The following is a 115094-nucleotide window of genomic DNA, read 5'->3' on the forward strand; positions in this document are numbered from 1 at the left end:
CCGCCGTGGCAGGCCGGATCGGTGCCGGCGCCGGCGGTGGTGCGGCCGACGGGCGGTGCTCGTGGACTTGCGCTGGTGGCGGCGCATCCGGCCACGTGCGACGCGGTGGCGCGACTCCTGGGCTGCGAGGGGACCTGGGCGGCGGCGGAGCCCGTACCGGCGGGTGCGGCACTGGTCGAGCAGTTCCCGGACACGGCGATCGCGGCGGCGGGCCTGTTGGCCGGCTGCTGATCCCCGGGTTTCCCGGGACGCTCCGGCCGGGCGGCGACGCAAACACGTCGCCGCCCGGCGCGGGGTGCGGGTAGGCGGGCGGGCGTCAGTCGAACAGGGATTCCTGGACGTCGCGCGCGGGCACGAACTCGGGTTCGAGCTCGGGCGGGTAGGTGCCCGCGACCCGGGCCAGGTCCTCCAGCGTGGACCAGCGCCGCATGGTGACGCCGTCGGTGACGACCCGGCGGAACAGGCTCGTCATGGCGTACGCGTCCCAGGTGACCGCACGCTCGGCGGGCGGGTCGAGTCCGATGCCGCGCAGCCGGGCGTCCAGGGACTGGGGTGTGGCGGTGGGGTGGACGATCGCGGCCAGCGCCAGGACGTCCAGCACGACGCAGGAGGCGAGCAGCGGGCAGTAGGCGCGCTGCTCCCACAGGATCGTCTTCTCGGCGAACGGCGGTACGGCGAGCAGGGCATGCGGGCCGTCGGATGCCAGGTGCCGATCGATGCCCGCCAGCGCCTCGGCCAGGGATCCCGGCGCGGCCGGCGGCACGGGCGCGGTGATCGGCGCGGGCGGCGGAGTGCCGGGCTCCGGGGCCTCGATCTCGGCGTGGGTACGCCACGCGACGTGGTCGCCGAGGCCGTGCTGCGTGATCGCGGCGGCGCCGACGGGAACGGGCCGTTGCAGGCCGCGAGTTGCCAGGCGGAGGCGAAGCCCGACGAAGCGTACGTCGGAAAGCGGTGTCGTTTTTGCATGTCCGGCCACCCCTGGATTGTAGGCGGGGGAGGTCGGCGACCGGCGGAACCGGGGTGCGGGCGTGGCGGGCGGCCCGGTCGTCACGGACCGTCGGGGCGCGGGAACACAACGTTTAGTAAAGCTTCCTAACATGACTTGACCCCGTGTTCGACGCCTTGGGATCGTCGGCCGACGTACTTCCTTCCCCGAAACTCTGTGAACCTCGGCGAAAGGACACCTCGTGGTGGCCAGGAAAGTACAGATGGCGCTGGTGGCCGGAGCGGCGGTCGCGGCACTGCTGTCCGGGCCCGTCGGCACCGGATCGGCGGGGCCGGCCGCATCGGTCGGGTCGGGCGGCTCGCCCGGCTCGCTTGCCGCGGCGCGGGTGACGACCCCGTACGCACCTCGCGCGAACGCCCCCTTCCAGCACCCCGGCGTCCTGGTCGGCGATCGCCAACTGGCCTTCGTCAAGGGCAAATTGGCCGCCGGTGCCGAACCCTGGAAGTCGGCCTTCGCCGACCTGCAGGCCAACAAGTACGCCTCCCTCGGCTGGCAGCCCAAGCCGCGTGCCGAGGTCGAATGCGGCTCCAGGTCCAACCCCAACAACGGCTGCTCGGACGAACGCGACGACTCGATGGCGGCCTATACGGACGCCCTGCAATGGGCGTTCACCGGCGACCAGCGCTACGCGGACAAGGCGATCGAGATCATGGACGCCTGGTCGGACGTCCTGCAGGAGCACACCAACAGCAACGCACCCCTGCAGACCGGCTGGTCCGGCGCCAACTTCTCGCGCGCCGGCGAACTGATCCGACACACCGGCGCGGGCTGGTCGGCCGGGTCGGTGGACCGCTTCGCGACGATGTTGCGCACCGTGTACGAGCCGATGTTGGTCAAGGGCAGCCCCACCAAGAACGGCAACTGGGAACTGATCGAGACCGACGCGCTGATGGGCATCGCGGTCTTCCTCGACGACCACGCCGCGTTCGACCGGGCCCTGACGATGTGGCGCAACCGACTGCCCGCGTACGTCTACCTCGAATCGGACGGGCCCCTTCCGGTACCACCCGCCGACTCCGGGATGAGCGGGCGGGATCGCCTGGTGAAGTACTGGCAGGGCCAATCCACCTTCCAGGACGGTCTGGCCCAGGAGACCTGTCGCGACTTCGGCCACACCGGCTGGGGCCTGGAAGCCGCCGCGCACGGCGCCGAGACGGCCCGCCTCCAGGGCGTCGACCTGTGGAGCGAGGGCCGGGAACGCCTGATCAAGGCCCTGGAGTTGCACACCTCGATCGACAACGGCGCAACCGTGCCGGACTGGTTGTGCGACGGCTCGGTGCAGACGGGCCTCGGCCCGGCCGTACAGCTCGCCTACAACGAATACCACGGCCGTGAGGGCCTTACGATGCCCAACACCGAGCAATACGTGGCCGCGCACAGCCCGTTCGGGGCCAACTACTTCATCGGGTGGGAGACGCTGACCCACACGAACGCACCGTAGGGGAGCCGCAGTTCGCGGTGCCGCGCGGCGCCGGGGTCGATGTGGTCACCAGGTGGAGGTCACCCAGGGGGCCACATCGATCGGGTCCATCCCGGCGCCGCCCGGGCCGGTGCGTCTCGGTCCAGGCGGGCCAGGACCGCGTCCACCAGGCTGGTCGTCGAGTCGACCAGGGGCAGTACGCGCGCGGCCTCCCGGCTGATCAGGGGGATCTCCGTACACGCGGCGATGGCGACCTGGGCACCGCCGGCGCGCAGGATCTCGGCGGCCCCGGCGATCAGCCGGGACGGCTCATCGAGGGGCAGGCCCTGTTTGACCGCCCGGATCGCCGGGTCGACGAGGCGTTCCTGGGCGGCGAGCGGGATGCGGATCACGGTGATGCCCAGTGCCTCGCCCGCACGTTCGTAGAGGCGGGCCACGCGGGTGCCCCGGGTGCACAGGACACCCACGCGCGTCACCTGCGCGGCCATCGTGCCGGCCGAGACCAGGGCCGCCGAGACCATGTCCAACACCTCGACGTCGGTGACGAGGGCGATCTCCGCGACGTAGGCATGCGCGGTGTTGCACGGGATGGCGATGCACTCGGCGCCGGCCGAGCGCAACCAACGGGCACCCTCGACCAACGCCGGTACCGGCGACGGGCCTTCACCGAGCAGCGCGGCGGTGCGATCCGGCACGCGCGGGTCGGCCCACATGGCGACCGGGACGTGCTCCTGGTCGGAGCCGGCGGGCGTCCGCTCCACCAGCCGTCGATAGAAGTCGGCGGTGGCGAGCGGGCCCATTCCGCCCAGGATGCCCAGCCGGCGGGGCGGTCGGTCGAGCGGATTCACGACCGAACCAGCCGGTGCGGCAGGGCGAACGCCTGCCGGCCCGACGGCGTGGTCACCGTCCGCGCAGCCAACAGCGCGTCGATCACCGCCTCTTCGACACATTCCATCGCCGCCGCGAACACCGCGTCCAGATGCGCCGGTTCGAGCCTGGCCGGCGCGTCGTCGGGCCGGGTCGAGAAGGCCAGCCCGTAGTCCCCACTGCCGTGACTGAACGCTGCGCCCACCCGACCGAGGGCGAACACACCGCGGGCCGCGATTCGGGACAACTGCCGTGCGGTACACGGGAGATCGATCGCCAACACGACCACACACGAGCCGTGCGCGGTGCTGAACCCGGCACTGGGCAGACCCAGGCTCGCGGGCGTCACGCTGCGCCCGAGCAGCCGCAGTTCGCCGTCCATGTTGGCCTGGACGAGCGCGCCCACGCTCGTCTCCCGCTCGCCGAGCGACACCGTGCGCGACGCGGTGCCGATGCCGGCCTTGAAGCCGAGCGCGCATGCTCCGGTGCCGCCGCCGACACTGCCCTGCGCCACCGGGCCGTCGTGCGCCCGGTCGAGTGCGGCGAGCACGTGCGCCGCGGTGAGCGGGCGGCGCACCACGGACGACAACCACGAGTCGTTGACCTCGCCGACCACCGGGTTCACCGAGATCACCGGGGCGTCGGCGCGGTCCAGGATCCAGGTCACCAGCGCGTCGGCGGCGCGAAAGGTGGACAGTGTGGAGGTGAGCAGGATCGGCGTCTCCAACTCGCCGAGCTCCACGAGCTGCGTGGCGCCGACGAACTTCCCGTAGCCGTTGCCGACGTACAACCCCGCCGGCAACGACGCCGCCGTACGCAGCGCGGTCGGCACGATCGCGGTCACCCCGGAGTGGATGCCCCGGGCGTCGTCCACCAGCGTGGTATGCCCGACCAATACCCCCGGCACGTCGGTGATGGCGTTGTGCGCCCCCGGCGCCAACCGCCCGACCCGATGCCCGGCGTCCCGAAGACGCAGCGGGGGGACGGATTCCTGATCCGGGTACTGCTGATCTGCGTCGCGCACGGTCCGATCGCCTTCTCTCGCGGGTACCGGTCCAGGCGATTCTGATCGCCCACACGCCACTGATCTCCGTCGCCCCGACCGAACTTTCCGCCTCGGCTTGGGCACCCCGAACAGGTACGGGTGGAAAGGCCCGATGGATGGGTCCCCTCGCGGGTGGTGTAGGTGGTACTGATGGGTGGCCCGGGCCGGTGCGGATGGTGTCTTCCCGGGGGTCGGCCCGTTGGGTCGGGTGGTTTCGGTGGTCCGCTCGTGGTGGGTTTCGGGCCGCGGGTCGGCGTGGTGAGGAGAGCTGATCGATGCCTGGGAAGTCCGCGAAACTGCTGTTGGGGAGTGCGGCGCTGGTGTGTGTGGTGGGCGTCGGGGTGGTCGCCGTCGGTGGTGAGGCGTCCGGGAAGGGGTCGGGCGGGAGTCCGGCCGCGACCGGGGCGGGCGGCCCAGCCGCGGCGGCGCCCAGTGCTCGGCCCGTGCTGCATCTGGACAGCCTGGACGGGCCCGTCACGGCGAACGAGATCAACTCGTTCAAGTCGTACATCCAGACGCTGGCCCCCGCCGCCGACAACATCGGCAACCAGTGGGCGCAGGGGCACAGCGGTGAGGACACCAAGGCGATGGGCATGGTGTACGAGATCTCGCAGGACCGGGCGATCCTGGACCGGATGATCGGGTTCTGCGACGCGGTCCTGTCCGAGCGCAACGACCTGGCGCCGGACCCGGTCGGCCAACACGTGTTGTGGACCGGCAACGTCGATCCGGCCTGGCCCAACGACATCACCGCCGACCCGATCGGTACGGGCGGCGAACAGGGCGACCCGGTGGGCCACTTGGCCAACTGCGCCCGGCTGATCCTGCAGACGCCCGCGATCTGGCAGACGCCGGTGACCCCGGGCGACCCGCACGGATACGGGGTCACCTACCTCGACCGGGCCAAGCGGTTCGTCAAGGAGGCGGACACCGCCGTCGACGGCCACATCCTGGCCCGCCTGTTGGACCTCTCCCAGGGCAACCGCCAGTATTTCGCCGCCGATTCGCCGTACAAGGGTGGCCAGGCGGTGCCCTGGAACCAGCAGATGATGTTCGACTACGCCTTCCAGAACCTGGCGATCGCCCACGAGCTGCTGGCCGACGACCCGCAACGGGTCGCCCGCTACGACCAGTTGGTGCAGACCAGCGTGGACTGGTTCTTCGCGGCGGCGCGCAAGTACACCGACTCGGCCGGGAACACGGCCTACGACTGGGGATACGCCGCGTCCCCCAAGGGTCTGGAGGACAACAACCACGGCAGCCTGGACTGCGCCGGTCTGTACCGCGCCTACCTCAGCGGCCGCTACCACATCACCCCGGACATGCTGGCGCCGCTCGTCAACACCTTCGTGGACGTGATGAGCACCGGTCCGCGCCACTACGCGGGCCGCATCGACGGCACCGACGGCTCCGGAAACAGCGGGCCCACCACGTATGTGCGCAGCGGTTGGCTCCTGATGGCCGAGTTCCGTCCGGACGCCTACCAGACCCTGATGAACGTCGACTTCCCGAACGGCAACACCACGGCGAGCGACCAGTTCTCCCGCGGCCTGATGCTCAAGAGCCGCCGGAGTCAGCGGTAGCCGACACCCGACCCGGGGACATCGCCCACGGCCCGCCTGCGGGCGGCCGTGGGCGGGCCGATCCGGCGCCGCTACGGTTTGCGGGCCACGAAGCCCCATTGGGTGACCGGGGGAGTGGTCACCGGCTCGTCGGGGCGCCACAGGGTGATCGAACCGAAGCCCGGCTCGAGAAGGTCGAGGTGGTCGGCGAAGGAGCCGAGCACCTCGGCCGGGCGGGAGACGTACGGGAGCGCGCCGCCGTCGGCGTACTCGTCGGACGCGGCCCGTGTTTCCGGGGTTTCGATGGTGTCGCACAGGACCAGGTGGCTGCCCGAGGGGAACGCGTCCAGGTAGGTGCGCAGCAGGGTCGTGGCCCGCGCGTCGTCGGTGACGTGGCCCAGCGTGGAGAGCAACATCAGTGCGACCGGTTGGGAGAGGTCCAGCGTCTCGGCGGCCTCGCGCAGCACCGTCTCGGCGTCCGTCAGGTCGGCCGGGACGAACGCGGTGGCCCCCTCCGGCCGACCGGTCAGGAGCGCGCGGGCGTGGGCGAGCACGATCGGGTCGTTGTCGACGTATACGATCCGCGCCTGCGGGGCGGCGCGTTGGGCCACCTCGTGGGTGGCCTCCGCGGTGGGCAGCCCGGTGCCCAGGTCGAGGAACTGCCGGATCCCGGCGGCCTCGGCGAGATGACGTACCGCACGCGCCTGGAACCGCCGCGAGGCGCGGGCGATGTCGACGATCTGCGGGAAGGACTCCTGTAACCGCGCCCCCAGGGCCCGGTCCACCGGGTAGTTGTCCTTGCCGCCCAGCCAGAAGTTCCACATGCGCGCCGAGTGCGGTGTCGTCGTGTCGATCGCCTGCACCGTTGCGGCAGACGGCTGTTCGGCGTGCATGGCGCTGTTCATCATGTTGTTCATGATGCTGCCCTCCATTGTTCGGCACGGCTGATCGGCCGGCCGGGCCGATCCTTTCAGGACCTGTGACAATCACCGTTCGCGGGTCCGGCGTCGTCGCCCACCGTGCCCGCTGCACCCGGGCCGAAGACTTTCCCTCCTGCCGACCAGGGGCGTTTCTCCCGACTTTCACCGGGGCAGGCTGCCCGGTGCAGCGAGGATCGGAGCCACGGACCGGATGGCGCTGCCGAGGAGGCGTGCGGTGACGGATCCGACCATCGCCGGGTTGGTCGTGCGACCGATGGCCACCCGCATCGGAGCCGAGATCTCCGGTGTAGATCTGTCCGACCCGCTGGACGACGAGGTCGCCGACGCGATCTGGTCCGCGGTACTCCGCTGGAAGGTGGTGTTCTTTCGTGAGCAGCACCTCGATCACGCCGGGCATGTCGCGCTCGCCCGCCGGTTCGGTGCGCCCATCCTCTCGCCGTCGCGCGGCGACGCCTCCCCGGCCGCCTTCCCGCAGGTGCAGTCGATGGTCGACCGGCTCGAGTTGGCCGAACGCTACGGACAGGACCGCGCGCAATGGTTGGACCGGCGGCGGCACACCCTGCTGCGCGACTGGCACAGTGACCTGACTCCCTGGATCGATCCCCCGGCCGCCACCATGCTGCGCGCAGAGGCCGCTCCGCCGTACGGTGGCGACACCACGTGGGCCAACCTGGCGGCGGCCTACGCCGGCCTGTCCGAACCCCTGCGGCGCCTGGCCGAGAGTCTGCGCGCCGAACACCGCCGAGGGGTCGGATATCTACCGCTACCCGGCCACGACGCCTACGCGCAGGAGTTGCAGGAGCGACCGGTGGTCTCGATCCACCCGCTCGTGCGGGTACATCCCGAGACCGGGGAGCGGGTGCTCCTCGTCAACCCCTACTACGTCGAGCGATTCGTCGAGTTGTCGCGGGCCGAGAGCCGCGCCCTGCTCGAGCTGTTCGTCGACCAGGCCACCCGGCCCGAATACACCGTGCGATTCCCGTGGGAGCCGGGGAGCATCGCGTTCTGGGACAACCGAGCCACCATTCACCTGGCCGCCCAGGACCGTGACCATCTCGACTCCCCACGCATCCTGCACCGCGTCATGCTCGCCGGCGATGTCCCGGTCGGCGTGGATGGAACGCCATCCACAGCGGTCGCCGGGGCACCGCTCACCGAACCGAAGGACGAACTCGCCGCACCGCGCTGACGCATCCGCCTCGCGGCAATCCGTTGCACCATCGCTGGGAAACGAACCGTGGGGGACAACGGATGGATGAGGTCCCATGCTCGGCGCCACAACAGGCAACATCCGCCGTTCCCGACGAGTTCGGGCAGGAAGCCCGGAGGAGAACTCTCGACCGACTGGTTTCGGCCCTGGTCCGGGAGGAACTGCTGGACCTCGAGGACGCCGAGCGGCATGGTTTGGCCATCCCGGTGCGGCAGGTCACCGCCGCCGGCCGGCTGGTCGTCGATGGTGTCGTCGCCCTGCGCACCGGCGCCGGCACCCGGCAACCGATCACCGAACCGGTCTGCCTCGTCGACGTGTTGGTCCGCCTCGGCCTGGTGCCGGTGCGCGGCCTGGACTGGGCACAGGTCCGCAGCGAGATCGCGGCCGGCGTCGAGGGCCATACGCTCGCCCTGGACGGGGCGGCTCGGCAGGCGGGGAAGATGCGCGCCGGCGGTGAGTGGGATCCGAAGCGCCCCTTCACCGCTCTGCTGGATCGACTGCCCGCCGGTTCTCCGCTGGTGGGGTTCGAGCAGCTGGTCGTGGACGGTCACCCGCTGCACCCGGCGGCCATGAGCAGGCTGGGCATGTCCGCCGCGGATGTGCTGCGGTACGCCCCCGAGTTCGGTGCCGCCTTCGCGCTTCCCCTGGTGGCGGTGGCGCGCGAGGCGGCCTCGGGCGCGGACGGCCGGGGCGGGACGGCACCCGGTGACCGAAGTGCCGGTCCGGCGGCGGCCGAGGCGGTGCTGAGCCGGGCGATTCCCGGCGCGGTGGCGGCCGCTCGGGCGGAGTTGGCGGATGCCGGGTACGACCCCGATCGGTACATCCTGCTGCCGGTCCATCCGCACCAGCGGGATCACGCACTCCCGAGGTTGCACGGTGATGCGCTGACGGCCGGCCTCGTGGTGCCCCTGGCCGTCACGGTCCCGGCCCGTCCGCTGTTGTCCACCCGCACCCTGGCCGTCCGCGAGCCGGGCTCGCCGGCCGGGCTGCATATCAAGACGGCCCTGGAGGTACAGATCACCAGCGCGGTACGGGGCGTCTCCGTCCAGGCCGTGCGCAACGGCCCGCGGCTCTCGGTCCTCCTGGAGCACATCGCCGCCGAGGAACACGACATGCGCAGCCTCACGGTCTGCCGGGAGCAGGCCGGGGTCTGCTTCGTGCCGGTCGAGCAGGCCGGAGCCGACGCAAGCGCCCGCCGACGGTCGCTCGGCGCGGTGCTGCGCGAGGACCCGGAAACCCTGCTCGCGCCGGGGGAGGTGGTGTTGCCGATCGCGGCGCTGCTCGCCCGCTCGCCGCTCACCGGCCGGACGATCCTGCATGACGTGGTCACCGAGCCGGCGGGCGGGGACCCGGACATGTCCGGCGCCGACGCGGTCGAGCGATGGCTCCGCCACTACCTGGAGCTGATCGTGCCACCCACGCTGACGCTGCTGACCCGGTACGGGATCGCGCTGGAGGCCCACTCGCAGAACACCCTGCTCGCCCTGCGCGGCGGACTGCCCAGCCGCGTCCTGATCCGGGATCTGGGCAGCGTCCGCATCCTGGCCGCGCGGCTGGCCCGCTCGGGGCATACCGTCATGCTCGCCCCCGGCTCCGCCCTGTACGCCTCGGACGCCGACACGCTGCGGTCCAAGCTGTACTTCGCCCTCTTCGGACACCAACTCGGCGAACTGGTACCCGCCTTGGCCGAGGTGGGCGGCTGCCCGGAGCAGGTGTTGTGGCCCGTTGTCCGGGACATCTGCCGGCAGACATTCATCCGCCTGACGGCCCGGGCACTCGGCGCCGATGCGGCGGCGGACGCCTGCGCCGACGCCCTGGCCCTGCTCGAGGACCCCTGGCCGGTCAAGGGCCTGCTCCGGATGCGCCTGACCGGGCAGGTGACCGAGCAGCCCCACTTCGCCGGCCCCAACCCGCTGCGCCGAGTACAGGGCGAGGTCGAGGCCGGGGTCTTGGCAGAACTGCGCGCGCACGACCCGGACTTGGCGATCCGCTGGCTGACCGAACTCGACGCCGCGCGCCGGGACACGGCACAGGACCTCCTGGCGGCACTGCGCCGCGAAGGGCTGGTCACCGGCCCGCACGGTGCGGCGGACCGCCCCGAGCAGGTGGTCGACAACCTGCGCACCACGAGTGGCAACTGGACCGGACTGCGCGCGGAACTGGCCGACTCCGCCGCCAACCTGGCGCTGAGCCGAGCGGCGGCCCGACGCCGGAGAGAGGTCCTCCGGGCCACGGGTGCTCCCGACCCGCTCAGCACGGTTCCCGCAGGATCTTCCCCCTCCGACGTCACCCTTGCCCTGGATGCCCTGGAAACCGAGGGCCACGCCCTGCACCCGTGCCGCCGCACCCGGCTGGGGTTCTCCACCGCCGATGTACTCGCCTACACCCCCGAATCCGGTGCGACGGTGAGGGTGGAGATGGTCGCCGTCCACCGGGGGTCCGCTCTGGAGACCGCCCATGAGGACGGGCGCACGGTGGGCGACCTGCTTGCGGCGGCCTATCCCGCCCTCACGTCCCGGGCCGTACGCGGCCTGCGGGAGCGTGGGTACGACCCGGACGCCTACGTGTTGGTTCCGGTCCACCCCTGGCAGGCACGGAACGTGCTGCCGTCCGCCTACGACACCGAGATCGCCGCCGGCCTGGTGGTGCGGCTGCCCGAGGCCGCCCTGGCCTGCCGCCCGACCTCCAGCATCCGCACCCTGGTCACCATCGACCCGGGCCGGGACGGCGAGCGACTCACCCTCAAACTCGCGCTGGACGTGCAACTCACCGGGGGACGCCGAACCATCTCCCCCGCAACGACCCGCAACAGCCCACGCCTTGGCCCACTCCTGCGGCGCCTGCTCGCCGCGGAGCCGCGCACCACCGGACGAGTGGACTTCGTCCCGGAGTTGGCCGGCGTCGCCTTCGACCCACCGGAAGGGCCCTCGGGTCCGCCCATCCGTCACCGGGGGTTGTCCGCACTGCTTCGCCCGGACCCGGCGGGAGGACTTCGTCCGGGCGAGACCATGGTCAGCGGCGTCACACTGCTCGCCCGCTCACCGGTGACCGGGCACCCCCTGCTGACCGACGTGGTCAATGCTCGGGCCACCGCGGACGGCATCGCACCCTCCGCCGCGGCACTGGCCTTCCTCCGCGAGTACGGCGACCTGCTCTGCTCGGCCGCGTTGCCGCTGCTGTGGCGCCACGGGATCGCGATCGAGGCGCACTTGCAGAACACCCTGCTTGTGCTCCGCCGGCCGGATCCGATCCGGCTCGTGTTGCGGGACAGCGGCGGGCTGCGCCTGCACCCGGGCCGTTTCGGCGAGACCGGATCCGACTTCACCCCGCACCCAGGGTCGTTGACGGTCACCGAGCACATCGAGGAGGTCCGCGCCAAGCTCTGCCACGCGGTGATCCACGCCAACCTGGGCATCCTGATCGACCGGTTGCGGCAGGAATTCCGGCTGCCCGCACCCACCCCATGGGACGTGGTCCGGGCAGTCGTCGAGGAGATCCGGGCAGACGTGTCGAGCAGCGCCACGCCCGGACTGGCCGGGCGGGTGGCACAGGACACCGCCGCGCTGCTCGGCCCGCACCTCCCGCAGAAGGCTCTGGTCACCATGCGGCTCTTCCCCGGCCGCGGCGACATCTATCTCCCCCAGCCCAACCCCCTGCACTGTCACGAGAGTTCCCCCGGCGACCTTCGCTGAGGCGGACTGTTCGACGGCCGGTTCGATCGCCCTGCGGGGCGCAGGTGCCGGTCAGGGTCGGCAGTGGGGCCGGGTGCGGGCGGCGTAGGAGCGCGCGGCAGTGAGCAGGCCGAGGCCGAGGCCGCCGAACGCCATGCCGCCGAAGGCGACCAGCCACAACGTCCCGGACCGGGTGGCGCCCATGGCCGCGTCGGGTTCGGGCGCCGCGACCACGTCGAGCGCGGCGAGTGGGGCATAGCGCGGCAACCGCCGCGCCCGGCGCCCACCCGGGCCATCCCCGAACCCACCCCCACCCGTTCCCGCGCGACTTCGCGGCAACGGACCGTGCCCCGTCGTGCCTTCGTTCCGATACGGGCGCAAGCATGGCGACCTCCGACTCCCTCGACCAGGACGCCCATGCTCGCCCGCCACACCCGCCGGCCACATCCACAACGCGCCGGACCGCCCCGGTCCCCCGCCCGGGGGACCGGAACACCCCACCGGGCGGACGCGCGCGGAAGGACCCCGGGCGACGGTGGAGGTGTCTCCCGCCATCGCCCGGGGTCCGGGCCGGTCCGACGAGCCGTCGGTCAGCGGCCCGTGCCCGCGTGGACCAGGGCCTTTTCGGTGGTGTCCAGGTCGAACGCGGTATGCAGCGCGCGGACCGCGGCGGCCACCTGCGTGGTGCGGCACAGGACCGAGATGCGGATCTCCGACGTGGAGATGATCTCGATATTGATCCCGGTCGCCGCCAGGGTCTCGCAGAACGTCGCGGTCACCCCGGGACTGGTCCGCATCCCGGTGCCGATCAGCGAGATCTTGCCGATGTCCTCGTCGTGGGTGACCTCCTCGAAGCCGATTTCCGGGCGCAGTTCGCGTAGTGCGGTCAGGGCGGCGGGGGCGCCTTCCTTGGGGAGCACGAAGGTGATGTCGGTGCTTCCGCCGGTGGGCTGCGCCGCGTTCTGGACGACCATGTCGATCTCGCCGCCCGCGTCGGCGACGGTGCGGACCAGCCGGCCGACCGCGTCGGCGTGGTCGGGCACGCCGAGTACGGTGACCTTGGCACCGGAGGTGTCGTGGGCGACTCCGGTGATCGTCGAGCGTTCGGAGCCGCCGTCGGCCGAACCGGACACCGTGGTGCCGGGTTTGTCACCGTACGCGGAGCGCACATGGATGGGTACGCCGCAGCGGCGGGCGTATTCGACGGAGCGCAGGGCCAGTACCTTGCTGCCCGAGGCGGCCATCTCCTGCATCGCCTCGTAGCTGATGTGGTCGAGCAGCCCGGCGTTCGGGACTATTCGGGGATCCGCGCTGTAGACGCCGTCGACGTCCGTGTAGATCTCGCAGACGTCCGCCTTGAGCGCGGCGGCGAGTGCGATCGCGGTGGTGTCCGAGCCGCCGCGGCCCAAAGTGGTGATGTCGTCGGTGTCCCGGCTCAGTCCCTGGAATCCGGCCACCAGGACGATGGCGCCGCGGTCGAGTTCGCGGCGGATGCGCTGTGGTGCCACCTCGATGATCTGGGCGTTGCCGTGGTCGGCGGTGGTGAACACCCCGGCCTGGGGGCCGGAGAGCGAGCACGCCCGTTCGCCGAGTGCGCGAATGGCCATCGCGGCCAGGGCGTTGGAGATCCGCTCGCCCGACGTGAACAACATGTCGAGTTCGCGCGGGTGCGGTAATGGGGTGATCTGCCGGGCCAGGTCCAGCAGTTCGTCGGTGGTGTCGCCCATCGCGGACAGGACCACGACGACGTCGTGACCCTCCCGGTGGGTGGCGACCACACGTTCGGCGACTCGTTTGATGCGGTCGGTGCTGTGCACCGAGGAGCCGCCGTATTTCTGGACGATGAGAACCATGGGGAGGTCTCCTCCAGCGGCTGCCGGGGGTAGGGGCAGCCGGTCGGCGCCGAGTCGGCCGGGGTCGGCCGACGCATCGGCGTGGGGCTACGGTTGGCCGGTTTCGATGGCGTCGACAAGAATGGAGCACGCGGTGTCCACGACGTCGGCGCTGACATTGAGCGGCGGCAGGATCCGGACCACGCCGTCTTCGCGACCACCGATTTCGATGATCAGACCGCGGCGCAGCGCACGGGCCTGGACGGCGCCGGCGAACTCGGTCGCGGGTCGACCGGTGTCCGGGTCCGCCAGTTCGACGCCCCACATCAGTCCGCGCCCGCGCACCTCGCGTACCCACGGGTCGGCGAGCAGCGGGGTGAGTCGGTCGGCGATCTGCGCGCCGCGGCGGCGCACGTTGCCCAGGATGTCGTCGCGGCGCATGATCCGGATCGCCTCGACCCCGGCGGCGAAGGCGAGTTGGTTGCCGCGGAAGGTGCCGATGTGCGCGCCCGCCGCCCAGGTGTCCAGCTTGTCGTTGTACATGATCAGCGCGATCGGGGTGCCGATGCCGCTGAGTGCCTTGGAGGCGACGATCACGTCCGGTTCGATGTCGTACTGCTCGAAGGCGAACCAGGTCCCGGTGCGTCCGCAGCCGGTCTGGACCTCGTCGACGATCAGTGGGATGTCGAGCTCGCGGGTGAGCGCCCGCACCCGACGGACGAAGTCCGCGGTGGCCGGGATGACGCCGCCCTCGCCCTGGACCAGTTCGAGGATCACCGCGGCCGGCCGCGCGATGCCGCCGTTGCTGTCGGTGAGCGAACGCTCCAGGTATTCCACGCAGTTGGTGGTGCAGGTGTCCGGGCTCAGCCCGATGGGGCACCGGCTGCAGTAGGAGAACGGGAAGAAGTGGGCGCCGGGAACCCCGTTGGGCAGGGCGCTCTTGGGCGCCACGAGTCCGGTCACCGCCATGGCGGCGTGGGTGCTGCCGTGGAAGCCGCCCTGGAAGGTGACGACGTCGCCGCGGCCGGTGGCCAGCTTGCACAGCTTGATCGCGGCCTCGACGGCGTTGGCCCCGGTCGGGCCGCAGAAGTGCACCTTGGTGCGGTCCCGCATGGCGGCCGGGAGCATGGACAGTTGGGCCTCGAGGAACTCGTCCTTGATCGGGGTGGGGAAGTCCAGGCCGTGGGTGAGCACGCCGAGCTGCGCGGTGACCGAGCGGACCAGTTCGGGGTGGTTGTGGCCGAGCGACAGGACGCCGGCGCCGGCCAGGAAGTCGATGAACACGTTGCCGTCGACATCACGGACGAAGCTGCCGGAAGCCTCGGCAAGGGCGATCGGCAGGTGTCGCGGATAGGTTCGGGCGTTGGACTCGCGCCGGTCCTGGCGCGCGAGTAGTTCGGCGGAGTTCGGGCCGGGCAGATCGCAGTCGACCCGCGGTTCGGTCATGGTGCGTTGGACGAGCGGTGCCATGAGGGTCTCCGATGGGCGTGGCGGAAATTCGGACAGAGACTGGGGAATTCGGTTGATGTGATCGTCGGTTCAGCTGGGCCGGGCCGGGATGCCACGCCACCGGGTGCCGTCGGGCAGGTGTTCGCCCTTCATCACCAGGGACAGTGCGTCCAGCGTGGTGCCGGCGCCGACCTGCGCGTCGTAGAGCACCACGGATCGGGTACCGACCGAACTGCCCGCGCCTATTCGCACGTGGGACATCTTCATCACCCGGTCCTCGAACAGGTGGGTCTGCAGCGAGGTCACCTCGGCCACGGCCGCATCGTCGCCGACCTCGACCAGGTCGAACTCGGTCAGGTAGGTCGTCGCGAGCCAGACCCGCTTGCCGATCCGGGCGCCGAACAGTCGCATGACCGGGCCCATCAGGGGGGTGCCGGTGAGGAAGTTCAGCAGGCTCGGCACGACGAGGTTCTCGAACAGCCCGGTGATCAGCTCGGTGCGGCGCACCCAGACGCCCCACAGCGGCTCGACGCGGGGCCGGTAGCGGCCGATCACCAGCCACTTGAGCAGCACCACGGCCAGCGTGGAGCCGACGCCGATGCCGAGCAGGAGTGCGGGGCCGAACAGGAACAGCGCCCACGGCGGGAAGGCCTCGGCGATCTGGATCGAGGCGTACAGACTGGCGAGCGTGGCCAGGGCGACGAGCGTCGCGGGCAGGGTGACCCGGAAGTACTCGATGGCCAGGCGGGCCGCGATCAGGCCCCGGGTCGGGCTGAAGGTGTACTTCGCCGGGAAGTCCTGACTGGCCTCGCGGCGCGGCAGGAAGATCGCGGGGGAGCCCAGCCAGGTCGTCTCCGGGTCGATCGGCCGGGTCGGGGCGAGCGAGTGCACGCCGAGCAGGCTGTTCTCGCCGAGCCGGCACGAGCCGGGCACCAGTGCGCCGTTGCCGACGAAGCTGCGCGCGCCGACCTCGGCCGGGGCGACCGAGACCTGGCCGCGGTGGAAGACCGCGGGGCCGACGACACTGACGTCCGCGACGAAGCTGCGCTCGCCGATGATCAGCATGTCCGGGTCGACGAAGCTGACCGTGGCCACCTCGGACCAGCGTCCGGTGCGGGCGCCGAGCAGGCGCAGGAACGGTACGAGGTAGAGCGTCGAGTAGAGCGAGTGGGTCAGCGTCAGGCTGGTGGTCATCATGCCGTCGCCGATCCACTTGCGAACGCCGAACCCGCTGCGTTCGGGGTGGATGCCGGCCCGTACCCGGGGCAACAGCACCCGCTTGACGACCAGGACCAGGGTGCAGGTGAGGATCACGAACAGCGGTCCGGCCAGGACGGTGGCGGCGACCGCCCAGCCGAAGCCGAACTTCCAGGCCACGCAGCCGATCAGGGCGCCGGTGCCGCCGGCGACCAGGAGCGGGATCAGCGCGAGCAACAGGGCCGCGGTCGTGAAGCCGGCCAACACCGCTACGGTCCACGGGCGTTGGTCGTCCGCGGCGGCCAGTTCCTCGAGCAGCGCGGGCGCGGTGTCCTGGCGGGCGACCGGCGAGCCGGCCCAGTGCTCGCCGGCGGGGATCACCCGGTCGGCGGGGACCAGGGACTGTTCGCCGACCGAGGCCCGGTCGCCGATCACGGCACCGGCCATGACCACGCTGTTCGTGCCCACGAAGCTGCCCGAGCCGATCTTGATCGGCGCGAGCCGCAACCAGCCGTCCGCGACCACGTACGGCTGGAGCCGGGCACCGTAGCCGATGCTCGTGCCTTCACCGATCTCCACGAACGCGGGCAGGCCGATCACCGCCGACAGGTGGCAGCCGCGACCGATTCGGGCCCCGAGCAGTCGCAACCAGGGTGCGAGCAGCGGCGATCCGGTCAGGAACGGCAGCGGGCTGAACGCGAGCATTCGGCCGTAGAGCCAGAACCGCAGATAGGTCACGCCCCACAGCGGATGGAACCCCGGTCGGACGCCGATCATCAACAATCGGCCGGCCAGGAAGGGGATCAGCAGGCTGACCACTATCCAGCCGATCTCCAGGAGGATGAACCCGGGCAGGTTCATGTGGGTCAGGTGGTCGAGGATGCCGCCGTTGGCCGGCTCGAACACCGGCAGGTTCCAGGCCAGGAACATCCGGTAGAGCAGCACCACGGTGGGCAGGTTGAAGATGAGCAGCCAGCCGTACAGGCAGGTCATCTGGGCCAGGCCGCAGCCGAACACCCGGGCGCTGGAGTGGCGTCGGGGGGCCGGGGGCGCGGCGGGCGAGGTGCCGGCGGGCCGGGCCTCGGTCTCGGCCCGGGCGGCAGCCGCCGCCTTCGCCTCCGCCTCGACGAAGCCCGCCAGTCCCCGGATGGTGGGATGCGCGTACAGGTCGCCCATCGCCACCCCCTGCAACCGGGTCTCGCGGCGCATCCGGGAGATCAGTCGCGCGGCGGCCATCGAGTGGCCGCCCAGGTCGCAGAAGAAGTCGTCCTCGACGGAGACCGCCTCGCCGCCGAGCACCTCCTTCCACATCACGGCCAGCTGCTCCTCCAGACCTGTCGCGGGTGCGACATGCGTGGTGGTGCGCCGGTTCAGCGGCGGCGAGGTGGGCGCCGGCAGCGCGGCCCGGTCGACCTTGTCGGCGGCCAGGAGCGGGAATTCGGGCAGCACCTCGACGAAGGACGGGATCATGTAGTCCGGCAGTCGGCTCTGCAACGACACCCGCAACCGATCGCGCAGGCGGTCGTGGTCGTGGGCGTCGCCGTTGGCCCGGTCGGAGAGCGTGACGTAGCCGATCAGGTCCTGGACCACGCCGTCCTGTGCCAGCGGGGTCACCACGGCGTTCTCGATCGCGGTGTCCTCGCGCAACACCTCCTCGATCTCGGCCAGTTCGATCCGGTAGCCGCGGATCTTGACCTGGGTGTCGACCCGGCCCAGGTATTCGATCTCGCCGTTGGGGGTGAATCGGCCCAGGTCGCCGGTGCGGTAGACGCGCGGTACCTCGGCGCGGTCCGCCTCGACGGGGTTGGACACGAAACGTTCGGCGGTGAGTTCGGGCCGGTTGACGTAGCCGATGGCCACCCCCGGGCCGCCGACGCAGATCTCGCCGCCGGTGCCCTCGGCGACCGGGCGCAGTTGCTCGTCCAGGATGTAGACGCGGTAGGTGGGCAGCGGGATGCCGATCGTCACGGCCCGGTTGGGGGCCAGTTCGCCGCAGGTGGCGGTGACGGTGGTCTCGGTGGGCCCGTACGCGTTGAGGATCCGTCGGCCCGGTTGCGTCCAGCGTCGGACCAGGTCCGGCGGGCAGGCCTCGCCGCTGACCAACAGGGTGCGCAGCCGGGGGAGTTCGGCCTCGATGGTGGTCAACAGCGTGGGTACGCAGCACAACACGGTGATCGTGTTGGCCAGCAGGAACTCGCTCAGACCATGGCCCACCCGGCGGCCGTCGGTGGGGCCGGCGACCAGGGTGGCGCCGGCGATCCAGGCGGGCCAGATCTCCTCCACCGAGAAGTCGAAGGCGATCGACAACCCCTGGTAGACCCGGTCCTCGGCGCCCACCTGGTAGATCGGGGTGACCACGCGCAGGAAGTTGACGATGCTCTCGTGCGATACGGCCACCCCCTTGGGTCGGCCGGTGGTACCGGAGGTGTAGATCACATACGAGCACGCGGACGGCTCGATGTCGACGTCGAGCCGAGCGGCGGACTGCTCGGCCAGTTCGTGGGCGATCGTGTCGAGTTCGAGGTGGGGGCAGGGCAGATCGGTGGTGCGGTGGCGCATCCCGGACGTGGTGACCAGGTCGCACAGTTCGGCGTCCTCGGCGATGAAGGCGATACGTTCGGCCGGGAACGAGGGGTCGAGTGGGACGTAGGCCGCGCCGGTCTTGATCACCGCGAGCAGCGCGATGTAGGAGTCGACCGAGCGCTCCAGCAGGATGCCGACGGTGCGGCCCGAAGTCGCCCCACGAGACCTCAGCAGATTCGCCAGCCGGTTGGCCAGCGAATCTACTTCCGCGTAACTTAGCTCGGCGTTCTCGCAGACGATCGCGATTGCGTCGGGATTGCGGTCGCAGGAGTGCTCGAAGAAATGTGGAAGGGCGCTGATCGGCGACTCGTCGAGAGCGGTCGCGGGCCGCGTCGGAGCGCGGACCAGCGCCGACTTCGCTGGTCCCGGGGCGGATCTCACATGGGTCATGACGCATCCTCGTGTGGGATTTATGTAAACCCGGTTGAATTATTTGATTCGTGTTTACCTGATTGTTGATCCACATACGTGGTGGGTACCGCTATCTGTCGACGCCCGACCGGTGAGCAGTACCGGTATCCGGGCAGGCGTCGTCCGTGCAGGTGAGCAGCCGTGTGGCGGCCCCCAAACCCGCGGCCTCCGGCTCCTGGTTGAGCAGCCCCGTCGGATCGTGCGGCGGATTCCGGCGAACCGCCGAGGCGCAACGAACGCGCACACGAAATGACGTTGCCCAGGAGGACGAAACCGCGACGAGCGAGCCGGTAAGGATCGCTCGCGCCACTCTTCCACCGACAGCCGATGCTATGACGACAACAGTGGTGCGACTTCCCCGGCAATTCGAAGCCAAGATCGTTCCGGATGGGAACGATCACGATCCCGCTGCCTTTTGCGACCAAGTTTCGAGCCTGCACTTTCTTTGCGGTCGCGGTCGAAGTCGAAATGAAAACTAGGTTCGGGGGTGTCGGCGCGAACAGGTGATTACGAGCCAACGTGCGGTGGCCCGTTGGCAGGGGTGTGGGAACACGGACGGTGACCGGGTGGTGACCCTTCGCCCGATCGGGTCGAACGGCGGGCGCAATCCGCCCGCCGGGGCCGAATCCGGGACGAGGGGAGCGCCCCTCGGGGGTTCTCTAGGGGGTCCCTCGGCGACCGTGCGGCGGAGCCGAAACCAACCCCGTCACCTGGGGGTCGTCGGGAGGCGCGGTCGCCGCGCCCGGCCTCTTCGGCGGGTCGAACCCCTACCGGGTGGGGAGTTCGAGCGTGGTCGTCCCGGCGGCGCGAATCGACACGTGTCGCCTGACCTGATGGAGTCGCTCACCCACACAGCGTAGCCGACGCGTGGTCTCGGGAGTGAGATCCAGCCATCCGGGGGGCATGAAATCTCGCCTGGGGCCGTCGAGGGGCCGTACTGGCGTGTAAAGACTCCCTCACGGTTGCCTCTCGGTTGTTTCTCGGCATGTCGAGGGCCGCAGTTTCGTCCAGCGCGGCGCGGCCGTCCCGGGCCGCCCGCCGCGGACTCGACCCGACACATCGGCAGGTCGGCGAAGTGCCAACCGGCCCAGACGAGTTCACCCACTCTTCAACGTCGGGTCGAACGATGGCCACGCAACCTGCGGGAGCACCCTCGAATCCATGGTTCTTGACGCCCAACGAGCGCAACCCGGTCATGGGAACGGCGGACGCGCCACAGACTGGGGGCATGACGCACAACGCCTCGCCGGTCGAGCCGGCGGCCCAGTGCCCTCTACCGGAACCTTTGCCACCGCACCGCAGCTCGTCCTCGAAACGACTCGTCGGCGTGGACCTCGCCCGCGGGCTGGCCGTCTTCGGGATGTACGCCGCACACGTGGGACCCGACCCCGCCGAAGGCGGGCTCACCGGCTTCGTGATGGAGCTGACACACGGCAGAGCCTCGGCCCTGTTCGCCTTCCTGGCCGGCTTCTCCCTCGTCCTGATCACCGGCCGCGAGCGGCCACTGACCGGCCGCGCCGGCCGGCAGGCGATCGGCCGCGTGCTGATCCGCGCCTTCGTCCTGATCGTCGTGGGCACGGCGCTGACCAAGACCGGCACCCCCGTCGACGTGATCCTCGCCTTCTACGGCCTGTACTTCGTGCTGGCGCTGCCGCTGTATCGGCTGCGCGCCGGCACGCTCGCGGCAATCGCCGCCGGCACCGCACTCGTGCTGCCACAGGTGCTGCACGTGGTCCAGGCGTCCATCCACGACGGGAACTGGGCGCAGAGTGTGATCCGCTACGATCCGTTCGCCCGGATCAGCGGCACCCAGGGCTTCCTAGATCTGCTGTTCACCGGCAACTACCCGGCCCTGAGCTGGATCTCCTTCGTCATCGCGGGCATGGCCACCGCCCGACTCGACCTCCGCTCGACCGCCGTGCGGCTGCGCCTGGCCGCCGTCGGCGGCGCGCTGGTCGTCCTCGGCCACGGCGGCTCCTGGCTGGCCCTGCGGCTGTTCCCGGACGCCGTGGACACCATCGGCGAGACCGGCGGCGCCGGGTACAACGCGCCCACCTCGGCCTGGTGGTCGGACACGGCCGGCTTCCCACCGAAGAGCCCGCCCGCCGGCTGGCTGGCTGCCGGCTCACCGCACAGCGAGACCACCTTCTCCATCCTGGGCGCCACCGGCGTCGCCCTGATCGTGCTGGTCGGCTGTCTGTTCGCGATCGACCGACTCCCGCGCGTACGCCGAGCGGCCCGCCCGATCATCGCGGTGGGCACCATGTCTCTGACCGCGTACGTGCTCAACATCGTCGGCATCCGACTGCTCGACATCCGGGACGTCCCCGGCTCCTCGCTGTCCACCCTGCTCGGCTTCTGCGTGGTGGCCGCGCTGTTCGCCGTGGCCTGGCTGCGCTACTTCCGCAGAGGCCCCCTGGAATACCTCCTCAACAGCGCCACGAAGCTCGCCCGCTACGTCAAGTAGGCCCGCGCGGATCGGGGAGGGTCATGCGGGGGGTCGACGGCCGGCGTGTACCGGAACACGTCGCGGGGGTCCCGGCGCGCCTGCACGCGTTGCAGGCGGGGGTAACCGTCCCGGTAGTACAGGGTGTGCCAGGCGGTGCCGGAGGTGTTCCAGACGGGCTCGGCCGGGTCGACGACGGGGACGCGCACGGAGGGGTCGGTGGTGAGGTTCTCGAAACAATGGCCGCCGTTTGCGGACCGCGACGCGCCGCCCGCCGCGGATCGCGTCCCGGGTGGCGCGCACGACCTGATCGGTCGAGCCGAGTACGCGGATCTCGTCGGGGCGGGCCGACGAAGCGGAAGTTGCGGCCGCGTGGCAGGCCGCCGCAGCGGATCTCGTCCGGGCGGACGGTGACGGGTCCGAAGGCGGTCGGGCGCACGGTGGCGCGGCACCAGCGACCGCGCCACCGTGCGTCCGACTCCACGAGCCGGATCCTCGTGTACCGCCCATTTCGCCACCGGCCGTGCGTCGGCGGCACGCCCACGGCGTACCGTCCGGCGCCTGCCTCGGACCCGACGAGCCGTCCATGCGCCGGGTCTTGGGTGCATAGCGCGCCCCCTACCGGGGAAACACCGGAACGTTTTCGGTGGGTGTCCCGGTCGCGCCCTCCCCGTCGGGTACGCCGCATGCCCTCCCCTTGGCGATCCGGCGAGCGACCGGGCGACGACCACCGCCCGACCACTGCCCGACCACCGCCCGACGACCGCCCGACGACCGCTCGCGAGGAGCCGTATGTCCGTGTCCGGAGACAGCGCCGCCGTACCCATACCGAATTCCCGTCCCCGGGACCGCCCGTTCGACCCACCGGACGTCTTCCGGCACCTGCGCGCCGCCGACCCGGTGACCAAGGTGCCGCTCCCCGACGGGAGTTCGTTGTGGCTGATCACCCGCGACGAGGACGCCAGACAGGTCCTCGTGGACCGCCGATTCACCACCGCGAGCACCCCCGACCTGCTGCGCCCGCGCGACGCCGATCTCGAGGCCCGCCGGGTCGGCAACCTGCTCAGGCTCGATCCCCCCGAACACACGCGGGTACGGCGGTTGTTGGTCGGCGCGTTCACCCCGAGCCGATTACGGCAGATGCGTACGGACATCCGACTCCTGGTGTCCGACGTGCTCGAGACGATGGCCCGGCTGACCCCGCCGGTCGACCTGATCGCGCACTTCGCGCTGCCGATACCCTCGTTGGTGATCTGCGAACTGCTCGGCGTGCCCTACGCCGACCGCGAGGGCTTCCAACGCCGGACCGGCACGCTGCTCGACTTCGCCCAACCCACCGAGAAGGTGACGGCCACGGCGGCCGAGGCCCGCGAGTACATGGCCGGCCTCGTCGCCCGCGAACGCGACAAGCCCGGCGACGGCATCATCGGCACCCTCGTCCGGGACCACGCCGACGCGCTCACCGACGCCGAACTGATCGGCCTGGCCAACCACTTGCTCGAAGCCGGACACGAAACCGTGGCCGCGATGCTGGGCCTGGGCACCCTCGTCCTGCTCGGCGACCCCAGCGCGGCGGCCCGACTGCGCGACGACGAGACGGCGGTCCCCAACGCGGTCGAGGAACTGCTCCGCTACCTGACCATCATCCCGTACGCCCTGCCCCGAACGGCCCTGGCGGACGTACCGATCGCCGACACCACGATCGCCGCCGGCGACCACGTGGTCATCTCCCTGGCCTCCGCCAACCGCGACGAAACCACCCACGATCACCCGGACCGGTTCGACCTCGACCGCCCATCGACCCCCCACCTGGCCTTCGGCCACGGCATCCACCACTGTCTCGGTGCCCAACTGGCCAGAACCCAACTGACCATCGCCATCCCGGCGCTGCTCCGCAAATTCCCCACCCTGCACCCGGCTTCCTCCCGAACCGACCTCCGCTTCCGTACCTCGTCGGCCGTATATGGCGTACGGGAGTTGCCGGTTGCCTGGTGACTCCGCCGGCCCGGCCGCCGTTGCCGCGGTGCCTCGGGTCAGGTGCCGGCGATCAGGAACTCCTCGCCGTTGGACGTGCGGAGGCCGTCCGTGCGGTCGGCGAAGTAGCGGGCGTTGAGCATGGCCGCCGAGACGTGGCGGGTGCGGGCGAAGCCCGCCCGGTCGGCCAGGGCGAGGATGGTGTCCGGGGCGTAGAAGCTGAGGAACGGTGTGCCGGACGCGCGGGCGCCCTTCTCCACGGCCAGGCGGCCGGGGCGTTCCTCCTCGTCGAGGAGTTCCAGGGGTGGTTGGAACGTCATGGCCAGCGTGGAACCGGGGGCGAGCGAGGCGATCTGCCGCAGCGTGGCCTCGTTCGCCTCGTGGGTGAGGTACATGCTGACGCCGGCGGACGCGACGACGGCGGGTCGGCCCGGGTCGAATCCGGTGGCCGTCAGCTGCGCCCACCACGACTCGTTCGCCTCGAAGTCGACCGGCACCAGGTGCAGCCCGTCGGGAACGCCCAGGCCCAGGTCGACCAGGCGGCGGCGTTTCCAGGCCTGCGGGCCGGGCCGGTCGACCTCGAACACCCGCAGCCGGGCCGCGACTTCGGGCCGGCGCTGGGCGAACGTGTCCAGGCCGGCGCCGAGGATGACGTACTGGTCGACGCCGTGCCCGAGTTGCTCCAGCACCAGGTCCTCGATGTACCGGGCCCGGGCCAGCACGCCGCCCCGGTAGTGGCGGGTGCCGTCGGGATCCATGTCCGGGAGTCGGAGCCGGTCGTCGTCGGGGGCGGCCAGGCGCAGGCCGAGCTCGTCGTCGAGGACGTGCGGCGGGGCGTCGACCCGCACATGCAGGGCCCGCCACAGGGCGACCCGGACCGCCGTACCGTCCGGCTCCGGGGTATGCGCGTCAGTCATGCGGGTTCGCCGCCGGTGCCTGGAGGTGCCAGATGCGCCCGTCGGGGTCGCGCACGGTCATCTCGCGGGTCCCGAAATGGGTGTCCTCGAAGGCGGTGACGACGTCCACGATGGGATCCGCGTGGAACGTGTCCGCGTCGGCCACCTTGAGGGCGATCCCGATCCGGGTTTCCCGGTCCTCGGGGACCTCGGCGATGAACAGGTAGGGGCCGTCGCCGTTGCGGAGTTGGCCCGAGTTGTGGTCCGTCGCGAAGTCCAGTTCGTAGCCCAGGGCCTGGAAGAACTTGGCGGACTTGCCCCAGTTGTGGGTCTCCAGGAATACCGCTTCGATGCCTTCGGTGCTCATCTCAGATCTCCTTCTCCGTCGCCGGCGGCGGCTGCTCGGGGGACTCGTCGAGGTAGGCGCGCAACGCGGCGGCGACCAGCGCCGACAGCGACAGCTCCGACTCGATGGCCCGATGCTTCACCTGCTTGATCAGTGAGATCGGCAGGTAGACGTTGAACTGCTTGACTTCTTCGTCGCCCACGCCGTCGATGCTAGCAAGCTATTGCTTTGCCTTGCGGATACTGTGTGTGACTCAGGTCACATTACTCGTGTCATACGGGAAGTCGTCACCGAGCGTGTACGGGATGTCCGCGTTTCGTACAGCGATGGGAAATCATCATGCGTCTTCGCAACCTCGCGCTCGGGCTCGTCACCGGCGGCGTCGTGCTCGTCGGCACCGTGTTGAGCACCCTCCCCGCCCAGGCGGCTCCGGCGACGGTGACCTGCAACCATCCCTGCCACCCGCCGGCCAGTCCCGGCTACACCTACATCACCGACTACTACTGGGCCAGTGCCTGCAACGACACCGGCAACCAGGGGATCAACGCGCACCGCTGGTCGACGTACCAGTGCACCGGCGGCGGTCAGTTCGAGAACTACGAGCTGTGGGTGAAGTGAAGTAGCCACTCCGACCGGCGACGGCCCACGGCGCCCGGCCGCCGGGCCGTCGCCCGGCGTCGCCTCCACCGACGAGTCCTCGGCGGAGGCGACGCCCCCTTCGGATGAACGGCCCTCGGGTGAACGACCCTGGGGTCACCGGCGTTCGGGGGATCAGTCCTCGCCGGGGATCCTGGCCTCGCCCGCCGGTCGGCGGACCGCGGCCTCGACGAGCTTGGCGATTCGCGCGGCAGACACGGGGATGCCGGGGGTTCGGCCGGTCCAGGCGAAGAACTCGTCGAGGCTCACGGCGGGAATCTCGCCGAGGTACGGGCGCACGTACACCGGCGTGTCCGGCTCGCTGCGCCAACTGGCCGCGAGCGTACCGGTGTCCACCGTGTCCCAGCCGAGGATGTCCAGGAGGCGTGCGGCCTCGATCCTGGCCTCCGGGTCGTCGCCGGCGATCGGCAGGGCGCTGCGGTCGGCGGCGCCGGCGGGGCGGGCCAGGGAGAACAGCTGGTGCGGGGTGATCGTGTTGAACGCCTTGACGACCCGGGAACCCGCGAGGTGACGCTGGATCAGCGCGCTGGAGGTCAGCTCGCCCGCATCCAACTCGGGCAGCCGGCCGTCCCGTTCGGGGTAGTAGTTCGCCGTGTCCAACACGGTCTTGCCGGCCGGCGCGTCGGCGGGGAGGTGTCGGAAGGCGCCGAGCGGGATCGCCGCCACCACCAGGTCGCCGGCGCGCGCCGCGTCGGCGGCGGTGCCCGCTCGGGCGTGCTCGCCGAGGTCGGCGACCAGATCGGCGAGGGATTCCGGGCCTCGCGAGTTGCCGAGGACGACATCGAGGCCGGCCGCGACGGCCAGGCGGGCCACGGAGGTTCCGACCATTCCGCTGCCGATGACGCCGAGCGTTGGGGGCATGGCTTGGTTCCGTTCGTTCGTTTTGTGCTTTCGGACGGGTGTCACGACCCAGCGTGCGGCGTGGCAAACGTGCCGACCAGGACCGTGCGCTGCGTACTCACCGCGTGATCACCCATCGCGCGCCCGGGCGTAGGGTCGTCGCGTGGACGACCGGACCGAACTGAGCGACTTCCTCAAGTCCCGCCGGGCGCGCCTGCGGCCGGCCGATGTCGGACTGCGCGACTACGGCGGGGCGCGCCGGGTCGCGGGGCTGCGGCGGGAGGAGTTGGCCCGGCTGGAGGGGGTGAGCATCGCCCACTACACACGACTCGAACAGGGCCGGGGTGACGCCGTCTCGGCGGAGGTCCTGGACGCGATCGGCACGGCGCTGCGCCTGGACGCGGACGAGTCGGCATATCTGCACCGGCCGGCCCGCCGTCCCCGGCCGTGTCCGGGGGCCGCGACCTCGCCGGAGGTACGTCCGGGCCTGCGCTACCTGCTGGAGTCGTTCGTGTTGACGCCGGCGCTGCTGGTCGGGCGGCACACCCAGATCCTCGGCTGGAACCGGCTCGCGGTGGCGGTGTTCGGCGACTTCCCCGCCCTGCCGCCGGAACGCCGCACGACGTCGCACCTGCTGTTCACCGAGCCGTACCTACGACTGCGCCGCGCCGGCTGGGAACGTGCGGCCCGCGGGCATGTGGCGCACCTGCGCGTACTGCTCGGCCGGTATCGCGGGGACGCCGAACTCGCGGCGCACCTCGACCACATGCGCGCCCTCAGCCCGGACTTCGCCCGCATGTGGGCCGAACACCCGGTCGCCCAGGTCCGCGACCGCGTCTACGTCCTGGACCACCCCGAAGTGGGCGAACTGACCCTCCACGGCGAGCTGATCGCCCTCCCCGACGACCGGTCCTGCTGGGGCCTGGACGCCTTCGCTGCCGAACCGGGCTCGGCATCGGAGCGGGCGCTACGGGAGTTGGCGAACGGGTAGGCCGACCCGACCCGACCCGACCCGACCGGTGCCGGGGCTGGGGACGTGGGTGGTCGTCGTGCTACATGTGGTGCATGGTGTCCATGGATCGGCTGTTGGCGTTCGCGGCCGTGTCGTTTCTGTTGATCGTGATACCCGGCCCCAGCGTGCTGTTCGTGATCGGCCGAGCGTTGGCGCAGGGGCGCCGGGCCGCGTTGACCACGGTCCTGGGCAGCACGCTCGGGGCGTACACGCTCGTGGTGGCGGTGGCCCTCGGCGTCGGGTCCGTCGTGGAGCGCTCGATCGTGATCTTCACCGCGCTGAAGCTGATCGGCGCCGCCTATCTGGTGTATCTCGGCGTCAAGGCGTTCCGGGCGCGCGGGTCGTTGCAGGCGGCGGTCGACGATGCCGTTCCCGCGCGCGGCGGCCTGCGCACGTTGTGGGAGGGGTTCGCGGTCGGTGTGACCAACCCCAAGACCATCGTGTTCTTCGCCGCCGTACTGCCCCAGTTCGTCGACCCCGACCAGGGCCACGTGCTGGGTCAAATGTTGTTGCTCGGCCTGGTCTTCAACGTCATCGGGGTGGCCTCCGACACCGTGTGGGGCCTGGTCGCGGCCACCACCCGGACCTGGTTCGCGAGCTCTCCCCGACGGCTGGCCAGGGTCGGCGGCATCGGTGGGGTGACGATGATCGGGCTCGGGGTGAGCATCGCCGTGACGGGCGGTAGGGAGTAGGCAGCGCTGCACCACTGCATCACCGCAGCACTGCTCGACCGCACCGCCGACGGTCGACGCGGTTACCCCAGGCTGATCACCATGTAGCTTTCGCCCGGACCCGGTGGGCGGGTCCAGGAGCGGGTGTGCAGGGTGTGCAGGCGACCCTGGGTAAGTGCGAAGCGGGGCAGGGTGACGCCGAATTCGGCGGTGATCGCCTCCAGGGCGCGCAGTCGGCCCGATGGCCCGACGAGTTCTTCGGCCTCCTCGCCGCTGCCGCCGGAGGGCCCTCGCGTGAACAGCCGTTCCGGATCCAACGTCGCCGGGATCTCGCCGCTGCGGGTGATTTCGGTGCCGTGTACCGTGCAGGCGTAGCGCTCCCCGCCGCCCTCCGCCACCGACAGGTGGAACACCTCGGGTGACCAGGCCGGTTGCGCAGGAGCACACCACACCACCACGGCCCGGCCGGCCCGGGACGCGGCGCCGGCCGGGGAGACGAACCGTGCGGCGTGGAACGGACTCGGGTCGGCGTCGAACGCGAAGCTCCAGCCGGGTGCGGCCCGCCCGATCGCGACCAGCGCGAGATCGCGGTACGACGAATTCTCCCTCGTGCGCGTCGCGTTCTCGGCTTCCCAGCGTGTCATCGGGACATGTGGCGCCGCGTTCTCGTCGGCGCCGAGGTACGCCGGGAGTTCGGCCGGTGTCGCGCCCTCGACCAGGACGAAGCGGTATCCGCGCGCCCGCCCGTTGTGGTCGGGCTCGGCCAGCCAGGCCAGGTCCTCGGGGTCGAGGTCCGGCGCTGCGGGCGGGGTGTCGCCGGTTCCGCCGCCCCGGGGTGTGGCCAGCAGTTCCAGGCCGCGTTCCGGGGTGATCAGCGGTCCGAGCAGCGGGTCTTCGAGCAGCGCCACGGGGGCGATGTGGTCGGGCCCGAGCGGCTCCCACTCGGGCAGCGCCGCGCGCAGGGTCCGCCAGGCCCGGTCGGTCTCGGCCCCAGCGCGCCTGCTCCCGTGCGGCGTCCACGGCCCGGCCGAACGCGCCCGGCGCGGTGTAACGGTAGGTCAGGTCACGCATCCGGCCCAGCAGTTCATCCGCCGCCGCGCGGGCCGTCCCGGACAGGGGCCGCAGGTGCAGGTCCCAGAGCGTGTCGTGCCGGTGGTTTCGCACCTGTATGCCCGCCAGCGCGGGCAGGAACTCCGGGGCGTAGAGCGGGTCGACGGCGGGCGCCGCGAAGTCGACGCGGTAGGTGTCGCCGCGCAGTCGAAGGATCTGTGCGTGCAATACCTCGGCCCCTGGCCGTCCATAGTCGTGCGCCCGGGCGAATTCCGTTTCCGCCCGCTCGTATTCCCCATCCAGCGCCGCCCGTCGGGCCTCCGCCAGTGCCGCGTCCAATTCCCGTGTCGTGGCATTGACGAACGGCCGCTCCGGATCCCGGCCCGCCCGCAGACTGTGGAACTGACGATGCATCGCCGACATGAACTCCCGGAAGGACGCGAACCGTTCCGGCGGGCTACCCGACCAGCTCGAATAGCGGTACACCGCCCACTCGCCCGCCGCGTCGACATCGCCCGGGTCCAGCAGGACCTCCGTGATGTCGGATTCCACGGCCACCTGCAACGCCCGCGACCACATCCCCGCCGACAGCCGCAGCTCCGCCGGGGAATCCTCGTCCACGCCCTCTCCGAACAGCTCACCGAGCCCGAACTCGTCCTCGTACCACCGCGCCCCGTCCGTCCCGCCGAGCAGGTAGACGAACCCGCCCGCGTGCCGCCAGCCGTCGGTGACGGCCAGGAACTCCCGGTACGAAGGCGGGAATCGGCACCCCAACCGGGCCTCGGCGGCGGCGATCCGGGCCTCGGGGGCACCGTCGAATCCCAGCCAACGGGTGTGCAGCGCCTGCTCGTCCTCCTCGCCGAGGACATCGTCGGGGCCGGCCGCGTCGGCCCACTCCGCACTCCACCGCACCAGGAACGCCCGCCAGTCGAACTCCGCAACATCGGCCATGCCACCCATCCTCGCGGCGAGGACCGACACGACCGACCCCTTTGCGTGGCGGTGTGGCGGCGGCCCGACCGACCGCCGCCACACGCTCGTTCGTGGGCGGGACCCAACCGGCCTCAGCCGGCGACCGTGGCCAGGTCGCGCGGGTGGGTGCGACAGTCGCGGCGCAGCCGGTGGAGGGTGAAGCGGTCGAAGAGCACCGGGGTCGGGACCGGGTTCGCCGGCGTCGCCGACGGTGTGTGGTAGTAGCTGACGGTGATCGTGGTCCGGCCGCCGATCAGGGTGCCCGGGTCGACGTCGAACACCGCGACGCCGTACGGGAATGCGGTATCCGGGTCGCGCACCGCCGACCAGGTGGCCTTCTCCTTCGCGTCCGGATCGGCCTTGTAGGTCAGCCGTTCGGTGCGCACGAACGCCTCCGGGACCCCGCTGCCGTCCGGGTCCGGCAGGTAGGTGTCGTCGTGCGAGGCGGTACCGCCGCCGCCGAGGATCAGATGCACGGTGCCCTTGGAGGTGTCGATGTCGCGGACCTCGTCGCTGACCACACTGGGCCGCAGCAGGTTGCCGGGGTCGGTGCCGCGTACGGCGTAGGTGCGTTCGTAGTCGTGGTCGTGCCCGCACAACACCAGGTCGACCTGGTGGCGGTCGAAGAGCGGCAGCAGTTGCTCCCGCAGACCCATGTCGCCGCCGTGACTGCCGGCCGAGGACGACATCGCAAACTGGTGCATCGACGCGACGATCCAGTCCACCTCGTGCCCGGCCCGGGCGCGCGCCAACGTGCGCTCCAGCCAGCGCAGTTGGGCGCCCTCGCTGTAGCCGGAGATGTAGATCGACTGTCCCGTGGCCGGATCGAGGCTGGCGTCGTCCTCCACCGCGAGATCGTTGGCGTCGACGGAGACGAACAACACCGAACCGACCTGGAAGCTGTACCAGTTGCCGCAGTAGTCGCGGGTGTGGTTGTCCGGCAGGTCGAACCGGGTGTGGTAGGAGGCGTAACCCAGTTCGCCGCCGCCCGCCTCGACCTCGTGGTTGCCCGGCGCGGGCATCCAGGGCCGATTTGCGGCCGAGACGGACATGTTGTTCATGAACGCGTTCCAGGCCTGCGGCTGGCTGTCGGCGTTGTTGTTGGCGTACGCGAGGTCGCCGTTGAGCAGGTGGAACAGCGGCGCGAACTGCTCGACGTGCCGGACGGCGGCGGCGCCGTGGATGTGCGACTTCTTGAACGCGCCGGAGCCGGTGCCCAGATCGCCGAAACTGGTGAACCGGAAGGCCCGGCGGCCCGGTTCGGGCGCGGTCCGGAAGGTGCCGCGCTGCGCCGTCGCGCCGTCGTGGGATACCTCGTAGACGTACGCGGTGTCGGGCCGCAGGCCGTGCAGGCGGACCCGGTGGGTGTACGTCTCGACCTTGTTCAGGCCGTCGACGTAGGTGCGGGTCTCGGCCCGATGCACCCGCCCGAATCCGTCCTTCGCGGTGCCCAGGCGCAGTTTCGGGCGCTGGACGGAGGTTGCGGTGGCCCAGGAGACGGTCATCTCCCGCGACGGTTCGTTGCCGTAGCTCAGGTGCACCTGTTCGGGTCCGCGCGTGTCCGCGACGGCGGGCCGGCTCCACAGCAGGGTCGAGGCCGGGACCGCGGCCAGGGCCCCGGTGGCGGCCGTGGTGCGGAGAACGGTTCTGCGCGAGGGATGTGCCACTGTTGCCTCCTGGGCCGTGGGAATCGCCCGAAGGGTCACAGCTGCGGGTGACGGCAGCACCGGCGGGGGAGGAACGCATCACGTCCGGAAGGGGAACGTCGGCCCCGGATGGGGTGTTTCGGGCAATTTCGGCGAACGGCCGTTCGAGTAAAGGGCGTTCGCGGTCGATGGAAGTCGATGGAAGTCGATGGAAAAGGGCTCGGCAGGCGTGGGACGGCGGGGGGAGAATGCACGGATGACCATCGACCCGCGTGCCCTGTCGTTCGATACCGCCGCCGCCCAGTACGCGGCGAACCGTCCCTCCTACCCGCCCGCGCTCCTGGACGCCGTCGAGGAACTCGCGGGCCGCCCGCTTGCCGGCGCCCGGGTGGCCGACATCGGCGCGGGCACCGGCATCGCCACCACGCTGCTGCGGGAGCGCGGCGCGGACGTGATCGCCGTCGAGCCGGGGCCCGGGATGGCGGCGGAGTTCCGGCGGGCGTTGCCGGACGTACCGCTCGTCCGGGGCGACGGCAACGCGTTGCCGCTGGCCGATGCGTCCCGGGACCTGATCACCTACGCCCAGTCCTGGCACTGGACGGACCCGGCCCGGTCCGTTCCGGAGGCGCTGCGGGTGTTGCGGCCGGACGGCGCGCTGGCCGTGTGGTGGAACACCGATGCCCAGGACGTGGCGTGGATCGTGGCCCAGAACGAGCGGGTCGCGGAGCACTGCGGCGTCGATCCGCCCACCTCGTCCCGCCCGGACGACGCCCGCGCCGCCGAACTCGCCGGCTTCGCGGGCCTGCGGGTCGGCCGCCGCCAGGTGCGCTGGAGCCGCACCGTCCCGCTGGACATCCACCTGGCCAACGTGAGCAGCCACTCGGCCTTCCTGGTCCTGGACCCGGCAAGCACCGAGGCGTTCGTGACCGAGGAACGCACCCGGCTGCGCGAACTCTTCCCGGACGAGAAGGTCGAGGAGACGTACGTCGTCGACTTGCTGGTGGCGCGGAAGGCAACGGCGCCCTCCTGACCGCGCCGCGCGTACTCGACGCCCACCGCGGTTCCGGACACCTCGCCACCGGCGACGCCCCGCACCTCGCCCCCGGGCCACGACGGGAAACCGCGGCGCCGGGCGCGCTGCCCGCCGCGAAACGCGCCCTACCGTGCGCCGCCCGGAGCGGTGCACACTGGCGGGGGTAGGCAGGCGACCCGACCTCAAGGAGCGATGTGGATACGCGGCCCGAGCACGTACTGCGCACCAGGATCGGAGGCAGGTTCGTCGACCTCCCCGGCACCCTCGACGGCATCCGCGCTTCGTTGCCCGAGGACCGGCGCGAGGAGTTCGACCGTGCCGTGGGATCGGTCCCCCTGACCGAGGTGCCTCTGGTCGCGGCCAGGTGGAGCCTGCCGCCCGAGGCCATTGCCGAGGACGACGCACTGGTTGCCCAACTCCGCGCAGGCGACCACTCGAGCTTCGTTGGCCTCCACGATCCCGGCGACGGGCGCCCCGGATGACGTACAGGGTGCAGTACTCGGGGGAGGCACAGGCCAACGTCGATGCCTTGCCGGCTGACATACGCCGCCGGTTCGACGCCGACCTCGCACGACTCGCCGGCGACCCGTACGGCATGGGGTCGAAGGCGATCCGGGAACGCGACTACCGTCAGACGGTTCTGGGCGGCTGTATCACTGTGTACTACGTTGGCGCGACCGTCCGCGTGGTCTCCGTCGTACGCGTCCAGGGCCCGCCCTGACCCGACCCGTCCACCCGGGCCGGGGTCGGCACGTCCCGGCCGACGACGGAGACCAACGCTCAGTCGAGGCAGAACTCGTTGCCCTCGATGTCCTGCATCACGAGGCACGACTCGTTGACGCCGTCGGCACGCAGTAGTTGCACGCGTACCGCGCCGAGTGCGACCAGTCGGGCGCCTTCGGCCTCGAGGGTGGCCAGGCGCTCTTCGCCCACGAGTCCGATGCCGGCCCGCACGTCGAGATGCACCCGATTCTTGACGACCTTGCCTTCGGGAACACGCTGGAAGAACAGTCGCGGGCCCACACCCGAGGGATCCACGCAGGCAAACGCCGCACCCTGATTCTCGGGCGGCAGCGTGCGGTCGAAATCGGCCCAGGTGGCAAACCCCTCCGGGGGCGGCGGTACGACGTAGCCCAAGACCTCGCACCAGAAGCGAGCGACGCGCTCGGGTTCCGCGCAGTCGAAGGTGACTTGGACCTGCCTGATCGATGCCATCGGATCACCCTAGCCGCGGGGTCCTCGTCGTCTCCACCGGCCCGCCCCTGCCGGGTCGTCCGCACCCTGATCCGCGCCCGGGCCGCGTCGCACGTCAAGAATCGGTCGGCTGTTTCGACCTGGGGGTGACAACCGGCTCGACCGGTGCGTGCAGCGCCCGGTGAACGTGGAAGGACCGACGATGAACGACGCGACCCCGGTGAGGGCCGGGCGGCGGGAGTGGATCGCGCTCGGGGTGCTCTCGCTCCCGACGCTGCTGGTCTCCATCGATGTGTACGTCCTGCTCCTGGCCCTTCCCCACCTGACGGCGGACCTGGGCGCGAGCAACATCGAGCAACTGTGGATCACCGACATCTACGGGTTCACCCTCGCCGGATTCCTGATCACGATGGGCAGGCTCGGCGATCGGATCGGCCGGCGGAAGTTGTTGCTGATCGGGGCCGCGGTGTTCGGCGCCACCTCCGTGGTCGCCGCGTACTCGACCAGCCCGGCGATGCTGATCGCCGCCCGCGCCGTGCTCGGTGTGGCCGGCGCGATTCTGGCGCCGTCGACCGTGTCGCTGATCCGTACCCTGTTCCCGGACCCCAAGCAGATGGGGCAGGCGATCGGGATCTGGGCGCTGTGCTTCTCGGCCGGCGCCGTGATCGGCCCGCTGGTCGGCGGCGCGATGTTGTCGCGGTTCTGGTGGGGTTCGGTCTTCCTGCTCGGGGTGCCGGCGATGTTGCTGCTGCTCGTGGTCGGCCCGCGCCTGCTGCCCGAGTACCGTGATCCGCAGGCCGGGAAGCTGGACCCGATCAGCGTGGTGTTGTCCCTCGCCGCCGTACTGCCGGCCATCTATGGGCTCAAGGAACTGACCAGGAACGGTTGGCAGCCGCTGCCGGTCGCCGGGGTGGTGATCGGGCTCGCCTTCGCCGTGCTCTTCGGGCGCCGGCAGCGGCGCCTGGAACACCCGCTCCTGGATCTGCGGTTGTTCGCCAACCGGTCCTTCGGCACGGCTCTCGGCGGCATGGTGTCCGGCACGCTGCTGATCGGCGCGATCATGCTGTTCATCACCCAGGACCTGGAACTGGTCGAGGATCTCTCGCCGTTCCGGGCCGGCCTGTGGATGTTGCCCGCCGTCTTGGCGAACGCGTTGTCGTTCGCGGTGTCGCCGATCCTGGCCCGCCGCTTTCGGCCGGCGTATGTGATCGGCGTCGGGTTGGCGATCTCGGTGTGTGGCCTGCTCGTGCTCACGCAGGTCGACACGACGTCCGGGCCGACCACCCTCGCGACCGGGTTCGCGCTGATCTTCCTCGGCTCCGGACCGCTCGTGACGCTGAGCATGGGACTGATCATGCTGACCGGTTCGGCCGCTGCCCGGTCGGCTCGCCCACCCGGTGGGCCGACCGTTGCCGGTGCGACGGCGAAGCGCGGCGGCCCGGTCATCAAGTGTTCACTGCGCGGGTGTTCCGGACTCGGGGTGAGTGGTGGTGTTATGCGAGAAGCCGTCCGGATATCCGGATGCCTACTCGTGGGAGATTCTCATGCGTACAGTTCGCCGCGTCACCGCCACCACCTCCGCCCTGGCCCTCGTCTCCGCCGGATTCGTCTTGACCACCGGGACCTCCGCGCAGGCCACGAAGACCGTGAAGAGCACGAATATCGCGCTGACTTGCTCGCAGGCGTACCTGCCGCTGCCCGACCCCGGCTGCCAGCCCGGCGCGCTGAACAGCGACGTCACCCAGGACACCATCCAGGACACGATCTGCGTGCCCGGATACAGCTCGTCGATCCGGCCGCCCACCAGCTACACCAACGCCCTGAAGGTGAAGCAGATCGCCGAGTACGGCTACGACGACACCGACACTGCGGACTACGAGGAAGACCACCTGATCAACCTCAGCCTGGGTGGCAACCCCAGGAGCCCGCTGAACCTGTGGCCCGAACCGCGCTACGCGGTCGGCGGGAAGACGGCCGCCGACAAGGACACCGTCGAGTTCAAGCTCTACCGAGCGGTATGCGACGGCACCATCCAACTGGCCCCCGCCCAAAAGGCCATCGCCACCGACTGGACCACCGCCCTGGCCGCCGTCGGCATCGGCTGACCACGACGCTCGACACCGAAGGTCCTCGCTCAGGACCGAGGACGACAAGCGCGCCCGCTTCGCGGACCGGGTACGGACGCCGGCGCCGGCGCTGGCGATCCGGGAGATGCGGGGCGGGCCCGCGCGGCCGATGTCCGTTGCTCCTCCGACGTGTATCGGGCCCGGGGGCCGAAATGCGTCGTGGTGCGCGTGCGAGCGTTCCGGGTCGATAAGCCTTGCGTCAAGGTTCCGAGCAGGCCGGAAGAAGCGGTTCTCCTCGTTGTTAGCCTCCGGACCGTCACCCCGATCCGATCCGGGTCACGGTTTTCCGAAAGGCGCTTACATGTCCCTCTCCGCAGCCGAGTCGTGGTTCCGCCGGTACTCCGGCGGAAACCATCCCGCCCTGCGGCTGGTCTGCTTCCCCTACGCGGGCGGCGCGGCGTCGTTGTTTCGCGGGTGGGGCTCCCGGTTGCCCGACGGCGTCGAACTCCTGGCGGTCCAGTATCCGGGCCGCGAGGACCGCAGGCGTGAGCAGCCGATCGGCGAGATGGCCGAGTTGCTCGACCGGCTCGCCGACGCCTGGGCCGAACTTCCCGACGTGCCCTACGCGTTCTTCGGCCACAGCATGGGCGCCACGGTGGCGTACGAACTGGCCACCCGGCTCGAGCGAACCACCGGGCAGGGCCCGGTCCACCTCTTCGTCGGCGCCGCGCACGCGCCCGGCACCGGCACCGTACCGACCGACGCGCCGCCGGAGCGGCTGGCGGAGCACATCGACCGCTACTTCGGCGGCCTGCCCGCGCAGATCCGCGAAGACCAGGCGTGGGTGCGCCGGTTGACGCTCCTGTTGGCCGCGGACTTCGCGCTGTACCGCTCCCACCGTCCCCGGCCCGGAGCCCCGTGGCGGCTGGGCGCGGCGATCACCGGCTTCGCCGGGGACCGGGACCGGGCGGTGCCGGCGGAGCACATGGCGTCCTGGGCGGACCGCACTGCCGCAGGGTTCGACCTGCGCGTCGAGGCGGGAGCCCACCTCTTCATTCGTGACGGGTGGGCTCCCGTCGTGGACACCGTCAGCGCCGTGCTGCGCCCCCGGCTGCTGGGCTGAGCAGGACTGACTCCGCCGCCTCCACCTTGTCCTGCAGGGCGTCCGCCTCGCCCTGCAGGACGTCGAGGTCGTCGGAGACGACACTGCCGGTGGGAATGTCGGGCAGTCGGTCCTCGATGCGCCGCAGCGGGCGGTGGCGCAGGCCCAGGATGCCCCAGCCGGACAGCAGCAGCCCGCCCACGATCAGCAGCAGGCCCATGCCGCGGTTCGGCCCCTCGCCCAACACGGTCCGGAGGAAGTCGCTTCCGCCGACCAGTGGGCCGAACACGTGGTCGTTGAGCATCGGCGTCAGCAGAAAGCCGAGCGGCATCATGGCAGTTGCCAGCATCTGGTTGGTCGCCACCACCCGGCCCTGGAGTTCCAGGCCGACCTTCGCCTGGATGATCGCCAGCCAGTGCGCGTTCAGCACGGCGTTCAGCGCCCACCACAGGAACAGGCCGACGCCCATCAGCACCGGTGCCGGCCGCAGGCCGATCAGCACGGTGGCCAGGCCCATGGCGATGGTGGTGGCGATCATGCCGTCGGCGCGGCGGCGGGTGCCGCCCCAGAAGGCCATGGCGAGTCCGCCGACCACCGCGCCCAGGCCGCCGGCGGCGGTCACCAGGCCGAGGACGGCCGGGGTGCTGATCGACAGCACCAATGGGGCGGTGAGCACCGTGGTGGTCGCGGTGAGGTAGTTGACCACCACGAAGAAGACCACCATCGCCACCATGGGCCTGCGACGCACGATGAAGCGCCAGCCGCCGGTGACGGCGGAGGCGAAGGTCTCCCGTCGCCTGCGGAAGAGACGGTCCGGGAAGCGCACGGCCAGCAGCACCGCCGCGCCGCCCACGAGTCCGGCGAGGTCCAGGGCGATCACGCCGGTGAGCCCGGCCAGGGTGACCAGGGCTCCGCCGAGGACGGGGGAGATCAGCGTGCTCAGCGCGGTGCCGAGTTGGGCCACGCCGTTGGCCTGGGCCAGGTAGGGCTTCGGCACGAGTTGGGCGACGGCCGCGAGGTAGGCGGGACGCTGGAATGCCGTGGTGAGCGAGGTCAGCGCGGCGAACACGGCGATCTGCCACACCCGGAGCGCACCGCCGGCCGCGACCGCGGTGAGCGCGGCCAGGGCCGTGCCGTAGCAGGCGGTGCAGCCCAGCAGCACCTTGCGCCGCTCGTACCGGTCGGCCACCGCGCCGCCCAGGGGCGCGGCGAACACGGCGGGCAGCAGGGCCAGCATGGTGATCATCGAGTAGTAGCCGACGTTGTGGGTGCGCTGGTAGACCCAGACGCCGAGGGCGAAGGCGGTCAGGCTCGCACCGGTCAGCAGGATCGTCTGGCTCAGCGCAAGCAGCGCGAACCTCCTGAGATCGCGCAGGTCCTGACCGGCGGGCCGGGCGGGCCGGGCCGGGGCGGCGGGCGGTTTGCCACCGGGCGCCGGGTGCTCGGCCGCGTGGGCGGTGATCCGGCCGGAGACCAGCTCCGCCAGTTCGCCCGCCTGGTGCTTGACGAAGTAGTGGCCGGCGCCCGGGATTTGGACCAGGTCGACCCGATCGGCGAAGGTGTACCACTCGGCGTACCGCTCCTCGGACAGTTCCGTGGTGCGGTCGCGGTCACCGATGACGCACAACACGGGGGTGCGCAACCGCGCCGCCCCGGGGGCGCCCAGCCGGGTGCTGAACCAGTCGACGGCCTGGCGCACGTCGTGCCGCACGCCGCGGATCACCGCCTCCTCGGTTTCCTCCGCCAACTGGCCGCCGAGGGCCGAGAGCACCTCGCGGTAGGCCCGGTCGGAGGTCCACCGATCGCTGGGGAGCAGGCGGTCCACCAGGGCGGAGAGGCGTCCGGGGAGCCGGGCTGTGGGGAAGGACGCGCCCAGGACGACGCCCGCCAGTTCCGTGCCGCGCGCCTCGAGGGCCAGCGCCAGGCCGACCGCGGTGGCCGTGCCCACACAGTGCCCGTACACCAGCACCGGGCCGTCGTGTTCGGCGAGTTCGGCCAGGCAGCCGTCGATCAGTTCGGCGAGGCTCGGCATCGCCTCGTCCGGACGCGCCGGGTCGTGCCCCGGCGGTTCCAGGGCGAGCACCTCCGCGTCGGGGTGACGCGCCGTCAGCTCGGCGGCGAGCGGCCCGTAGGAGGCGGCGGAGCCGCCCGCGTACGGGACACACACCACGGTGAGACCGATCGTGGTCCCCCGCGCCGGCCCGGCCAGTCGTTGCAGCAGACGGGTGTCGCGCGCGGCGGGCCCGTCCAGGAAGAGCGCCAGTTCGCGCACCGTGGGGTGGGTGAACAGGTCGATGATCCGCAGGTCCGGGTCGATGGCCCGGGCGGCACGCAGGGCGCGGAAGGAGTCCCCGCCGAGGGCGAAGAAGTCCGCGTCGACGTCCGACTCGGCGTCGGGGAGCTCCAGTACCTCCTGCCAGACGGCGGCGATGCGGCGTTCGGTGTCCGTACGCGGGGTGACCCGCTCGGCCGGTGCCTGGGCCGACGGCCGGGGCAGCGCGGCGCGGTCCACTTTCCCGTTCGGGGTCAGCGGGATGCGGGGGATGCCGATCAGCGCGCTGGGCACCATGTGGCCCGGCAGGTCGGCGCGCAGCGCGGTGCGGACGGCGTCGACGTCCAGCGGTCCGTCTCCGGCGGGGACGAGCCAGGCCGCGAGCCGGCGCCGGCTGCCCGTGCCGACGGCGAGGACCACGGCCTCACGTACCCCCGGCAACGCGCGGCAGGCGGCGGCCACCTCGCCGGGCTCGACCCGGTAGCCACGCACCTTGACCTGGTCGTCCAGTCGGCCGAGGAACTCGATCAGGCCGTCGGCGCGCACCCGGACCCGGTCGCCGGTGCGGTAGCAGCGGCGGGTGCCGTCCACCGGGTCGGGCCCGAAGGCCCGTTCCGTGGCCTGCGGGTTGCCGAGGTAGCCGCGCGAGACGCCGGGGCCGGCGACGAGCAGTTCGCCGGGGACGGTGGGCGGGACCGGCCGCCCCGCCGGGTCCACGACGTAGCACACGGCATTGGGGAAGGGGGTGCCGAGCGGGGCGATCGGGCCGCCGCCGGGCCCGCGCGGGTCCACCTGTCCGAGGTCGCAGCCGAGCACCGAGACGGTGGTCTCGGTCGGGCCGTAGTGGTTGTGCAGGACCAGGTCGGGGCGGGCGGCGCGGATTCGGTCGGCCAGCTCCCACGGGCAGGGCTCGCCCGCAAGCACCAGGGTGCGGCGCGGCAGTACGGCCGCCAAGTCACCGTGCGCGGCGAGGAGTTCCAGGTGGCTGGGCACCATCTTGACCACGTCCACCGGGTGCGCGGTGAAGTACGCGGCCAGCCGCCCCGGGTCGGTCGCGGTCTCGCGGTCGACCAGATGCACGGTGCCGCCGCTGATCAGGGCACCGAAGACGGACAGGTAGCCGAGGTCGGCGGCTGCGGTGGACAACAGGGCGAAGGCGCGGCCGTGGCCGTCGACGCGTTCCAGGCCGCCGTACGCGTAGTGCACCAGGCTGCGGTGCTCGACGGCCACCCCCTTGGGCGTGCCGGTGGAGCCCGACGTGAAGATCACGTACGCGAGATCGCCCGGAACCGCCCCTGCACGCGGACTCGTCGCGGGCAGCGCCGCATCGGCCGCGGTCTCGCCGATCACGGTGACCCGTTGGGCGGCCACACGTTCGGCGAGGCCGGCCTGGACGAGCAGGTCCTCGCTGCCGGACGCGGCCAGGGTGGCCGCCAGCCGCTGATCCGGGTAGGACGGCTCCAGTGGTACGAAGGCCGTCCCCGCCTTGAGCACGCCGAGGATGGCGACCGCCAGGTCCAGGCCGGGCTCGGCGAGGACGGCGACCGGCGCGTGGGACCGCGCTCCGCTGGCAAGCAGCCGGTGCGCCACCCGGTTTGCCCGGCGGTCCAGCTCCGCGTAGGTCAGCGAGCCGTCGGGGGCGACCACCGCCACGGCGTCCGGCGTGCGGGCCGCCCAGTCCTCGACCAGGGCGTGCACCGGACGGTCCAGCGCATACACGCGGACCGGGCCGTGCACGACGCCGGCGCCGGGCTCGGTGAGTGCGAGGGCGCCCACGGCGGCGTCCGGGTCGGCCAACAGCCCGTCCAGCAGGCGCAGATACCACCCGGCGACGCGCTCGGCGCCGGCGCGGTCGAAACGCTCGGACCGGTACTCCAGGATGCCGCCGAGCGTGCCGTCGCACTCCTGCTCGAAGAACTGGAGGGCGAGGTCGGCCTTGACCGAGCCGGTCGAGACCTCGCGGAACTCCGCGTCCAGGCCCGGGAAGAGCGCACGCACGTCGGGGCGGCGGTAGAGGTTGGCCATGGTGTCGAATAGCGGCTCGGTGCCCGCCCCGCGCTGCGGGCGCACCCGGTCCACCACCCGCTCGAACGGCACGTCGCCGTTGCCGATGGCGTCCAGGACGGTGCCGCGTACCCGGTCCAGGAGCGTGCGCCCGGTGGGGTCGCCGGAGAGGTCGGTGCGCATCACCACGGTGTTGACGAACAGCCCCACCGCCCGGTCGCTGCCGGGGGTGCGGCGCCCGCCGTCGGGCACGCCGACGGGGATGTCCGTACTCCCCGAGACCCGGGCCAGCAGTGCCTGCCAGGCCGCGAGCAACACCATGAAGGGCGTGCAGCCGGACGCCGAGGCCAGGGCGCGCAGCCGCGCGTGGGCCTCGGCGCTGAAGGCCAGCGGTACCGCGCCGCCCGGGTCGGCGGGGACCGGGCGGCGCGGGCGGTCGGCGGGCAGGTCCAGCCCCGCGCCGCAGCCGGACAGCCGCTCCTGCCACCAGTCCAGCCGGGCGTCCGCGAGTTCCGCGGGCGGCCGCTCGGCCACGGCCGCGTACTGCGGGGCCGCCTCCGGTACCGGACCGAGGCCCCGCCGGGCGGCGTACAACGCGGCCAGGTCGGCGATCAGCAGGCCGTTGGACCACGCGTCGGTGGCGATGTGATGGACCACGAGGAGCAGCGCGTGGTCCCGCTCGCCCACGGTGAAACAGGCGGCCCGCAGCGGGCACTCCCGGTCCGGCGCGATGGGCCGGCGGACACGTTCGTGCACCTGCCGGTCGAGTTCCGCCTCGGGATCGGCGCGGTCGGTGAGGTCGACGGCCGCCACGGGGACCTCGGCGGCCGGGCGGGTGCGCAACACCGGCCGCGGCCCGGAGGCGTCCACCACGCCGCGCAGTACATGGTGGCGCTCGGCGAGGTCGCGCACCGCGCCGAGCAGCGCCTCGCGGTCCAGCGCCCCGCGCAGCCGCAGCAGCACGGGCACCAGGTAGGCCGGGCTGTCGGGCCGCAACTGCGTCTGGAACCACACACGTTCCTGGGCGGGGCCGAGCGGCGCGCCGGCGGCGTCGTCCCGGGGGACGCCGCGCCGGGCGGTCGCGGCGCGCGCGGCCAGGAGGGCGCGCAGGCGGTCCTGGTCGGCGGGCGCGGGATGCACGGCGGATGTCGTCATCGGGCACCACCTTTTGCGTCCAGGAGGGCGAGTGCGCGGCGCTCGACGTCGGCCGCCAGGTCGGTCAGCACGGGCAGTTCGAAGACACTGTGCACGGGCAGTTGCACCCCGAGCGCGTCCTGGATCTCCCGGGTCAGCCGGATCGCGGTGAGCGAGGAGCCGCCGAGGTCGAAGAACGAGTCGGCCGCGGTGACCTGCTCGGCGCCCAGCAACCCCGCCCAGACGTCCGCGAGGAACTCCTCCACGACACCGGTGGGTTCCGTGCGCCGCTGCCCGGGTTCGGCGGCCGGCGGCACGGGATGTTCGGCGGGCGGTGGCTCGGGCAGCGTGATCGCCGAGCACGGCAGGTCGGGTTCGGCGGTGCCCCGGGTCAGGACCCGCAGGAAGCCGTCGAGCAGCGCCGCGGCGGCGTCGGCGTCGAACCGCTCGACGTCGTGGACCAGGTGGATCTCGGTGCCGGCGGCGGTCTCGTTGACCAGGAAGGTGGCCTCGTTGGGTGCCGCTCCGGTGTCGAGTTCGCCGAGCGCGGTCAGTTCCGCCGCGCCGGCCCGGGCCCGTACCGGGACCCCGGTGGGGCGCACGGACAGGGTCACCGGGGTCAGCGGCACGCCGGGCAGCCGGGCCACGCCGGCGTCCTCGGCGGCGGCGAACAGGGCCTCGGCGGCCAGGTCGGGGTGCCGGAGCGTACGGTTGCGGGCCAGCGCCGCGAGGGCGGCCACCGACCGGAAGCTCTGCTCGGGTTCCCAGCGCACCCGGACCGGCAGGACGGCGATCAGCGGGCCGACCACCCCCTCCAGCTCGACCAGGTCGCGGCGGGCCACCGGGACGCCGACGAGCACATCGCGGCTGCCGGTCCAGTGGGCCAGCAGCACATCGAGGGCCGCCATGTGCACGGCGAACTCGCTGAGCCCCGAGGCGGCGCCCAGCCGGCGAACCGCCGCCACCGTCGTGGGGGCGAGCGGGCGGACCAGCCGGGTGCCGCGCCCGCCGGACGGCTTGTTGCGGGCACGTCGGGCGGCGGCGTACGGGGGTCGGGCGCCGGTCAGTTCGCCGGCCCAGAAGGCGCGGGCGGCCCGGTCCGCGGTCGTGTGCACCTCGTGCTCCCAGCGGGCCACATCGCCCAACTGCAGGACGGGCTGGGCCGGTTCGATGCCCGCCAGATGCGCGGCGAGCTCCGCGGACAGTAGGCCGGCCGACCACCCGTCGAAGGCGAGGTGGTCGACGGCGACGACGAGCCGCGCCGCGTCGTCCGCGGTGCGCACGAGGGTGGCGCGGATCAGTGGTACGTCCTCGTCGGCGGCGAAAGAGTGCCGGGCGGCCTGTTCGATCAGGGCCCGGGTCCGCGCCTCGGTCAGGGTGCGCGCGTCGAGCTCGGTGAAGGGCACGGCGGTCGGCGGGCGAACCTCCCCGTACGGGGCGTGTGTTCCGTCCGCCGCCGCGCGGACGACGGTGCGCAGCGCCTCGTGCCGGGCGACGAAGGCGTCCAGCGCCGCGCTCAGCGCGGCGGTCTCGACGCGACCGGTGACGCCGATGGCGAACGCCTCGGCGGTGACCCCGGGAAACCCGCTGACCCGACGGGCCGTCCACAACTGTCGTTGCATGTCGGTGAGCGGCACCCGCTGCCGGTCGCCATCCGGGGCGGGCGTCGGCCCGGGCGTGCCGGTCGCCCCCGCGACGCGGCGGGCCAGCCCCGCGACGGTGGGTTCGGCGAGGAAGTCACCGAGGCGCACGGCAACGCCGAGTCGACTGCGGACGCGGGCGACGACCTTCGCCGCGGCGAGGGAGTGTCCGCCGAGCGCGTCGAACCGGTCGGTCCGGCCGACGTGCGGCAGTTCCAGGACCGCCGCGATCACCGCGGCCACCCGCTCCTCGACGCCGGCGCGCGGCGCCTGGTCCGGGTCGGCCGACGATGTGCCCGCGGGCGTGGCCGGCATCGGGGGCAAGGCCGCCCGGTCCACCTTGCGGCCGGCCGTCTGGGGCAGTTCGTCCAGCACCATGATCCGGGACGGCACCAGGTAGTGCGGCAGCAGTTCGCGCAGGTGCCGCAACAGGCCGTCCTCGTCGGCGAGTCGACGGCCGTCGGCCGCGGCGGGGGCCTGTACATAGGCGTGCAGTACGCGGGTGCCGTCGGCGTCCTCGCGGGCGAGCACGACCGCGTGCCGTACCCCCGGGTGGCGCAGCAGCGCGGCCTCGACCTCGCCCGGCTCCACCCGGAATCCGCGGATCTTGACCTGGTCGTCGATGCGGCCCAGGTAGTGCAGCACGCCGTCCACCCGGCGGACCAGGTCACCGGTGCGGTAGCGGCGGCCGCCCGGTGCGGCGGGGTCGTCGACGAACCGTTGCGCGGTCGGTTCCGGCGCGCCGAGGTAGCCGCGGCCGACCAGCGGCCCGGCCACCCACAGTTCGCCCGACGCACCGTCGGCGACCGGCAGTTGGTCCACGTCGCGGACAGTCAGCTCGCAGCCCGCGATGGGTGTGCCGATGGGCGGGCTGCCGGTGCCGTCGCGGTCGAGGACGTGGACGCTGCACGCCACCGTGCACTCGGTGGGCCCGTAGAGGTTGACGACGGTCTCCACGCCCGGTTGCGCGTAGACCTTGTCGACCAGGGGCCGGGTCACCGCCTCGGCCCCGATGTTGACCCGGCGGATGCCGCCGGGCAGCGGCTGCTCCAGCAGGGTGGCAAGGGCCGAGGGCGTCGCGCCGATCATGGTGATCTCGTCGCGGGCCGGGAGTGTGGGCAGGGCCAGGATGTCGTCCGCCAGGACCACCGTGCCGCCGGTGCCGAGCGGTCCGAAGATCTGCAGGACCGACTGGTCGAAGGAGATGGACGCGCTCGCCAGTCCGGCCTTCAGATGCGCGGGATCGTAGGTGCGGGCCACCCAGTCCAGCAGCGCGAGGACCGAGGCGTGCTCGATCACCACACCCTTGGGCGTGCCCGTGGAGCCGGAGGTGAACAGGACGTAGGCGGTGCCGGCTCCGGTGGTGACGGGCCGCTGTCCGCTCTCGTCGGCCGGGTCAGCCGCGTCGGCCGCGTCGTCCACGGCAACTGACACCGGTGTGGCGCCGGTCGCGGCGACCACCGAGGCCGTCGCGCCGGCCGTCAGCACCTCGCGCACCCCCGCCTGCCGGACCATCTCGGTCAGCCGGGACAGGGGCAGGGCGGGGTCGAGCGGAACGTAGCCGCAGCCGGCCCGCCACACCGCGAGCAGTGCGGCCGGCAGGCGCTCGTCCCGCTCGATGCAGACGCCCACCAGACCGCCGGCCGGCTCGGTCAGCCGAGCGGCGAACCGGTCGGCCAGCGCGGCCAGTTCGCGATAACTGGTCCGGCGTTCGCCGGCGATCACCGCAGTGGCGTCGGGTACCCGCTCGACCTGTGCTCGGAACAGGTCGTACGCACTGGTGGTCATGAGGCCTCTTTCGAAGGGTTGGAATGCTCGTTGCCGCTCATGCGACCGACAGCCCTCCGTCCACCGGGAGCAGCGCGCCGGTGATCCAGGACGCCGCGGGGCTGGACAGGAACAGCACGCAGGACGCGACGTCCTGCGGGGTGCCCAGGCGGCCGAGCGGGAGGGACTCCGCCCATTCGGGGAATGCCTGTTCGGGATTGCCGTCGGGAACGGCCAGCATGTGCGCGGCCACCCCCTCGGTGGGCACCGGGCCTGGGCCCACCGCGTTGACGCGGATGCCGTACGGCCCCCACTCCCGGGCCCAGGAACGGGTCAGCGAGACGATGGCAGCCTTGGCGGCGCCCGCGTGCGCGAACCCGGGGAAGCCGCGGTCGGGTTCCGGGACGACGATCGAGGTCACCGCGGCGTTCCCGGCGGCCCTGAGGTCCGGCAGGAAGGCCATCGTGGTGTTGAAGGTGCCCATCAGGTCGATGTCGACGACGGTGCCGAAGCCGCGCAGCGTCATGTGCTCGGCCGGGACGCGGAAGTTGCCGGCCGCGTTGTTGACCAGCACGCCGGCGGGACCCAGCCGCTCGGTGACGGTTTCCCGCAGCGCCTGCACCTGTTCGGGGCGGCGCACGTCGCACACCACATCCAGGCAGGGTCGCCCGGTGCGCTCGGTCAGCCCTTCGGCGGCGGCGCGCAACCGCTCGGCGTTACGGGAGGCGATGGCCACGCGGGCCCCGTGGCGCAGCAGCGCCTCGGAGATCGCGAGCCCCAGGCCGGAGCCGCCGCCCGTGACGACGGCGACCCGACCTGCCATCAGGGACGGATCGAAGAACCGCTGCTCGCTCACGCGCCCTTCACCTCCCGCGTGATCAGGACTTCCTGTGTCGCCACGACCTCCTGTGCCATCAGGCGCACGGTGGGGCGCTGGAAGAGGGTGCCGATGGAGACGTCCACACCGAGCCGGTCCTTGATCCGGGTCATCAGCTGGACGGCGGTCAGCGAATCGCCGCCGAGGTCGAAGAAATCCTGGTCGAGGCCGAGGTCCGGGATGCCCAGAGCCTCCGCCCACAGTGCGCGCAGCGCCTCCTCGACGTCGTCCCCGGCGGGGGCCGGGACCGGGGTCGAGGGGATGGGCGCGGGGGTTGCGAGGGTGGGGGACGGCGCGGTTGCCGGGGACGGTGCCGGCCGGACCGGCACCGGGGACGCTACGGGCGTGGCCGGCCCGGCGGGGGCCGCAGCGCCGGGCAGCGAACTGCCCGGCGGCGTGACGGCGACCTGGCCGAGGAGGTGCCCGGAGAGCAGGCGCAGCAGTTGTCGGGTGCCCTGGTCGGGCGTCAGCGCGTCCGCCGGTGCGGCGGCGGGCCGCGGTGCGGGGACGGCGGGTTCCGCGCGGCGCATCCGGAAGCCGCGGACCAGCAGTACCGCCCGGCCCTCCGTGTCGTGCACGTCGACGTCGCCGACGAGCATGCGCGGCTCCGCGCGCAGGCCGTGGGCGCGGACCAGGATCTCGCCCGGCAGGTCGGACAGGACGACCACACGCTCGTAGTGGAAGGGGAGATGGCCGACGCCGTCGCTGCCCTGGACCAGGCCGGTGGCCCGGTCGAGCAGTGCCGGGTGGACCGGATGCTCGGCCAGGTCCCCGGCGTACCGGGTGCCGAGGGCGAACCTGGCCAGCCGGTCGCCTCGGTGCGAGCCGACCACGTCCACCGCGTCGCCCCAGCGCGGACCCATGTCCACCAGGGAGGCCGCGCCACGGGAGGGTGCGTCCACGCCGACCGGATCGAGGTCGTCCAGCAGTTCCGGGGCGAGGTCGGGGGCCGGCTCGGCGGTGGTCGCGCGGATTCGGCAGCGGGAGTACTCGGCCCAGCCGGTCTCCCGACCGACGGCCCGAGCCAGCAGCCGTACCGTGCCCGCGGTGAACTCCACGCGGATCTCGACCGGTTGCTCGGCGGCGAGGGGCGCGGTGAAGACCAGGTCGGACAGCTCGAGCGGGCTGCCCGGGTCGGCCTGGCCGGATTCGCGCGCGGCCCGGACGATGAGGTCGATCTGTCCCGTGCCCGGCACCACCGGGCGTCCCGCGACGCGGTGTTCCGCCGCGAGCCAGTCGACCGCGGGGTCCAGGACCCGGCTCCACTCGGCGTCGGCGGCAGCGGAGGGTTCGGCGGCGGGGGCTTCGGGCAGGCCGCTGCGGCCCGTGCCCGTGCCCGTGCCGGCACCGGTCTCGGCACCGGTTTCGGCGCCGTGCCCGCCTGCGGCGCGTACCTCGGCCAGCCCGGTGGAGGCCGCGGCCATGCCCACACCGCTCCAGGCGGGCCAGTTGACCGGGATCACCGGCGCGCCGGCGATGGTCCGGCCGGCCCAGGCGTCGAGGTAGGCGTTGGCGGCCGCGTAGTCGCCGCTGCCGATCAGGCCGGTGACGGCGGCACGGCTGGAACAGAGCAGGACGAAGTCGAGTTCGGGTTCGCCGGCCAGCAGCCGGGCGAGGTTCTCGGTGCCGGTCACCTTGGGCGCCAGGACCGCCTCGGCCCGCTCGGCGTCGCGCCTGGCCAGCAGCCCGCCGCCCGCGATCCCTGCGGCGTGCAGCACACCGTTGATCGGTCCGAAGCGGCGCCGCACCTCGTCGAGGGCGGCGCCCAGCGAGGCCGCGTCGGTGACGTCGGCGATCAGCGGAAGGGCGGTTGCCCCCAGCTCGGCCAGTTCGGACAGCGCCTCGCGGGCGGCGTCGCCGGCCGGGCCCTCGGGTACGCCGCGCCGGCCCATCAGGACCAGGCGGGGCCTGCTGCCGGTCTCGGCGAGGGCCAGCGCGCTCTGCAGGCCGATTCCGCCGAGTCCGCCGGTGATCACGTAGACGCCGCCGCTGCGCAGGAGTTCGGGCCGGGCGCCGGTCAGGTCGGCCGTGGTCCAGCCGGGCAACCAGCGGTGCTGGCCGCGCAGCGCGGCCACCGGGTGGGCGGCGCCGAGCAGTTCGGCCGCGAGGACCCGTGTTGCCACGGTGCCGCCGAGGTCGATCAGCCGGGGCGTCAGCCGCGGCATTTCGTCGCCGATGGTGCGGACCAGGCCGGTGAGCATGGCGGCGGCTGCGTCGACCGGTTCGCCGCCGGTGACGTTCACGGCACTCGTGGTGAGTACGGTCAACTCGGTCGCGGCCGAGGCCAGCGCCCGGCACAGCGCCATGGTGGTGCCGAATCCGTGCGCCACGTCCGTGCCTGCGGGTACCAGCTGCACCACCCGGGCGGGTATGTCCTCGAGAGCCGCGAGGAGTTGCCCGAGGTCGGCGGAGTTCCCGGGACGTACGGACCGGTCGCGGCCGTCGATCCGCAGCCGGTCGCCGAGCACCACGCCGATCGGCCGGTAGCCGGCGGCGCGCAGGGCGTCCGCGGCGAGGCGGGCCCCGGCGGCCCCGGCGGCCTCGGCGGCGTCGGCGGTGTGCAGGAGCAGTGCGGATCCGCGCTCGCCGGGTTCGCGGTAGTCGACGGGATGGACCACGGCGTCGTGCGTCCAGTGCGGGGTCCACAACCCCACGCCGGTTGCTGCGGTCGCGGCCGGCGGGGTGGCCGGCTCGGCCGGCACGGCCGGTGCCGGGACCACGGCCGCAGGCTCCGGCCGTGCGGCGTCCGAGACCTGCCCGGCCGGCGCGTCGGCGCGGCGGGCGGGCGGGTCGATCCAGAAGCGCTTGCGCCGGTAGGGGTAGGCGGGCAGGTCGACGCGCCGGGCGTCGCCCTCGTGCAGGGCGGCCCAGTCGATGTCGCCGCCGGCCACCCACAGCGCGCCCACCGCGTCGAGGAGGCCCTCGCGCTCGGACTCCGCGCGGTCGGACAGCGCCGCGGCGAAGACATGATCGCCGCCGACGCCGCGCAGCAGCGTCGTCATGGTGGTGCCCGGCCCGACCTCCACCACGGTCGCCGGACGCGCAAGGGCGACGGCGGCCGCGTCGGCGAACCGCACCGGCGAGGTCAACTGCCCGGCCCAGAACTCCGGGTCGCACGCCTGGCTGTCGGTGAGCACCGCTCCGGTGGCCGCCGAGACCACGGGGATCTGCGGGCTCTTCAGACGGCAGCCGCGCAATACCTCCGCGAAGCGCTCGGCGGCCTCGGCCATCATCGGGGTGTGGAAGGCGTGCGAGGTGGCCAGGATCCGCACCCGCAGCCCGGCGTCCGCCAGTTGCCGCGCCTGCTCGGCGATCCGCTCCGGCGCGCCGCCGAGCACGGTCTGCCGGGCGGCGTTGACCGCCGTCACCGACACCCCGTCCAGCAGTTGCCCGGCCAGTTCGGCCGGTCCCGCCTGCACCGCGAGCATCGCGCCGGCCGGCGCGTCGCGCACGGCGAGGGCGCGGGCGGCGACCACCCGGACCACGTCCTCCTCCGCGACGACACCCGCCGCGGCCGCGGCCACCAGTTCGCCGAGGCTGTGCCCTATTACCAGTTCGGGCACGGCCCCGTAGGCGCGCAGCGTGCGGGCCAGCGCGAGTTCGGTCGCGCACAGCAGCGGCTGGGCCAGCTCGGTACGGGCGATCCGGGCCGCGTCGCCGGAGCGGGCGGCCTCGGCGAGGTCCTCGCCGAGTTCGTCGGAGAACGCCGCCAGCAGCGGGTCCAGGTGGGCACGGAAGACCGGATCCGTCTCCCGAAGCGCCATGCCCATCGCGGGCCGCTGGGCTCCCTGTCCGGGGAAGGCGAACACCGGCGTGCGCAGGATGCCGTCGGATCGGCGCAGCCCCGCCGGGGCGTCCCGGGCCAGCCGCCGGCCGGCGTCGGCGAGGTCGGCCCCGACCAGCGCCGCCCGCGCGGCCCGGTGCCCGGTGCGGCCGGCCTGCAGGGTGAACGCCACGTCCGCGGCCCGCAGTTCGGGGTCGGTGGAGAAGCGCTCGGCGAGCCGGACGCGCAGCGCACGCTCGTCCTCCTCGTCCCGCGCCGACCAGACGAGCAGCTGCGCCCGGTCGTCGGGACGCGGCGCGTCGGCGACGGGAGCCTCCTCGACCACCACGTGGGCGTTGGTGCCGCCGATGCCGAACGAGCTGACGCCCGCCCGGCGCGGGGCTGCCGCGCGGGGCCACGGGGTCACCTCGGTGACGATGTGGAACGGGGTTTCCGCCAGTCGCAGGTGCGGGTTGGGGGTGGTGAAGTTGATGGACGGCGGGATCTGCTCGCGGTGCAGGGCCAGTACGGTCTTGATCAGGCCCGCGACGCCGGCCGCCGGGCCCAGATGCCCGATGTTGGACTTGACCGAGCCCAGCCCGCACCTACCGGGGGTCGGTCCGGCTTCGCTGACCAGCTCGAACGCCTGGGTCAGCGCGGCGACTTCCACCGGGTCGCCGAGCGCGGTGGCGGTGCCGTGCGCCTCGACGTAGCCGACGGTCGCCGGGTCGACGTCGGCGACCGCGTAGGCCTCGGCCACGCAGCGGGCCTGCCCGTTGACGCTGGGGGCGGAGAACCCGACCTTCTCGGCACCGTCGTTGTTGATCGCCGAGCCGCGGATCACCGCCAGGATGCGGTCGTGGTCGGCCTGCGCATCGGACAGGCGCTTCAGCAGCACGGCGCCGCCGCCGTTGCCGAACACCGTGCCGCCGGCCTGCGCGTCGAACGGGCGGCAGCGGCCGTCCGGGGAGTAGATGCCGCCCTCGGCGTGCCGGTAGCCGCGTCCGTAGGGCATCTCCACCTCGACACCGCCGGTGATCGCCATGTCGCACTCGCCCGCGCGCAGCGCCTGGCAGGCCAGGTGGACGCCGACGAGCGAGGTCGAGCAGGCGGTGGCCACGGACAGGCTGGGGCCGCGCAGCCCGAGCTTGTAGGAGACGAAGGTGGCCAGGTAGTCGGAGTTGTTGCCGATGTCGACGGCGAGTTCACCGAAGCGCCGCAGCGTGTCGGGGTGGCTGCGCAGGTTCTGCTCGGCGTAGCGGTTGGTGGTGGCGCCGGCGAAGACGCCGATCGCACCGGGGTAGCGCGGCGCGTCGTAACCGGCGTGGCCGAGCACGGTGTGGCACAGCTCGAGGAACAACCGGTGCTGCGGGTCGCGCAGTTCGGCCTCGCGCGGGGTCATGCCGAAGAACCGGGCGTCGAACCGGTCGACATCGGGCAGCAGCGGACAGGCCCGTACGTACGCCGGGTCGGCCGCCGCCTGCGGGTCCTCGCCGGCGGCCGACAGTTGCTCGTCGGTCAGCTCGGCGATGCAGTCGCGGCCGGCCAGCAGGTTGGTCCAGTACTGCTCGATGTCACCGGCTTCGGGCAGCCTTGCGGCCAGCCCGATGACGGCGATGGGTTCGACAACGGACATCGCGTTCGGTCTTCCTTACTGTTCTTGATGTGCGGGGGCACTACGGGGCGTCCCGTGGCGTGCGGGGGGGCACGGCGGGATGTCGCCGCGCGGGGAGGGCGGCGGTCGGACGGGGAGGGCGGCGGTCAGCGCGCGGAGAAGGCGCGGCGGATGGCGCGCCGGGTGGACAGCTCGCCCTGTGCCCTGGGGGGACGCGGGGTGCCGACCGGGTCGCCGGACCGACCGGCCAGATGGGCGGCCAGGGAGGCGATGGTCGGGAACCGGAACAGGGTGACCACGGGGAGATCGGGTCCGGCCGCCTGGAGCAGGCGTCGGTGCAGGCGCAGCAGGTCGAGCGAGGTGAGTCCCGCGTCGAAGAAGTGTTGTTCCGGCGCGGGGGTGCGGCCGCAGGTCTCCCGGACCGCGGCGGCGATCGTCTCCTGGAGCGCGCTCGTCGACGCGCGGCCTGCGGGAGCGGGAGGTGCGGATGCGTGCTCGGGTCGGGTCGGGTCCGGCGCGGGCAGCCGGCCGAGGTCCGGCTTGCCGTTGCGGTCGAGCGGGATCGCGGCGACCTCCACCACCTCGGGGACGGCCCAGGACGGCAGGTGGGTGCGCAGCCGCCGCTCGGCCGCCGGCCGGGCGGGCAGGTGGGTGGCGGGTACGACCACGGCCAGCAGTACGTCGGGGCGTTCGGGGTGGAGCGCGACCGCGGACTGTGCGACGGACGGCACCGCGTTCAGGACGGCCTCCACGGCGGCGGGCTCCACCCGGTGTCCGCGTACCGATACCTGTCGGTCGGTGCGTCCGCAGATCTCCACGTCGCCGTCGGGTGTGCGGCGGCCGAGGTCGCCGGTGCGGTACTCCGTTCCCGAGCCGAGCCCGTGACCGCGGACCACGACCTCGCCCAACTGGCCCACGCCCGCCGGGATGCCTGCGGAGGTGACGACCTCCAGGGTGCGGTGTCCGGCGCCGGTGCCGACCGGCACGGTGGCGCGGTTGGCCGCCCGGCCCGTCGGCTCGCGCCACCGGTGGACGGCGGCGGCCTGGGAGGTCTCCGTGCTGCCGTAGACGTTGTAGAGCCGCGCGCCGGGTGCCAGTCGCCGCAGCGACCTGGCGACGGTGTCCGTCAGCGGGGCGCCGTAACTGCTGATCCTGCGCACGCGCGGCAGGGTGCCGCCGCCGGCCGTGAGCAGTTGCGCGTGACCGGGTGTCACGTTGAGCACGGTGCAGCGGCCTTCCGCCAGTACACCCAACAGCCGTTCCGGGTCGAAGCGTTCGGCTGCGGAAGGCACGAGCACCGAGGCGCCGATGGTGAGCGGCAGCAACATTTCGCGCAGGACGGGATCGTGGCCGGCGCCTGCGAGCGCGCAGCAGACGTCCCCCGGGCCGAGGTCGAACTCCTCGGCGTACCAGGCGAACGCGGTCGCCAGGGCGTCGGCGGGGACCCGGACGACGGCGGGCTCCCCGGTGGTGCCGGAGGTGAGCAGGGCGTGGCTGAACGCGCAGGGGAAGACGGCCGGGGCCGGGTCCGCGGGCGCGGCGTCGAGCAGTTCGGCGGCATCCAGCACCGGCACCGCGGCCGTGCGCTCCTCGGGCGGGCCGCCGGGGCCGACCCGCACGACGGCCGCCGCGCCGATCCGGTCGATGGCCTCGCGACGCCATCGCTCGGGAGTCTCGGCGTCCAGGAGAAGTACGGGACGGCCCGAGTGCCAGACGCCGAGGAGCACGATCGGGAGTGTCACGTCGCGATGCGCGACGACGGCGATCGGGGCGCCGGGCGCGATCCGGCCCGACAGCGCGCCCGAGCAGCGCAATACCGCGTCGCGCAGCCGGCCGTACGAGTGCACGGTGCCCTCTGGGCCGACCAGGGCGGGCGTCTCGGGGGTGCGGGCGGCCCGGGCGAGGATGCCCTCGACCATCTCGCGGACCGTGATGCCCGCCGCGGCCCGCGCCGGGGGCGGCGCGGCCGGGGCGGCGGCGCCGAAGTCGGTCACCGGTCGGGTGAGGTCCCGCGTCATGGCCCGCAGCGCGGAGCGCCACTGGTCGAGCGCGGCCCGGGCGACGTCCCGCTCGAAGTGGTCTCGGGCGTGCACCACTTGGAGCCGGTACCGGCCCTGATCGCGGTGGAGGTAGAAGCCGAGGTCGAACAACGACCAGCCGACCGGCACTTCGACCGGTTCGGCGGGCGCGCCGGCGAAGCTCTCGGGCGCGGACGCCTCGCTGAGGTCGTTGAACCAGGTCTGGAAGAACGCATTGCCGAGCGCACCGCGAGCCGGGCGCAGCGCGGCGACCACCTCGTCGAACGGGACCGCGCTGTGTTCGACGCCGCGCGCGAGGCCCTCGCGTACCCGCTCCAGGGCGTCGCCGAGGCTCGGCCGGTCGCCGACGTCCAGTCGCACCGGCACGGTGTCGACGAAGAAGCCCACGGTCCGCTGGAACTCGGCGCGGTCGCGGGCGGAGGCCGCGACGCCGATCACCACATCCCCGCCGGCGGTCCAGCGGGCCAGGACCAGGGCGGCGGCGGTGAGGAAGACCATCGCCGGGGTGCAGCCGGCGCGGACGGCCAGTTCGCGGACGGCGCGGTCGTCCTCCTCGTCCAGCGTGGCCGCCGTGGCGTCGCCGGCGAAGGTGGGCACCGCGACCGGCGCAAGCGCGAACGGAAGGCCGCCCGCGGCGGGGGCATCGGCGAGGGCGGCGCGCCAGTGCGCCATGGCCGGCTTCACCGCGGCCTCGCGCCGCCGGTGTTGCAGGGCGGCGTATTGGCGGTAGTCGGCGGCCGGGGGATATTCGGGACGGCCGAGTTCCTCGCCGCCGCTTGGCCGACCGTACTCGGCGGCCAGTTCCGCCAGAAGCACGTCCAGGGTGCGCTGGTCGGCGATCGTATGGTGCAGCGTCAGCGCCAGGACGGTGGTGCCGTCGCCGGTGTCGAGCGCGGCGACCCGGTACAGGGGCGCCCGCTGCGGATCCAGCACCGTGTCGCGGCAACGGCACAGGAAGGAGTCGATGTCGCCGGGGGCGCCGTGTTCCACCGTGACGGGGGCCGGGGTCGAGGGGTCGACGGTGAGTCGCAGGTCCGGTCCGTCGTCGTGCAGCGAGGCCCCGAACATGGGGTGCCGCAGCGCCACCGCCGCCACCGCGGCGGACAACGTTTCCGCCGCCAACTCGCGGTGGATCCGCAGCGCGCCCACCACGTTGTAGGCGGGGCTCTGCGGGAACATCCGGGACAGCAGCCACATGCGGCGCTGCCCGGGCGCGGCGATCGACGGGCCGGCGGGGATCTCGGGGAGGCCGTCGGGACGTTCGGCCGTGGCCACGGCGGCGCGCAGCTCGGCCAGGGTGGGGTCGTTGCGTAGGAAGTACCCGGGCGGCAGGGCGACTCCGAGTCGGTGGTGGATCTCGGCGGCCACTCGCGCGCCGAGCAGACTGTGCCCGCCGAGCGCCACGAAGCGGGCCGCCTCCGGGTCGTCGACGTCCGCGGCCTGCGGCAGCACCTCGTACCAGATCGATGCCAGGGCGTCCGGGTCGTCCTCCTCGGCCGACCGGGCCGACGGGGCCGACGGGGCCGATCCGCCCGTGCGTTCGCGCAGCAGGCGCTGCAACAGAGGCCGCCCGCCGTCTGTCCGGCCGGCCGGTGTCGCATACCGCCGGACGTTCAACCGCTCCTCCGCGCGCTGCCGCAACAGCTTGCGGTCCCGCTTGCCGCTGCTGCCGAGGGGCAGCTCCGCGACGATCAGGAACCGGGTCGGCACATACGCGGCCGGCACCCGGCCGGCCAGGTGCTCGCGAAGCCGGCGGTCCAGGCCGTCCCCGGCCGGTGACTCGGCCTCGGCCCCGGTCGGCTGGATCCACGCGACCAGTTCCACGTCCTCGCCGACCCCGGCCGCCACCACGGTGGCCGCGGCCACCTCGGGGTGGCCGGTCAAGTGGTGCTCGACCTCCTGCGGTTCGATCCGCCGGCCGCGGATCTTCACCTGGTCGTTGATGCGGCCCAGGTACTCCAGACCACCGTCCACCACGCGTACCCGGTCTCCGGTGCGGTACCAGACGGGCACCGACGCGTCGGCGTCCGCGGGTACGAAGGCCTGCCGGGTCAGCTCCGGCCGGTTGACGTAGCCCAGGGCCAACGGCAGTCCGCCGATCCGCAGTTCGCCCTCGTCCCCGGCGGCGACCGGCCGGCCGTCGGGGCCGAAGACACCGAGGACACAGTTGTCGACGGGCGACCCGATGAGGATCCGGTCGATGTCGGCGGCCTCCTGCGGGCAGGTCCAGTGGGTGACGTCGATGGCGGCCTCGGTGGGGCCGTACAGGTTGTGCAGCCGGGCGCGCAGGGTCGCGGCGAAGTCGCGCGCCACCGCGACGGGCAGTGCCTCACCGCTGCTGAACACATGGCGCAGCGACGCGCAGTCCCGCGCGCCGGGACCGCGCAGGAACTCGCGGAGCATGGACGGGACGAAGTGGCACACGGTGATCCGGTGTTCCCGGACGGCCCGCGCCACCAGAGCGGGATCGCGGTGCTCCTCCGGCGGGAGGAAGACGCAGGTGGCGCCGGAGATCAGCGGGAGCCACAACTCCCAGCCGGAGACGTCGAAGGTGACCGGGGTCTTCTGCAGGATCCGGTCCTTCGGCCCGATGCCGTAGGTGTCGCGCATCCACAACAACCGGTTGCACAGCGCCATGCTCGGCAGCACCACGCCCTTGGGCGCGCCCGTGGAGCCGGAGGTGAACAGGACGTATACGGGCTGCTCCGCGGCCACTTGCGGCAGCGGATCCGTCGCGGACCCGGTGGCGTGCGCCGCGTCGCGCGACGCCTCGACCTCGACGGTCCGCAGCCCGTGTCCGGCCAGGATGGGCTCGGCCTGCGCGCCGACGAGCGCCAGTCGGCTGCCGGCGGTCTCCAGGACACCGGCCAGCCGGGCGGACGGCTCGTCCGGATCGACGGGCAGATAGGGCAACCCCGCCTTCAGGACGCCCAGCAGCGCCGCGAGCAGCCCATTGCCGCGCGGTACCGCCACCACCACCGGCACACCCTCCGGAGCCCGCTCGCGCACGGTCCGGGCCACCACATCCGACCACACGTCCAACTGCCGATAGCTGAGGACGTCCGCCCCGGAACGCACGGCCGGGCGATCCGGGTGCCGTTTCGCGACGTCCCTGATCAGCCCCGGCAAGCCGGTCGGACAGTCCCGTATGGCCTTGGGCCCGGCCAGTTCCCCGGCTCCGGCACCCGACTCGTCTCGCACGTCCCATGCTCCTCTCGCGACCCGGACCGGGCCGCCAGTCACCCTAGGAACACCCGACCGAAAGCCACAGGGGCGCTGATGAGTCCTTAACGATCTTGCTTTTCCCACACTTTGCCCGGGCGAGGGCCCGCCTTTTCGGACGGACCGGGACGGACTGCCGTCTCAGGCGGCGAGCCACAATTCCTCGAACCCGGCGCGTATTTCGCGCAACGGACGACAACGCACGCCCGAGCGAAGGCTTTCGCGAGTGCCGCGGAATTCGAGGTACGTGCCTTCGCGGAATTCGCGGCGCGCCGGCGCCGTCAAGACTTTCTGACGGGCACAGCCACGATCGGGAGCACCGGGGTCGATTCCCTGGCGACCGGATTCGTGGCGAGCCACGTCCCGTACGAGGTCGCCCAACTCCGCGCCGCCGCCCGCGCCGCCGATGCCGACGCAACCTTCGACCGGTTGCTCGGGCACCTCATCGACGGGGTCGCCGCAGTCGGCGCAACGCGGCCCGGGTAGCGCGTGGTCGGCATACGAAACGCGGCGCCTCGGTCGAGTACCGAGGCGCCGCGTGCGCACACGATTCGGGTCACGGCCGGCGGGCGGCCTCGCTCGGCTCGGTGATGCTCTTCCAGTACGCGATGACTTGCTTGGACGGCTCGAACACGCCGTCCCGGATGGCGTTGTCCTGCATGCCCGCCAGGTAGATGTGCTCGGCGTTGCGGCGGTCGACTCGGACCCGGCGGACATGGATGGTCAGGCCCACGCTCGTGGGCGCGATGTCGGTGACGTCGGACCAGGGAATGAAGGTGTGGCGGATCAGGGCCCTGCCCTCGATGCCCTTGGGGGTGAGCCGGGTGTAGGACAGTCGGGTGCGCAGCACGGCGGTCGGCACCAGCACGGCCATGAACAGACCTACCCAGGCGAACCCGTACCCGCGGCTGATGTGGCCGTTGGAGACCGAGTGCTCCAGGAAGTGCGACCAGCCCGGGCCCGCGGTCACTCCCACCAGCGCGGCGACGGCGCCGAGCGCGGGTATGCAGCAGAGGAGCCATTCCCCCCGAGTCGGGGTCGGCCGGAATTCGAGCGTCTTCATAAGGCCAGGTTAGAGGCCTGATCGGGCCCTGTCGGCAGGTATTGACGCGTGCCTGAAAAGTCTTCCGACCTCCGGCAAACAGGACGGGTCCGACACTGCCGAGATCGGCGAGCGTTGCCGGGGTCCCCAGCGCCGGCGCGAGCTCAGGCCGTGCGCCGGCCGTGGAAGATGCCCCAGCTCAGTCGGCCCTGCCGGCATGCCTCCACCCACAGTGGCAGGTTGCTCAGCAGGGCGGCGAGGTAGGCCGGGCTGATCACGTCGCGGAGTTCGTCGGCCCGCCGCCGGGTCTCCTCGGTCAGCCGCACGTAGTGGGTGCGGGCCTGCTCGCTGCGGTCGTCGAAGTGCACGTGGGTCAGCCCGAGTTCGGCCAGCTCGCGCAGATAGAAGGACGGCGTGGCGAAGTCCTCGACCGCCAGGCGGGCCAACATCGTGCCCAGCGCGTCCGGCGGGGTCGCGTCGGCGGCCATCAGGTCGGTGAAGACGAGATCGCCCTTGGGGGCCAGGACCCGCACCGCCTCGCTCAGCAATTCCCGGCGGTCGCCGCTGTGACAGAACGCCTCCTGCGACCACACGACGTCGAAGTGCCCGGCGGGGTAGGGGATGTCCTGGAAGGACCCGGTGACCACCTCGATCAGTCCGTCCAGGCCGGCCTCGACGTTGGTCGCGCGGTGCCGCTCGTTCTGGGCCTCGCTGATGTTGAGCGCGACGACCCGGCAGCCGAACCGGCCGGCCAGATACCGGGTGGGTCCGCCGTACCCGGAGCCCAGGTCGAGCACGGTACGTCCGGGCCCGAGGCGCTCGGCGACCCGCTCTGCCGCCAGCTCGACCGTACGCCGCGAGGCGACCGCCACCGGCTCGTCCGGGGTGGTGTAGACGCCGGTATGAATGTCCTCGCCGCCCCACACCGCGGCGTAGAACCCGTCGACGTCGCTCGTACCGTAGTACCGACACGCCGCCTCGGCGGCCTTGGCCGCGCTCTCGTGACTCATCGCCGCCGCCTTCGCTCGTTCGTCCCGGCCGCCGGGAGTCGTCTCCCCGGACGTACCGGACACGACGTTAGCCGGATCGGCCCCGATCGACCGGCATTTGCGAAGTTTGCCCACTCATCCACTCGGCGGCGTCCACACGTTCGGCCCACGCGCGCCGCAGCTTCGCGAGGGCGACCAGGTCACCCGTCCCGGCGGGATCTTCCCGGCGAAGTGCGCGGCCCGGCCCACGAGTTCCGCGCCCACCCGCCGCGCGGCGGATCACTCGTGCTCGACCACCGGCCACTCGTCGCCGCCCTCCCACGCCACCTGGTCCCGATCGGCGACGTCCAGGCCGAGTCGGGCCGCGAGTTCGTCCAGTTCGCGGCGGCTGTGCAACTGCCGGTAGGTGCCGTCGCCGAGCATCACCAGCCGGTACGCCTCACCCGGGCGATACGCCTCGACCACCAGGTCGAAGCGGCCGTGCGCCTTGTCACTCATGCCTCCCACGGTCGCGCACCCGACCCGGATCGGCGACCCGCCCCACCGGACGCGTGATCAAGGCCCCGATGCCATCCTGGGAAGCGTGCACCTCGGGCGACACCACAGCACGACCACCGGTGGAGGTGTCCGGGATGGGCGGAGCGGGGAGAGCCGCGCGGCTGGTCTGTGGCCGGCGCGCCAAGTGGGTCATTCTCGTGCTCTGGATCCTGGTCCTGGTCGGAGCCGGGCCGGGGGCGAGCAAGTTGATGGGCGCGGAGAAGAACGACGCCTCCGCGTGGTTGCCCGGCAACGCCGAGTCGACCAGGGTCGTCGACCAGTCCAAGGCGTTCCTGCCGCAAAACGTCACCGCCGTCGTGGTGTTCGCGCGCTCCTCGGGGCTCACCCCCGCCGACGATCGCACGATCGCCGCCGACGCCGCCCAACTGCGCACCCTGGCCACGCACGGCATCGCCGGCGCCCAGGTGCAGGGCCCGATCCCGGACCGGGTCACCGCGCCGCGCGCCGCGCTGATCCTGGTGCCGATCACCTTCGGCGACAGCGGCTGGAACCGGGTGAGCAACGCGGTGGACGACATCCGCGCCGTGCTGCACAACCACCCCGGCGCGGGCCTGGAGACACACATCACCGGCCCCGGCGGAGTCGCTGCGGACAGCAGCAACGCGTTCAAGGGCATCGACGGCACCCTGCTGTTCGCCGCGCTCGGCGTGGTCGTGGTGATCCTGCTGTTCACCTACCGCAGCCCGACGTTGCTCCTGGTCCCGGTGGTGTGCGTGGTCGGCGCCTTGTTCACGGCCCAGGCGATGATCTACCTGCTGGCCAGACACGCGTCGCTCGTGGTCAACGCGGAGAGCGCGGGCATTCTGACCGTCCTGGTGTTCGGCGCCGGCACCGACTACGCGTTGTTGCTTGTCGCCCGTTACCGGGAGGAGTTGCGCCGACACGAGGACCGACACGAGGCGATGGCCCTCGCCCTGCATCGGGCCGGCCCCGCGGTGATCGCCAGTGCATCGACGGTGATCATCGGCATGTTGTGTCTGCTGGCCGCCGAGATGAACTCCACCAACGGTCTCGGACCGGTCGCCGCGATCGGCGTCGCGGTGGCGCTGCTCGCCATGTTGACGCTGTTCCCGGCGGTGTTGCTGATCGTCGGGCGGTGGATCTTCTGGCCCGTCGTCCCGCATCTGGGCTCGCCCGAGCCGACCGAGACCGGCCTGTGGGCCCGGATCGGCGCGCGGATCGCCCGTCGGCCGCGCGTGGTGTGGATCGGTACCGTGGCGGCGCTCGCCGCGATGTCCCTCGGCCTGCTCGCGCTCAACGCCAAGGGCCTGACCTCCGCGCAGAGCTTCACCGGCAAGCCGGACTCGGTGGTCGGCCAGACCGTCCAGGCCCGCTACTTCCCGGCCGGTACCGGCCAGCCGCTCCAGGTGGTCGCCGACACGAGTGCCCTGCCCGCGGTGCGCGCCTCGCTCGCGGCCGTACCCGGAGTGGTGGGCAGCAGTGTCGGCACACCGCCGGGGGTGCCGGGCGAGGTCGCCGGGCGGTCGTACCTGGAGGCGACCCTGAGCAACGCCGCGGACAGCGGCGCGGCCCGCAACACCGTGGACGCCGCGCGCACCGCGGTCCGCGCGGTGCCGCACGCCGACGCGCTCGTGGGCGGCGGTACGGCGGCCCAACTCGACAGCAACCGGGCCTCGGCGCGCGACGAGAAGTTGCTGATCCCGGTCATCCTGGCGGTCGTACTGGTCATCCTGGCACTGCTTCTGCGGGCCCTGGTCGCGCCGCTCGTACTGATCGCCACGGTGGTGCTGTCCTTCACCGCGGCGCTCGGGCTCAGCGCGCTGGCGTTCCGCCATCTGTTCCATTTCGCCGCCGAGGACACGTCGTTCCCGCTGCTGGTCTTCGTGTTCCTGGTCGCGCTCGGGATCGACTACAACATCTTCCTCAGTACCCGGGTGCGGGAGGAGACCGTCCGGGCCGACACCAGAACCGGTGCGCTCACCGGCCTGGCCGCGACCGGCGGGGTGATCACCTCCGCCGGGCTGGTCCTGGCGGGCACCTTCGCGGCGCTGGCCACACTGCCGCTCGTCGGCTTCGCGGAGATCGGCTTCGCGGTGGCGCTGGGTGTGCTCCTGGACACGATGGTGGTGCGTTCCGTGGTCGTCACGGCGCTCGCCCTGGACCTGCGCCATCGCATGTGGTGGCCGAGCGCGCTGTGGCGAAGGGAGGCGCGGGCCACGGCCGTTCGCGGCACGCCCACCGGCGGGCACTAGACGTTCGCCGCACCCCCACCGGCCGGAGTTAAACTGGGACAGGGCCATGGGCGCTCGGGGACGCCCGCCTGCTCGGGGCAACAGCTTCGGCACCGGAGTGGGCCATGATCATTGCACTGTTGATCATCATCGTTCTCGGCGGCATCGCCGCCGTCGTCGGCTTGGCCGCCGCCACCGGCCTGCGTGTGGTCCGGCAGTACGAACGCGGCGTGGTGTTCCGTCTCGGCCGTGTCCAGGAACCGACCAGGGAGGCCGGGCTGACCCGGATCGTGCCGATCGTGGACCGGATGCGGAAGGTCAACACGCAGATCGTGACGATGCCGGTGCCCGCCCAGGACGGGATCACCCGGGACAACGTGACCGTACGGGTCGACGCCGTCGTCTACTTCCGGGTGATCGATCCGGTCAAGGCGACGGTCGAGGTGCAGGACTACGAATTCGCCGTCTCGCAGGTCGCGCAGACCTCGCTGCGGTCCATCATCGGCAAGAGCGACCTGGACGATCTGCTCTCCAACCGCGAGGCGCTCAACCAGGGCCTGGCCCTGATGATCGACTCGCCCGCGATGGGGTGGGGCGTGGAGATCGACCGGGTGGAGATCAAGGACGTCGCGCTGCCGGAGTCGATGAAGCGCTCGATGTCGCGCCAGGCCGAGGCCGAGCGGGAGCGGCGGTCGCGGATCATCACGGCCGACGGCGAGTTCCAGGCCTCGCGCAAGCTCGCCTCGGCGGCGGATGTGATGGCGACCAGCCCGGCGGCCCTGCAACTGCGCCTGCTGCAGACCATCGTCGAGGTGGCGGCGGAGAAGAACTCGACGGTCGTGCTGCCGTTCCCGGTCGAGCTGTTGCGGTTCCTGGAGAACGCGACCAAGCCGATCGGCGACGGCCGCACCGCGACCACTCCCGAGGCGGAGGCGCCGACGTCGACGCACCCGCGGCGGTCGGTGCCGACCCATCCGCATCACGTGAAGAATCGCGGCATCCGCCGTGCGGCGGCGGGACCGATGACACCCGTCGACTCGGCGAGCGACGCCCACGAGCGGGTGCCGGATTCGCTGCGGACACTGGGCGGCAGGTCGTAGAGTCGTTCGGGTGAACCCGGGACGCGTGAGCAGCGCGGTACTGATGGTCTCCGGCATCGCCTTTGTCGCGATGCCCGAACAGGCGGGCGCCGCACTGGACTTGGCGCCGTCGAGCAGCCGAGGGGTGACCGAGATCCGGGCCGCGCTCGGTGGCACGTTCGCCGCCCTCGGCGCCTGGGCGCTGGTCACCCCGGATCCCGCCGTGCGACGCGCGGTCGGCGCGGTGTGGCTCGGCGCGGCGGCGACCCGACTGGTCGCACTCCGGGTCGACCACCCGAGGACCGACCGGTCGTTCTGGGGCTATCTGGGCCTGGAGATCGCCTGCGGCGCGGCGGCCCTGACCAGGCCCTGAGCCGAGGCGCCCCCCGGTCCGTGCGGGTCGTGTCCGCTCGGCGCGGTTGCGGGCGCGCGGCGGCGCGGGTGACGGGGCACACTCGGACACGTGGGCCTCCGACGGCGTTTCGCGGAGTTCTGGCAACCATGGCGAGCGACCCATGCACTGCCGGTGATTCCCGTCGCACTGATCGTGGTCATCGCGGTCGTGGACGTGTTCTCCGGGCCGGACGTGCACCTGGGGCCGCTTCTGGTCGTCGCCCCCGCGCTGACCGCCTCCTTCGCCGGGCCCAGGCTCACCGCCGGGATCGGGATCCTCGCGGTGGGCGCCCAGGTGCTGATCGCCGCGCTGCGCGGCGGGGTGGCCACCCGCAACCACGTGATGCAGATCGTCGCGGTGACCGCGATCTCCACCCTGGTGTGGTTCCTGTGCGTGCGCCGCGAGCAGCGGCAGCGGCAACTCGTGCAACTGCGGTCGGTGGCCGAGGCGGCGCAGCGGGTGCTGTTGCGGCCGTTGCCCCGGCGGGTGGGGTCGTTGCGGATCGCCTCGTTCTATCTGGCCGCCGAGGACGAGGCGCAGATCGGTGGTGATCTGTACGCGCTGGCCCGGACCGATGCCGGGGTGCGGCTGATCATCGGCGATGTGCGCGGCAAGGGCCTGGCGGCGATCGGCGACGCGGGCCAGTTGCTCGGCGCGTTTCGGGAGAACGCGCATCGCCATGCCACGCTGCCGGAGTTGACGGCCGCGCTGGAGGAGAGTGTGTGTCGTTATCTGGCCGAGTTGGCGCAGACCGATCTCGATGCCGACGAACGTTTCATCACGAGCATCGTGGTGGACCTGCCGGAGGACGTCGACGCGGGCGGGCTGACCAACTGCGGACACCCGCCACCGCTGTTGTTGCGCCAGGGTCGGGTGAGCACGCTGGAGTCGCCGCATCCGGCGCCGCCGATCGGCCTGTGCCAGGGGTCCGAGGCGGACGGCGAGTATGAGGTCGATACGTTCATGCTGCGCGCGCGAGACGTCCTGCTGCTGTACACCGACGGGGTGATCGAGGCGCGGGCGCCCGACGGGACGTTCTATCCGCTGGCCGAGCGGGTCGCGAACTGGGCCGACTACGGCCCCGAGGCGTTGCTGCATCATCTGCGTCGCGATCTGCTCGACCACGTCGGCGGGCGGCTCGCGGACGACGCGGCGGTGATCGCGATCGAACGGGCGCCGGTGTACCTGCCGGGCCACTACCTGTCCTGAACCCTGCCGACCCGGCGGGACGGCCGCCTCGTGCCCGGCGGCCGTCCCGTGCGTGGTTCAGCCGGTGGGCGAGACGAACTCGGGCTGGTCGAGCACTCGCAGCCAGCTGCCGTCGGACTGGCGGCGGACCACCTGCGCCCTGGCCCCGGCGCCGTCCCGGGGCGGAGTCGAGGTGAGCGCGATGTCGCCGTTGATCAAGGTCGGCAGCGGCTGTTCGGGCTCGAAGTGCGGGCGGTTGGCCAGCACCTTCGCCCACAACTCGCGAATCGCCTCGCGGCCCACCGTTCGGCTGCCCGGGGGATAGGCGAGCACGGCGTCCTCCGCGTAGAGCGCGGCGACCCCGGCCGCGTCACCGGCGTTGGATCGTTCGACGAACAGGCGGGTGATGTCCTCGGGTTGCATGGCCTTCGCGTACTGCTCGTACTCCGACACGAGTTGCTCCTGACTTGGGCTGCGGGCCCGGCGCTTGGTACCTGGTGCTTCGTGTTTGGCGCCCGGCGCTTTCGATACGTCCATCCTGGTCGCCCGCGAATCAGAAGTCCAACAGATGGATCTACTGGTAATCAGTAGTCGTGGTTATGGCTGTGCCGTCACCGAGCCGGGGCCGGCTCGCGTATCTCGGGGAGATCCGCCTCGGCGTCGGCCAGGGCGTCGCGGATCTCGCGCGAGGTCGTGTGGCAGGTCGCGCGCAGCCCGAGCAGGAAGGCGTATCGGCACGCGGCGCCGATCGCCGCCGCGCCGGCCGCGTCCAACACCTCGGTGCCCGACAGGTCGAACACCAACTCGACCACGTGGTCCGGCAGCGCGTTGATCCGCGACACCAGGTCCATCCGCAGCCGGTGGGCCACCGAGACGTCGACCACCCTGGGTACGGTCATCCGGGCGTAGCCGTCCTGCACGAGACAGGCGCACAGCGCATCGTCGGTCATCGATTTCCCCCTGACGACCCGCCCCACGGCCACGCCCTGTGCGGTCGGCCGGCCGGATCCGTGACTACGATCCCACCGCATCCCGGGCGTCCTCGTGAGCCTCGAAACGAAATCGAGACTCCTTCGATGCCACCCGATCGGATTCCTGCCCTCCGCAGGCCCCCGGCGCGCGCCGGTGACCCGGCGGTGGCGAACCGGAGCACCGACGCGGCCGGCATACCCTTGTTCGTACGCGTTGCGCGGTGTCGCGTTCTCGGTGCCGCGTACGCGTGTTCGCGTTGGGGTGGCCGCAGGTTCGGCCGGGTGATCTTCGCGGTTGTATCGGTACGAACGCCTGCCTCCCGATGGGAGATCCATTGCTCGCGCCCACCGTGGAGTCGACGCGGCGAGCCCTCGGCCGGATCCGCGACTGGATCGTCTCGGCGCCGGCCACGTATCTCTGGCTGCTGATCATCCACATCACGACGCTCGACATGTATGTGCGGCTGACCGCCGGCGAGCGTGCCGAGTTCCTCGAAGAGCAGAGTACGAACCTGCATAATCTCGACACCAGTCCGCTGCGGGTGATGGCGGCCAGCGCGGTGTGGGCCGAGGGCTGGCATGTCATCCGCTTCACCCTGATACTCACCGTGTTGTGCGCGGTCGCCGAGCGATGGGTGGGCACTCGGCGGATGTTGATCGTCGCCGTGCTCGGACACGTGGGCGCGACCTGTCTGAGCCAGGCCTTCGTGTTGACCCGGATCCACGAGGGGGCGCTGGCCGAGAGCGCGCGCTTCCAGGTGGACGTCGGGCCGAGCTATGCGTACATGGCGGTCGCGGGCCTCCTCTTCCATCGCATCACTCCGGGTCGCTGGCGCTGGTTGTACGCGGCGGCGCTGGCCCTGTACGTCGGCCTGCCGCTGCTCCCGGACCAGGACGTCACCGCGACCGGGCATCTGAGCGCGGCGCTGCTCGGGCTGTGCTGCTACCGGCTGGCGCGCGGGCGGCCGACGTGGGATCCGGGGCAGTGGTGGCGGACGCGTCGGCCGTGGCCGGGCGGCGGACCGGTCGAGGCGGGGCCGCCGGCTCGGGAGGTATCGGGGAGTTCGCCGAACGGGCTGTGAGCGGGTGCCGGCCGATCTCCGACCCGTTCCGCGCTGCGGCCAACTGCGTTGGCAGCCCCACGTGTAGCCGTCGCGAGCCGCCCTGGATCATGTATCGCGTCGCGGTCGGTGGGGTCGGGGCGGGAACGGATCGGGGAACGTCGATGGTGCGCGGGGATTCGGCTGTGCGGGTGGCGGCAGCCGCGGTGGGGATGGCGCTCGTGGCGGGCTGCTCGTCGGCGGTGAAGCTGGCCGATTCGGCCTCCGCCGACCTGTCCAGGCTGGGCGACAAGGCGTTGCACTCGCGGGTGGACAAGGCGGTGGGGAAGGCGCGCTACGTCCGGATCACCGGCACGATCCGAGCCCGCGGCGTCCTTGTCGAGGTCGACACGCACATGGACATGGAGTTCGGCGAGTACACGACCGTCACGAAGACCATGGGCTTGACGATCGAGACGGTCAGCGTCGAGTCGAACGTCTTCATCAAGGCTCCGCGAGCCTATTGGCAGCAGGTGCTCGGACCTGCCCGGGCCGACCTGGCGGCCGAGTTGGACGGCAAGTACGGACGCATGGCGGCCGACGATCCGACGCGGTCGAAGCTCAAGGCGTCGGGCCTGGCGATCAATCCGCGCACGATCGTGAACGACGTGATGAAGACCGAGCGCCGTCCCGACCGGGTCCTCGAGGGACGCCGCATGGTCGTCCTGGCCGAGCGCGACCAGGACTCGCCCGGCCTGGTGTTCATCCCGGCCGAGGGCCCGGCGCTGCCCTATCGGATGAGCGCCCGCCAGGCCGGCGAGGAGTCGACCGAAGTCACCGTGACCTGGACCGAGTACGGCCGCCCGAGCCCCGTCCGGCGACCCGGGCTCCCCGAGGTCGTGGACCTGCCCCGACTCCCCACCCTCGGCAAGCTCCCGGGCACCGTGCTGTAACGCGCGCACCCGGCGCGGGTTTGCCGACCCGGTCTAGGCCATCCGGGTGACCTTCCGGGCCTCTCACCTGCGGATATCGTCGTCGGGTGGCGCCGGTCGCCGGGGGCCGTGAGGGTGGAGGGGATATCTGCCGTGGCACGCTCACGGCCTGCGCGGCGGGTGTCACGAGGGCCGCCCGGCTCGGTCGATCGCAGAGCCGCCCGGCCACCGCTTTCCGGCCTTGCGGCATGGCAACGCCGGTTCAAGGAGCCCACCCCACACCGGTCCGTCCCTCGGACGCGGCATCGGCGTGCCCGGGTGGCGAAGGATCACCGATGGCACACACCGGCGGCAATCCCGCGATCTTGACCATGGGCGTGGAGGAGGAGTTCCTTCTCGTCGACGCCCGCACCCTCGCCCTCGCCGAAACCGCGGAACTCGTCCTGGCCAAGGTCGACGACGGCAGCGGCACCGCCCACCTGGAGGCCACCCGCCAACAGATCGAGGCGGTCAGCCCGGTGGCGCACACCGCGGCCGAACTGCGCGCGCAACTGTTCGCGATCCGCTGCGGGTTCACCGAGGCGGCGGCGGCCTACGGCTGCCGCCTGGTGGCCTCCGGCACCGCCGTACTGCCCGGGCCCACGCTGCTGGTCGACGCCCCGCGCCGGCACGAACAGCGGGCCCGCTACGGTGCGTTGACCGACACCCTCGTGCACTGCGGCTGCCACGTGCATGTGGGCACGCTCGACCTGGACACCGCCGTCGAGGCGGTCAACCACGTACGGCCGTGGCTGCCCACGCTGATCGCGGTGGGCGCCAACTCGCCCTTCCGCGCGGGCCGCGACACCGGGCACGCGAGCTGGCGGGCCGCGGTCGCGGATTCCTGGCCCGCCGGCGGGCTGCCGCCCCGCCTGGACTCGGTCGCGCACTACCGCTCCCGGCTGGCCACGCTGGTGGCCTCCGGCGCGGCGATGGACGCCAAGATGCTCTACTGGGACGCCCGCCCGTCCGCGACCTGGCCGACCCTGGAGGTCCGCGCGCCGGATGTGTCGCCCGACCTCGACGAGACGGTCCTGTACGCCGTCCTGGCCCGCGCCCTGGTCGCCACCGCGCTGCGGGCGATCGCCGAGGGTCGCCCGGCGCCGGGTGTCCGCGACGAGGTCCTGGCCCTGGCCCGGTGGCGGGCCGCGCGCGACGGCCTCGACGGCGAGGGTCTGGACCCGTACACCGGCACGCCGGTGCCCGCGTTCGAGCTGCTCGACGCGCTGGTCGCGCACACGCACCCCGAACTCCTGGCCGCCGGCGACCTCGCCCACGTCACCGAGAGCGTGGCCGCGCTGCGCCGCAACGGCGGTGGCGCGCGGCGCCAACGTGCCGCGTACGAACGCCGGCACGACTTCACCGACGTGGTCCGCCGGCTCGCCGACGCCACCGAGTGCCGCGACGGGTGACCCGCGCGCCCCTCGCTGCCTCGTCATCACCCCACTGCACCCTGCGACATCGTGATTCCCAAGGAGTCCGTCATGCCTTCGACGCCCCTGGCCACCGTGTTCGAAGCCGATCGCTTCCGCGCCCTCGGGGCCCGGCACCTCGACGAGATCGCGGCCCGCTACGGGCTCGCGCCGGACGTACGCGACACGGTCCGCGCCATCGCCCAAGTGTTGCCGTTCCGAGTGAACGAGTATGTGCTCTCGCACCTCGTCGACTGGAAGTCGGCGCCGGACGACCCGATGTTCAGGCTGATCTTCCCGCACCACGGCATGCTCGACACCGCCGACGAACGCCGACTCGCGGACCTGCTGCGCGCACCGCATCGCAAGCTCGAACTCGCCGCGCTCGTCGCCGAGATCCGGGCCGGCCTCAACCCGCACCCCTCCGGGCAGCGGGAACTGAACGTGCCGCACATGGGTGACACCGCGCTGGCCGGTCTGCAACACAAGTACCGCGAGACGGTGCTCTACTTCCCCGCCCAGGGCCAGACCTGCCACGCGTACTGCACATACTGCTTCCGCTGGGCACAGTTCGTCGGCGACGCCGATCTGCGCTTCGCCGCCCACGACCCCGGGCACCTGATCGACTACCTCGGCGCGCATCCCGAAGTGAACGATGTGCTGATCACCGGCGGCGATCCGCTGGTGATGTCCACCGAACGGCTGCGCTCCCACCTGGATCCGATCCTCGGCGTGGAGAGCGTGCGCACCGTCCGGATCGGCACCAAGTCGCCGGCCTACTGGCCGTACCGCTTCGTCACCGATGCCGACGCCGACGAACTCCTGCGCCTGTTCGCCCGGGTGGTGGCCGCCGGCCGGATCCTGGCGGTGATGGCGCACTTCAGTCATCCGCGGGAGCTGGAAACCGACATCGCCCGGCGGGCGCTGGCCCGGATCCGCTCGACCGGCGCGCTGGTGTTCTGCCAGGCGCCGCTGATCGCGCACGTCAACGACGACGCGCCCACCTGGGCCGCGCTGTGGCGGGCCGAATCGGCGGCCGGCGCGATCCCCTACTACATGTTCGTGGAGCGCGACACGGGCCCGCACGAGTACTTCAAGGTGCCGCTCACCCGCGCCGCCGACATTTTCCGCACCGCCTATCAGACCCTGCCCGGGCTCGCCCGCACCGTCCGCGGCCCGGTGATGTCGGCGACGCCGGGCAAGGTCGTCGTGGACGGCGACGAGCACACCGCGCAGGGCCGCTTCTTCCGGCTGCGCCTGCTCCAGGCCCGCGAACCGGCCCTGGTGGGACGCCCGTTCCGGGCCCACTACGCGTCGGACGCGGCCTGGCTGGACGAACTGGAGCTCGCCCCCGAGACGCCCGCGGACATCGCGGCGGCGATCCGACAGGGGCGCGAACTCGCGCCGACGGGGGTGCGACGGTGACCGTGTGGCGCACCTCGCCCAATCTGGCGCTCGACGAGTGGGTGAACCGGCGCCGCGCCGAGGGAGCCTCGATCGTGCACCTGGGGTTCGGCGAGTCCCGGCTGCCGGTGTTCGCACCGCTGGTCGAGCATCTGATGGCGGGCGCCGGAGCCAACGCCTACGGGCCGGTGGCCGGCACGCTCGCCGCACGCGAGGCGGTGGCCGGGTACTTCACCCGGCGCCGGTTGCCCACACACGCGGATCAGGTGGTACTCGCCCCCGGCAGCAAACCGATCCTGTCGGCGATCCAGCACGTCGTACCGGGCGATTGCCTGTTGCCCGTGCCGTGCTGGAACTCCTACGCGCCGCAGGTGCGATTGGCGGGCGGCACGCCGATCGGGGTGCCGATCCCGTCGGAGTGCGGCGGGGTGCCGGCGCCCGCCGCGTTGCGCGAGGCGATCCGCAGCGCGCGGGCGCGCGGCCTGGACCCGCGGATCCTGGTGCTCACCCTCCCCGACAATCCCACCGGGACGCTGGCGCCGCCGGTCCTGGTACGCGAACTGTGCACGATCGCGGAGGAAGCGGATCTGCTGATCGTCTCCGACGAGATCTACCGAGACGTCGTCCACGATCCGGCAACCGAGCTGCTGAGCCCGGCCGAGGTCGCACCGCACCGCACGGTGGTGACCGCCGGCCTGTCCAAGAGCCTCGCGCTGGGCGGTTGGCGCATCGGCGTGGGTCGTTTTCCGGACGACGCGCGCGGCGCCGAGATCCGCGCCGGGGTGGTCGGCGTGGCCAGCGAGGTGTGGTCCAACCTGGCGGCGCCGATGCAGGAGGTGGCCCGCTACGCCTACACCGATCCCCCCGAGATCCGCGAACGCCTCGCCGCGAGCGCCCGGTTGCACGGCGCGGTGGCCCGCGCGGTGCACACGATCGTGGTCGGCGCGGGTGCTCGATGTCGTCCGCCGACCGGCGCGTTCTACGTCTACCCGGACTTCGAACCCGCCCGCGAGGCGCTCGCGATGGTCGGGGTCACCGACGCACGATCACTCCAGCGCCGGCTCCTCGACGAGTTCGCGGTCGCGGTGCTGGCCGGCGACGCCCTCGGCGACGACCCGCGGGCGCTGCGCTGCAAAATCTCCACCAGCATGCTCTACGGCGACACCCCCGAGCAGCAGGAACAGGCGCTGGCCTGCGCCGATCCGGTGCGGCTGGCGCATGTGGCCGAACTGCTGGCCCGGATCGAGGACACGTTCACCAGGTTGTGTGTTGCTCGCCGGCCGGCGGCCGTGCGATAGGCGTTCGCCGCCGGGCCCGGGGACGCGGACCACCGGTCCGGGGCCGTACCTCGGGGTCGTATCGAGAGGACACGTCATGTGTGGCATCACCGGCTGGATCTCCTTCGACCGCGATCTGTCCGCCGAACGCAAGATCGTGGACGCCATGACCGAGACGATGTCCCACCGCGGGCCCGACGACCGGGACACCTGGGTGCAGGGCCCCGCCGCCCTCGGTCACTGTCGCCTCGCGGTCATCGACCTCCCCGGCGGACGACAACCGATGACCGCGCACAAGTCGGACGGGAGTCCGGTCGTCATCGTGTACTCCGGCGAGACGTACAACCACCTCGAACTGCGGACGGAACTGGTCGCCAAGGGCCACTGCTTCAACACCGACTCGGACACCGAGGTGGTGCTGCGCGGATACCTCGAATGGGGCGAGGCGGTCGCCGAACGGCTCAACGGGATGGCCGCGTTCGCGATCTGGGACGAGGAGTTCCGGCGGCTCGTGATGATTCGGGACCGGATGGGCATCAAGCCGCTCTACTACCACCCCACTCCCGACGGCGTGCTCTTCGGCTCCGAGCCGAAGGCGATCCTGGCCAACCCGCTCGCCAGGCGCGAGGTCGGCGCCGACGGCATCCGCGAACTCCTCGCGTTCGTCAAGACACCCGGCCACGCGATCTGGGCCGGCATGTACGAGATCGAGCCCGGCACGGTGGTCACCGTCGACCGGGGCGGGCTGCGCCGACACGTCTACTGGTCGTTGCGGACCCGGCCGCACGTCCACGACCGGGACACCTCGATCATGCAGGTCCGGACGCTGCTGGAGGACATCGTCCATCGTCAACTCGTCTCCGACGTGCCCCGGTCCATCCTGCTGTCCGGCGGCCTGGACTCCTCGGCGATCACCGCGCTGGCGGCCCGCCGGCTGGGCGAGGCGGGCGAGTCGGTACGCAGCTTCTCCGTCGACTTCGTCGGCCGGACCGAGAACTTCGTGGCGGACGCGCTGCACGCCGCTCCCGATGCGGCGTTCGTGCAGGACGTGGCCCGCCGCTCCGGAACCGACCACCGGGACATCGTGCTGGACTCGGCGGCCCTGGCCGACCCCGCGGTGCGCGCGAGCGTCATCCGGGCGCGGGACATCCCGATGGGCATGGGCGACCTGGACACCTCCCTCCATCTGTTGTTCAAGGCGATCCGGGAGCACTCGACCGTCGCGTTGTCCGGCGAGGCGGCCGACGAGGTCTTCGGCGGGTACCAGGCGTTCTTCGACGAGAACGTCCGCCGGGCCGACACCTTCCCCTGGATCGTGCGCCACGAGGACAACTTCGGCGACAGCCGCGACATCCTCGCCCCCGGGGTCGCCGACTCCCTCGACCTGGATTCCTACCTCCGGGACGGCTACCGCACCGCGCTCGGGGAGGTCGAACGGCTGGACGGGGAGCGCGACTTCGAGTTTCGGATGCGCGAGATCTGCTATCTGCACCTGACCCGCTTCGTGCGGATCCTGCTCGACCGCAAGGACCGCACGAGCATGGCGGTCGGGCTCGAGGTGCGGGTGCCGTTCTGCGACCACCGACTGGTCGAGTACGTCTACAACGCGCCGTGGTCGCTCAAGTCCTTCGACGGACGGGAGAAGAGCCTGCTGCGCGAGGCCACCGCGGACGTACTGCCCAGGTCGGTGTACGACCGGGTCAAGAGCCCCTACCCGGCGACCCAGGACCCGCGATACGTGAGCGCGCTCCAAGACCAGGCCAAGGACCTGCTGTCGGCGCCCGCGCACCCGGTCTTCGACCTCGTCGACCGCCGCCGGCTGCGCCGAATCGCGAACCACGAAGCTCCCCGGATCACCCGCGCGCACCGACACGGTCTGGAACGAACCCTGGACCTGGCCGTGTGGTTGGACATCTACGCACCCACGCTCACTCTGTGAGCCGGTGCTGTCCGGCGGCGTCGGCGATCAACTTCAGGGCCAGTGCCTGGAGTTCGGGGTCGGCCTTTTCCGGGGTGCCGGTGTCGTACGGGGGATCCGGGTCGTATTCGGTGGCCAGTTGCATGGCCTGGGCCACCCGGACGGTCGAGAGCCGGGAGGCGAGGTGCAGCGCCATGTCGATCCCGGCGGAGACGCCCGCCGCGGTGATGATCTTGCCCGCGTCGACGTAGCGTCCGGGGGTGTAGATCGCGCCGAACGTGGTGAGGTAGGTACGCGACGCCCAGTGCGTCGTGGCGGGCAGGCCGCGCAACAGCCCGGCGGCGCCCAGGATCAGCGATCCGGTACACACCGATGTGGTCCACGTGGTGGTGCGGTGGATGCGGCGGATCCAGTCGAGGAGTTCGCGGTCCTTGGTGGCGGCGATCGAGCCGCTGCCGCCACCGGGCACGAGCAGCACGTCGGCGGTTCGCACCGCGGCCAGGGGGCGTTCGGCGATCAGCGCCAACTGGCCGGTGTCGGTGCGGATTCGGCCCGCCCGGTGGGCGACCGTGGTCACCCGGACCCCGGGTACGCGACACAGGATCTCGTACGGGCCCACCGCGTCCAACGCGGTGAACCCGTCGTAGAGCAGGATCGCGACGCGTACCCGGGCCGTGCCTGGTGCGTCGGCGGCGTCCGCCGGGTCCGCCGCCTCGGCGGCATCGACGGCATCGGCTGCTCCGGCGGCACCCGATGCCCCGGCGGCGAGGATCCCGCCGGCCATCGCCGTGGCCACCGCGCCCCTCAGGACTCGACGGCGACTGTTCTCATGCTCGGCGTTCATACCCGACACCTCTCGCTCTCGGCGTGCTCGGCGTCCCCCTCACCGCACAGGTCGGGCCGCGAGTGGCCGGAGTTCCCGGGGAGTTCCGGGAGTTCCGGGTGGGGCTCCGGGGTGTCGGGTGCGTCCGGGTCAGGCCGCGGCGAAGGCGTCGCCGGTGACCCGGAAGAAGCCGATCGGGGCGTTGGCGTGGGTGCTGACCAGGTCGATGCGTACGTTCGTGCCGGTGGCGGCGGCCTGGATCATCGCCGGGCCGGTGCCTTCCCCGGCGACGTATTCGGTGCCGACGTACAGCGCGACATGCTTGGTGTCGTTCAGGTTGGGGCCGTAGTAGATCAGGTCGCCGGGGCGCAGGTTCGCGTAGTCGGCTCCGGGGGAGACGGCGCGCAGGTGGCGGTTGTGGATCTGGTCCCGCGTACTGCCGTTGCCGAGGATGTCCTTGCCGCCCGCGACCGCGTACAGCCAGCGGACCAGTCCGGAGCAGTCGAAGCCGACGGTCTGGTCGGCGGGGCACGGGAGGATGTTGCCGGTGTAGCCGGCGCAGGTGCCGGTGTGCGGGCCGGGGACGTTCCAGTGCCCGCCGCCCCACGCGTAGGGCACGTTGGCCAGACCCGGGCCGTAGGCGGTCTGCGGGGCCGGGTGGCCGAGTTGGTAGGTGGCGTGGCTGTTGCTGTAGTCCAGGTTGTTGTACGTGTCGTCGAAGGACGCCTGATCGGCGGCCTGATCGTCGGAGGTGGGCGGGTCGTACATGTAGTGCGCGACGGTCACCGCGCGGGCGGCCACGGCGTCCCCGGTCGCGCATGCCGAGGTGCCGGGCGGGAGGACGCAGTCGACGGTGGTGGGGGTGCCGCCGCCGTGGTACAGGGCGTACTTGGTGTTGGGTCCGACGATGCCGTCCACGCCGAGGCCGTTGGCGGTCTGGAAGGCCTCCACGGCGGAGAATGTGGCGGGGCCGAAGATCCCGTCGGGGACGAGCGAATTGCCGTGCTGGTTCAGCAGGTTCTGCAGTTCGACGACACAGCCGTCGCTCTCGTTCTGCTTGATCAGGTTCGGGCACCGGGGGTCGTTGAGATTGATCGGGGCGGGCGCGGAGTAGGTCGTGGGTGTCGCTTGGGTCGCGTGGGCCGCTTGGGCTGCGGGTGCCGCGGTCAGGGTGCCCACGCCGAGGAAGAGGACCAGCGACGCGAGCACGGCCGACCAGCGTCGTCCGGTGCGGTGTTCGGCATTTCTTCGGTTGCTCATCAGAGGCGGACCTTTCGCAGTCGCGAGCAGCGGGTGGGTGGCACGACTCTCGACCGGGCGGGTTGCGTACCGCCAGGGTTGTTCCGTCCCTGCCGTGCGTGGGATGGCGTCGGTGCCGTCGACCTGCGGGGATGCGCCGCGTCCCAGCCGCATCCCACCGGATTTCCCGGTGCGTGGGATGGACTTGGGCCGAGAGAGTACCGACAACCGCTCGGATACCGAATCATGGTTTCCGCACGCGGAGGTGTGCTTCGCGAGACGGAGGGTAATCGTGAGCGGGGACGAGGAGACGGGTGGTCGCCAGGAGGATCCGGCGGAGGAGTTACGCCGGCTCCTGCTGGAGTTGAAGGAGGAAGCAGAGCTCAGCTATGTGCGGTTGGGTGCGAAGACGCACTATGCGAAGTCGTCCTGGGAACGCTGGCTCAACGGAAAGCAGTTCCCGCCGCGCGACGCGGTGCTGAGCATGGCGCAGGTGTGCGGCGGGGATGTGTCCAGGGTGCTCGACCTGTGGGACCGGGCGCAAGGGGCGCCGGGGGCGCAGGAGCCGGCGGATGAGCAGCAGGGCATTGATGATCCGGGCGAGGCGGTCGAATCGGGTCCGGCCGAGGGCGAATCGAGACCGGGCGAACCGGCGCCGGTCGAGCCCGCCGTACACCGCGGATGGTGGCCGTTCGGGCGCCGAGTCACCTATGTCGTCGCCGTGTTGGCGGTGGTTGCCGTCACCCTGGCGATCCTCGTTCCGGCATTGTGGTCCAGTGACGGTGGGACCGGAGGGGGTGCGGGGAAGCACGCGGCGCCGTCGGTGGGTGCGCGGCAGTCCGGCAATCCGGGGACCCCCGGTCCCACGGCCGAGCAGCCGTTGCCTTCCGCCGTGATCGCGCCCGGTTGTTCGGGACCGGCGTGTGAAGGTCAGAGTGCGCAGGCCATGCGCTGCGGGAGCGGAGCGGCGACCGCCGCGACGGCCACCACCCCGACCGGGATCGTGGTCGAACTGCGTTACAGCAGCGTGTGTCACGCCGCGTGGGCTCGGATCACGTACGCGAGTCCGGATGCCGTGGTCGAGGTCGACAGTGCCGACGGGCGCGTGTGGGCCGCCCCGGTGCACTGGGGATACGACGCGTACACCGCGATGCTCGCGGTGCCGGACACCGGCATGGAGATGTGGGGGTGCGGCACCGCGCCGCACGGAGGACCGCGCGGCTGTACGGCGCACACGCTGGTGTCGCTTCCGCAGTGACCCCCCATGTGCCGCGCCCGACCCATGAGGTCGAACCGGCCGGGCCCGAGCGCCGGTTCGGACCCGGGGCGTACGCGGTCGGGGGCCGCCGTGCCTCGCGGCGCTCGGGTGTGCTCCTGGCGTGCGCCGGGGCCGGCGTGTTGTCGTAGGAGGTCCGACGTCGGCCGCGGCGCGTGTGCGTGAAGGGGAGCCGGATGGAATACGAGCGCATACTCGATCCACACGAGCGGGCCGTGTTGGCCAACGGGGCCCGGCTACTGGTGTGTTGCGAGGTCCGGGGGGAGCTCGACCGCACGGTGCTGACCGCGACGATCCGCGTGCTGGCCCGGATCCATCCCGTGCTGGCGGGGCGGTTCGTCGCGGTGGGGGACGACTACCTGGTGCGGACCGGGAGTTCGGACGGGGACGGCGTGCCCACCGCGCCGCTGCGCCTGGCCTTCGCCGAGGATCTGGACGCGGAGGCGAGTTTCACGCCGGACTGGACGACGGGTCCGTTGTTGCGGGTGTCCCTGATCGAGGACGCGGCCGGGGTGATCGTCGCGATGAGCCTGCCGCGGGCCATGATCGACGGGACGAGCTTTATCGCCCTCCAGCATCGAATGTGGCGGATCTATGGCGAACTCCTGGCCGGGAAACCGGTGTTCGCCCGGGCGATCGAGCCGGTACTGCCGCTTTCGCTGGACGAGCGGGCCCATGAGGCGTTGACGCCGGCCGGGATCGAGGAGTTCCGGTGCGACCCGGCCGCGCGTGCCGCAGGTGTCGTGGCGGCGATGTTGCCGACCCGGAGTACGCCACCCGACAACGGTGGGCACGGCTTCTTCGGGTCGGCCCGGATCGAGTTCGACACCGAGCACACCGAACGTATCGTCGAGGCCGCCCATCGCGCCGAGGCTACGGTGCACGAACTGGTGTGCGGCGTACTCCTGACGAGTGCCCGTCGGCTGATGTCGGCCGAGGCGATCGGCCCGCTCACCCTGGCCTGCCTGAGCGCCGTCGACATGCGTCCTCGGCCGGCCCCGCCGATCCCCGCCGAGGCGCTCCGGTCGGCGGTGTCCACCAATACCGCCGTGGTCCGGGTCGACCCGGGCGCCGACCCGATCGAGGTCGGCCGAGCCGTTGCCGCCGGGCTACGTGCGGATCTGCGCGGGGACGTCCCGGCCCGTGGGGTGGTGGACACGCCCACGCCCACGCCCTACGTCCTGGAGCGCGGTACGGCGATCCCGCCCACCCTGGTCGTCATCAACCTGCGGAACATCACGCCGCCCGCGCTTCCGCCCGGTCTGGCCCTGGTCGACTGGTTCGCCGTACCGGTGATCGACTCGCCCCTGCCGATGGCCGTGGTGGCGCGCTTCGACGGCCGACTTCGGATTCACCTGTGTTTCAGTCGTACCTGGTACGACGACGCGCTGATGCAGCGGCTGATCTCGACTTCGGCGGCTCTGTTCGACCGAATCGGCGGGTGAGCCGATCGAAGTGGCCGTCGGAATCGGTCAGTTGCGGTGGCCGCTGCGGTCGGCGCTGCCGTCGCCGGGGACGGGGGTGGGGGCGGCAGCGGACTCGGTGGTGTGCCAGTTGGTGACGGTCGGTCCGTCCTCGCTGACCCCGCCCTTCGGGGTCAGCTGTACGCCGGCACCGCTTCCGCTGGTCAGGCTGAGGTGGAAGGAGTCGAACTCGGTCCGGTGTTCGTTGGCGGTCGTCTTGGGGTTGATGCCCGCGTAGGCCGACGAGCCGTCGCCGAGGGTGATCCTCGGGCCGACTGCCTGCTCGGCGGGCGCGGCCCGGGCCTTGGAGCCGAATGTGACCACGGGCGGCGTCTCGGGCAGGGCGCAGGTGACGCCGGGGTTGGCGGTCGCCTTGACCAGGAAGTAGCCGGCGGCCCGGGTCCGGGTGGTGACCGAGAAGGTGAGGTCGTTGTCCCCGCAGACCTGGCGGGCGCCGCGTCCGCCGGCGGACGTGCCGGTCCTCTTGGCGGCGCCGGTGGGGGGCTTGCCGGTGGCGTCCGTGCCACCGGTGGTGGACGAGTCGCGCTGCGGCGGGGCGGCGGCCTGGTTCGACGGCGAGGCGACCGGGGCCGCGGCGTTCGTGCCTACGGCGTCGTCCCTCTGCGCGTCCGTGGAGTCGCCGCCGGCGCACGCCGTCGCGCTCGGCGCGAGCAGGGCGACGGAGCAGAGACCGAGCACGATCCTGGCGCCTGAGTGACGGAACGAACGCATGGACTTCCAGCTCCCGGATCCGATGGGAAAGGGAGGCGACTGCCTCCCGACGACGGACCGGACACGCGGCGCGGCGGTGGTGGGTTGCCGGAGGACGTACGGAAGTTACCTTGATCTCATTGGCCTCGTCGCCTTGACGCAAGGGCGGGGCCGGGCGGGTCCGGGGCGGTGGGCGCCCGCTCCGGGCGGGTGAACCCGGCCGGTCGGTCCGGGAGTTGGCGGCGCGCCGTGCGCCGTGCGCCGTGCGCCGTGCCGCGGGGTGGGCGCGTCAGTGCGCGTCGGGGGTGGTCAGGTCTTGGGTGGCGAGCCACTGGGCGATCGTCTTGCCGATGGCCTCGGGCTGGTCCTCGGGGGCGTGGTGGCCGGCCGGGCCGCAGTGTCGGATGTCCAGCGCGCTGATGTGGTCGCGGCTCCAGGCGATCATCGCGTCGGTGACCAGCAGGGTCGGTGCGGAGTCGAAGGTCATCAGCAGCTTGGGGACGTCGGGGCTGTTCGCGAGCCAGGCGTCGTAGGCGGTGATGCGGGCGACGACGTCGGCCGGTTCGCCGTCGATCGGCATCATCCGCGCCCAGGCCAGCATCGGGCGGCGACTCTCGGGCGTCGGGTAGGGGTCGCGGTAGGGCTGTACGTCCGCCTCGCTGACAGGGGTGATCACGGCGCCCTTGAAGGCGGTCTCGATGAAGATGTTCTGCTCGAGGACGAGTTCCTCGCCGACTCCCGGGGTGCGAAACGCCTTGGTACGGGCGAGCCCGGGACCGGGCACCTCTGCGGAGACCATCGGCTTGAGCATGGTCTCCAGGAGGGCGACGCCGCGCACGCGTGAGGGGTGACGGGCGGCCCAGTCGAGGGCGAGCACGCCGCCCCAGTCGTGGCCGACCAGGACCGGCTCGGGCAGGTCCATGGCCTCGATCCAGGCGTCCAGGTAGCGGACCTGATCGGCGAAGGTGTATTCGATGTCGGGCTTGCCGGAGGCGCCCATCCCGATCAGGTCCGGCGCCAGGGTGCGGGCCCGGTCGGCGACGTGCGGGGTGACGTTGCGCCACAGGTGGGACGAGGTGGGGTTGCCGTGCACGAACACGACGGGCGCACCCTCGCCGGTCTCGGTGTAGGCGATGTGCGAGTCGAGGATGTCGATGACGGGCATTTCGGGGTGTCCTGATTCTCGAGTGGGTGGCAGCGGTCGTCCGTTATTCGTTCATTCGGCTAACGTTTGTGTGACTAACGTTTCCGACATGAGAGACCATATATCGTTAGGGTCACTAACGCAACGGGTAGACTCGAAGCCATGAGCAGCATCGAGGCCGCCGAGACACCTGCCGCGAAGTCGTCCGGCGAAGCCGGCACCTGTGCCGGCGACATGACCGACGACGACGCGACGACACCCGCCCGGGTACGCAACCTGCCCAGCAGGATGTTGTCCAAGGCCGCGATGCACGCCGATCGCCTGGTGTCCGAGGGCCTGGCCGCCGAACACGCCCGCAAATGGCACTTCGCGGTCCTGGTCGCACTCACCGAGACGGGCCCCGCGAGCCAATCCACGCTGAGCCGCTGCACCGGCATCTACCGCAGCGACATGGTCGCCGTCATCAACGAACTCGCCGACCGCGACCTGGTCGAACGCACCCCCGACCCCGCCGACCGCCGCCGCAACATCATCACCGTCACTCCGCAGGGTCGCGCCCACCTCCGCCGCCTCGACGAGATCATCACCCAAGCCCAGAACGACCTACTGGCCCCCCTGACCCCACCCGAACGCGCCCAGTTGGCGGGCCTGTTGACGCGCCTGTTGGACCACCACGCGAAGGGATCGGGTCCAGCGCGCCGACCCTGACCCGCGAGCGCTTCGGCCGGGTTGCTGCGGATCCCGGGCTGATCGCGGACGTCGAGGATGGCCACTACTTCGAGGACGCGGGCACGGCGTCGTCGACGAAGCCGGGGTGGGGCTCTACCACGGGACGGGTTGGCCGTGGTGGTTGAGGAAGCGGAGGCCCTGGGTGCCGGCTTGGGATTCGAGGATGTCGACGATGGGCGGGATGGTTTCCTTCGGGGTGAGGGGTGCGTCGGGGCCGCCGAGGCGGGTTCGGTTGTGGCCGGGGTCGATGAGCAGCTTGGTGTGGCCGTCGGTGGCGTTGCGGGTGGCGTAGCTGCGCATCAGTTGGTTGAGTGCGGCCTTGCTCGCCTTGTAGAGCTCGTAGCCGTCCTCGGTGTTCTGCGAGACGTTGCCCTGTTCGGAGGACATGACGGCGACGGTGCCGCCGGGTGCGACCAGGTCGTGGAGGGCCTCGAGGACGCGGAGCGGGCTCAGTGCGTTGGTGATCATCACCTCCGTGAACATGTCGGTGGAGACCTCGCCGATGGGCAGGTTGCCCCGATCGATGGCCGCGTTGACGAAGAGCAGGTCGAGGCGGCGGCCGGCCAGGCGCTCGTGCAGCGCGGCGAGTTGTTCGGGGCTGGTCATCTCCAGTGATTCGACGCTGAGTCGTCCGCGCGATGCGCCGGCGTTCGCCTGGAGTTCGCCGCCCTTGCGGCGGGTCGTGGCGATGACCCGCCAGTCGCGTCGGGCGAGTTCGTCGGCGAGGACGAGACCCAGGCCCCGGGATGCTCCGATGACGAGGGCTTGGCGGTGGTCGGTCGTGGTGGACATTCCTCACCGGCGACCCGGCCGGCAAGGTTCTGCTCGCGTTGATCGCCCAGGCGCAGCACGATCCCGAGACGGCCGAGAGCTTTCGCAAGCGCTATCTCGGTCCGCGCCGCGACCTGGAACGTGACCTGCTCGCACGGGGAATCGAGGCCGGCGAGTTCTCGCCCGGACTCGGCCCCGACGCCACACTGGACGCTCTCGTCGGCCCGATCGTCTATCGCGCCCTGACCGGGTCGAGCATCCCGCGCGATCTGGTGGACACCCTGGTCCAGGACCTGCTCAGGCCCCGCTCGAAGTGAGCGGCCGGCCGGGCCGGTTGCCGGCTACCGGCTGCCGCGTTCCTTGGGGCCGAGCAGGCGGCAGGTTGCGCTCGGGGGCGCGCCGCAGGTCGGCTGCCGTGGCCAGGAGCAGCGGTCGGGGGAGTTGCCCCGGTTGGTGTGTGTCCGGATGGGTTCGACGGGGAGCCGATTCGCGGTTTGGGCGCGGCCGGAGCGGATCCGGGGGGTGTAGGTGGGGCGTTGCCGTGGGGTCCGGCGGAGGTGGTACCGGAACAGGCCCGCGGTGAGGAGGGCGGCGGCGCCGAGGCCGAAGAGGATGGCGCCGACCGCCGGGCGGGCCGCGGCGGGAGTGGTGCCGATGGCGACCAGTTCGAGCAGGGTCAGGGCGGCTATGCCCAGGAGGGCTGTGCCGGGGCCGGTGTGGCGGCGGAGGATGGGTCGCATGTGGGGGTTCTCCTTGGTTCGGTACCGGCGTTGGTCGGTTCGGTACCGGGGTCGGGTGGTTGTCGGGTGACCTCCAGGGCTGCGGCGACGAGCGTGGTGACGTGTGGGTTGGTGCTGCGGTAGAGGGCTTGCGGGCCGTTGTGGCGTACGGTGACCAGGCCCGCGGCGCGCAGGCAGGCGAGGTTGGCGGAGACGGCGGCGTAGTGGGTGTGCGCCCGGTCCGTCAGTTCGCCGATGGAGAGTTCGCGGTGTTGCAGGGCCAGCAGCAGGCGCAGCCGGATCGGGCCGGCGACGGCTCGCAACACGACCACGGCGGTGGCCAGTTCGGCGTCCGGTAGGGGTCGGTCGAGGAGTTCAGGCTCGCGTCCGGCGGGCATGGGTGGGCCTCCTCGCCTGCTCGGCGTGCCGTCCGTACGGGTGGGGCGCGGGATGTACGTGCCAGCGCACGTCGCGCACGCCCGGTTCGCGGGACAGTTGGTCGACCAGGCGGTCCAGGTCGTCGACCGCGAGGGTGAGCCGCAGATGCGCGGTGGCCTGATCGCGGCCGGAGGCGGGGCGTACGTCGGCCTCCGCGCCTGGGACGGTGGCGACTTCGGACGTGGGACCGGACGCCGGCGCCGATCCGGAAGCGGAAGCGGAAGCGGGGTCGAAAGCCGGTGCCGATGCGGAGGACGGTCGGGACGGCGGCGCCGATCCGGCAGCGGAGCCGACGGCTGGTGCCGACGCCGAGGACGGTCGCGACCCCGGTACCGGCGCCGAGGACGGTCGCGACCCCGGTACCGGCGCCGATACGGAACCGGAAGGGGACCCCGCTGCCGGCGCCGACGACGCGCCGGATGCCGGTGCCGTTGCCGTTGCCGATGCGGACGTGGAACCGGACGCCGACGCCGACCCGGATCCGGCCCCGGCCCCCGCCACCCCCACCCGCTCCGCCTGCCACGTGGCCTCCAGGCGGCGTCGCCCGGTGGCGTCGGTGACGGTGTGCCAGTGGGCGTGCGGCCGGTCGGCGTGGGCGCGTGCCGACGGGGTGTGTGCCGAGGTCGCTCCCGGCAGGGCGCGCAGGACGGGGCTGTCCAGGGGGCTGTCGGCGAGCCGGCGCAGGATGTGGGCGAGCCGGCGACGCATCGCGCCGCGCTCTCGGGTGGTGGGGTAGGGGTGGCGGGCGGTCAGGACGGACATGGAACTCACCTCCGTGCGGCGCGCGTCGCGCCGGCGGGAACGGTCGGGTCGGATGCGGTGTGCAGGGCGTCGCCGGTCGTGCGGGTGCGGCGCCGGCGGTCGGTCGGATCGTCCGGCCGGGTCGGCGAGCGCGACCCCGTCGGGGCCAGGGCGCGCACGGCCGGTGCGGTGAGCTTGGCCAGGTGCTGCGGTACGAACATGGCGGCCTCCGGGCGGGTGAGGGCGGGGCGACGGGCAACCGCCGCCCCACTCCGGTCAGTTGCCGCGGGCGAGCTGGACGAGCTTGATGATCACCAGGATCATCGCGACCAGCAGGTAGGCGCGCAGCGCGCCCATGCCGATCTTGCGGGTGGTGGACATCACCGGTCGGGTGAGTGTGTCCAGCGGCGGCATCCGCCAGTTCTCGCGCCCGGTGCGGTCGATCGGGTCCTCCTTGGTCCCGGTCCGCCGCCGGGTGAAGGCGTACCCGGCGGCCAGGACCCCCGCGATCCCGCAGCCGGCCATGATGTCGAGGATCGCGGCGGAGGTGATGTCGGGGAACAACACCGAAGCGGTCAGGATCACCGACAGGGTCACCAGCACACCCACGACCACGGTGGTGAAGGCGTTGGTCTTGGGCCCGTTGACCCAAGGGCCCAGTACCTGCTTGTCGTTGCACAGCAGCAGCAGGAAGACCGAGGCCGAGGGCAGCAGCACGCCGGCGAGGGTCTGCACGCCCTGGGTGAGCAGGCCCAGCGGCGAGCCGGGGATCAGCACGACCGTGGCCGCCACCGCGACCAGCCCGGCGTAGACGGCGTAGAAACCCTTGGCGCCCTTGACGCCGCGGTGCAGCGAGTGCTTCATGCCCATCACGTCGCCGATGGCGTACGCGGTGGACAGGGACACCGCGAATGCGCCGATGATCGAGGCGTCGAGCAGGGCGATGGCGAACAGTACGCCGGCCAGCTTGCCGGCCTTGGCCTCCAGGGCGTGGGCGATGCCCGCGCTGTCGTCGAAGTTGCCGACGCCGTCGGTACCGGCGAAGGCCGCTGCGGTCAGGCCCATCATCGCGGCGGCGCCGATGATCACGATGGCGACGCCGATGATCAGGTCGGCCTTCTCGTACTTCATGAAGCGCGGGGTGATGCGCTTGTCGATGACGTACGACTGCTGGAAGAACAGCTGCCAGGGGGCGACCGTGGTGCCGACGATCGCGATGATCAGCAACATCACGGTGGCCAGTTCGCCCGAGCCGCCCGGGATGCTGGGTACCACGAAGTCGTGGGCCATCTGCGAACTCTTCGGGTGGGAAAGGAAGTAGATCGGTATCAGCAGCAGCGAGGCCGCACACAGCACGATCGCGATCCGCTCGAAGCGCCGGAAGGAGCCGGTGAACGCCGAGGCGATGATGATCGCGGCGGCCACGATCACCGAGGCCACCTTGGGCAGTCCCAGGTATCCGGTGGCCAGCGTGATGCCGATGAACTCGGTGACCAGGGTCAGCGCGTTGAGCAGGAACAGGTCGATGACCGAGAACGCGCCCCAGAACTTGCCGAATCGCTCCAGGATGAGCCGGGCGTGGCCGACTCCGGTCACGGCGCCGAGCCGCAGCACCATTTCCTGGTTCACATACAGGACCGGGATCAGCAGAAGCAGCGTCCACAGCAGGCTGGTCCCGTAGTTCTGACCGGCCTCTCCGTAGGTCGCGAACGCGCCGGCGTCGTTGTCGCCGACCATCACGATCAGCCCTGGGCCGACGATCGCGAGCAGTGTCTTGAGTCGGGCCGAGAGTCCCCGGCGAGGTTCGGTGTCATCCTGCTTGATGGTGCCGAGCGCGCCGCGGATGTCGCCCACGTGGGCGTCGTCGAGTACCGCGGTGCGTGGCGTGGGTACGGCCGGCTGGTCGGTGATCACATCTGTCATGACAAAAGCCCCCAGAATCCCTGGGTAGGGAAAGTGTCGATGGCGCGCGGCAGCCATCCCCCCGGCGAGCGCGCAGACCGACCGACCCGGCACGCCGAAGGCGCACGGGTGGGTGCCTGGGGGAGAGCGAAGGGATGCGCCGATGCGCGGAAAAGAGGTGGTTATCGTGTACCGGAGGTCGACGAGGACATACCGGTATGGGGCCTACTGTGGCCCGGACTACTGCAACTGCGATCCATGTCTCTCGCCTCCTCCCGACCGGGGCGCACACGGGCGCCGCATCGACTCGGCAAGGAGTAAACCCACCTCTACGGCAGGTCACCCCAACTCGTCAGAGCTTTGGCACTGCACGGCGTAATCCCGCCGAGGCGGGAAGCCACTTGGGGTCACCCCTTAGGTCGGGGAGACCTGTCCTGACCCTGGGCGTCTCTCGACGTCGTGGGGTCAGTGGCCTGTGTCCGTGCAGACGCCTCACCGAACGAGGTGCCTTTCCTGCGTTTCCAACCGAGAGGAGCATAGCTCAAAGCTTGCGCCGCGGCGCAAGTGTTTGGCGAAGGCTTGACCACCGCTCCGGCGACTCGGCATCGAGAAGGCGCGAAACCGCGCCCGGCCCGCATCGGTGATTGCCGGGTTCCGGCAATCACCGTGCGTTTGATTGTGGTGTTAAGTATCTGTCAAAAACAGGTTGCCGGCGTGTAGGTTCCTCTTCGGTGTGCCGGGAAGTCTGGTCGGCGGTCAAGAGAACTCTCTTCGTCGATCGGTGCTTGTCGTGGTGCGTGTCGTCGGGTTCGACGTTGGTGCTGTCGGGGTGTGGCGGTGAACGTGGTCCGCGAGGAAATACCCGCCCGGTCGCGCGAATTGCCCGGCGTCGAGAGCGACCGCCTTGGTGCGGGACGCAACCCCGGGTGTCGTCTGCCCGCTGTTCCCGTCCCCCTCCGGCGCACCCGATTCGGGCCGCCGGGTACCGGAGGCGAAGCGGACACCGCACCCGCGTGCACCGACCGGTGGAGCATCCGACAGCGAGGGAGTACGTGATGTACGCACGTGATCTGGTGACCGCCTATCCGGTGGTCACCCTGGACGACGACGCCCTGGACGTCGCCCGACTGCTCGTCCGGCAGTGCCTGCCGGGCGTGCTGGTGGTGGACGACGTCGGCGAGCCATACGCGGTGTTGCCCGCGTCGAGCCTGATCGGCCGACTGGTCCCGGGCTGCGTGCTCGACGACCCGACACTGGCCGCGATACTCGACGAGCCGTGCGCGGGTCTCCTGGGCTCCGCGCTCGCGGGTCACACGGTGCGCGAATGTATGCCGCCCGCGAAACGGGTGCCGTCCGTCGCCGACGCGGATGCCACCGCGCTCGAGGTCGCCGCGCTCCTTGCGCGCGACCGCAGCCCGCTCGTGGCGGTCGTCGAGTATTCCGGGGACCGCGCCACCACCGGCGCCTGGCGACCCCACCTGCTCGGCGTGATCACCCCGTCCCGACTGCTCGAACAACTCCTCGGAGCGGCCTGAGGGTTCACCGCACCCGAAGGACCGATACCGCTACCGACCGTCGCCTTCCCCCGACGATTCACCTCCCCGGGCGCGCCGCCGCGCGCCCGTCGGAACAGCTCCTCGACCACCAGCACACCACCCGGGAGGGTGACCATGGGCCGCGCCGCGATACCCGACGACTTCCTCGACACCTACACCGGCATGCTCGCCGAGGTCTCCACCACCGGCCGCCTGCTGCGCCGAAGCGAACTCGACGCGCTGCGCGAACAGGGCGAACACGCCGCCGAAGCGGGCCACGCCTGGCGCGAGCTGATCACCCTCTACCTCGACCGGACCCGCCGACGCTGGACCACCCTCCCCGGCATCGCCCACGCGCCCAACAGCACCGAGGCCGCCAGGACCGGCGAAAGCGTGCTGCGCGCCGTCGAGACCGCCGTCGACGCCCTGGCCGCCGGACACGAACGCGCGCAACACCTGGCGATCCGTCAGGAGGAGGCGGCGCGCCGCGAATTCGTCGACGACCTGCTGTACGGGCGGAGCGACCTGGGCCGCCTGGCCGAGCGCGCCGAACGTTTCGGGCTGCGCCTGGCGCATGCGCACGCGGTCGCCGTCGCGGAGGGGAACGAGACGTACACGGACATCCACCCGCTCGTCCGCCGCGTCGAACGCGAACTCGTCGGCCGCTTTGGCGAACGCGACGTCCTGCTCACCACCAAGGACGGCCGCCTGGTGTGCGTGGCCGCCAGTACCGAAGGTGTCGCCCTCGACGCCTTCGCCAAGTACGTAACCCACCCCGGCACCGGCCACATCGGCGCGCGGCGGGTCGCGTTCGGCCGGGCGCACAGCGGCGCGGGCGGCGTGGTCCGCTCCTACGAGGAGGCCCTGTCCGCGCTCGACCTGGCCACCCGCCTCGACCTGCCCGGGCCCGTCCTGCACGCCGCCGACCTGCTGGTCTTCCCGGTCCTGATGCGCGACCGCGCCGCGATGGCCGACCTCGTCCGCGCCGTCCTGGGCCCGCTCACCGCCGCCCGCGGCGGCGCCGGGCCGCTGCTGGAAACCCTCACCGTGCTGGCCGAGGCCGGCTACATCGGCGCCGAGACCGCCCGCCGGCTGACCATCAGCCCGCGCACGTTGTCCTACCGGCTCGAACGCATCAGGATCCTCACCGGCTACGACCCCAACGACGCCATGCAACGCTTCACGCTGGAAACCGCGGCCATGGGCGCCCGACTCCTCGGCTGGCCGGCGGCGGACCTGTAGGCCGAGGCGCCCGCGCTTCGGCGGGCCGCCGATCGGCGCAGGTCACGCCCGGTCCCCGGGCACGGTGCCCCGACCGGGATCGCCGGGGGCGCGCTCGTCGGGGGGATCCGTCCCGGCACGATCCAGGAGTTCGCGCAGGTGCCGCTCGTCGTCTTGGTCCAGGCGCGAGACGAAGCGGGCCAGGACCGAGCGTCGATCGGGCTCGCGGTCCAGGACGGCGCGCATACGATCGGCGGCCATCGTGGCCAGATCCGTCACCGGCGCGTAGGCGAACGCCCGTCCCGCCGGGGTGCGGACCACCACACCCTTGTCCAGCAACCGGGTCAGGATCGTCACCACGGTCGTGCGCGCGAGCGGGCCGCCCGGCCCGGTGTCCAGCGCGGCGCGGACCTCGCCGGGTGTCAACGGCCGCTCGGCCGCGCCGAGGATGCCGAGCACCGAACCCTCCAGCTCACCCGCCGCCCGGCGGCCACTACCGCTGGTCACGACAACACCCTCTCGCGTCGTCTACAGTTCATCGTGCGTCTACAGCCTGTAGACGCAGGTCGAGTCTACGCGACCCGCCCTCGGCAAACCCGGCAACTCGGCGACGGCCGTCGACCCGAACACGCGACCGCCGCCCGATCGGTTCCCCGCACCCCGGGCGAGCCCGCCTCCCGTACGCCGTGCCTCGTACGAACACGTCGCGCGTCGTATGTCGAAGACCGAACGCACCCCGAAGAGGCCCCTATCCCGTGACCGCACCCCTGTACGCCCAAGCCTTGGACGGCGCCCGGATCGACGGCGGCCTGTACACCACCGTCACCGATTTCGCCCGTGACACCCACTGGCTCAACTCACCCGTGCTCGCCTGGACCAGCTACGGCGCGGCCCTGTTCATCCTGCTCCTGCTCGTCGGCTGGTGGCAGGCCCGCCGCGCGGACGCCGCCACGATGGCCTCGGCCGTGGGTGCCATCGCCGGCGCCGGCATCGCCTACCTGGCCAACTCCGGCATCAAGGACGCCTTCCACGAACCACGCCCCTGCCGGGCCCTCCCGCGTGCCTTCCTGGTCGAGTCGTGCCCGGCGGCGAACGACTACGCCTTCCCCAGCAACCACACCTCGGTCGCCTTCGCGGCGGCCGTCGGCCTACTCCTGGTCAACCGCCGACTCGGCCTGTTCGCCCTGGTCGCCGCCGTGCTGATGGGCGCCTCCCGCGTCTACGTCGGCGCCCACTACCCGCACGATGTCGCCGTCGGCGCCGTGGTCGGCACCATCGTCGCCATCCTGACCGTCCTGGCCACCCGCAGATTCGCCACCTCGACCGTGGCGCGCCTGCGCACCGGGCCGCTGCGCCCGGTACTGGCCCGCGCATAGCCCACCGAAGGCCGCCGCCGGCGCGCCGCCCCCGCAGATCCGCCGGTTGCCACCGGACGGCTCCCGCGGTCGGCCGTGCCGGCGGCGGCCTTTCCCTTGGCGCGGGACGAAGGCCCGCTCCCGGCCGGGCAGTTCGACCGGCACGACGGCCGGGTGAGCGGATCAGGACGGGGCCGGGTTCGTGAGCGCATCGGCGTGCGTGGACAAGCGGATGCCCCGTCCGGGGCCGGACGCGTCGGGACCCGAGTGGGACCGGGAGCCCAGGTGTTCGGGACTCGGGGCCGCTTAGCGTGGCGGGAGTCCGGACGGGGCGGGGACGTCGGTGATTCGGTCGGCGCCACGCGGTCCGGACGTCCGTTGCAGGCAAGGGATGGAGAAGATCATGACGTACGACGACAGTTACGAGCCCCCGGCGCTGGTCGAGGTCGGCGACTTCACCGAGCTGACCCTCGGCCTCTGGTGGGGCTGCCCGCAGGACATCTTCGGCGGTCCCACGCCGCTCGCCTGCTGACCCTCGCCCTCGATGGATCGGCGGGAAACAGGTGCGGGGGCGTCCAGGGGCGCCCCCGCATCACCGGACCTGGGAGAGGGTCATGGGATTTCTGATTCTTCCGGACACCTCGGTGTCCGACTCGATCGCCGTCGCCGGCGCCGGGGAAGTGCCGTTGCGGTGCATCGCGCACGGGTCGGGGCGGCCGTGGTTGGTGGGGGACTGGTCGGACGACGAGATCGCCGTGGTCGTGGCGGGGGCGCGGCGGTTGGTGTTGTTCGGGCGTACTCGGTTCGATCCCGGCACCGTTGCCCGGGCGCTGGGGCGGGCGCGGTCGGTGCGGGATCTGGACACGTTGGCTCGGAGCCTGCCGGGCAGCGTGCATCTGCTGGCCTCGATCGACGGGCGGGTGCGGGCCCAGGGGGCGGTGGCCGGCACCCGGCAGATCTTTTACGCTCGCGTCGCCGGGGTGACCGTGGCGGCCGATACGCCGGGGCGCCCGGCCGGGTTGGTCGGCGCGGGGCTGGACGAAGCGGCCCTGGCGCTGCGGTTGTTGGTGCCGGGCGCGCCCTGGCCGCTATGTACGCGCAACATTTGGTCGGGCGTGGAGCAGCTCGACGCCGGATGCTGGTTGGAGCTCGACACCGCAGGCGAGCGGCGCGTGGTGCCCTGGTGGCGGGCGCCGGCGGCGGAGGTTCCGCTGCGGGAGGCGGCGGGGGCCGTGCGGGCCGCGATCGCGGATGCGGTGGGCGTCCGGGCGGCCGGGGGTCGAACGGTCAGCGCCGATCTGTCGGGTGGATTGGACTCCACCGGGTTGTGCTTCGTCGCCGCCGCGGCGGCGGATGGGGGCCGGCTGCTCACCCATCATTGGCGGCCGTTGGACGCGGCGAACGACGACACGATCTGGGCCGAACGGGCCGCGGCGTTGTTGCCGGGCGCGGAACACCGCTACAGCGGGCCGGACGACGGGCCGGGATGGCTGGACGAGGGTGACCCGACCACGGGCGAGGACACGTCGGGGCCGCTGCCGTGGAGTCGGAACCTGGCGCGGATGGAGTATGTCGCGCGGGACTCGGCCGCACGAGGCGCGGGTGTGCATCTGATGGGTGTCGGCGGCGACGAACTGTTCTCCGCCACGCCGACATACCTTCGGGCCCTCGTCCGCAGGCGGCCGATCCGGGGGCTGCCGGCCGTACTTCGCTGTCGGGCGCTGAACCGTTGGCAGTTGTTGCCCACCGTTCGTGGGCTGGTCGACAACGACTCGTTCGCCGACGCGCTGCGCGCCGGGGCACCGCGGATCACGGCCGCCACACCGTCGCCGGCGCAGGTGTTCATGGGCTGGGCACCCGAGCCGCGGCTGCCGTCCTGGGCCTCGCCGAGTACGGTCGCGACCGTACGCCGCCTGATCATCGAGGCGGCGGCGGACACCCCGGAACCGCTGGATCCCGAACGGGTGCAACACCAGATCGTCGAGGGCGTCCTGCACGGCGGGGCCGCGATTCGCGAAATGGGCGCGGTCCTGGGGCGGTTCGGGATCGAGCCGGCCGCACCCTATCTGGACGACCGGGTCGTCGAGGCGGCCCTGTCGGTGCGGCTGGAGGATCGGATGGTGCCGGGCGGGTTCAAGCCGGTGCTCACCACCGCGCTGCGCGGACTCGTCCCGGACGAACTCCTGGCCCGGCGCAGCAAAGGCGACTTCAGCGCCGAGTTCCACGCGGGCGTGGAGCACAACCGGCGCCTGCTCCTGGACCTGTGCGACGACCTGCGGTTGGCCGGGCTCGGGCTGGTCGACGCACGGGCATTGCGGGTCGCCCTGCTGCGGCCGAGCCCGGACACCGCGTCGCTGGCTCCCTTCGAGAACACCCTGGCCTGCGAGCGCTGGTTGCGTTCCGTCGAGACGTCGGAGCCGCAAGTCGCGGCCCGGATGGGAGGATTCCGATGACCACGATCACCCTGGCACCCGACGTCACCGCGACGGATGTCCCGGACGGGCTGGTGCTGCTCGACCAACGCCGAGGCCGATACTGGCAGTTGAACCGCACCGGCGCGGGTGCCTTGCGCCTGCTGATGGCCGGTCACTCCGCGGAGGAGGTGGCCGCGCGGCTGGCGGAGCCGGCCCCGGCCGCCGCGTCGCGGGCGCATCACGATGTACGGGAACTGTTGCGGGCGTTGTGCGAGGCCCGTCTGGTGGTGGCGTCATGACGATGCCGGTCACCGCGGAGGAATCGGTGCCGCTGACCTGGCATCGGCACGTCACGGCGCGCTGTGCGGTCGCGGTCGCCCGGCCGTTGGCCCTGCTCCCACCACGGCGGCTGCGCCGGGTGTTGCGGGTGGTCGGCCTGGGCGCCCGCCCCGCCACCGTGGCCGAGGCGTCGGCCGCGCGGCGGGCCGTCGTATCGGTCAGCGCCCGCTGCGCCGGGCAGGGCTGCCTGCAGCGGTCCGTGGCCACGGTGTTGTTGTGCCGGTTGCGCGGAGCGGTGCCGGATTGGTGTACGGGCTTTCGCACGCAGCCGTTTCGGGCGCACGCGTGGGTTGCGGCGGAGGGGACGCCGGTGGGGGAGGCCGGTGACATGGCGCTGTTCCACACCGTGTTGAGCGTGCGGCGCACAACCACCGAGGAGTCGTCATGAGTATCTCCTGCGTGCTCGGCGTGCCCGGCGTGCCTGGCCTGCCCGCGGTGCCCGGTGTGCCTGCGGTGTCCGCCGTGCCTGCCGCGCCCGAGAGCGCCATTTGCGCCGAGGGGCTCGGCAAGCTCTACGGCGACACCGAAGCCGTGGTGGGTCTGGACCTGGACGTCCCGGAGGGCCGGATCTTCGGCTTCGTGGGCCCCAACGGCGCGGGCAAGAGCACCACCATCGGCATGTTGTGCACCCTGGTACGGCCCACACTGGGCCGGGCCCGGGTCGCGGGGTGCGACGTAGGCACCCAACCGGACGAGGTACGGCGCCGGATCGGGTTGATCTTCCAGGAGTCCACGCTCGACGTGGATCTCACCGCCGAGGAGAACATGCGCTTTCAGGCCGATCTGTTCGGGGTGCCGCGACGGCGCTCGCGGGTGCTGATCCCGGAGCTCCTGGAACTGGTGGACCTGGCGCAACGCCGGGACTCGCCGGTGCGCACGTTGTCCGGCGGCATGCGGCGCCGCCTGGAGATCGCCCGGGGTCTCCTGCACGCGCCGCGTGTGCTGTTCCTGGACGAGCCCACCACCGGGCTTGATCCGCAGACGCGCGCGGCGGTGTGGGAACACCTGCACCGGCTGCGCCGCGAGCAGGGGATCACCGTCTTCCTGACGACGCATCACCTCGAGGAGGCGGAGCACTGCGACCTGATGGCCATCATCGACGCCGGTGAACTGGTGGCGGAGGGAACTCCGGCCGGACTCAAGGCGGTTGTCGGCGCCGATCTGGTCACGCTGCACACCGGCGACGATGCGCGGGCCGCGCGGGCGGTACGGGAGCGGTTCGGTCTGGCGGTGCAGACGCACGAGCGGGGCCTGCGGCTGAAGGTGGCCGACGGGGCGGCGTTCGTACCGCGCCTGTGTGCCGAACTCGGCGTCCCGGTGCGCTCGGTGCGGGTGACGCCGCCCTCGTTGGACGACGTCTTCCTGCACTACACGGGCCGCACCATACGCGAGGCCGACGGTGGTCCGACGCCGCCGCCCGGCCTCGGACCGAGGAGGTAGAGCCGAATGGCCCCCACCGAGATCGAATTGTCGGCCGCACAGCCGCCGCTCTCCCGCCTCGTGCGGGTCGACGGCGTGCATCCGCCGCCCGACGCCTCGGCCCGATTCGGCCGCGTCGCGCGGGATCTGCGTACCGTGCGGGTGTTGTGGCAGCGCGAGATGATCCGCTTCACCCGCAACCGGGTCCGGCTGGCGATGGGGCTGGTCACCCCGCTGATGTTCCTGCTCATCCTGGGCACCGGGCTCAACTCCCTGATCGGCGGCGGCGGATCGGCCGACGGCCTGAGCGACTACCGCGCGTATCTCTTCCCGGGCGTGCTGATCATGGCCGTTCAGGCGCCCGCGATCGCCGTCGGGGTCACCATCGTGTGGGACCGACAGGCCGGATTCCTGCGGCAGATGCTGGTCGCGCCGGTGCGGCGCGGGGTGTTGCTGACCGGGATCTGCCTCGGGGGAGCCGCGACCGGTGCGGGCTATGGCGCGCTCGTACTCGCCGTCGCGGGCGCGGCCGGGGTGCCCTATCGTCCGGAACTGCTGCTGGTGCTCCTCGAGTTGGCACTGATCTCGTTCGCGTTCACGGCGCTCGGGGTGCTGGCGGCGGTGTGCATTCGGCGGATCGAGACGTTCCAGGTCGTGGTCGGGATGTTCATGATGCCGCTGCTGTTCCTGTCCGGCGCGATGTTCCCGGCGCGTGGGCTTCCCGGCTGGCTGGGCGGCGCGGTCCTGGCCAACCCGCTGACGTACGGCGTCGATGCGCTGCGCCGCACGCTGCCGGGAGGTGTGGCAACCCCGGGCGGCGCGGCCACGGGGCCGCAGTGGTGGGGGTGGGCGCCGCCGGTGTTGCTCGAGGTGTCGTTCCTGGCGGTGGCGGCGCTGGCGGCCTTGGCCGTGGCGACGCGCCGGTTCTCGCGTACCGAGTAGCGAACGCCCGTGGGCTCCTTGGGGGTTGTTTGATTTCGGCGGCAAATCGTTCGGCGGTGCGCGCCGGTTCGCGTAGGGTGCCCCGGTTGTCCAACGGAGGGGTGGGTCGCGGACGTGGCACCCAGGAATGTGACGAAGGATCAGTTGGCGGGTGCGGTACGGGCCGCGCTGGGCGGTGGTCGGCGGCTGGTGGGGGTGGAGCGGCTGGCCGGTGGCACCAGGAAGGGCGTGTACCGGCTGACGATGGACGATGCGACGACGTCGGCGATCGTGTATCTGTGGGAGGAGTCGGAGAACTACTGGCCGACGGCAGAGGGGGACGACGATGTCGCCGACCCGTTCTCGCCCGGGGTCGGGCTCGACCTGTTCGAGGCCGCGCATGCCCGGTTGGCCGCGTTGGGCCTGCGGGTGCCCGAGGTTTACCTGGTCGACCGTGATCGCACCCACTACCGGGCCGACTTGGCGATCGTGGAGGACTTCCCAGGCGAGAACCTGGAGCAACTGTTCGAGCGCGATCCGCGCGCGGCGGAGCCGACGATGGCCGGCCTTGCCGAGGCTCTGGCCGCGATGCGCGGATACCGGGCGCCGGCCTACGGCAAGGTGGCCCTGGTCGACGGAGGCGACAGCTCGCACGGGACGTCGTGCGAGGGGGCCGTCCTCGACTTCGCGCTGCGCTGCCTCGCCGAGGCGGCTTCCCGTGACCCACGGATCGCGGGCGCTCGCGACCGGCTGGACGAGCGGCTGCGCGAGCTGGCCGCGGCGGTCCGACCGAGGACCGAATTCTCGGTCGTGCATGGCGAGTTGGGTCTGGGCCACGTGCTGGTGGACCGAGCCGGCAACCCGGTGCTGATCGACATCGAGGACCTGATGTACTTCGACGTCGAGTGGGAGCACGTGCACCTGCGCATCCGCCTGCACGAGGACTATGCACGGCTGGCGGTGCCCGATCTCGACGACGACCGACTGGCGTTGTACATGCTCGCCCAACGACTGTCCCTGACGGCGGGCCCACTGCGGTTGCTCGACGGGGACTTCCCCGATCGGGCGTTCATGGCAGAGATCGCCGAGTGGAACCTCACCCAGGCGTTGGCGCTGATCTCGCTCGGGTAGCCCGCGGTAATGGGGTAATGGGTAGCCGAACCACCGCTCCGCCGACTGTTGTTCGCCCATCCGGGGACGGCGGTCGGCGGTCTCCGGGTGGCTTCTCGGCGGTCGCGGGCCCGGCCTATTCGTCGTTCCGGTGGAATGTATGTGCCGCTTCACAATTCGAAGGCGGCGCGCAGGGTGTCGCGGTGGGCGCGTACATGGCGGATGTCCGCCTCGTACAGGTCGGTGTGGCCTTCCGAGATGTGTTGCCGGAATGCCTCGTTGCCCTGCGCGGCCTGGTCGCGCATGAAGTCGACGAGGGCCTGCAGTCGGTCGGGGACGGCGTCGACGACCTCGGCGCCCACGCCCGGTCCGTAGGCCCGGCAGAAGGCGGCGACTCGGCGTCCCTGTTCCTGTGGTGTGCCGAAGCTCTCGGGGTTGTCCGGCCCCTGTAGCGGTGCGAACCGGTAGACGGCGTAGGCGATGTCCCAGACGCGTGGTCCGGGGTGTGCCGTGTCGAAATCGATGAACCCCACTGCCGCGCCGTCCTTCACCACGCAGTTGTACTGGGCGGCGTCGCCGTGGCACATGACCTCCGTCGGCTGCCGGACCGGGAACAGCCAGAGGTCGTCGGGATGCGGCCGGAACGTGACGGTGGCGTCGTGGAAACGCCGCAGCAGTGTGGCCGCAGAGGCGAGGAGTTCGGGCGTACGCAGTTCCGAGGTGAGTGCGTTGTGCACCTCGCCGTCGAGGAAGGTGAGCACCTCGTTGCCGTCGGGGTCGAAGCCTCGTGGTTCTGGTGCGCCGTGGAAACCCTGGTCGTGGAGGTGCTGCAGCAGCCGGTGGATCGCCGGAGTCGCCGGGGAGGCCGGCCGGTGGACCACGTTGCCGTGGCGGCGCACGACGTTGACGCCGCCGCGGAATTCCTGCCATTCGGTCATTCATGACTCGCTTTCCGAGGATCGGGGCCGGCCCTCGTCGTGCTCAGTGCGCCGTGCGTACCGCCGAGACCAGTCCGCCGGGGCCCTCGTCCTGTTGCGACGGGGTGGGTACCGGGCGTCCGTAGGCCTCGGCGCGCTCGCGCAGGGTGAAGGTTTCCGCCTGCCAGCCGAGGCCGGCCAGCCAGCCGACCGGGTCCTCGGGCATCTCCGAGACCCACATCGACGCTGCCGATCCCGGAGCGGCGTCCGCGCGGAAGCGTTCGACCACACCGCGCGGGCCCAGTGTCAGGCCCATCCTGCTGCCTGCAGCGGACAGTGCGCCGACCCGTTCGAGCAGGAACTGCACCGCGTCCTCGGGCAGATAGATCAGCAGTCCCTCGGCGATCCACACCGTCGGCTGCGCCGGATCGTGCCCGGCCGCGGCCAGGGCGCCGGGCCAGTCCTCGCGCAGGTCGACCGGGACGGTGATTCGCTCGCAGCGCGGAACGGCCCGCTCCTGACGCAGCACCGAGGCCTTGAAGCCCAGCGGCTCGGCCGTGTCGACCTCGAACAGCCGGGTCCCCGCAGGCCAGTTCATCCGGAAGGCCCTGCTGTCCATCCCGGCGCCGAGCAGCACGACCTGCCGGATGCCGGCCGCGACTGCCCGGTCCAGCAGGTCGTCCAGGAACTTCGTCCGGATGACGATCGAGAAGGCCACACCGAGTCGGCGGCGCCGCGCCGCCTCGTCCGCGAGCGGGGGCAGCGGCGCGTCGGGGCCGATCCCGCCGGCCGTGGCGAAGGCCGGCGCCAGTGGGTCCCGGAACAGCGGATCCTTGCGTGCCGTCTCCATCGCCCTCACCCGGGCCACGCCCACGGCTGTGGCCCACACCCCGGACGGCTCGACCCGTCCCGCCGGATCAGTCATGCGTTCAGCCTAGCCAGGCCGTCGGGGCGTCACACCGGCGTGGTGGGAAACGCGGTGGGACACAGCGCTCCGGGGGCCAGGTCCAACCCACGACTTGGGCGCGGAGGCCGCCCGGATGTTGCCGGAGCGCCCGGACGATCCGGCGCGCCGGCCGGCGTTGTTGCGGCCGCTGGTGCGCCTGATCGTGCGTCACTCGACCGCCGCGGCGGGCTGAGCGGGCCTATGACGGTTCGGGCTCGGGCCACGCCTCGATGGTGTAGCAGGTGGCGAAGTCGTCGATGTCGATCCAGCCGATCGGGTCTTCCGGGGCGTGCTCGGCGTCGGCGATCAGGACGGCGGCGGTGCCGTCGCGGGGGTGCGCGCCTTGGGCGCGGCGGAAGGCGACGACGCGGGCCAGGCGCGGCGCGAAGCCGACGGCGGGCTCGAACTCGTCGCGCAGTCGCCAGGTTTGCCCGGGGGCGGCGATCAGCCAGGGCGAGCCGGCGGTGAGACGCTCGCAGGCTACCCGGGTGGCTGCTGCCCGGCTCAGGTGATCGTCGGCCATCAGCGCGTCGATCCACGCGTTGAGCAACTCGCCGGCGCGGACGGCGCCGAGGATGTGGTCGATGCGTTTGTGGTTTTGGTTGTGGTTGTGGTTCTGCTTCATGGGAGGTCCTTCCGGTCGGAGCCGTGCGGGCATTCGGTATCGGGGTCTTCGGGACCCACTGGAATACGGCTGCGGGATCGGCCCGATTGCCGCTCGGGGGGTGGGAATTCTTGCGTCGGACGGTCTGCGTCCGGACTTCCGGCACGTACGTCCGCACTACCAGAGCACTACCAGCGGACCACCAGAGCACGACCGGAGCACGACTGGCGATCGACCAGCGTCGCAGGTCGCACGACTCCCGCCGGTCGGGGACTACACCAGGGTGCCGCCGGTGTTGTGGATCAGCCGGTGGAGTACCTTCACCGCGGTGACGTAGTCGGCGTCGTCGATGCCCTCGTGGATGCGGGCCCGGATGGCCGGGGCGTGCTGCTTGAGGTCGACCCGGGCCGCTTCCCCCGCCTCGGTGATCCACCACCGTCCGTCGGCGTCGCGGGTGAGCCGGCCGCGCGCCAAGAGGACCTCCGCCTCGGCCGCCAGGTCGTCCCCGGGCCGGATGTAGGAGCTCATGGCCTGCTGGAGTTCGGGGACGGTCATGCCGTGGCCATCCGGCGAGATGTCGTTCTTCGACAGGTTGCGCAGCAGCCAGTACTGAGGCTGCGTGAAGCCCAGTTCGGCCTGTCGGGCCCGGGTGAACGAGATCAGCGACTCGTTGGCCACGCCGGTCAGGTACGCGGCCGGCTGTCCGGCGAGTTCGGCGTCGGAGGTGTGCTCGGTGGTCATGTGATGTCCCCTCGGAGTGGAGTGGTTACCGGCGGGAAACACCGTAGAACCTCAAGTCGGGTTTAGGTCAATACGATCTTGTCCCGGCGGGCGCCGCGTGGTTCGCCTCGTCGGCCCGATCGCCGTGGCCGGGCTGCCGGATCGCCGGCCGCGCCCGGCCCCACGCCCGTGGGGACAGCCGGCGGGCCAATGAAACTACGCTGTGGCGATGGGCCGGGCGGCCGGCCACGGGTTGCACGCGACAGGGAGAACCACGTGAGCCGACACACCGCTTGTCCGGACAGTGGTCGACCAGGTGCAGAACCACCCGAAGTCTCGGACGCGGTATCCGAGTTCGCGCCGACCCCGGCGGCCGAGGGCTGTGCGGCGATCCGGCGCGTACTCGAGCAGGCCGTGACCCAAGGCGGCCTTCCCGGGATTCTTGTCGAGGTTCGCGACGGCGAGCGACAGTGGTTCGCGACTGCGGGAGTCGCGGACACCGGAACCGGCGACGAGCGTGCGCAGCAGGACCGGTTCCGGATCGGCAGCATCAGCAAGACGTTCGTGGCCACCGTCGTACTGCAACTGGCGGCCGAAGGCAGGCTGAGCCTGGACGACACCGCCGAACAATGGCTGCCCGGCGTGCTCGACGGCCACCACCACGACGGCGCGGGGGTGAGCATCAGGATGTTGCTCAATCACACCAGCGGGATCTTCAACTACACCGACGACCGGGAAGCGCTGCACCGCTACGAGACACACTCCCCGGAATCACTGGTGCGGATCGCCATATCCCATCCGCTCACCTTCCCGTCGGGTTCGGGTTGGGCGTACTCCAACACCAACTACGTCCTCGCGGGCATGATCATCGAACGGGTCACCGGCCGCGCGCTCGCAGCGGAGATCACGCGGCGGATCTCCAGCCCCCTCGGCCTGACCGGTACCTACCTGCCGCACGGCGTCGACCCGACGATCGACGGGCCACACTCCCGGCACTACACGAAGTTGTTTCGAACCGACCCCGGCGCGCCGATCCACGACGCGACCGAGCTCGATTCGTCCATGTTCTGGGCAGCCGGCGGCATGATCTCCACCGCCGGTGACCTCAACCGGTTCTTCGGTGCGCTGCTGGGAGGTCGGCTACTGCCACCGGACCGACAACGCGACATGTTCACCACCGTGCCCACCCGCGACTGGATCGCCAACACCGCCTACGGCCTCGGCGTTTCCTCGGTCAGGCTGCCCTGCGGGGAGACGGTCTGGGGCATGGGAGGTGCGCTCTTCGGATCGTGGTCCTACGCCTACGGCACTCGCGACGGCGCACAGATGGTCACCATCAACGTCAACGGCGACTGGTGCGACGGCGGTTGGCACGACCCCATCGGCATCTTCACCGATCTACTGCAGGCGACGTTCTGCGGCCGGAGCGGTACCTGAACACCGGAGCCATCCCCAGCCGTCCGCGTCCAGGGCGGTGGCAGGCGCTGATCACGGTGTCTTTTGGGTGGCCGCGTCGACCCACAGCTCGGTGCTGTGGGCGTCGATGACGGCCTTGATGCGGGCAAGGAGGTCGCCGACCGGCTGCGGGTCGAGTCGGCGGCCGTCGCGCAGACGTAGTGCCATCCGATCGTCGGCGGCTTCCCTGGCGCCGATGACGGCTTGGTAGGGAATCAGGCGTGCCTGGCGGATGCGGGCGCCCAGGCTGCCGCGTTCGGGGCCGGTGATCTCGGCACGCAGTCCGAGGTCGGTGCATCGCCGGGCGAGTGTTTCGGCGTTGGGCAGTTCGGTGTCGGAGATCGGCAGGATCGCCAGTTGGGTGGAGGCGAGCCAGGCGGGGAAGGCGCCGCCGTGTTGTTCGATGAGGTGTGCGACGGCTCGTTCCACGCTGCCGATGATGCTGCGGTGGATCATGACCGGGCGGTGTTTGGCGCCGTCCGGGCCGATGTGGTGGAGGTCGAAGCGTTCGGGCTGGTGGAAGTCGATCTGGACGGTGGACAGGGTGGATTCCCGGCCGGCGCCGTCGGTGACCTGGACGTCGATCTTGGGGCCGTAGAACGCGGCCTCACCCTCGGCCGCCTCGTAGCGCAGGCCGGAGCGGTCGAGGACGTCGGTCAGCAGGGCGGTGGACCGTCGCCACTTCTCGGGCGCGGCGACGTACTTGCCACCGGGGCCCGGGAGGGAGAGCCGGTATCGGGTCGCGGTGATGCCGAGCGCCGCGTACGCCCGGTGGATCATCTCCAGTGCCGCCCGGGCCTCGTCGGCGACCTGGTCCGGGGTGCAGAAGATGTGCGCGTCGTTGAGCTGGATGGCCCGTACCCGGGTCAACCCGCCGAGCACACCGGAGAGTTCGGCGCGGTACATGCCGCCCAGCTCGGCCATCCGCAGGGGCAACTCGCGGTAACTGTGCGGGCGGGAACGGTAGATCAGCGCGTGATGTGGGCACAGGCTCGGCCGCAGGACGACCTGCTCGCCGCCGAGGTCCATCGGGGGGAACATGTCGTCGCGGTAGTGCGCCCAGTGTCCCGAGATCTCGTACAGCTCCCGCTTGCCGAGCACCGGTGAGTACACGTGCCGGTATCCCGCCCGCACTTCGGCGGCGCGGATGTATTCCTCCAGGGTGTGTCGTACGGTCGCGCCGTCGGGCAGCCAGTACGGCAGGCCCGCGCCGATCAGCGGGTCGGTGTCGAACAGGTCCAGTTCGCGGCCGAGTCTGCGGTGGTCGTGCATGGCGGTCTCCTCGCGGTGGTCGGGCGGGTGACCGCAAGGCGAAGCCCCGGGGCACTCGCCCCGGGGCTTCGGACAAAGACATCTGTCAGCGCGCCGGGACACTCTCCGGCGTCGTCGTCATGGCAGCGCGCTTCATGGCGGAGACGGTAGCAGCCTGCTGCGATGCCCACACGGTCATTTTCTCGTCGGCGTGTTGTGCCCGAGCCGAGGCGGCGCGCGTCGGCGGGCAGGTTGATGCCGGATGCGGCCGTCGGCACCTGGCGCGTGCGGCGAAGGGTGATCCGGGCCTGTGTACGTGCGCGTTGCCGGCGCAGGGGGAGGGGTGAACTTCCCCGTTACGTGCGGCCGTTGCTGCGCAGCAGCGAGTCGGCGGCCAGGGCGGCGGGGCCGGATGGGGGAGTGAGCGGACGTCGGGCCCGGGGCGTGGTGGTCGGGCGTCTGGGTGTCGCGCTGGTTGGGGGACGCTGCGGTGGTGGTGTGCGGTCGCCCAGATGGGGCATCGCCGATCCCGACGCTCAGGAGTTGCCTCGTGCCTGTCGCTGCGACGATGTCTCGCCGGCCGGCTGCGGTCGGACGGATCCGACCCGGTGGCCCGGGTCGACCGGCTGCGCATGTCCGCGACGTTCCGGCTCGGGGTGGGTTGGTTGGCCATTCGGACGTCACCGGTGTCGGTCAACTCCCTTGGTGGGCCGGTTGGTTCGGGCTGCTCGGCAGTTCGCCGCAGTCGTGGGTGTACAGCCAGTCCGTGGCCCGGGCATGGAAGTGGCGGCTTCCCCAAGGCATCATCAGGTCGCGGATGCGGCGGGCGAGTGGGCCGGCGGTTTTGGCGTCGCGGTTGGCCGAAGCGGCCTTGAGCATCTTGGCGATGCGGGCCGCGCGGGCGGCGTCGTAAGTGGCGAGGGCGGCCGGCACCGACGGCTCGTCGGCCAGGGCGCGGGCCAGGACCACGGCATCCTCCAGGGCCATCGACGCGCCCTGGCCCGCGCCGACCGGGTGTGCCGCGTCGCCCAGCAGCGCCATGCGGTCGTTGTGCCGGATCGGGATGGGGGCGAGTCGGTGCATCAGGGTCGGGTGGTGCAGTTCGGTGGCCGCGCCCAGGATCGCGGACGGTAGCCGTTCGGGGCGGAAGAGGTGGGCCAGGCGGGCCAGGCGCTCCCGGTCGGTGCCGGCGGTCGGGTCCGGCGGGATGGGGGTGGCCACCTGGGCCGCCCACCAGATCCTGCCGTCGGGGGCGGGGAGGTGGAAGAAGGCGCCGTTGCGGGCGTAGGTCATGTTGAAGACGCCCGGCTCGATGTCGAGGCCGTCGGCAACGCCGGAGATGCTGTACAGGCCGGCGTATTCGGGGACGGGCGCGTTCGGGTCGAGCAGGGTGCGGGTGGTCGAGCGGATGCCGTCCGCGCCGACGAGCAGCGCGGCGTGTGCGGTGTGGCCGCTCGCGAAGATCGCCCGTACGCCCGTCTCCGTGGGCGCCGCGTCCACCAGGCGCTCCCCGACGACGATGTCGGCGCCCGCGGCGAGGGCGTTCGCGCGCAGGATCTCGACCAGGGTGCCGCGCATCAAGGTGACACTGTGTAGTGGGTCGCTGGCGGATCGGCCCCTCGGGACCTCGCCCAGCAGCTTGGCCGAGCCGGACCACATGCGCTGGGTGGGCATGTCGACCCCGGCCCGCTGGACCTGTTCCAGTACGCCGAGGGAGCGCAGGACCCGGAGGCCGTTGGTGGCCAGGCTGAGGAACGAGCCGACCGAGCCTGCCGGTTCGGCGTACGCCTCGTACACGGTGACCTGCACGCCGATGCGTCGCAGAGCAATCGCGGTTGCGGCGCCGGCCACTCCGCCGCCGATGACGATGACGTTCATGAGTACTCCTTGGTTGGTTGGGGTTGATGGGGGCCGGTGGGGGGGTTGGTGGGTGTGGTGTCGAACCTCGATTGAATCCAAGTTCATTGAATAATAATTCATCGAACTGAGATTCACTATGATGAGCGAGTAGGCCACACGTCAAGCCCGAGAAGGAGATCCACGCGATGGGCGTACGCCAGGAGAAGGCCGCCGAGACCAAAGTCGCGCTCAAGGACGCGGCCCGGCGGCTGTTCGCCGAGCGCGGGTATCTCGACACGAAGATCACCGACATCACCCGCGAGGCCGGCCGCGCCACCGGCTCCTTCTACGCCCACTTCGCGGACAAGGACGCGCTGCTCCAGGCCCTGATGCAGGACATGGACGCACAGGCGGACGACGAGATCGGCGCGGCCGGCCATCCGGCCGAGCACGATTTGACCGACCGCGAGCAGCTCCGCGACCACCTCGCCATCACCTGGCGGGTTACCCGGGATCACCTGCCCGTGGTCGTGGCCCTGATGCAGACGATCCTGGCCGGGCCGCCCGCCGAGGGGCGCGCCTGGACGAGCCTGGCCGAGGAGACGAGTGTGCTGCGCGACCATCTGGACTGGCTGCGGGAGCGGGGCCATCGGCTCCCCGGTGATCCGGCGATCCTCGCGGCGGCGATGGGCGCGATGATGTCGATGCTGGGCTTCGCGGTCATCACGGCCGGGGACGACGGCCCGGCGGTCGGCGACGAGGAAATCGTCGACGCGCTCACGGGGTTGCTCCTGCACGGCTTGGCGGGGCCGGTTGGCAGGGCATGAGGCGGGTGCCAACCGGATGTTGCCTGTTCGGCGTGGATGTGACGGTTCGGGCATGGGCAACTTGCCTATGAGGCTTGGTTGTTGCGGTGACGTGCGATGTCGTGCGGAGATCACGACGGCAGTCGGCGTGGCGGGATTCCGCGAATTCGACTGATTCGCCGTCTACTTACCATTCGGCGCCGTCCAGCCGACGGTTCATCAGATCGGGGGAACTCACCATCTGTGGTCGGTTGGGCCGGATGGGTGGCCATACGCTCTTTTGTGTCGCCCATGGGGAAGTGGGCGGCATTCGTTGCCTGTTGCACGCCCGTCCCGTTCGTCCCAGTCGCCGCGCGCTGTGTGTAGTGCTGTGCATCGTGCGCCGTGCGCTGTTCGGACCTGGTGTGGGCGGTTCGTTCCGTTCGATTCTTTGGAGTGGGCATGGCCTCTTTGGGTCGTAAGACCGTCGTGATGATGGCGGCGGCGTTGGCCGCGGTGGGAGTGAGCGGCGGTGCCGTCGCGTCGGCGACCGCCGCGCCGGGTGGGGCGTGCAGCGGGGCGGAGTGCCCCGGGTTGAAGCCGACCCGGCTGACGGCCAGTCAGGCGACCTTGAACGTCACGCAGATGCAGTTGGAGAACATCGCCGCGATGGCGTCGGACGCGGTGACGGGTGAGCCGATCAAGGGCGCCAAGGTCGTGTTCGCGACCATGGGCGGCCGGACCCTCGGCATGGCCTACACGGACGACACCGGCTACGCCGCGATCTCCGCTCCGGAGGACTTCGGGCCGGGCACCCTCCAGGAGTTGCTGGGCGGGTACGAGGCCGCGCTGGTGGGCGACGGGGTGCACGCCCCGGTCGGGGCGCACGGGGCGATCACCGTCGGCACCGACCAGGGCCCCGGTGTCCCGATGAACCCGTGCTCCATTTGCAGCGACCGCGCCCTCAAACTGGACGTGGTCCCGGTCGACTGGAGCCGGTAGGGATGCGGATCCTCCGCCGGTGGTCCCGGGCGGCCGATCCCGGTGCCCCGGACCCTCGTTCGGCCGAGGCCGAGGCCGAGGCCGAGGCCGAGGTCAAGTTCGAGGTCAAGTTCGAGGTCGAGGCGCGGGAGAGCGGCGCCGCGGCACCGGTCGGCGCGGTCAACGGATACACGATCCTCGACACGGTGGCGGCGCTGCCCATCGGCACCTGGCGCTACCTCTGGGAACCAGAGGAGGTACGCCACCTCGGCCCGATGGCCCAGGACTGGCACACCGCCTTCGGCTTCAACCCGGACGACACCAGGATCCCCGTCGTTGACGGCCTCGGCGTCACCCTGGTGTGCATCCAGGCCCTGCACCGCCGCGTGGCGGAACTCACGGCCGAAGTCGCTCGACTGCGCGAGCGAGAGGCTGGGCGCGTGGGCGTGACAACGCCCGAGGCAGCGCCGTAGGTAGCCGCCGAACACCGGCCCTCGCGGTGACGCATTCGTACAATACGCGCGCCGGCCGGCCTGCCAATCTGGGACTCGGGCACGGTGCCGGGACGGGTCGAGGATGCCCGTCCGTAGCCCTCTGGGCACCCGCTTCCGCCGGGGTGCCCCCCACCGGGCACGGGGGCCGTCGGAAGCGGGTGTCCTGGACGTTCCGGTCTCCGATTCCTAGGCAGGTTCGGCCGACGGCCGGGCCATGAGGCGCCATCCGGAGCGGTGGGTGCCGTCGCGCCGGCGAACGTACTACTCGCGCCAGACACCGAGGAGCAACCTATGAGGATCAAGGTGGGACGTCGCGCCGGAACGATCGTGGCGGCCTTGGCAATCAGCGCCGGTGCGGTGATGACGGGGGCGGGCAGCGCCTCTGCCTCGGCCTGGGTCCGAACGACCACGAGCAACTGGGTCGGTGTCTACAACGGCCCCAACACCTCGAGCAAGACCGGCGTGCCGGATGCGCCCCCGGCCTCCGAGCTCTGGGTCGACTGCTGGCAGGTCGGCGAGAGCATCGGCGACTGGGGCGACACCTGGTACCGCGTCACCTACGTCTGGTACCCGGGCGATTCGACATATGTGTACGAGCCCGGTTGGGTGTTCGCCGGATACGCCGACAACAACGCGAACAGCGTCAATCGGAACCCCAACATCCCTCGATGCTAGTCCCGAGACAGGCTCGAACGGGCAACGGCTGATCCTCGACGACAAGTGTCCTTCGGGGTCCGCTGTTCGACTCTGCCCGACACGGGAGCTCCGGTACGGCGGCGGCCGATCAGGACCGTTGTCCCGTCCGGAGCTCCATCGTTGTGCCCGGACGCAGCAACGCCTCTGGTCGCTCCGATAGGGTCCCATGATCGATTCCCGAGGGATGGGGCAGCGCGATGAGGGGCTTGATCGACAAGGTGGCCTGGGTGCGGGTGGAGAACGGCCGGATTCTCAGCACGCGTTCGCGGGGGAAGGACGTCTACTACATCCCCGGCGGGAAGCGCGAGAACAACGAAACCGACCTCCAGACCTTGCTGCGGGAGATCGAAGAGGAGTTGACCGTCGCCATCCTGCCGGCGACCGTGAACCTCCTGGGCACGTACGAAGCACAGGCCCACGGTCACAGCGACGGCGTCACGGTGCGGATGAGCTGCTACACCGGTGACTACCACGGCACCCTGGCCGCCAGTAGTGAGATCGAGGAAGTCGTCTGGCTGTCCTACGCCGACCGAGCCCGAGTCTCCCTGGTCGACCAGGCGATCTTCGACGACCTCAAGACATCGGGCCTGTTGATTTGAGCGGCAGCCAGGGGTTCCCGGTATCCCTGGGGCGGAGTCACGGCGTGGCGTAGGGGGCGGCCGGGTCCGCCGTGGCCGGGTCGGCGGCGCCGGCGGTCGGTGATCGCGCCACGCCCGCAGACCCGCGTGCCCGGCGACTCGGGGGAGGCCCTCGTCGAGGTACGCGCTGGTTCTCGGTACGAACTCCCGGCGGCAACGCGTCGTGTACGGGCCGGTGTTCCGGAACGGTCGGCTGGTTCCGTCTCGGTTGTGCGCTTGTGCACGCCCCTTGTGCGCTCTCCCCCGTGGTGGTGGGCGCGGTGCAGCATGGTCGGTTCGCGTGCGTCCGGTTCGGGGCGGGCGTGTCCACGATCGAGGGGGATGCTCATGAGGCACGATGTGTCGGACCCGCCTCCGGTTCGGCCGGTTCGGCGGACTCGGGCTGCGCGGCGGCGGGCCGCGCAGGAGGCGATTCGTGCGGATGGGAACGCCACCACGACCACGTTGTTCGGCGGCCAACTCACGCCGGCCTGGGCCGGACATCAACGGCGGGGCGAGCGCACCGAGTTGACGTTTCTGGGGACGTTGCGGCGGTTGCCGGGACTGGTGGGGCGTTCCCTGCGGCTGGGATGGCGGGCCGATCCGGGCGCGCTGGTCGTGGTGGTCGTCGCCGAGATCGGTCAGGGGCTCGCGGCCGCGTTCGGGTTGTTGGCGACGAATCAGATCCTGTTGGAGTTGTTCGCCGCCGGTCCCACCCCCGACCGGGTTCGGTCGGCCGCGCCGGGGTTGTTGACGGTCGCGATCCTGGGTTGTGTCGGGGCGTTGTTGCGGGCCGCGTCGACGGCCGCGACCGGGCGCCTGGAGCCCAAGGTCGAACGTTCCGCCGAGGTCGAACTCCTGGAGCGGGTCATCCGGGTCGAGCTGGCCAAGATCGAGGATCCCGAGTTCAAGAAGCTGATGGCGACGGCCCGCTACGGGACCAACGCCAGCCGGCTGATGATCACCTACGGCGTCCAGGTCGTGAACGCGCTCGTGTCGTTGATCGCGGTGGGTACGGTGCTGGCCGTTCTGCATCCGCTCCTGCTGCCGCTGCTCGTACTGATCATCGTGCCGCAGGGGTGGGGGACCGTACATTCCGCCCGCCGTCGCTACCGTTCCGTCCTGGCCTGGACCAACCACGGCCGGCAGCAGACCGAGATCGCCTTCTCCCTGTCGCACCACGGCACCGGCCAGGAGATCCGCGTGCACGGCGCCGGTGCCTACCTGCTCCACCACTACCGGGTGATGGCCCGCTCCTCCGAGTCCGAACAGACCCGCCTCGCGCACGCCGACGCCACCACCGACCTGCTCAGCTCCGCGCTGTCCGGCATCGCGTCGGGCCTGACCTACGCGACGCTCGCCTGGCTTGTCCTCAACGGCCATACCAGCCTGGCCACTTCCGGCACCGCGGTGCTGGCGATCCGGACCGGCACGTCCAACCTGGGCGCCCTGGTCCGCGCGATCAACAACCTCTACGCCCAGGCCCTGTGGCTCAACGACCTGCGACAGGTCTGCGCCATCGCCGAGGCCCACGCCATCCCCGACACCGGCACCCGCCTCGGGCCGCCGACCACCATCGAGGTGCGGAACGTGTCGTTCACCTATCCCGGCCGCGACAAACCCGCCCTCGACGATGTCACCCTCACCCTGCCCCGGGGCAAGGTGATCGCCCTGGCAGGGGAGAACGGCTCGGGTAAATCCACCCTCGCCAAGATCCTCGCCGGCCTGTACCTGCCCACCGACGGACACGTCCTGTGGGACGGTGTCGACATCCGCGAAGCCGACCGCACCACATGGTTCGAGCACATGGGACTGGTCCAGCAGGACTTCGCCAGATGGGATCTGACCGCCCGGGCCAACGTGGTCATGGGCCGTCCCGATCCCGAAGTCGCCCCCGACGCCGCGCTGTTCGCGCAGGCCGCGGACTACGCCCAGACCCACAAGGTCACCGACGAACTGCCCCGAGGCTGGGACACGCTCCTGGACCGGACCTACGACGGCGGCGTCGAACTCTCCGGCGGCCAGTGGCAACGCCTCGCGCTCGCCCGTGCCCGCTACCGGAACGCCGCCGTGGTCGTCTTCGACGAACCCACGGCCGCGCTGGACGCACGCGCCGAACACGAGGCGTTCACGCGGATGCGGGACCTGGTCCGAGAGGGTGTCACCGTCATCCTGATCACCCACCGGCTGGCCTCGGTACGGCTCGCCGACCACATCCACGTCCTCGACCACGGCCGGGTCGCGGAGTCCGGGACGCACGAGGAACTCATGGCGGTGGACGGGCTGTACGCGCAGATGTACACGATCCAGGCGGATCAGTATCGGGACGAACGGCCGGGGTAGCCGGGCGGGTCGGCCCGGCAGATGGCCATGGCGTTGCTCCGGCGGGACTGATCGCCGGGGGCTCCACCGCACTGATCGCCGGGGGTCCACCGCGCTGTCCGTGGTCCGCCCGACGACGACGGTGCGCGACGCAGCCGGCCCGGCGGATCGCTACACCCCGCCGCGGCCGAGGTGCCCTTCGCGTTCGCTGAGGTACGCCGCCAGCTCGGCGGCCCCGGTCAGCATTGCCCGCCCCCGGGCGGACAGTCGGGCGCGCCAGTCGGACAGGGCGGCCTCCAGCGGCTCCGCTCCGCCGGCCGCGCGGACCTGCGCGATCAGCGGGGCGATCTGCGCCAACGGGTAGCCGCCACGCCGGAGTTGGTGGGCCAGCCGGGCGTCCCGTACGTCGGCCTCGGCGTAGACGCGGTACGCGGTCACCGGGTCGCGGCGCGGGCGCACCAGCCCGGCGCGCTCCCACTTGCGCAGCGTCGCCGGCCGAATGCCGAGCCTCCCGGCCAGCGGGCCGATGAACGTGCCGTCGGCGCCGGACACCGCCGCATCGGGTTCGGACGTCGTGCCCGGCGCCAGGTCGCGCAGCGCCTTCTCCACGGCCTCGAGGGTGCGCCGGTCGTCGAGCAGTTGGGCGTGGCCCTCGTCGACGAGACGCAACGCCTCGTCGACCTCGTCCCGGTGTACCGCCTGCATGATCGACGTCGCCGCGCGGTGGCCGTGTCCGGGCACCAGGGCGAGGAACGTGCCCAGCGCGCATGCGTGCAGCGCGGTGTAGGCGCGGTAGCCGTGCGGTGTGCGCTCGGCGGCCGGAAGGATGCCGGCCTCCTCGTAGTTCCGGACCGCCTGGGTGGACAGACCGTGCCGCCGCGCCAGATCGATCGGCCTGAGCCGCCGATCATCGGTGGATTGAAGGTTTTGCCCCATGGAGCCGACGATAACGCGGCCGAGTTTCCACCGTGGGTTCAAAGATACCGTTGAAGGCATGGCTACCGACATCAAGGACAACGCCCACGGCGTCGAGGCCGCCGCCGTCATGAGGCTGCTCCCGGCCCGGCCGTGCCTGCTCGCCGTGGGCGAGCCCACCCACCGCGAGGACACGCTGCTCGACCTGCGCAACGACCTCTTCCGGCAACTGGTCGAGCAGGAGGGCTACCGGACGATCGCGATCGAGAGCGACTGCATGATGGGCCTGCTCGTGGACGACTACGTCACCTCGGCTTCGGCCGCCCTCGGCGAGGACGAGGTGCTGGAGCGCGGGTTCAGCCACGACTGGGGCAACCTTGCGGGCAATCGTGAACTCGTGCGCCGGATGCGCGCCTACAACGACGGCCGACCCGCCGCCGAGCAGGTCCGCTTCGCCGGTGTGGACGGTCCGCTGGAGATCACCGGCGCGGCGAGCCCCCGGCAGGCGCTGATCGCCCTCCACCACTACCTCGCGGCCCCGGCCCGGGTGGATTCGGACCTGCTCCCCTGCACCGCCGAAACGCTCGACCGCCTGCTGGGCGCCGACGAGCGGTGGACCGATCCCGCCGCGATGACGGACCCGGCCCGATCCGTGGGGGCGTCGTCCGAGGTCGGGGAACTGCGGTTGCTCGCTGACGACTTGGTGACGCTGCTCGAGGTACGGACGCCGCAGCTGATCGCGGCGACGTCGCGCGAGGACTGGGAGCGGGCGCGCCTGTACGGGCGTACCGCCACCGGCCTGCTGCGCTACCACGCCGCGATGGCCGACACGTCGCCGAGCCGCATGACCCGGTTGTTGAGTCTGCGCGATCGGATGATGGCCGACAACCTCCTCGCCCTCGCCGAACGGGGCCCGGCATTCGTCTACGCCCACAACTCCCATCTCCAGCGGGAGAAGAGCACGATGAGCATGTGGGACCATCCGCTCCTCGAGTGGTGGAGCGCCGGTGCGATGGTGAGCGCCCGTCTGGGTGCGGAGTACGCCTTCCTGGCCACGGCCCTCGGCACGATTCGGCACCGAGGCGTGGACACCCCGCCGGCGGACACCATCGAGGGCCTCTTGTACGCACTCCCGCAGGACCGCTGCGTCGTCGACGCCTCCCGCCTGGCCGCCGCCCTGGGCGGCACGCGGCCCGCGCCCCGGATATCCCCCTGGTTCGGCTACTCCGCGCTCGACCCGGCCCACCTGGCGGACACCGACGGCATCGTGTTCGTCAAGGACGTCCGGCAAGGCCGGAGCTGACGCGCGCCAGCCTCGCCGACGCGACCCACCCCGACCCGCCCCGACCCGGCCCGGCCCGTCGCCCCCGAGGCGACCGCAGTCGACCCGGCGTCGGCTCGCCCTCGGGGTCGCCGGGTTCGGGGCCCAGCCGGGGCAACCCCGGCTTCCCGAAGGCCCGTTGCCGGCCGGCGGGGGCCGGCTGCGGAAAGGTACGGTCATCCGTACCTTCAGTCCTTTGTGTGACCTGGGTCATGTTGACGTGCCTCGTTCGGGGCCGTCATTCTGAGTGCGTGAATGAAGGACGCTGGCTGACGATGCGACGCACCGTGGATCTGGGCCGACTGGCCGGCGCGGTGTGTCTTCCGTCGACGACGCTGTTGTAGCTGTTGTAGCCGCCCCTCCTCTCCTTCGAATCCGGCGAAGGGCCCCCGGCGCGCGGCACGTTCGACTGCCGCCGTTCATCCGTTCGGCGCGGCTGGACGGTGCCGGCCACCGTTGAGTGACGCACTCCCGACGTGCTGTCGCCTGCCCGCGCGATCCGTGGACCCGTAACACCCGTACACCCGTACACCCGTACGCCGTATGCCCGCACACCCGTATGCCCGCAGCCCGTATCGAGACCACCTCGCCCCGGCCTTTCGCCGTCGTCCGGGCGGGAGTTCGCCGTGCCGTGCCATCAACCCGGGGAGAACATGTACACGCGATCGAGAGTGCGACTGAGCGCCGGCGTCCTGGCCCTGGTGGCCGGGCTCGCCGGGTGTTCCGGGGCGACGGGGAACAGCGTCGAGGTCGGCGACGGGGCCGGGCCGCCGAAGGCCGGCGGCACCCTGACCTTCGCCACCGACAAGGAACCCGACTGCTACGACCCGCACGTGAGCCCCGCCGACATCACCGCCGTCGTATTGCGCAACGTGTTCGACTCGCTGGTGTCGCAGGAACCGGACGGGACCTACCGCCCGTGGCTGGCGACGGCGTGGACGTTGTCCCCGGACGGCACCACCTACACCTTCGAGTTACGGACGGACGTCAAGTTCACCGACGGCACGCCGTTCGACGCCGACGCGGTCAAGGCCAATCTCGACCACATCGCCGCCCCGGGCACCAAATCCCAGTTCGCCGCCTCGCTGATGGGACCCTACGAGAGCACGACCGTGGTCGACCCGCGCACCGTACGGGTCAAGCTGACCCGCCCGTTCGCACCCTTCCTGCACGCGGTCGCCACCACCTACCTGGGCATGCACTCGCCGCGCTCGCTCCAGGTCCGGGCCGCCGACCTGTGCGCGGGCGGCCCGGGCACCGTCGGGACCGGGCCGTTCCGGTTCGCCGCGCATGTCAGGGGCCGGCAGGACGAGTTCGTCCGCAACCCGGACTATGCGTGGGCCCCGCAGAGCGCGGCCCATCCGGGACCGGCCCACCTGGACAAGCTGGTGATCCGATACCTGCCCACCGGTTCGGTCCGGGTGGGCGCGCTGCGCAGCGGTCAGGTCGACGCGATCGACAACGTACCGGCCCAGAACGTCGCCGCCATCGAGGCCGATCGGCGCCTGCGCACCAGTACCGCGGACCTCCCGGGACTGGGCTACACCTACTTCCTCAACACCGAACGACCACCCTTCGACGACCGCCGCGCCCGCCTGGCGGTGCGCGCCGCGGTGGACTTCGGCCCGCTGCTCAAGGCGGTGTTCTTCGGCCGCGCAGCACCGGCGTTCAGCGTGCTCGGGCCGTCCACCACCGGCTATGACCGTGCCCTGGAAGGCAGTTGGGGGCACGACGAGGCGACCGCGAACCGCCTGCTCGACGAACTCGGCTGGACCGGGCGCGATGCCGACGGATATCGGACGAAGGACGGCCGTACCTTCAACATCGATCTGCCGTTCGTCCCCGAGTACACCGTGACCGACCGACGTACGCTCGACGTCGGTGTGCAGGCCGACCTGAAGAAGGTCGGGATCCGGCTCAACCTCGTGCAGTCGACCGCCAACGACTACCTGCCGCGCCGCAACGCCGGCGGCTACGACCTGATCGGCTTCAGCTGGGGCGGGTCCGAACCCGACCTGCTGCGCACCCTGTTCGACTCCGAACAGCAGTTCGCGCAGGGCGGCACCAATGCGGCGCGGCTGCGTGATTCGCAGCTGGACGGGTGGTTGCGCGAGGCAGCGGAGCGTACCGATCCCGCGCAGCGCGCGGCGTTGTACACGAACGTCCAGGCGCGGATCGCCGATCAGGCCTACGCGCTGCCCACCTACGTCGGGCGGCGGGTGGTGTCGACGACCGGTGCGGTGCGGGGGTTGGCGTTCGATGCGAACGCGTGGCCGCTGTTTCGCGACGTGTGGCTGAACGGGCGCGGCTGATGGGCCCGTTCGTCGGATACCTGGTTCGCCGGTTGCTCGCCGGCGTGGTCGTGTTGTGGGGTGCGGCGAGTGTGGCGTTCGTGGCGCTGCATCTGATCGGCGGCGATCCGGTGGACGCCATCCTCGGACCCACCGTCAGTGCCGGTCCGGGGCTGCGCCGGCAGATCACCGACGAGTACGGCTTCGATCGGCCGCTCGTCGTGCAGTACGGCACCTGGCTCGCCCGTCTGGCCGGCGGCGACCTGGGTCGCTCCTACCAGTTGGGGCAGCCGGTGAGCCGGGTGCTCGCCGACCAGGTATGGCCCACCTGCGCGCTCGCACTGTCCGCCGTCGCGCTCGCAGGTGTCCTGGCGGTGGCCACGGCGCTGCTGACCGCCGGTCGTGGTCGGGTGTTGCGCGGCCTGGTCTCCGGCGCGGAGTTGGCGGCGGTGTCGTTGCCGTCGTTCTGGCTCGGGCTGTTGGCCCTGACCTTCTTCTCGTTTCGCTGGCAACTCTTCCCGGTCGCCGGGGATCAGGGTTTCGCCGCACTGGTGTTGCCGGCTGTCACCCTCGCGCTGCCGGTGGCCGGGGTGCTTGCCCAGGTGTTGCGCGAGGCGCTGGACGACGCGCTCACCCAGCCGTTCGTACTCACCGTGCGTACCCGCGGGGTCCCGGAGGCGCTGGTGTTGCTGCGGCACGCGTTGCGGCACGCGGCGATTCCGGTCGTGACGCTGGCCGGTTGGGTGACCGGCAGTCTGCTCGGCGGGGCCGTGTTGACCGAGACGGTGTTCGCCCGACCGGGC

Annotated in this window: 94 protein-coding genes, 2 pseudogenes and 1 riboswitch (2 of these 97 only partly in view); of the genes and pseudogenes, 50 read left to right on the forward strand and 46 right to left on the reverse strand. The window is 71.8% G+C overall.

The window, feature by feature from the left end; all coding sequences use genetic code 11:
- Positions 1 to 231 carry the end of a hypothetical protein gene (locus tag ABIA38_RS13305; protein ID WP_424638783.1) on the forward strand. The gene continues 2613 nt to the left of window position 1, outside the view, so 231 of the gene's 2844 nt are visible here — the last part of the coding sequence; the start codon falls outside the window, past its left edge; its stop codon occupies positions 229 to 231.
- Positions 232 to 316: 85 nt separating this feature from the next.
- On the opposite strand, the gene ABIA38_RS13310 is transcribed toward ABIA38_RS13305, so the two are convergent.
- A complete protein-coding gene (locus ABIA38_RS13310; RefSeq protein WP_424638784.1) occupies positions 317 to 976 on the reverse strand; it encodes a hypothetical protein in 660 nt (219 codons plus the stop codon).
- 232 nt (positions 977 to 1208) lie between these two features.
- On the opposite strand from ABIA38_RS13310, the gene ABIA38_RS13315 reads away from it, so the two are divergent.
- The gene (locus tag ABIA38_RS13315; RefSeq protein WP_424638977.1) at positions 1209 to 2447 is read left to right on the forward strand and encodes an alginate lyase family protein; all 1239 of its coding nucleotides are present in this window, start codon (positions 1209 to 1211) and stop codon (positions 2445 to 2447) included.
- A 59-nt stretch (positions 2448 to 2506) separates the two neighbouring features.
- On the opposite strand, the gene ABIA38_RS13320 is transcribed toward ABIA38_RS13315, so the two are convergent.
- Positions 2507 to 3274: an aspartate/glutamate racemase family protein gene (locus ABIA38_RS13320; RefSeq protein ID WP_424638785.1), complete on the reverse strand. Its 768-nt coding sequence runs from the start codon at positions 3272 to 3274 to the stop codon at positions 2507 to 2509.
- A complete protein-coding gene (locus ABIA38_RS13325; RefSeq protein WP_424638786.1) occupies positions 3271 to 4317 on the reverse strand; it encodes a P1 family peptidase in 1047 nt (348 codons plus the stop codon). The genes ABIA38_RS13320 and ABIA38_RS13325 overlap by 4 nt, the downstream gene beginning before the upstream one ends.
- Before the next feature lie 296 nt (positions 4318 to 4613).
- Between ABIA38_RS13325 and ABIA38_RS13330 the strand changes: the two genes are divergently transcribed.
- The gene (locus ABIA38_RS13330; RefSeq protein WP_424638787.1) at positions 4614 to 5921 is read left to right on the forward strand and encodes a hypothetical protein; all 1308 of its coding nucleotides are present in this window, start codon (positions 4614 to 4616) and stop codon (positions 5919 to 5921) included.
- 71 nt (positions 5922 to 5992) lie between these two features.
- Here ABIA38_RS13330 and ABIA38_RS13335 read toward each other — a convergent pair whose 3' ends face one another.
- Positions 5993 to 6793: an SAM-dependent methyltransferase gene (locus ABIA38_RS13335; RefSeq protein WP_424638978.1), complete on the reverse strand. Its 801-nt coding sequence runs from the start codon at positions 6791 to 6793 to the stop codon at positions 5993 to 5995.
- Between the two features lie 238 nt (positions 6794 to 7031).
- Here ABIA38_RS13335 and ABIA38_RS13340 point away from each other — a divergent pair, with 238 nt between their 5' ends.
- Positions 7032 to 8030: a TauD/TfdA dioxygenase family protein gene (locus ABIA38_RS13340; protein ID WP_424638788.1), complete on the forward strand. Its 999-nt coding sequence runs from the start codon at positions 7032 to 7034 to the stop codon at positions 8028 to 8030.
- A gap of 62 nt (positions 8031 to 8092) precedes the next feature.
- Positions 8093 to 11743, forward strand: coding sequence for an IucA/IucC family protein (locus tag ABIA38_RS13345; RefSeq protein WP_424638789.1), 3651 nt, complete (start codon positions 8093 to 8095; stop codon positions 11741 to 11743).
- 51 nt (positions 11744 to 11794) lie between these two features.
- On the opposite strand, the gene ABIA38_RS13350 is transcribed toward ABIA38_RS13345, so the two are convergent.
- From ABIA38_RS13350 to ABIA38_RS13365, 4 genes are all read right to left on the reverse strand, one after another.
- Entirely contained in the window at positions 11795 to 11989 is a 195-nt protein-coding gene (locus tag ABIA38_RS13350) for a hypothetical protein (RefSeq protein WP_424638790.1), read from the reverse strand.
- A gap of 323 nt (positions 11990 to 12312) precedes the next feature.
- Positions 12313 to 13575: an aspartate kinase gene (locus ABIA38_RS13355; RefSeq protein WP_424638791.1), complete on the reverse strand. Its 1263-nt coding sequence runs from the start codon at positions 13573 to 13575 to the stop codon at positions 12313 to 12315.
- 87 nt (positions 13576 to 13662) lie between these two features.
- The gene (locus ABIA38_RS13360; protein WP_424638792.1) at positions 13663 to 15024 is read right to left on the reverse strand and encodes an aspartate aminotransferase family protein; all 1362 of its coding nucleotides are present in this window, start codon (positions 15022 to 15024) and stop codon (positions 13663 to 13665) included.
- A gap of 69 nt (positions 15025 to 15093) precedes the next feature.
- The gene (locus tag ABIA38_RS13365; protein WP_424638793.1) at positions 15094 to 19173 is read right to left on the reverse strand and encodes a Pls/PosA family non-ribosomal peptide synthetase; all 4080 of its coding nucleotides are present in this window, start codon (positions 19171 to 19173) and stop codon (positions 15094 to 15096) included.
- 1249 nt (positions 19174 to 20422) lie between these two features.
- Between ABIA38_RS13365 and ABIA38_RS13370 the strand changes: the two genes are divergently transcribed.
- The gene (locus tag ABIA38_RS13370) at positions 20423 to 21661 is read left to right on the forward strand and encodes a DUF418 domain-containing protein (RefSeq protein ID WP_424638794.1); all 1239 of its coding nucleotides are present in this window, start codon (positions 20423 to 20425) and stop codon (positions 21659 to 21661) included.
- Here ABIA38_RS13370 and ABIA38_RS13375 read toward each other — a convergent pair.
- Positions 21649 to 21849, reverse strand: coding sequence for a BBE domain-containing protein (locus ABIA38_RS13375; RefSeq protein WP_424638795.1), 201 nt, complete (start codon positions 21847 to 21849; stop codon positions 21649 to 21651). The two genes, ABIA38_RS13370 and ABIA38_RS13375, sit on opposite strands and share 13 nt — an antisense overlap.
- Before the next feature lie 583 nt (positions 21850 to 22432).
- On the opposite strand from ABIA38_RS13375, the gene ABIA38_RS13380 reads away from it, so the two are divergent.
- Positions 22433 to 23635 (forward strand): cytochrome P450, encoded by a 1203-nt coding sequence (locus tag ABIA38_RS13380; RefSeq protein WP_424638796.1) that lies wholly within the window; start codon positions 22433 to 22435, stop codon positions 23633 to 23635.
- Between the two features lie 38 nt (positions 23636 to 23673).
- Here ABIA38_RS13380 and ABIA38_RS13385 read toward each other — a convergent pair whose 3' ends face one another.
- The 3 genes from ABIA38_RS13385 to ABIA38_RS13395 are packed head-to-tail and all read right to left on the reverse strand — an operon-like array spanning position 23674 to position 25058.
- A complete protein-coding gene (locus ABIA38_RS13385; protein ID WP_424638797.1) occupies positions 23674 to 24531 on the reverse strand; it encodes a class I SAM-dependent methyltransferase in 858 nt (285 codons plus the stop codon).
- Positions 24524 to 24877 (reverse strand): VOC family protein, encoded by a 354-nt coding sequence (locus ABIA38_RS13390; RefSeq protein WP_424638798.1) that lies wholly within the window; start codon positions 24875 to 24877, stop codon positions 24524 to 24526. The genes ABIA38_RS13385 and ABIA38_RS13390 overlap by 8 nt, the downstream gene beginning before the upstream one ends.
- A gap of 1 nt (position 24878) precedes the next feature.
- Positions 24879 to 25058, reverse strand: a complete 180-nt coding sequence (locus ABIA38_RS13395) for a CopG family transcriptional regulator (protein WP_424638799.1) — start codon at positions 25056 to 25058, stop codon at positions 24879 to 24881.
- Positions 25059 to 25195: 137 nt separating this feature from the next.
- On the opposite strand from ABIA38_RS13395, the gene ABIA38_RS13400 reads away from it, so the two are divergent.
- A complete protein-coding gene (locus ABIA38_RS13400) occupies positions 25196 to 25474 on the forward strand; it encodes a hypothetical protein (protein WP_424638800.1) in 279 nt (92 codons plus the stop codon).
- A gap of 153 nt (positions 25475 to 25627) precedes the next feature.
- Here ABIA38_RS13400 and ABIA38_RS13405 read toward each other — a convergent pair whose 3' ends face one another.
- A complete protein-coding gene (locus ABIA38_RS13405; protein WP_424638801.1) occupies positions 25628 to 26374 on the reverse strand; it encodes an NADPH-dependent F420 reductase in 747 nt (248 codons plus the stop codon).
- A gap of 142 nt (positions 26375 to 26516) precedes the next feature.
- Here ABIA38_RS13405 and ABIA38_RS13410 point away from each other — a divergent pair, with 142 nt between their 5' ends.
- Both ABIA38_RS13410 and ABIA38_RS13415 read left to right on the forward strand, forming a co-directional pair.
- The gene (locus tag ABIA38_RS13410) at positions 26517 to 27344 is read left to right on the forward strand and encodes a helix-turn-helix domain-containing protein (protein WP_424638802.1); all 828 of its coding nucleotides are present in this window, start codon (positions 26517 to 26519) and stop codon (positions 27342 to 27344) included.
- Between the two features lie 74 nt (positions 27345 to 27418).
- Positions 27419 to 28057, forward strand: coding sequence for a LysE family translocator (locus ABIA38_RS13415; RefSeq protein WP_424638803.1), 639 nt, complete (start codon positions 27419 to 27421; stop codon positions 28055 to 28057).
- 62 nt (positions 28058 to 28119) lie between these two features.
- On the opposite strand, the gene ABIA38_RS13420 is transcribed toward ABIA38_RS13415, so the two are convergent.
- From ABIA38_RS13420 to ABIA38_RS13430, 3 genes and pseudogenes are all read right to left on the reverse strand, one after another.
- Positions 28120 to 28944, reverse strand: a complete 825-nt coding sequence (locus tag ABIA38_RS13420; protein WP_424638804.1) for a hypothetical protein — start codon at positions 28942 to 28944, stop codon at positions 28120 to 28122.
- A gap of 619 nt (positions 28945 to 29563) precedes the next feature.
- Positions 29564 to 30046 (reverse strand): annotated as a pseudogene (locus tag ABIA38_RS13425) (SMI1/KNR4 family protein); the annotation flags it as partial.
- Between the two features lie 104 nt (positions 30047 to 30150).
- Positions 30151 to 31725, reverse strand: coding sequence for a purple acid phosphatase family protein (locus ABIA38_RS13430; protein WP_424638805.1), 1575 nt, complete (start codon positions 31723 to 31725; stop codon positions 30151 to 30153).
- Positions 31726 to 31960: 235 nt separating this feature from the next.
- On the opposite strand from ABIA38_RS13430, the gene ABIA38_RS13435 reads away from it, so the two are divergent.
- From ABIA38_RS13435 to ABIA38_RS13445, 3 genes are all read left to right on the forward strand, one after another.
- Entirely contained in the window at positions 31961 to 32734 is a 774-nt protein-coding gene (locus tag ABIA38_RS13435; protein ID WP_424638806.1) for a class I SAM-dependent methyltransferase, read from the forward strand.
- A gap of 197 nt (positions 32735 to 32931) precedes the next feature.
- Positions 32932 to 33219 carry a hypothetical protein gene (locus ABIA38_RS13440; RefSeq protein WP_424638807.1) on the forward strand — a complete coding sequence of 96 codons (288 nt, stop codon included), beginning with the start codon at positions 32932 to 32934 and terminating at the stop codon, positions 33217 to 33219.
- Positions 33216 to 33458 carry a type II toxin-antitoxin system RelE family toxin gene (locus tag ABIA38_RS13445; RefSeq protein ID WP_424638808.1) on the forward strand — a complete coding sequence of 81 codons (243 nt, stop codon included), beginning with the start codon at positions 33216 to 33218 and terminating at the stop codon, positions 33456 to 33458. The genes ABIA38_RS13440 and ABIA38_RS13445 overlap by 4 nt, the downstream gene beginning before the upstream one ends.
- A 59-nt stretch (positions 33459 to 33517) precedes the next feature.
- On the opposite strand, the gene ABIA38_RS13450 is transcribed toward ABIA38_RS13445, so the two are convergent.
- Positions 33518 to 33952 (reverse strand): VOC family protein, encoded by a 435-nt coding sequence (locus tag ABIA38_RS13450; protein ID WP_424638809.1) that lies wholly within the window; start codon positions 33950 to 33952, stop codon positions 33518 to 33520.
- 181 nt (positions 33953 to 34133) lie between these two features.
- Here ABIA38_RS13450 and ABIA38_RS13455 point away from each other — a divergent pair.
- From ABIA38_RS13455 to ABIA38_RS13465, 3 genes and pseudogenes are all read left to right on the forward strand, one after another.
- Positions 34134 to 35237, forward strand: a pseudogene (locus ABIA38_RS13455) (MFS transporter); the annotation flags it as partial.
- A gap of 238 nt (positions 35238 to 35475) precedes the next feature.
- A complete protein-coding gene (locus ABIA38_RS13460; protein WP_424638810.1) occupies positions 35476 to 36036 on the forward strand; it encodes a hypothetical protein in 561 nt (186 codons plus the stop codon).
- Positions 36037 to 36358: 322 nt separating this feature from the next.
- Positions 36359 to 37120 (forward strand): thioesterase II family protein, encoded by a 762-nt coding sequence (locus ABIA38_RS13465; RefSeq protein ID WP_424638811.1) that lies wholly within the window; start codon positions 36359 to 36361, stop codon positions 37118 to 37120.
- Here the strand turns inward: ABIA38_RS13465 and ABIA38_RS13470 are convergent.
- From ABIA38_RS13470 to ABIA38_RS13510, 9 genes are all read right to left on the reverse strand, one after another.
- On the reverse strand, positions 37086 to 42530 hold the full coding sequence (locus ABIA38_RS13470) for a non-ribosomal peptide synthetase/MFS transporter (protein ID WP_424638812.1): 5445 nt from the start codon (positions 42528 to 42530) through the stop codon (positions 37086 to 37088). The genes ABIA38_RS13465 and ABIA38_RS13470 overlap by 35 nt on opposite strands.
- Positions 42527 to 45937 carry an amino acid adenylation domain-containing protein gene (locus tag ABIA38_RS13475; protein WP_424638813.1) on the reverse strand — a complete coding sequence of 1137 codons (3411 nt, stop codon included), beginning with the start codon at positions 45935 to 45937 and terminating at the stop codon, positions 42527 to 42529. The genes ABIA38_RS13470 and ABIA38_RS13475 overlap by 4 nt, the downstream gene beginning before the upstream one ends.
- A 37-nt stretch (positions 45938 to 45974) precedes the next feature.
- Positions 45975 to 46772: an SDR family oxidoreductase gene (locus tag ABIA38_RS13480; protein ID WP_424638814.1), complete on the reverse strand. Its 798-nt coding sequence runs from the start codon at positions 46770 to 46772 to the stop codon at positions 45975 to 45977.
- Positions 46769 to 52192, reverse strand: coding sequence for an SDR family NAD(P)-dependent oxidoreductase (locus ABIA38_RS13485; protein ID WP_424638815.1), 5424 nt, complete (start codon positions 52190 to 52192; stop codon positions 46769 to 46771). The genes ABIA38_RS13480 and ABIA38_RS13485 overlap by 4 nt, the downstream gene beginning before the upstream one ends.
- A gap of 125 nt (positions 52193 to 52317) precedes the next feature.
- Positions 52318 to 57411 (reverse strand): amino acid adenylation domain-containing protein, encoded by a 5094-nt coding sequence (locus tag ABIA38_RS13490; RefSeq protein ID WP_424638816.1) that lies wholly within the window; start codon positions 57409 to 57411, stop codon positions 52318 to 52320.
- A gap of 162 nt (positions 57412 to 57573) precedes the next feature.
- Positions 57574 to 57873: a hypothetical protein gene (locus tag ABIA38_RS13495; RefSeq protein WP_424638817.1), complete on the reverse strand. Its 300-nt coding sequence runs from the start codon at positions 57871 to 57873 to the stop codon at positions 57574 to 57576.
- 115 nt (positions 57874 to 57988) lie between these two features.
- Entirely contained in the window at positions 57989 to 58495 is a 507-nt protein-coding gene (locus ABIA38_RS13500) for a PH domain-containing protein (RefSeq protein WP_424638818.1), read from the reverse strand.
- Positions 58496 to 58638: 143 nt separating this feature from the next.
- Complete coding sequence (locus ABIA38_RS13505) at positions 58639 to 59484, reverse strand: SAM-dependent methyltransferase (RefSeq protein WP_424638819.1); 846 nt, start codon at positions 59482 to 59484, stop codon at positions 58639 to 58641.
- A 258-nt stretch (positions 59485 to 59742) separates the two neighbouring features.
- Positions 59743 to 59961 carry a hypothetical protein gene (locus ABIA38_RS13510; RefSeq protein ID WP_424638820.1) on the reverse strand — a complete coding sequence of 73 codons (219 nt, stop codon included), beginning with the start codon at positions 59959 to 59961 and terminating at the stop codon, positions 59743 to 59745.
- 134 nt (positions 59962 to 60095) lie between these two features.
- On the opposite strand from ABIA38_RS13510, the gene ABIA38_RS13515 reads away from it, so the two are divergent.
- The 4 genes from ABIA38_RS13515 (at position 60096) to ABIA38_RS13530 (ending at position 64895) form a co-directional block, all read left to right on the forward strand.
- Positions 60096 to 62234 (forward strand): MMPL family transporter, encoded by a 2139-nt coding sequence (locus ABIA38_RS13515; RefSeq protein ID WP_424638821.1) that lies wholly within the window; start codon positions 60096 to 60098, stop codon positions 62232 to 62234.
- A 104-nt stretch (positions 62235 to 62338) separates the two neighbouring features.
- Entirely contained in the window at positions 62339 to 63313 is a 975-nt protein-coding gene (locus ABIA38_RS13520) for a slipin family protein (protein ID WP_424638822.1), read from the forward strand.
- Between the two features lie 10 nt (positions 63314 to 63323).
- Complete coding sequence (locus ABIA38_RS13525) at positions 63324 to 63665, forward strand: DUF4345 family protein (protein WP_424638823.1); 342 nt, start codon at positions 63324 to 63326, stop codon at positions 63663 to 63665.
- Positions 63666 to 63818: 153 nt separating this feature from the next.
- Positions 63819 to 64895: a PP2C family protein-serine/threonine phosphatase gene (locus tag ABIA38_RS13530; protein ID WP_424638824.1), complete on the forward strand. Its 1077-nt coding sequence runs from the start codon at positions 63819 to 63821 to the stop codon at positions 64893 to 64895.
- A 57-nt stretch (positions 64896 to 64952) separates the two neighbouring features.
- On the opposite strand, the gene ABIA38_RS13535 is transcribed toward ABIA38_RS13530, so the two are convergent.
- Both ABIA38_RS13535 and ABIA38_RS13540 read right to left on the reverse strand, forming a co-directional pair.
- Positions 64953 to 65297 carry a YybH family protein gene (locus tag ABIA38_RS13535; RefSeq protein WP_424638979.1) on the reverse strand — a complete coding sequence of 115 codons (345 nt, stop codon included), beginning with the start codon at positions 65295 to 65297 and terminating at the stop codon, positions 64953 to 64955.
- A 188-nt stretch (positions 65298 to 65485) separates the two neighbouring features.
- Entirely contained in the window at positions 65486 to 65824 is a 339-nt protein-coding gene (locus ABIA38_RS13540) for a hypothetical protein (RefSeq protein ID WP_424638825.1), read from the reverse strand.
- 344 nt (positions 65825 to 66168) lie between these two features.
- Between ABIA38_RS13540 and ABIA38_RS13545 the strand changes: the two genes are divergently transcribed.
- From ABIA38_RS13545 to asnB, 6 genes are all read left to right on the forward strand, one after another.
- Positions 66169 to 66927, forward strand: a complete 759-nt coding sequence (locus ABIA38_RS13545) for a rhomboid-like protein (RefSeq protein WP_424638826.1) — start codon at positions 66169 to 66171, stop codon at positions 66925 to 66927.
- Positions 66928 to 67070: 143 nt separating this feature from the next.
- Positions 67071 to 67838, forward strand: coding sequence for a hypothetical protein (locus tag ABIA38_RS13550; RefSeq protein ID WP_424638827.1), 768 nt, complete (start codon positions 67071 to 67073; stop codon positions 67836 to 67838).
- A 314-nt stretch (positions 67839 to 68152) separates the two neighbouring features.
- Positions 68153 to 69268 carry a carboxylate-amine ligase gene (locus ABIA38_RS13555; protein ID WP_424638828.1) on the forward strand — a complete coding sequence of 372 codons (1116 nt, stop codon included), beginning with the start codon at positions 68153 to 68155 and terminating at the stop codon, positions 69266 to 69268.
- A 72-nt stretch (positions 69269 to 69340) separates the two neighbouring features.
- A complete protein-coding gene (locus ABIA38_RS13560; RefSeq protein WP_424638829.1) occupies positions 69341 to 70693 on the forward strand; it encodes a KamA family radical SAM protein in 1353 nt (450 codons plus the stop codon).
- Complete coding sequence (locus ABIA38_RS13565; protein WP_424638830.1) at positions 70690 to 71970, forward strand: pyridoxal phosphate-dependent aminotransferase; 1281 nt, start codon at positions 70690 to 70692, stop codon at positions 71968 to 71970. Before ABIA38_RS13560 ends, ABIA38_RS13565 begins: the two co-directional genes overlap by 4 nt.
- Before the next feature lie 76 nt (positions 71971 to 72046).
- On the forward strand, positions 72047 to 73888 hold the full coding sequence (asnB, locus tag ABIA38_RS13570; RefSeq protein WP_424638831.1) for an asparagine synthase (glutamine-hydrolyzing): 1842 nt from the start codon (positions 72047 to 72049) through the stop codon (positions 73886 to 73888).
- Here asnB and ABIA38_RS13575 read toward each other — a convergent pair.
- Positions 73878 to 74711 carry a DJ-1/PfpI family protein gene (locus ABIA38_RS13575; protein ID WP_424638832.1) on the reverse strand — a complete coding sequence of 278 codons (834 nt, stop codon included), beginning with the start codon at positions 74709 to 74711 and terminating at the stop codon, positions 73878 to 73880. The genes asnB and ABIA38_RS13575 overlap by 11 nt on opposite strands.
- Positions 74712 to 74840: 129 nt before the next feature.
- Positions 74841 to 75950, reverse strand: coding sequence for a peptidoglycan-binding protein (locus ABIA38_RS13580; protein ID WP_424638833.1), 1110 nt, complete (start codon positions 75948 to 75950; stop codon positions 74841 to 74843).
- A gap of 271 nt (positions 75951 to 76221) precedes the next feature.
- On the opposite strand from ABIA38_RS13580, the gene ABIA38_RS13585 reads away from it, so the two are divergent.
- Both ABIA38_RS13585 and ABIA38_RS13590 read left to right on the forward strand, forming a co-directional pair.
- Positions 76222 to 77187 carry a DUF2690 domain-containing protein gene (locus ABIA38_RS13585; RefSeq protein ID WP_424638834.1) on the forward strand — a complete coding sequence of 322 codons (966 nt, stop codon included), beginning with the start codon at positions 76222 to 76224 and terminating at the stop codon, positions 77185 to 77187.
- A 194-nt stretch (positions 77188 to 77381) separates the two neighbouring features.
- Positions 77382 to 78650, forward strand: coding sequence for a phthiocerol/phthiodiolone dimycocerosyl transferase family protein (locus ABIA38_RS13590; protein WP_424638835.1), 1269 nt, complete (start codon positions 77382 to 77384; stop codon positions 78648 to 78650).
- Between the two features lie 27 nt (positions 78651 to 78677).
- On the opposite strand, the gene ABIA38_RS13595 is transcribed toward ABIA38_RS13590, so the two are convergent.
- Together ABIA38_RS13595 and ABIA38_RS13600 are read right to left on the reverse strand one after the other, a co-directional pair.
- Entirely contained in the window at positions 78678 to 79400 is a 723-nt protein-coding gene (locus tag ABIA38_RS13595; RefSeq protein WP_424638836.1) for a DUF4232 domain-containing protein, read from the reverse strand.
- 268 nt (positions 79401 to 79668) lie between these two features.
- Complete coding sequence (locus tag ABIA38_RS13600) at positions 79669 to 80544, reverse strand: haloalkane dehalogenase (protein ID WP_424638837.1); 876 nt, start codon at positions 80542 to 80544, stop codon at positions 79669 to 79671.
- A gap of 213 nt (positions 80545 to 80757) precedes the next feature.
- On the opposite strand from ABIA38_RS13600, the gene ABIA38_RS13605 reads away from it, so the two are divergent.
- On the forward strand, positions 80758 to 81231 hold the full coding sequence (locus ABIA38_RS13605) for a MarR family winged helix-turn-helix transcriptional regulator (protein ID WP_424638980.1): 474 nt from the start codon (positions 80758 to 80760) through the stop codon (positions 81229 to 81231).
- Between the two features lie 114 nt (positions 81232 to 81345).
- On the opposite strand, the gene ABIA38_RS13610 is transcribed toward ABIA38_RS13605, so the two are convergent.
- On the reverse strand, positions 81346 to 82044 hold the full coding sequence (locus tag ABIA38_RS13610) for an SDR family NAD(P)-dependent oxidoreductase (protein ID WP_424638838.1): 699 nt from the start codon (positions 82042 to 82044) through the stop codon (positions 81346 to 81348).
- 38 nt (positions 82045 to 82082) lie between these two features.
- Between ABIA38_RS13610 and ABIA38_RS13615 the strand changes: the two genes are divergently transcribed.
- On the forward strand, positions 82083 to 82340 hold the full coding sequence (locus tag ABIA38_RS13615) for a TetR-like C-terminal domain-containing protein (protein ID WP_424638839.1): 258 nt from the start codon (positions 82083 to 82085) through the stop codon (positions 82338 to 82340).
- Positions 82341 to 82364: 24 nt separating this feature from the next.
- On the opposite strand, the gene ABIA38_RS13620 is transcribed toward ABIA38_RS13615, so the two are convergent.
- From ABIA38_RS13620 to ABIA38_RS13640, 5 genes are read right to left on the reverse strand one after another with little or no spacing between them, the layout of a single operon-like run.
- On the reverse strand, positions 82365 to 82763 hold the full coding sequence (locus ABIA38_RS13620; protein WP_424638840.1) for a hypothetical protein: 399 nt from the start codon (positions 82761 to 82763) through the stop codon (positions 82365 to 82367).
- Positions 82709 to 83140, reverse strand: coding sequence for an ArsR/SmtB family transcription factor (locus ABIA38_RS13625; RefSeq protein WP_424638841.1), 432 nt, complete (start codon positions 83138 to 83140; stop codon positions 82709 to 82711). The genes ABIA38_RS13620 and ABIA38_RS13625 overlap by 55 nt, the downstream gene beginning before the upstream one ends.
- Positions 83118 to 83942, reverse strand: coding sequence for a hypothetical protein (locus ABIA38_RS13630; protein WP_424638842.1), 825 nt, complete (start codon positions 83940 to 83942; stop codon positions 83118 to 83120). The genes ABIA38_RS13625 and ABIA38_RS13630 overlap by 23 nt, the downstream gene beginning before the upstream one ends.
- 5 nt (positions 83943 to 83947) lie before the next feature.
- The gene (locus tag ABIA38_RS13635; protein ID WP_424638843.1) at positions 83948 to 84142 is read right to left on the reverse strand and encodes a hypothetical protein; all 195 of its coding nucleotides are present in this window, start codon (positions 84140 to 84142) and stop codon (positions 83948 to 83950) included.
- A 55-nt stretch (positions 84143 to 84197) separates the two neighbouring features.
- Positions 84198 to 85844, reverse strand: coding sequence for an NRAMP family divalent metal transporter (locus ABIA38_RS13640; protein WP_424638844.1), 1647 nt, complete (start codon positions 85842 to 85844; stop codon positions 84198 to 84200).
- 315 nt (positions 85845 to 86159) lie between these two features.
- Positions 86160 to 86334, reverse strand: a riboswitch (M-box (ykoK) riboswitch).
- Between the two features lie 544 nt (positions 86335 to 86878).
- Here ABIA38_RS13640 and ABIA38_RS13645 point away from each other — a divergent pair.
- Complete coding sequence (locus ABIA38_RS13645; RefSeq protein ID WP_424638845.1) at positions 86879 to 87358, forward strand: CBS domain-containing protein; 480 nt, start codon at positions 86879 to 86881, stop codon at positions 87356 to 87358.
- A 135-nt stretch (positions 87359 to 87493) separates the two neighbouring features.
- Complete coding sequence (locus ABIA38_RS13650) at positions 87494 to 88600, forward strand: PucR family transcriptional regulator (protein ID WP_424638846.1); 1107 nt, start codon at positions 87494 to 87496, stop codon at positions 88598 to 88600.
- A gap of 42 nt (positions 88601 to 88642) precedes the next feature.
- Here ABIA38_RS13650 and ABIA38_RS13655 read toward each other — a convergent pair whose 3' ends face one another.
- Complete coding sequence (locus ABIA38_RS13655; RefSeq protein WP_424638847.1) at positions 88643 to 89086, reverse strand: BlaI/MecI/CopY family transcriptional regulator; 444 nt, start codon at positions 89084 to 89086, stop codon at positions 88643 to 88645.
- Positions 89087 to 89334: 248 nt separating this feature from the next.
- Here ABIA38_RS13655 and ABIA38_RS13660 point away from each other — a divergent pair, with 248 nt between their 5' ends.
- The 8 genes from ABIA38_RS13660 to ABIA38_RS13695 all read left to right on the forward strand — a co-directional run bounded on the left by ABIA38_RS13660 (position 89335) and on the right by ABIA38_RS13695 (position 96158).
- Positions 89335 to 89955 (forward strand): phosphatase PAP2 family protein, encoded by a 621-nt coding sequence (locus ABIA38_RS13660; protein WP_424638848.1) that lies wholly within the window; start codon positions 89335 to 89337, stop codon positions 89953 to 89955.
- 382 nt (positions 89956 to 90337) lie between these two features.
- A complete protein-coding gene (locus tag ABIA38_RS13665; RefSeq protein ID WP_424638849.1) occupies positions 90338 to 90466 on the forward strand; it encodes a lasso RiPP family leader peptide-containing protein in 129 nt (42 codons plus the stop codon).
- Positions 90467 to 90548: 82 nt separating this feature from the next.
- The gene (locus ABIA38_RS13670; protein WP_424638850.1) at positions 90549 to 92387 is read left to right on the forward strand and encodes an asparagine synthase-related protein; all 1839 of its coding nucleotides are present in this window, start codon (positions 90549 to 90551) and stop codon (positions 92385 to 92387) included.
- Positions 92384 to 92647, forward strand: coding sequence for a lasso peptide biosynthesis PqqD family chaperone (locus ABIA38_RS13675; RefSeq protein ID WP_424638851.1), 264 nt, complete (start codon positions 92384 to 92386; stop codon positions 92645 to 92647). The genes ABIA38_RS13670 and ABIA38_RS13675 overlap by 4 nt, the downstream gene beginning before the upstream one ends.
- Positions 92644 to 93075, forward strand: a complete 432-nt coding sequence (locus tag ABIA38_RS13680; RefSeq protein WP_424638852.1) for a lasso peptide biosynthesis B2 protein — start codon at positions 92644 to 92646, stop codon at positions 93073 to 93075. The genes ABIA38_RS13675 and ABIA38_RS13680 overlap by 4 nt, the downstream gene beginning before the upstream one ends.
- Complete coding sequence (locus tag ABIA38_RS13685; RefSeq protein ID WP_424638853.1) at positions 93072 to 94127, forward strand: ATP-binding cassette domain-containing protein; 1056 nt, start codon at positions 93072 to 93074, stop codon at positions 94125 to 94127. Before ABIA38_RS13680 ends, ABIA38_RS13685 begins: the two co-directional genes overlap by 4 nt.
- Before the next feature lie 6 nt (positions 94128 to 94133).
- Entirely contained in the window at positions 94134 to 95048 is a 915-nt protein-coding gene (locus ABIA38_RS13690) for an ABC transporter permease (RefSeq protein ID WP_424638854.1), read from the forward strand.
- A 129-nt stretch (positions 95049 to 95177) separates the two neighbouring features.
- Entirely contained in the window at positions 95178 to 96158 is a 981-nt protein-coding gene (locus ABIA38_RS13695; RefSeq protein WP_424638855.1) for a phosphotransferase family protein, read from the forward strand.
- 149 nt (positions 96159 to 96307) lie between these two features.
- On the opposite strand, the gene ABIA38_RS13700 is transcribed toward ABIA38_RS13695, so the two are convergent.
- The 4 genes from ABIA38_RS13700 to ABIA38_RS13715 all read right to left on the reverse strand — a co-directional run bounded on the left by ABIA38_RS13700 (position 96308) and on the right by ABIA38_RS13715 (position 99345).
- On the reverse strand, positions 96308 to 97075 hold the full coding sequence (locus ABIA38_RS13700; RefSeq protein ID WP_424638856.1) for a phosphotransferase: 768 nt from the start codon (positions 97073 to 97075) through the stop codon (positions 96308 to 96310).
- 43 nt (positions 97076 to 97118) lie between these two features.
- The gene (locus tag ABIA38_RS13705; protein WP_424638857.1) at positions 97119 to 97979 is read right to left on the reverse strand and encodes a class I SAM-dependent methyltransferase; all 861 of its coding nucleotides are present in this window, start codon (positions 97977 to 97979) and stop codon (positions 97119 to 97121) included.
- 220 nt (positions 97980 to 98199) lie between these two features.
- Positions 98200 to 98625: a hypothetical protein gene (locus ABIA38_RS13710; RefSeq protein WP_424638858.1), complete on the reverse strand. Its 426-nt coding sequence runs from the start codon at positions 98623 to 98625 to the stop codon at positions 98200 to 98202.
- Between the two features lie 252 nt (positions 98626 to 98877).
- The gene (locus ABIA38_RS13715) at positions 98878 to 99345 is read right to left on the reverse strand and encodes a MarR family transcriptional regulator (protein ID WP_424638859.1); all 468 of its coding nucleotides are present in this window, start codon (positions 99343 to 99345) and stop codon (positions 98878 to 98880) included.
- Positions 99346 to 99600: 255 nt separating this feature from the next.
- Here ABIA38_RS13715 and ABIA38_RS13720 point away from each other — a divergent pair, with 255 nt between their 5' ends.
- Complete coding sequence (locus tag ABIA38_RS13720; protein WP_424638860.1) at positions 99601 to 100761, forward strand: serine hydrolase domain-containing protein; 1161 nt, start codon at positions 99601 to 99603, stop codon at positions 100759 to 100761.
- Between the two features lie 51 nt (positions 100762 to 100812).
- Here the strand turns inward: ABIA38_RS13720 and thrS are convergent, their stop codons facing one another.
- Entirely contained in the window at positions 100813 to 102051 is a 1239-nt protein-coding gene (gene thrS, locus ABIA38_RS13725; RefSeq protein WP_424638861.1) for a threonine--tRNA ligase, read from the reverse strand.
- A 672-nt stretch (positions 102052 to 102723) separates the two neighbouring features.
- Positions 102724 to 103908 (reverse strand): FAD-dependent oxidoreductase, encoded by a 1185-nt coding sequence (locus tag ABIA38_RS13730; RefSeq protein ID WP_424638862.1) that lies wholly within the window; start codon positions 103906 to 103908, stop codon positions 102724 to 102726.
- 167 nt (positions 103909 to 104075) lie between these two features.
- Here ABIA38_RS13730 and ABIA38_RS13735 point away from each other — a divergent pair, with 167 nt between their 5' ends.
- The 6 genes from ABIA38_RS13735 (at position 104076) to ABIA38_RS13760 (ending at position 109785) form a co-directional block, all read left to right on the forward strand.
- Entirely contained in the window at positions 104076 to 104696 is a 621-nt protein-coding gene (locus ABIA38_RS13735; RefSeq protein WP_424638863.1) for a TetR/AcrR family transcriptional regulator, read from the forward strand.
- 420 nt (positions 104697 to 105116) lie between these two features.
- Complete coding sequence (locus tag ABIA38_RS13740) at positions 105117 to 105656, forward strand: hypothetical protein (protein WP_424638864.1); 540 nt, start codon at positions 105117 to 105119, stop codon at positions 105654 to 105656.
- A gap of 2 nt (positions 105657 to 105658) precedes the next feature.
- Entirely contained in the window at positions 105659 to 106108 is a 450-nt protein-coding gene (locus tag ABIA38_RS13745; protein ID WP_424638865.1) for a tail fiber domain-containing protein, read from the forward strand.
- 312 nt (positions 106109 to 106420) lie between these two features.
- A complete protein-coding gene (locus ABIA38_RS13750; RefSeq protein WP_424638866.1) occupies positions 106421 to 106804 on the forward strand; it encodes a hypothetical protein in 384 nt (127 codons plus the stop codon).
- Positions 106805 to 107022: 218 nt separating this feature from the next.
- Positions 107023 to 107424 (forward strand): NUDIX hydrolase, encoded by a 402-nt coding sequence (locus tag ABIA38_RS13755; protein ID WP_424638867.1) that lies wholly within the window; start codon positions 107023 to 107025, stop codon positions 107422 to 107424.
- Positions 107425 to 107790: 366 nt separating this feature from the next.
- Positions 107791 to 109785 (forward strand): ABC transporter ATP-binding protein, encoded by a 1995-nt coding sequence (locus tag ABIA38_RS13760; RefSeq protein WP_424638868.1) that lies wholly within the window; start codon positions 107791 to 107793, stop codon positions 109783 to 109785.
- A 150-nt stretch (positions 109786 to 109935) separates the two neighbouring features.
- On the opposite strand, the gene ABIA38_RS13765 is transcribed toward ABIA38_RS13760, so the two are convergent.
- Positions 109936 to 110700 carry a TioE family transcriptional regulator gene (locus tag ABIA38_RS13765; protein ID WP_424638869.1) on the reverse strand — a complete coding sequence of 255 codons (765 nt, stop codon included), beginning with the start codon at positions 110698 to 110700 and terminating at the stop codon, positions 109936 to 109938.
- A 58-nt stretch (positions 110701 to 110758) separates the two neighbouring features.
- Here ABIA38_RS13765 and ABIA38_RS13770 point away from each other — a divergent pair, with 58 nt between their 5' ends.
- The 3 genes from ABIA38_RS13770 to ABIA38_RS13780 all read left to right on the forward strand — a co-directional run.
- On the forward strand, positions 110759 to 111982 hold the full coding sequence (locus ABIA38_RS13770; protein ID WP_424638870.1) for an erythromycin esterase family protein: 1224 nt from the start codon (positions 110759 to 110761) through the stop codon (positions 111980 to 111982).
- A 671-nt stretch (positions 111983 to 112653) separates the two neighbouring features.
- Positions 112654 to 114312 (forward strand): ABC transporter substrate-binding protein, encoded by a 1659-nt coding sequence (locus ABIA38_RS13775; protein ID WP_424638871.1) that lies wholly within the window; start codon positions 112654 to 112656, stop codon positions 114310 to 114312.
- On the forward strand, positions 114312 to 115094 hold the 5' portion of the coding sequence (locus ABIA38_RS13780; protein WP_424638872.1) for an ABC transporter permease. Its footprint extends 213 nt past the window's final position; 783 of the gene's 996 nt are visible here — the first part of the coding sequence; it begins with the start codon at positions 114312 to 114314; its stop codon lies off the right edge, out of view. Before ABIA38_RS13775 ends, ABIA38_RS13780 begins: the two co-directional genes overlap by 1 nt.

Source organism: Embleya sp. AB8 (genome assembly GCF_049739465.1).
Lineage (GTDB): Bacteria > Actinomycetota > Actinomycetes > Streptomycetales > Streptomycetaceae > Embleya.

What these genes read in the sequence shown, in the direction of transcription:
- ABIA38_RS13315 (WP_424638977.1), top strand. Translation starts at nt 1,209, where the DNA reads ATGGCGCTGGTGGCCGGAGCGGCGGTCGCGGCACTGCTGTCCGGGCCC.
- ABIA38_RS13330 (WP_424638787.1), top strand. Translation starts at nt 4,614, where the DNA reads ATGCCTGGGAAGTCCGCGAAACTGCTGTTGGGGAGTGCGGCGCTGGTG.
- ABIA38_RS13335 (WP_424638978.1), bottom strand. Translation starts at nt 6,793, where the DNA reads ATGCACGCCGAACAGCCGTCTGCCGCAACGGTGCAGGCGATCGACACG.
- ABIA38_RS13340 (WP_424638788.1), top strand. Translation starts at nt 7,032, where the DNA reads ATGGCGCTGCCGAGGAGGCGTGCGGTGACGGATCCGACCATCGCCGGG.
- ABIA38_RS13345 (WP_424638789.1), top strand. Translation starts at nt 8,093, where the DNA reads ATGGATGAGGTCCCATGCTCGGCGCCACAACAGGCAACATCCGCCGTT.
- ABIA38_RS13355 (WP_424638791.1), bottom strand. Translation starts at nt 13,575, where the DNA reads ATGGTTCTCATCGTCCAGAAATACGGCGGCTCCTCGGTGCACAGCACC.
- ABIA38_RS13360 (WP_424638792.1), bottom strand. Translation starts at nt 15,024, where the DNA reads ATGGCACCGCTCGTCCAACGCACCATGACCGAACCGCGGGTCGACTGC.
- ABIA38_RS13365 (WP_424638793.1), bottom strand. Translation starts at nt 19,173, where the DNA reads ATGACCCATGTGAGATCCGCCCCGGGACCAGCGAAGTCGGCGCTGGTC.
- ABIA38_RS13370 (WP_424638794.1), top strand. Translation starts at nt 20,423, where the DNA reads ATGACGCACAACGCCTCGCCGGTCGAGCCGGCGGCCCAGTGCCCTCTA.
- ABIA38_RS13380 (WP_424638796.1), top strand. Translation starts at nt 22,433, where the DNA reads ATGTCCGTGTCCGGAGACAGCGCCGCCGTACCCATACCGAATTCCCGT.
- ABIA38_RS13385 (WP_424638797.1), bottom strand. Translation starts at nt 24,531, where the DNA reads ATGACTGACGCGCATACCCCGGAGCCGGACGGTACGGCGGTCCGGGTC.
- ABIA38_RS13390 (WP_424638798.1), bottom strand. Translation starts at nt 24,877, where the DNA reads ATGAGCACCGAAGGCATCGAAGCGGTATTCCTGGAGACCCACAACTGG.
- ABIA38_RS13400 (WP_424638800.1), top strand. Translation starts at nt 25,196, where the DNA reads ATGCGTCTTCGCAACCTCGCGCTCGGGCTCGTCACCGGCGGCGTCGTG.
- ABIA38_RS13405 (WP_424638801.1), bottom strand. Translation starts at nt 26,374, where the DNA reads ATGCCCCCAACGCTCGGCGTCATCGGCAGCGGAATGGTCGGAACCTCC.
- ABIA38_RS13415 (WP_424638803.1), top strand. Translation starts at nt 27,419, where the DNA reads ATGGTGTCCATGGATCGGCTGTTGGCGTTCGCGGCCGTGTCGTTTCTG.
- ABIA38_RS13435 (WP_424638806.1), top strand. Translation starts at nt 31,961, where the DNA reads ATGACCATCGACCCGCGTGCCCTGTCGTTCGATACCGCCGCCGCCCAG.
- ABIA38_RS13445 (WP_424638808.1), top strand. Translation starts at nt 33,216, where the DNA reads ATGACGTACAGGGTGCAGTACTCGGGGGAGGCACAGGCCAACGTCGAT.
- ABIA38_RS13450 (WP_424638809.1), bottom strand. Translation starts at nt 33,952, where the DNA reads ATGGCATCGATCAGGCAGGTCCAAGTCACCTTCGACTGCGCGGAACCC.
- ABIA38_RS13460 (WP_424638810.1), top strand. Translation starts at nt 35,476, where the DNA reads ATGCGTACAGTTCGCCGCGTCACCGCCACCACCTCCGCCCTGGCCCTC.
- ABIA38_RS13465 (WP_424638811.1), top strand. Translation starts at nt 36,359, where the DNA reads ATGTCCCTCTCCGCAGCCGAGTCGTGGTTCCGCCGGTACTCCGGCGGA.
- ABIA38_RS13470 (WP_424638812.1), bottom strand. Translation starts at nt 42,530, where the DNA reads ATGACGACATCCGCCGTGCATCCCGCGCCCGCCGACCAGGACCGCCTG.
- ABIA38_RS13475 (WP_424638813.1), bottom strand. Translation starts at nt 45,937, where the DNA reads ATGACCACCAGTGCGTACGACCTGTTCCGAGCACAGGTCGAGCGGGTA.
- ABIA38_RS13485 (WP_424638815.1), bottom strand. Translation starts at nt 52,192, where the DNA reads ATGTCCGTTGTCGAACCCATCGCCGTCATCGGGCTGGCCGCAAGGCTG.
- ABIA38_RS13500 (WP_424638818.1), bottom strand. Translation starts at nt 58,495, where the DNA reads ATGAAGACGCTCGAATTCCGGCCGACCCCGACTCGGGGGGAATGGCTC.
- ABIA38_RS13505 (WP_424638819.1), bottom strand. Translation starts at nt 59,484, where the DNA reads ATGAGTCACGAGAGCGCGGCCAAGGCCGCCGAGGCGGCGTGTCGGTAC.
- ABIA38_RS13510 (WP_424638820.1), bottom strand. Translation starts at nt 59,961, where the DNA reads ATGAGTGACAAGGCGCACGGCCGCTTCGACCTGGTGGTCGAGGCGTAT.
- ABIA38_RS13515 (WP_424638821.1), top strand. Translation starts at nt 60,096, where the DNA reads ATGGGCGGAGCGGGGAGAGCCGCGCGGCTGGTCTGTGGCCGGCGCGCC.
- ABIA38_RS13520 (WP_424638822.1), top strand. Translation starts at nt 62,339, where the DNA reads ATGATCATTGCACTGTTGATCATCATCGTTCTCGGCGGCATCGCCGCC.
- ABIA38_RS13535 (WP_424638979.1), bottom strand. Translation starts at nt 65,297, where the DNA reads ATGCAACCCGAGGACATCACCCGCCTGTTCGTCGAACGATCCAACGCC.
- ABIA38_RS13540 (WP_424638825.1), bottom strand. Translation starts at nt 65,824, where the DNA reads ATGACCGACGATGCGCTGTGCGCCTGTCTCGTGCAGGACGGCTACGCC.
- ABIA38_RS13545 (WP_424638826.1), top strand. Translation starts at nt 66,169, where the DNA reads ATGGGAGATCCATTGCTCGCGCCCACCGTGGAGTCGACGCGGCGAGCC.
- ABIA38_RS13550 (WP_424638827.1), top strand. Translation starts at nt 67,071, where the DNA reads ATGGTGCGCGGGGATTCGGCTGTGCGGGTGGCGGCAGCCGCGGTGGGG.
- ABIA38_RS13555 (WP_424638828.1), top strand. Translation starts at nt 68,153, where the DNA reads ATGGCACACACCGGCGGCAATCCCGCGATCTTGACCATGGGCGTGGAG.
- ABIA38_RS13560 (WP_424638829.1), top strand. Translation starts at nt 69,341, where the DNA reads ATGCCTTCGACGCCCCTGGCCACCGTGTTCGAAGCCGATCGCTTCCGC.
- asnB (WP_424638831.1), top strand. Translation starts at nt 72,047, where the DNA reads ATGTGTGGCATCACCGGCTGGATCTCCTTCGACCGCGATCTGTCCGCC.
- ABIA38_RS13575 (WP_424638832.1), bottom strand. Translation starts at nt 74,711, where the DNA reads ATGAACGCCGAGCATGAGAACAGTCGCCGTCGAGTCCTGAGGGGCGCG.
- ABIA38_RS13580 (WP_424638833.1), bottom strand. Translation starts at nt 75,950, where the DNA reads ATGAGCAACCGAAGAAATGCCGAACACCGCACCGGACGACGCTGGTCG.
- ABIA38_RS13590 (WP_424638835.1), top strand. Translation starts at nt 77,382, where the DNA reads ATGGAATACGAGCGCATACTCGATCCACACGAGCGGGCCGTGTTGGCC.
- ABIA38_RS13595 (WP_424638836.1), bottom strand. Translation starts at nt 79,400, where the DNA reads ATGCGTTCGTTCCGTCACTCAGGCGCCAGGATCGTGCTCGGTCTCTGC.
- ABIA38_RS13600 (WP_424638837.1), bottom strand. Translation starts at nt 80,544, where the DNA reads ATGCCCGTCATCGACATCCTCGACTCGCACATCGCCTACACCGAGACC.
- ABIA38_RS13605 (WP_424638980.1), top strand. Translation starts at nt 80,758, where the DNA reads ATGACCGACGACGACGCGACGACACCCGCCCGGGTACGCAACCTGCCC.
- ABIA38_RS13610 (WP_424638838.1), bottom strand. Translation starts at nt 82,044, where the DNA reads ATGTCCACCACGACCGACCACCGCCAAGCCCTCGTCATCGGAGCATCC.
- ABIA38_RS13620 (WP_424638840.1), bottom strand. Translation starts at nt 82,763, where the DNA reads ATGCGACCCATCCTCCGCCGCCACACCGGCCCCGGCACAGCCCTCCTG.
- ABIA38_RS13625 (WP_424638841.1), bottom strand. Translation starts at nt 83,140, where the DNA reads ATGCCCGCCGGACGCGAGCCTGAACTCCTCGACCGACCCCTACCGGAC.
- ABIA38_RS13630 (WP_424638842.1), bottom strand. Translation starts at nt 83,942, where the DNA reads ATGTCCGTCCTGACCGCCCGCCACCCCTACCCCACCACCCGAGAGCGC.
- ABIA38_RS13635 (WP_424638843.1), bottom strand. Translation starts at nt 84,142, where the DNA reads ATGTTCGTACCGCAGCACCTGGCCAAGCTCACCGCACCGGCCGTGCGC.
- ABIA38_RS13640 (WP_424638844.1), bottom strand. Translation starts at nt 85,844, where the DNA reads ATGACAGATGTGATCACCGACCAGCCGGCCGTACCCACGCCACGCACC.
- ABIA38_RS13645 (WP_424638845.1), top strand. Translation starts at nt 86,879, where the DNA reads ATGTACGCACGTGATCTGGTGACCGCCTATCCGGTGGTCACCCTGGAC.
- ABIA38_RS13650 (WP_424638846.1), top strand. Translation starts at nt 87,494, where the DNA reads ATGGGCCGCGCCGCGATACCCGACGACTTCCTCGACACCTACACCGGC.
- ABIA38_RS13665 (WP_424638849.1), top strand. Translation starts at nt 90,338, where the DNA reads ATGACGTACGACGACAGTTACGAGCCCCCGGCGCTGGTCGAGGTCGGC.
- ABIA38_RS13670 (WP_424638850.1), top strand. Translation starts at nt 90,549, where the DNA reads ATGGGATTTCTGATTCTTCCGGACACCTCGGTGTCCGACTCGATCGCC.
- ABIA38_RS13675 (WP_424638851.1), top strand. Translation starts at nt 92,384, where the DNA reads ATGACCACGATCACCCTGGCACCCGACGTCACCGCGACGGATGTCCCG.
- ABIA38_RS13680 (WP_424638852.1), top strand. Translation starts at nt 92,644, where the DNA reads ATGACGATGCCGGTCACCGCGGAGGAATCGGTGCCGCTGACCTGGCAT.
- ABIA38_RS13685 (WP_424638853.1), top strand. Translation starts at nt 93,072, where the DNA reads ATGAGTATCTCCTGCGTGCTCGGCGTGCCCGGCGTGCCTGGCCTGCCC.
- ABIA38_RS13690 (WP_424638854.1), top strand. Translation starts at nt 94,134, where the DNA reads ATGGCCCCCACCGAGATCGAATTGTCGGCCGCACAGCCGCCGCTCTCC.
- ABIA38_RS13700 (WP_424638856.1), bottom strand. Translation starts at nt 97,075, where the DNA reads ATGACCGAATGGCAGGAATTCCGCGGCGGCGTCAACGTCGTGCGCCGC.
- ABIA38_RS13705 (WP_424638857.1), bottom strand. Translation starts at nt 97,979, where the DNA reads ATGACTGATCCGGCGGGACGGGTCGAGCCGTCCGGGGTGTGGGCCACA.
- ABIA38_RS13710 (WP_424638858.1), bottom strand. Translation starts at nt 98,625, where the DNA reads ATGAAGCAGAACCACAACCACAACCAAAACCACAAACGCATCGACCAC.
- ABIA38_RS13715 (WP_424638859.1), bottom strand. Translation starts at nt 99,345, where the DNA reads ATGACCACCGAGCACACCTCCGACGCCGAACTCGCCGGACAGCCGGCC.
- thrS (WP_424638861.1), bottom strand. Translation starts at nt 102,051, where the DNA reads ATGCACGACCACCGCAGACTCGGCCGCGAACTGGACCTGTTCGACACC.
- ABIA38_RS13730 (WP_424638862.1), bottom strand. Translation starts at nt 103,908, where the DNA reads ATGAACGTCATCGTCATCGGCGGCGGAGTGGCCGGCGCCGCAACCGCG.
- ABIA38_RS13735 (WP_424638863.1), top strand. Translation starts at nt 104,076, where the DNA reads ATGGGCGTACGCCAGGAGAAGGCCGCCGAGACCAAAGTCGCGCTCAAG.
- ABIA38_RS13740 (WP_424638864.1), top strand. Translation starts at nt 105,117, where the DNA reads ATGGCCTCTTTGGGTCGTAAGACCGTCGTGATGATGGCGGCGGCGTTG.
- ABIA38_RS13745 (WP_424638865.1), top strand. Translation starts at nt 105,659, where the DNA reads ATGCGGATCCTCCGCCGGTGGTCCCGGGCGGCCGATCCCGGTGCCCCG.
- ABIA38_RS13750 (WP_424638866.1), top strand. Translation starts at nt 106,421, where the DNA reads ATGAGGATCAAGGTGGGACGTCGCGCCGGAACGATCGTGGCGGCCTTG.
- ABIA38_RS13755 (WP_424638867.1), top strand. Translation starts at nt 107,023, where the DNA reads ATGAGGGGCTTGATCGACAAGGTGGCCTGGGTGCGGGTGGAGAACGGC.
- ABIA38_RS13760 (WP_424638868.1), top strand. Translation starts at nt 107,791, where the DNA reads ATGAGGCACGATGTGTCGGACCCGCCTCCGGTTCGGCCGGTTCGGCGG.
- ABIA38_RS13765 (WP_424638869.1), bottom strand. Translation starts at nt 110,700, where the DNA reads ATGGGGCAAAACCTTCAATCCACCGATGATCGGCGGCTCAGGCCGATC.
- ABIA38_RS13770 (WP_424638870.1), top strand. Translation starts at nt 110,759, where the DNA reads ATGGCTACCGACATCAAGGACAACGCCCACGGCGTCGAGGCCGCCGCC.
- ABIA38_RS13775 (WP_424638871.1), top strand. Translation starts at nt 112,654, where the DNA reads ATGTACACGCGATCGAGAGTGCGACTGAGCGCCGGCGTCCTGGCCCTG.